The sequence below is a fragment of the Rhizobium freirei PRF 81 genome, assembly GCF_000359745.1.
Classification (GTDB): Bacteria; Pseudomonadota; Alphaproteobacteria; order Rhizobiales; family Rhizobiaceae; genus Rhizobium; species Rhizobium freirei.
This window is the reverse complement of record NZ_AQHN01000083.1, coordinates 171,109-266,154: the sequence shown is the minus strand read 5'-3', so window position 1 is coordinate 266,154 and position 95,046 is coordinate 171,109. Positions and strand designations below refer to the sequence as shown.

The window sequence follows — 95,046 nt, the reverse complement described above, 5'->3', positions numbered from 1 at the left end:
AAAATTCCTCCATAATCAATAGGATATCGGCGATATTTCGTTTGATTTATCAGCTTGCGACCTTTGCCCACAGGTCACGTATTTCCTGCCTCATAAGCAGGGATTCCTCCCAGCGGTCGGTGCTGTCTTCACCGTCCCTTCCGGTGATGGCATAGGGCTTCGGTCCCAACTCGCAGGTAAAGGCGAGCGTCGCGTCCTTGTCCGCGCGCTTGCGCCAGCTCCTGAAACCATATTCCCACCAGCCGAGGAAAAGATCGACCCAGGGCCTGTGATGCGGAAAGGAAATCTCGATCTGGACCTGTTCACGCGAGGCGACGCGGCCGTGAAAGGCCCACGAACTATCCAGTATCCGATGAATGAGGGCGTGATTTTCGTCGGATACCGGCCAGGCGAATTCCCGGCCGACCAGGAAATGGGAGATATCGCCCAGCAGCCGCAAGTCCGGCAGCCGATCGAGCAGGTCGAGCGTGAAGAACAGATCCGTCGTCATCCGGTCGCGGTGCGTCTCGATCCAGACGTCGATGCCGGCCTCTTCCGCCAGCCGCTGCCAGCCTTCCAGCAGGGGGATGCAGTCCTCCAGCCGACGCAGCCGCACGTCCGGCTGCAGACAGATGTGATGGACATTGAATTCGGCGGCGACTTCCAGTGCGGGCTTCAGATCGTCGACGGTCTTCGGAAAGCATTGCCCTTCGGCCTGCAGGCCATGCTGCCTGAGCAAGCCTGCAATACGAGCAACGACATTGCGATCGTACCAATGGGTGCTGATGCCATCGAAACCGGCGGCGGCGATCTTTTCGATATTCTCCTCCAGAGAAAGCTCCGGATATCGTGCACTGCGTCGCTCCATGGACCAAAGCGACTGGAATATGAGCAAATTCTGCATGGTGCCTCCCCTACCAGTGCGCTGCTCAGATCATGAATTCGATGTCTTTGCCAGCCAGCGCGATGACGGGTTTTGATCATGGGCGCGTTTCATTGCAAAGCGGATGTATTCGCTTGGCCGAGGTCTGCCGGCGTGATGGTTTTTCATCAAAATACTCTCGGACGCCGGTCGGCTCCATCGGTAACTCTTGCCCAGCGGTCACTTGGGCCGCCGTTTCCTGGGAGGAGAACATGTTGAAGTTTTTGAGTGCAAGCGCGCTCGCGCTGGTGATGTCGTCGCAGGCTTATGCAGCCGATCGGATCGGCGTTTCGATGGGCTATTTGACGACCAATTTCCAAACCCTGATCGCCAATGGCATGCAGGATTACGCCAAGACCAAGGGCCTCGACCTGCAGGTGGTGGACGCCGCCAACGATGTCAACAAGCAGCTCGATCAGGTGCGCAACTTCGCGGCCGGCGGCGTCTCGGCCATTATCGTCGATCCGGTGGATTCGGATGGAACGCCAGCCATGAGCAAGATTGCCGAAGATGCCGGCATTCCACTGATCTACGTCAATATCCAGCCGACCGACCTGTCGACGCTTGGGAAGAAGCAGGCTTTCGTCGGATCGAATGAGACCGAATCCGGTACGCTGCAGACGAAGGAAGTCTGTCGCATGCTCGGCGGTAAAGGCGATGTCGTCGTCATGGTTGGCGACCTCAGCAGCCAGGCGGCACGCCAGAGAACGCAGGACGTGCATGATGTGCTGAAATCGAGCGACTGCAGCGGCATTAAGGTGGTGCGCGAGCAGGTGGGTAACTGGAGCCGCGTCGATGGCGCCGATCTGGTTTCGAACTGGCTGACCTCCGGCCTGACATTCAACGCCGTCATCGCCAACAACGACGAGATGGCGCTGGGCGCTATTTCCGCGATCAAGAATGCCGGCGGCTCGACCGACAAGACGATCGTTGCAGGTATCGATGCGACGCCGGATGCGCTGCAGGCGATGAAATCGGGCGATCTCAAGGTCACCGTATTCCAGGACGCGAAGGCGCAGGGCCGCGGCGCCGTCGATACCGCTGTCAAGGCGATCAAGGGCGAGCAGATCGACCGGGAAGTCTGGATCCCTTTCAAGCTCGTGACGAAGGACAATATGGTCCAGTTCGAGAGACTCAACTGAGAAGACAAGCGCCGGCAATGAGGAGCACGGCTTGCCGGCGCACGGGAAGGAGTGACCTCCGGTCTCTCCTTCCCATCCCCGAGCTCAGCTGGCGCACCTTCCGCCGCCGTGAGCAAATTTCATCAAATCAATGCTGTCGTTTCGAGCCGACGCCGCCGACACTGACCGCATCGTTCCGCAAACTGGGAGGCACATCATGGACGACACGCTCTTCGGCACGCGCGATAAGCGCGGAGACTGGAAACCCAACAAGCTGCTGCAATATCCGCCGGTCTTCATCTGGCCGGCCAAGCCGATCGCGTTCCTGAAATGGTTCTTCGGATACCCGGGCTATCTGATGCCCTGGAACGTGGTCTATGCCGTCGTTGCAACGCTACTGTGGCTCTATGCGACGCCCTCCATGGAGACGATGAAGACGCTAGCGCCGGGCTGGATCGCCTATCTTCTTCTGCGCAATGCCGCTTTGGTCTTCCTGTTCTTCGGCGCCTTCCACCTGCGCCTCTACATGCAGAAGAAGCAGGGCACGAGTTTCAAATACAATAGCAAGTGGCCGTCGAAGGATAACTCCGCCTTCCTCTTCAACAACCAGACCGTCGACAACGTGATCTGGACCTTTGCAAGCGCTGTGCCCTTCTGGACGGCCTTCGAGGTACTGACACTCTGGGCTTTTGCGAACGGCATCATTCCCTATGTCGATTTTGCCGAACACCCGATCTATTGCGCCATCATCATGCTGCTGATCCCGGCATTCCGCGATCTGCATTTCTATCTGGTGCATCGCCTGATCCACTGGCCGCCGCTTTACCATGCGGTCCACAAGCTGCATCACAACAACGTCAATCCCGGCCCGTGGTCCGGCCTCGCCATGCACCCGGTCGAGCATCTTTTGTATTTTTCGGGCGTTCTCATCCATTGGATCGTACCGTCCAATCCGGTGCATGCCCTGTTCCATCTGACGCACACCGCTCTTGCGCCAGCACCGGGCCATGCCGGCTTCGACAAGATCGTGATCGGCGAGAATTCGGGGATCGATACCCATGCTTACGACCACTATCTCCATCACAAGTTCTTCGAGTGCAATTATGCGGACGGCGTCATTCCGCTCGACCAATGGTTCGGCACCTTTCACGACGGCTCGAAGGAGGCCGAGGACCGCATGAACAAGCGCTTCATGGAGCGTGCGAAAAAATATGCCGAGAAACAGGCTCGCCGCTCCGGCACACCGAGCTGAAGCGAACTAAAGGCCGGCCAGATCTTTGCGGCTATTGCAACGATCTCAAGGCCTTGCCGAGTGATCTTCGTGCTCCATATGCATCATTTTGGGTCTCCCCCCGCCACCGGTCCAAGCGGCCGATGATGGCGGGAAATGCCGGAGCCTGCGGCCCTCCTTCCGCGGGCTCCGGATTTGTCACTTACCAGTGATTTGTTGTTGACTGATATTTTCCGCGGTGTAGGTCAGAAACGGCACCGGGTCCTGGCTGACAGGCACGTCAATGATCCCCATTCGCGATAGGATCGTATCCAGCGCACGCCTTGCCTGGGTTTCCGGCGCCTGATCGAGAACGAGCGTCATCAGCCCCGACGATATGAAGCGGCGGGTTTCATCGTTGAGTTCATGCCCTATCCAGACGAACTCCTTTCCTTGCTGTTCCCGAAAGCGCTGAAGGACAGAGCCGACGCCGAGATTGGCGCCGCCGGCATTGTAGACACCGACAAGATCCGGACACCGACGCAGTGCCTGCGTCATCATTTCGGCGGATTTCACGTCGTCATCCAGCCCGAACACGACCTCTGAAAACTGCAGGGCGGTGCTGCCATCGGACCCGAGATAATCGGAGAAGCCGCGAATACGCTCCTTGTGGATCTGATAGGCCCAGCTATGACAGATAGCGACGATGCCTCCCGTCGCGTGCCTAAGCATGCGCGACATGTAGAAGCCGGCGGTTCGGCCCGCGGCATAATTGTCGATCCCCACAAACACGTCGTCCCTGCCGGTGAGGTAGGAGACGATCTGGACGACTTCGATGCCGGCAGCACGCGCCTTTCTCAAGCTTTCCCTGATTTTCGGATGCTCGATGGCCACGACGATCAGGCCATGCCGCCGAATGCTGCTATTGGTGATGTGCGCGGCAAATTTCTCGATGTCGTTCTCTTCGATAAAGGTCCGATGGACCGTGATGGAGCTATCCAACGAGGCGGCGACCCGCTCGAAGGCACGGTTGAGCCTGCTGAAGAACGGCGACTCCGGCCTGACCAGAAGCACCTCGATGCGGATCGTGCCGCGATAAAGGCTCGGGATCAGCCCCTTATAGCCCAGCCGCTTGGCCGCCAGCACCACCTTTTCCGCAGTCTGCGGCCTGACGCTGCCGCGTTCGTTGAGAACGCGCTCCACGGTCGCAAGGCCGACGCCTGCGGCCGCAGCGATATCCACCAGACGTGCCTTCTTCATTCCGCTCCTCCTTGATGAAAAATGATCATAATCGGCGTGGAAAGTGAAGGCCTATCTCGCGCATGCTCGAAACCAGCCGGGAGAGGAAAACGAAGCGCGATCAAAGCGCAACGTCGACTTATTCCCAAGATCAGACGACAGCTTTCGCGCCTTTCGACAGCTGCAATGAGGAGGAAGACATGACGACTTGGGTTGATGCCTGCGCAGCCGATGAAATCGATCAGGAGGATGTCGTCCGCTTCGATCACGCCGGACGAACATTCGCGATCTATCGCAGCCCCGAAGACGAGTATTTTGCGACAGATGGGCTTTGCACCCACGAAAAGATCCATCTGGCCGATGGGCTCGTCATGGACGATACCATCGAGTGTCCAAAGCATAATGGTCGCTTCAGCTACAAGACGGGCGAAGCGCGCGGCGCACCGGTCTGCATCAATCTGAGAACCTATCCGGTCAGAGTGGAAGGCGATCGCGTCATGATCGGTGTCGGAGCATGAGTGGCGAGACTGGCATCATCATCGTCGGCGCCGGCGAATGTGGCGCGCGCGCCGCGCTGAGCCTGAGGGAGAATGGCTACCGGCACTCCATCACCCTCATCGGCGACGAAGCTCATCTTCCCTACGAGCGCCCGCCGCTTTCCAAGCAGGTTCTCCTCGATGAGGCAGAGCCCAAAGCGTCCGCAGTTCTCGACGATGCCGTGCTGGGCGCGCAGGCAATCGGGCATATCGGCGGCGTATCGGCTGATGCAATCGATACATCCGGAAAACGGCTCATCCTCTCGGATGGCCGGACGCTGCCCTACGGCAAACTGCTGTTAACGACGGGCGCAACGCCCAGACGACTGCCGAACGCGCCTGCCAGCGGCCGGATCCTTTATCTGCGGACGATCGACGATGCGCTTGCACTTCGCTCCTTCATTCATGCCGGTATGCATGTGGGTGTGCTCGGCGGCGGCTTCATCGGCCTGGAGGTAGCCGCCTCGGCGCACAGCCGTGGAGCGAGAGTCACGATCATCGAGTCGCAGGAGCGCATTCTCAAGCGCGGCGTGCCAGAACCTGTTGCCGAAACGATCGCAGCCCTGCATCAGCGCAATGGCGTGGCCTTGAAATGCGGTGCGACGGTTCTCGCGATCGAAGCCGACGAGCAGCGGGTCGGCATCTCCCTTTCCGACGGAGATGTGATTTTGGCCGATGTGCTGGTCGTCGGGATCGGCGCGCAGCCGCGTACCGAGCTTGCCGCTCAGGCAGGCATTGCGATCGATAACGGCATCTCCGTCAACGAGTGCATGGAGACCTCGGTCGCGGATATCTATGCCGCCGGCGACTGCTGCTCCTTTCCGCATTCCCTCTATGGCGGGCGCCGGCTGCGTCTCGAAGCCTGGCGCAATGCGCAGGACCAAGGCATTCTTGCCGCGGCCAATCTGATGGGTGCTGCACGCAGCTATGAGGCTATCCCTTATTTCTGGTCCGACCAGTTCGATCATACGCTGCAGATCGCCGGTCTTGTCGATGAGGGACGAACGACCGTTCGCAGAGACCTAGGCGACGACGCTTTCATCCTGTTTCATCTCGACGCAGACCAGCGGTTGGTCGCCGCAAGCGGCGTCGGCCCCGGTAACAAGGTCGCCAAGCACATCAAGCTCAGCGAGATGCTGATCGCCAAACGCGTCATTCCGCCGATCGAAGCGCTGGCAGCCGATGCGAACCTGAAATCCCTGCTGCCGCGAGCCGCGTAACAAGCTCAGGCACGAACGCTGCCAGGGTCGACGCGCGATTATTTCACAACGATGTCGACAAGCTCAAAAATTCAGGAGATCTTCGAAGCGCCAATTTGTGCTGCGCGCCGCCGCCGGCCGTGCCAAGTGGGAAACGCCAAGGAGGAAGAATGACGGACAGGCTCAAGAACAAGATTGCGATCATTTCAGGCGGAGCGACTGGAATGGGCGGGGCCGCCTCGCGCCTGTTTGCGGCCGAAGGTGCGGAGGTCGCGATAATCGACCGAAATGGCGACGCTGCGGCTGAGACTGTAGAGGCGATCCGCAATGCCGGCGGTATCGCCGATCATTGGGTTGCCGACGTTTCGGACGAGGCAGCCGTCAATACGGCGGTCAAAGGCATAGAGGACCGTTTCGGTGCTGCGACCGTGCTCTTCAATCACGCCGGCACGATCGTCATCAAACCGTTTCTCGAAACCACTCTGCAAGATTGGGAATGGTTGCACGCCGTCAACGTGCGCTCGATGTTCCTGATGACCAAGGCCGTCCTGCCTGGGATGATCGCAGCCGGCGGCGGCTCGATCGTTTGCACGTCATCGATCTCGGCGGTTGCAGCAACGCCGATGGAGGTGCTCTACGATACGACGAAGGGTGCGGTTCACATGTTCGCGCGCGCCATCGCCGTCGAATTCCGCGATCGAAACATACGGTGCAACGCCGTTTGCCCGGGCTTCATCCGCACGCCGCACGGCCTGCGCGAGGTCTCCGAGCTGCAAGCGCTCGGCGTCGACGTTTCGGATGCGGCGATCGCCGCGCAGCAGGGCCGCATCGGAGAGCCGGAAGATGTCGCGCGAGCCGCCCTCTACCTCGCCTCCGATGAATCCAGCTTCGTCAACGGCATCCACCTGTTCGTCGATAACGGCTTTACCGCAATCTGACCTGCAAGCCGTCCGGCAATCGGCAAACAGATCGTATCCGGTCCTTCTGAGGCGGGTGCATGGCCTTGCCGGACAGCTGCGCCTGCCGCGGTCGGCTTGTGGTTTAAACAAGATAGCCTGCGTAAGGCTGAAATGTACCTGCATAGAGCGGGCCTTGTGATTGACATCTATAAAGCATATAGATATCAGTTAGTTAAATATTTTATTTAAACTATCGCAATAGCGTTGCGATCGACAAGCGCAACGTTGGGTCATTGCTATCCGCTCAGTAACAACCGCTTAAAGTGGCAACCAAACGATAGTCTTCAACTCAATCACGTCAGGCAGAACTCATCGCCCTTGCGGGTGAGACGGCGATAGCATTCCAGGACATGAGGGCGATTTCATCGCGCTCCCTGTCCGACAGCGGAGCGGGATTGAAGCGGCGCCATTTCAGCGTGTTGCGGATGCCGCCGCCGATATAGCCTGACATGGTCGAGGACGGGAGATCCAGTAGCAGGCCTTCAGCTTTGGCCGTGCTCATCAGGCCAACGGAATACTGTGTCACCTCATCGAAGATCGCATTCAGTTCCTCGCCCGAAATCAGCGGCACGTTGGAGAGATATTCGAACAGGAGCGCGCGCTGGCGATCCTGCCAGATGAAGTCGATATAGTCGTATATGTATCGGATGATCCGCTCGCGCGGCCCGCCCGGATCGGAAGGCGAAGGAATGAGATGCGCCGCGACGGTCGTCGCCAGCCGCGCATAGACCCCGCGAATGAGATCGTCCTTCGATTTGAAGTAATTGTAGATCGAGCCGGTCGCCACCCCGGCGGCATCCGCAATCGCTGCCATGGAACATTGCAGACCGTTTGCAACGATCAGTTTGGCAGCGGCATCGAGAATGCGTTCGCGTCGAGCGGGATCTAGTTCCATTCTGAATGAACCTTCATTCACCTGTCATGTCGCCTGTGTATCGATATGGCGTCAAACAGGCAAGCGTCTTTCAAGACATCCACCGGAAAGCGCACGACGCACAGGAACCGACATCATGACGGCACACACAACCTTTGTTCACCTCACCGATCTGCATGTCTCCGACCCGACTGTAAAGGACGATCACCTCTACTCGGAAACGTCGAAGACGCTGGTCGCCATCCTCTCCGACGTCAAGCGGCTGACGCCACGCCCAAGCTTCATCATCGCAAGCGGCGACCTGACCAATCGCGGCGATGTCGGCTCCTATGAGGAATTGAAGCGCATCATGGGTGAAGCCGACCTCGGCATCCCTGTGCTTTACGCGCTCGGCAATCACGACAAGCGCGCCGGCTTCTACACGGCGATGACCGACCGTACCGAGGACCTCGGCGCTCCCTATGACCACGCTGCCGTGATCGACGGCATCCACATCGTCGTCATGGATTCCAGCCATCCGTTCAAAGTCGGTGGCAGCTTCGAGGCATCGCAATTCGCCTGGCTCGAAGCCGAGCTTGCCAACCATCCCGAACTGCCGAAACTGCTTGTCATGCATCACGCCCCGGCACTCGACGCCAATCCGGATCTCGAGTGGGAATCGCTTGCGATCGCCGACACCGAAAAGCTGCGCGCCGTTCTCGAAGGCCGGAACATCATCGGCATTCTCTCCGGCCACATCCATTTCGACCGTGTCAGCAACTGGTACGGCATCCCGGTGATCGTCGGCATCGGCCAGCATGCGGCCACCGATGTCCTCTATCTGCATGAGGGCCTGCGCATGCTGTCCGGCGCATCCTTCGCAATCGGCACCATACGCCCATCCGGCCTGACGGTTTCCTTCGTGCCCCAGCCTTCCGAACGGCGCGAACTGCATAGCTTCACCTTCGCCGACATGACGGAAATCCTCAAGAAGTACGAAGAGCAGGCGGCGCTTGCCGCTGCCGAATGATCGGGGAGATATTCAAGATGAAACGCAGAATGTTCCTTTGCGCGAGCTTCGCCTTTGCGACGCTCGCATCGGCAGCGCTTGCAGGCCAGGTCCCGGCCAAGGTGGAGACACCGGTTACCATCAACTACTACAACTACAATCTTGCCTCGACCGGCAATGGCGCCGCGGCCACCAAGCGCCTGATCGCCGAATTCGAAGCGGCCAATCCAAATGTCAAGGTCAACGGCGTTGGCGTTCCATCGTCTGATATCAGCACCCGCATCCAGGCCGACGTTGCCGCCGGCCATGGGCCCGACATCGCCCAGATGGTATTCTCCGACCTCGATTTCTTCGTCAACAATCTCGGCGCCGTCGCGCTTGAAGACGTCGTCCCCTCCGCAGAACTTGCAGCTCATTTCGAGGGCATATCGCCGAAAGGCCTGAAGCTCGGCGTCTATAATGGCAAGACCTATGGTCTCGCCTACACTTTCTCCACGCCGGTCCTGTTCTACAATGCCGACCTGTTTCGCAAGGCGGGCCTCAATCCGGACCAGCCGCCGCAGACCTGGTCCGAGATAAAGGTCGCCGCCAAGGCAATCGTCGACAAGACCGGCCAGGATGGCCTTGCCACCGGCATCTTCGGGCCGTCTGCAGGCGACTGGCTGTTTCAGGGGCTGATCCGCTCCAACAATGGTGGAGTGCTCTCTGCCGATCGCAAGACGCTGATCTTTGCCGAACCGGCGGCCGTAGAGGCGGTTTCGATGCTGCACGATCTTTATGCCGCAGGCGTCTACTCCAACCTCGACATCAATGCCGCGATGGACGGAATGGCCGCCGGCACGGTCGGCATGTATCTGCAGACCTCAGCGATCCAGGCCTATCTCGTCAAGGGGGCCACGGGCAATTTCGACTTGCGCGCCACAACCATGCCCCGCTTCGGCGACAAGCCGGTGCGGCCGAACAATTCCGGCAGCGCGCTGGTCATCATGAGCTCCGATCCCCTCAAGCAGCGCGCTGCCTGGGAGCTCATGAAATTCATGACATCGAAGCACGCTTACACGGTCATCACCTCCGAGATCGGCTATCTGCCGCTGCGCACCGACATCGTCAACGATCCGCAATATCTCGGCAACTGGGTCAAGGAGCATCCGCTCGTCCAGCCGAACCTGAAGCAGCTGGAAGCACTGGAGCCCTGGGAATCCTTCCCCGGCCCCAACTATCGTCAGATTGCCAAGGCGATGATGGATGGCGCCGAGCAGGCCGTATTCGGTGGCGGCGATCCCGCCCAGGCAATGAAGACGGCCCAGGACACAGCCCAGGCGCTGATGCCGAAGAGCACCAACTGAGCCGATGACGGCCCCTCCCGCCCGTCGGCGGGAGGGGCTAAGCCAGCCCATGCGATATCTTCGACCCGCGACGGGAGACCAGCAGCGATGGGGCAGACAACCACGCCATGACCACCATAACCGCCTCCACCCCATCGTCGGCCGCCACGATCAAGTCCCATCGGCAGACCCGCCGACGCGGCTATCTGCCATGGCTCTATCTGTCGCCCGCGATCGCGACCTTTGTCCTCTGGATCTACTGGCCGCTGATCGACGCCTTCCGGCTGAGCTTCTACGAATGGAACATGCTGGCGACTTCGCCGGCGACCTTTGTCGGCTGGACCAACTATATCAATATCTTCTCGCTGCCGAAGTTCTGGCAGGCCTTGCGCAATACCGGAATCTATGTCGCCGGCCTGCTTCCCATCGCCGTCCTGCTGCCGCTGGCGATCGCCATCTTCACGGCCGATCTGCCGGCGCGCTCGCGCACCATCTACCGGGCGATGATCTTCGTGCCGATGATCGTTGCCCCTGTCGTCGCCGCGGTGCTGTGGCGCTGGCTGCTCGACCCTGGTCACGGCATGGTGTCCATGACCATTAGGGCAATGGGAATTTTCGCACCACGTTTCCTTCAGGACCCGAAGATCGCCATCTGGACGATCATCGTGCTAACCGGCTGGAAGCTCATCGGTTTTTCGACGCTGATCCTTTCGGCGGCAAACGCGAACATCAATCCCTCCCTGATCGAGGCAGCTCGCGTCGATGGCGCCAGCCGATGGGACATTATCCGTGACATCCGGTTGCCGCTCCTCAGTTCGACCGTCCTGTTTCTAGTGATGATGACCATCCTCCTCGGTGCGCAGTGGAGCTTTTCCTATATCAATGTGCTCACCGGCGGCGGGCCGCTCGGGGCGACGACCAACATCTATTATCTTCTCTGGGATTTTGGCTTCTCCAGCCTTTCGGTCGGCTGGAGTTCGGCGGCCGCCGTCGTCCTCTTCATCGGCTTCAGCGTCCTGGCATATCTACTGTTCCGACTGATCGACAGGTTTTCCTTCTATGACAACTGATGCCCTCACCCGGCCGAACATGCGCAAGCGCCGCAGCCTTGCCCTTGGGATCGAGAAGACCGCCGGCCACGCGATCATGATCGTCCTGTCGTTCTTTTGCCTGTTCCCCGTCTATTGGATGATCATCACATCGCTGCGGCCGGCCAATCGCGTCTTCGAACAAAGCCTTTGGCCGACCGCGGCTTCACTGGACAACTACGCCTATGCGCTCGGCGCGATCCCGATCGGGCGGATGCTGATAAACACATTGATCGTGTCGGCGGTCGTCACCGTTATCCAGCTCCTCACCGGGTTGCTGGCAGCCTATGCTTTCGCACGCTGGCGCTTCCGTGGCGACAGGATCGTTCATATCTTGATCGCGCTGACCTGGCTTGTGCCGCTGCAAGTGGTGATGATCCCGAACTACCTGATTGTCGCCAATCTTGGTCTGCTCGACAGCGTGACCGCCTTGATCCTTCCGCATTTCGCTTCGGCGCTCGCCGTGCTTCTTCTCCTGCAGGCGATGCGCAGCTTTCCCAACGAGGTGCTGGAGGCCGCACGGATGGATGGAGCCGGAAGCTGGCGCACTCTTTGGGAAGTGATCGCACCCAACCTGCGCGGCACGATCGCCTCGCTCGCCATCCTGATCTTCATTTCGACATGGAATGAATATTTCTGGCCGCTTCTTCTCTCCCGCACACCGGAAAACAGCGTGATCCAGATCGGCATTCAGATGTTCATGAGCTCGGAAGGTACACAATGGGGACCGCTCATGGCCGCTTCCACTATGGCCAGCCTGCCGGTTTTCGTCCTCTATATCGTGCTGCAGCGGCAGGTCGTTTCTTCCTTCATGAAATCGGGAATACGCTGATGGACCCCCATGCTATGCGTCACCTGCCCATCAAGGGCACCTACAACCTTCGCGATCTCGGGGGCTACTCCGCCGGCACGACGATCACGCTCTGGCGGCGCACCCTTCGCTCCGACGGGTTGCATCGTCTGGATGAGGAAGGAATGGCAGCCCTGATCGGAGAAGGCGTGAAGGTCGTGATCGACTTGCGCAACGCGACGGAGCTGGCGCATCAGCCCAATCCATTCAGCCTCAACGAGGCAGTGCGCTATCACAATATCTCGCTGTTCGATACGCTGGCACCCACCTACAGACCCGACACGGACGCGCTGCTCGATCTCTACATCCAGGCGCTGCAGGAGCGTCAGGAAGCCATCTGCGCCGTACTGACGCTGATTGCCGAGGCCGGAGACGATGTCGTGCTTTTCCACTGCACGGCAGGCAAGGATCGCACCGGCATCATCGCCGCCCTGCTGCTCGCAAATGCCGGCGTCGACACGCCAAACATTCTCGAAGACTATTCGCTCACCGGCCGCCTGATCGAGCCGTTGATCGACGACATAGTTGCAAGCGCCCTCGCGCGGGGCGCCGACATCGAGAAATTCCGCCCGTTGCTTGCCTGCGATCCCGGGACCATGGCGGCGACGATCGCCTTCATCGAAAGTGAATATCGTTCCGCTGCGGATTATCTCGCCTCGGCCGGCCTTCCGCGTGAGGTTATTGGACGCCTCAGGGAACGGTTTCTTGGGGCGCTCGTCGGCACAGCTCAAAGTTTCGAAAGCCATCCACCAGTGAGCTCTCCCTGCGACAATAATTAAATCGCCGACATCATCGATGCGAAGAATGAGGACGGCCAACCGTTGCCATCTTCGATTTTTCCAACTGCCGCCGAACGATCCGCCACAACTGCGAGATGCTTCTACAGACCTGCAGGGCATCGCTCAGAAGGCAATCATCACGGTTCATATCAAGCCGAAACACAAGGTCACACACAAGAGAGGTGCGGTCGTCTAGAACATAGTTATCCGCCATCTGGGCGAAGTCTTGGTCAGACTGTGACACGGAAAACGTTGCGCAGTAGCGGCATCTATGACATCGCGCGGCTGGCAATATTGATAGGACGGGGAAATCGGGATGAAGCCTCTGGAAAACGTCAACTTTTCCAACACATTTGAAGAGGACGCATCCATCGCCAGCCGTCCGGTATCCGCCGATTTTGGATGGGTGCCATGGGCTCTGGCAGCATACTTCGCAATCCAGGCCGCCATTCGCATCTTGATTTCCGATTCGCTGCGGATCGATGAAGCCCAGCAATTTGTTGTCGGACAATGGCTTGCCTGGGGATATGACGCCCAGCCGCCTCTCTACAACTGGCTTCAATACGGCATCTTCCATATTTTCGGGATGAGCGTCGCATCCTTCGTCATCTTGAAGAACGTCCTACTCTTTCTCGTCTATGCCAGCTACCATAAATTGCTGCGCCTCCTTTTAACTGATGAAAAGCTGGCAGCGGTCGGAACGCTCTCTCTTTTCACGATGCCGCAGATCTTCTGGCAAGCGCAAAGGGACCTCACCCACACAGTGCTGACGCTGCTTGCGGTGGTCATGCTGATCTATTTCGTAGTGACAACCATTCGCCGGCCTAGCCTCATTTCCTACGCGATGATCGGTCTGTGGGCCGGGCTTGGAATGCTGACGAAGTACAACTTCGCTCTCGTGGTAATGAGCGTCTTTGTCGCGGCACTCTGTCATTCCGAGGGGCGCAAGCGCGTTCTCAATATCCGCATCCTGGTGACGCTGGCGATTTCCATCCTGGTCGTGCTGCCGCACGCGATGTGGATGGTCTCCAATATGGATCTGGTCCTGACCACCACGGTCAACACCATGTCGGAACAAGGGGCTGGCGGGAAACTATCCGATATTGCCCACGGAATTGCCGATTTGGTCAAAACGACGGTGGAGATCGTCATCCCGCCAGCCGTGATCTTCTTTCTGGTCTTTCGCAGATCTTTTCTGCAAGCCCTGCGCGTCAGAAGCGAATGGAGCGATTTCATCGGAAGAATACTCGCAAGCACCGCGATCATCCTGGTGGCGCTGATATTCATTGTGACGCTCACCGAGTTTCGCGACCGCTGGCTTCTCCCATTCCTGTTTCTGCTGCCGCTCTATTTCTGTCTGAAGCTCGACGCCGCGGGGAGCTTAAGCCAAGCCGACCTGAAGAAGTTTCTCTATGTGCCCCTCGTCATGATGGTGGCTCTGCCCATCATTATTGCCGGAGACATCCTCCTTGCGCGGTTCTTCCATTCCTATGGGCATTTGAACACGCCCTATGCGACCTTTGTGAACAAGGTCGTTGCGGCAGAAGGAAAGCAGCCCTTGGCCGTCGTGACGACAACATGGCACAAGGCCGGCAATATCCGTATCCACATGCCAAATACGCCCGTGATCTCCACGGAATATTCGGCATCGGACCTAAATCGGCAGGCTATAGGGCAAGGCCCCATCCTGCTCGTCTGGAACGAGCGCAATGGACATCAATCGTCCATGCCTGATGAGCTGAAACAATGGTTTGAAACGAAGTTCGGAAAGGCAATTCCATTGCCGACCCAACAGGATACTGCCCTTCCCTACTATTACGGAAGAGATTCGGACCGCTATCATTTTGGTTATGCGTGGTACTATCCGACCACTGAATAGTGACCGAAAGCGTACTGCTATTTCGTCGTTCATCGGCCGCGGGAAAGAGCCGCAGCGTGCTGGACGCGCAGGCGTTGGACCCAAGGCCTTGGGCGGCACTGCCACTTCAATGCCCATCTCGTGCGACGGCATCCTTGGGGATGCTGCCGGTAAGGTTTTTCCGGTGAAAGATGAATAGGCCGGCAAACACGATGATGATGGATCCGACGATGATCTGAGCATCCGGGATATCACCGAAGAACAGGAAACCGAGCGCGATAGCCCAGATCAGCAGCGTATATTGCAGCGGGGCAAGCAAGGACGCAGGCGCAAGCTTCAGCGAGCGGGTGATCAGCATATGGGCGGTCCCCGCGACGACGCCAAGCGCCAGCATGGCCACCAGATCCAGCACGGATGGCGAACGCCAGTTGCCGATGCTCAGCACCAAGCCTGTGAGGAGAGCACCGACGGTTTGCCACGCCACGAGTGTCGCATCGTTGGTCTGCCGCAGCCGTCGGGCAAGGACCAGCGTCATCGAAAAAGCCAGGCTGCCTGCCAGGCCGAAAATCGACGGCCAGGAAAGCATTGCCGCCGAGGGCCTGAGCGCGATTATCACGCCGACAAAGCCGACGAAAACGGCCAGCCAGCGCCGCCAGCCAATCCTCTCTCCGAGGAAAAAATGCGAGATCGCAGCGACGTAGATGGGGCCGGCCATATAGAAGGTCATCACATCGGCAAGGGGTAGATAGGCGACCGCGGCATAAAACAAGCCGACATCGGCCGTCGTCAATACGACCCGCAGAATCTGCAATGGCGGCTGCTCGATCCGAAAAAGTGCGTCACGCCCTTGCCGTGCGATCATAGGCGTGAGGATGATGAGGGAGCCGAGCGAGCGTATTACCAGAATCTGTCCGACGGAGAAGCTTGCGACCAGCCATTTGGCCATCGCATCGTTCAATGCGAACATGAAATCGCCCAGAAACATCAGAGCCACGCCGAGGAGCACGAGATTGCCATTCATACCGGCTTTGCGAAGATTCATGATATTTCCTCTGCTGAATGCCTGTTCTGCTCCACCGGGCTTTAGCCGGTTTTACCTCTGCGCTGCAAGGCACAGTTGCGTAAGGGAGGACTTGTGGTCAGCCGTGGTCGCTACGGCCGCAGCCGCATCACTGCGCAAATCGATACGGGACCCCGAATTGTCACAGCGCAGCTTTAACTCTTTGTTTATGATGACCAAATTGGAGCGCGTCTTTTCACTGTTGCATAACTGGTTCCCGCTATTGTCCGCTGGACAAGTGAGAGAACACTGATGACGCAGCAACCGGGTAAACCGCCGAAATCGGCAAGCGTAGATCCGAACGGTGATGACGGGCGTCTCCGTGAAAAGTTCCAATTGCTTCAGGCCCAATATCTGTCGCTGACCGAGCGATATGAATGGCTCGAGGCGATGATCAACTACGTTCCGGATTTTATCTACGCCAAAGACAGAAACAGCCGTTTCCTCTTTGCCAATCGGGCTATCGTCGCCAACAATGGCTTCACCCATGTCGAGGAGCTGATCGGCCTCACGGACGCGGAAATTCATCCGGTGGCCGACGCCAGGAAAATTGACGAGGTCGAGCAACGCGTCATGGAGACAGGCGAGCCTGATCTCGGTGTCGAAGAAAGGCGCCTGAAAGGCGAAGGATGGCTGATGATGTCCCGCGTTCCCTTGCGGGACCGAAGCGGCAATATCATCGGCGTGGTGGGTGCGTCGCGTGATATCTCCGCCCGCAAGCGCGCCGAAGAGCTGATGAGCGCGCAGACCAAGCTCCTCCAGGATGTAGCCAGAGGGGTCGAGCTCTGGTCGTTTCTGAAGGATGCCCGGCTGCTGCTCGAGCGGCTGCTCGGTGAAAGGCACATCCATTTCCTGATCGGTGAAGCGCACGCAGCGACTTTCACCGGTGAAGCCGTTGAATTCCCCATCTTTTCTCGGGATGGAGGCAGGCACGGGGCTCTGGTGATCGAAAAGGCCGATGGCGACGAAACCAGCCTCATGGAATTCCTCGCAGGCGTGGCTCAAACGGTGGGAATTGCCATCGATCGGCACCACGATATCGCCCATATCGCCTTTCTCGCCGAGCACGATGCTCTCACCGGCCTGCCTAACCGAACGCTGCTCGACCGCAAGCTCGTGGATCTCCTGGCGAGCGCCTCGCAGGAGCAAAAAAGCGTGGCGGTCGCCTTCGTCGATCTGGATAATTTCAAGCTGGTCAACGACAGTCTCGGGCATGCCGCCGGTGATGAATTGCTGAAAGTGGTCGCGCAGCGAATATCGACGTGCATCGGAAAAAGCGGCGTCGTATCGCGGATCGGCGGCGATGAATTCATCATCGTGCTGGAGGAGAACATCGAACCGGTCTGCGACAGGTTGCACGCTGTTCGAGAAGCCATCTCAGAACCTTTGGCGCTCGACGGCGTCGATATTCGGGTTACATGCAGCATCGGCGTTGCCTGCTCCGCCGAACACGGCGACACGGCTTCCGAGCTCTTCGCCAATGCCGACATGGCGCTCTATCGCGCCAAGGAGTCGGGCCGCAACAGCATTCAGCTATTTACCCCAGCCATGGGCGAAGAGGCCCGCAACAAGCTGATCCGTATCGAAGAATTGCGGCGCGCGGTGGAACGAGACGAGTTCGTGCTCCATTACCAGCCACAAAAGGACATCCGCAGCGGCAAAGTCATCAGTGTCGAAGCCCTGGTTCGATGGCAACATCCCCTCGAAGGCTTGCTGCTCCCAGGGGCATTCATTCCCTTGGCCGAGGAAACAGGGCTTATCGTTCCGATCGGCGATATCGTTCTGCGCAAAGCCTGCGAGCAGGCCCGCGCCTGGCAGGACCGAGGCCTTCCTGAACTACGCATGGCGGTGAATGTATCGGCCCGACAGTTTCTCGAGAACTCCTTGACGAGCCAGGTGGCCTCTGCCCTGCAGTCTGCCGGCCTTGATCCCCGATGGCTCGAACTCGAACTGACGGAGAGCTTGATCATGCGTGACGTCGAAGGCGCCATTGAACGTATGCATGAGTTGACGCAACTCGGCGTCAGCCTGGCGATCGATGATTTCGGCACGGGATATTCAAGCCTGAGCACGCTTCGGCGCTTTCCGCTTTCCCGACTGAAGATCGACCGATCGTTTATTGCCGATATTCCCAGCAAACCGGGCGACATGGCCATCACCTCCGCGATCGTATCGCTTGGACGAACTCTCGAGCTGGAGGTCGTTGCCGAAGGAGTGGAGACCGAGGAGCAGGTTCATTTCCTCACCGGCGCCGGATGCGAGATGTTTCAAGGCTTTCTCTTTGCCAGACCCCTTCCCCCTCATGAAGTCGAGGATCTTATCGTCAGGATGGCTGAACAGGCGGACAATGGCTGATGACACTCATCGGGCAATGCCTAGCAATTGTCTCAGGCAAAGGTCACGATTTCGATCCAGTTCGCACCTGCGCTGACCGGATACCTGCCGACGATCGAGAGTTCGCCATCGGCCTCGCCGATGGAATAGACCGACAGCCGGTCGGACTTTTCGCCGGACGCAATCAGGAACCGGCCGGACGGATCGATCCGAATGCCGCGGGGCTGCCGCTCCGTCGGATAGTTGGCGACATAGACCGGCGTTCCGTCGTGTCCATTGAGGCGAAAAAGCGCGATCGTGCTCGTGGTTCGTTCGGTCGTATAAAGAAACCTGCCGTTTGGCGTGATGCCGATATCGGCGGCCCAAATCTTCGGCCTGCCGTCTTCGGCCGGGGCCGACGGCACAACGCCAGGAGAGAGCCCCGCCTTATCGGGAACGGATGCCACGCTCTGGACCTCGGTCAGTGTTCCCCGCGCCGAATCCAAGGCGTAGTGAATGACGTGACCGGTTAATTCGGTGAGAACATAGAGATATCGATTGTCCGGCGACGGAACGATATGGCGCGGGCCGAAGCCCGGCCCCGTCGCAACCTGTGGCGGATCGTTCGCTTCCAGCATGCCGGTCTCGGGGTTTAAAACAAACTGCAGCACGGCATCGGAACCGAGATTGGTCGCAAAGACGAATTTGCCGCTCCGATCACTGACGATCGAATGGGCGTTGCGACCGGTCGAAACCAACTGCCGCGCGCCCTCTGTAACCAAGCCGTCCTTGCCGATCGGCGACACCGCGACACAATTGCCGCCATAGGACGCCGCAAGAAGCAATCTGCCTGACGGGTCGACGGAGATGTAAGCCATGCTGTCGGGCAGAGGAGCGGCGGCTTTTTGCGCCAGGTTGCCGGTTGCCGGGTCTATTGCCAGGGTCAGCACCCGGTAGGGCTGCGAGCGGATCGTGGCATACAGATGCTTCTGGTCCGGTGCGACCGCCATCGGCATGACGGTTGGGCCAGCTTCGACGCTCGAAACCCGGGTGAGCGCACCCGTCGCCTCATCCATCGCGTATGTGTCGATCATCCCTGCCGTTGCAGCTGAGACATAGACGAATGTCCGGGTAGACGCATTGTAGGAAGCCTGATTCATATAACACCTCCCCCGGCCGTTGCCGGCCATTCAGCCACATCGGTGATGCGAAGTTTCTAGCAAATATCAGCCGGCTGCGGCGACGATCTTCTCCAGCACAGCCATTTCGTCCGCCGTCAAATCGGTGAGAGGCGGCCGTACCGGTCCCGGATCCCCGCCAAGAACGCGCAGGCCCGCTTTGATGATCGAAACTGCATAGCCTTTCCTGCGATTGCGCAGACTGACCAGCGGGAAGAAGAAGCTCTCGAGGATCGAATCCACAGTTGCCTGATCTCCAGCCCGCAGGGCCGCGTAAAAGCGTTGCGCCAGCGCCGGAACGAAGTTGAAGACGGCTGACGAATAGGTCGTCACACCCGCGGCGAAATAGGCCTGAGCATAGACTTCATGGGTTGGCATGCCGCCGACATAGACCAGACGATCCTTGAGTGTCGTGGTTATTTCGATGACCTTGTCGACCTCGCCGACGCCATCCTTATAGCCGATGAGATTGGGGCATTCATCGGCTAGCCGCGCCAGGCTCTCGGCCGTGAGTACAGCATTATCGCGGTTATAGACAATGACGCCGATGCCGACAGCCTTGCAAACTGCCTTCACATGAGCGATCAAACCGGCCTGCTCAGCAAACATAAGATAGGGCGGCAGCAGCAGCAGGCCGTCGGCGCCGGCGTTTTCCGCAGCTTTGGCGATTTCGATTGCAAGCGAAGTGCCGTAGCCGGTTCCAGAGACGATCGGCGTCCTGCCGGCCGCAGCCTTGGCGGCGCGAACCACCTGTGGGATTTCCGAAGGGCTGAGAGAGAAGAACTCGCCCGTGCCGCCGGCAGCAAACAGTGCCGCCGCGCCGTAACCGGCAAGCCATTCGACATGATCGCGATACTTCGCCTCGTCGAATGTCAATTCCTGATTGAAATGCGTGACTGGAAAGGACAGCAGCCCACTGCCGACAGCCTTCTTCAGTTCATTCGGGTTCATGGAGAAATCCTCTTTTCGACGAATGGGATCATCTTTGCTCAGGCCTGTCAGAGCGCTTGCAAAAGAGCGGCGATATAGCCGTAGCAAAAAGCGAAGGCGACGCCGCTTGGATCCCGGCCGCTGATGGTCGGGACGTGATCGGGCATCAGCATGTATCGGTAGCCGACCTCCTTGTAGATCCGGATGGAGCGGACCATGTCCATGTCGCCCTCATCCGGGAAGGTCTCCATGAAAGACAGCTTGCCGCCCCGGATGTTGCGGAAGTGGACGTTGAAGATTTTGCCGCGCATGCCGAACCAACGGATAATGTCGTCGATCTCCTCTCGCGGATTGTCGAGCATTTCACCGATCGAGCCCTGGCAGAAATTCAGCCCGTGATAGGGGCTTTCGCGCATGAGCACGAATTTCTTCAGGCCCTCCACGGAGCCCAGCACACGCGTCACGCCGCGATATCCGGGTGGCGTATAGGGATCGTGCGGGTGGCAGGCCAGGCGGATGCGATTGCTTTCGGCCACCGGAACGACACGCTTAAGGAAATAGTCGATCCGCTCCCAGTTTTCGTCTTCCGACAAAACGCCGGCAAGGCCGGGTGCGGCTGCCCGGTCGGCCTTTTCCCAGCGGAAGCTAGCATTCATCGAGCCACCCCGTCCGGGCTCGTCCGGCGTGCGGGGAATTCCGATGAGATTGAGATTGTATTTCACGGCGGGGATGCCAGCAGCCGCAGCATTCTCGATCAACTGGCAGACCGCGTCTATTTGCCGATCGCGATCTGGGCCGGCAAGCAGGATATCGGGATAGGAGGCTTTCTCGACGGGCTGTGAGGGCAAGGGAAGCTGGATCATGTCCAGGTTCAACCCGAAGCCCTCGATCTTGTCGCGATGGCGCTTAAGATCAGACAGCGTCCAGCTCTCCGGCTTTCCCGGAGGGTCGGCGCAGATGTGCTTTATCCCTAGTTGCGCGAAGACCCGATAGTCATCGTCGTCGCGCGCCTCGACCTGCGTTCCCACATACACCCGCTGCATCTCCCGTGGAACTCATATCATATGACATAATATGACTAGCAATGGGAGTCGAGCCTTATTGCGGCTGCTGATCCGCCAATTGCCGATAGCGGCGCTGGCTCGCAATCATATGGGCCCGCATCGCCTGACGGGCACGATCCGGATCCTGCTCGGCGATTGCCGCGAGGATTTCCGTATGTTCGGCGTGAACTTTTTCCAGATAGGCGCGATCATTGGCTTCCGGCAATGTCGGGAATTGGCCGCGCGGGATGGTGCGCGCGCCGAAATGCCTGAGCACGTCGACGTAAAAGCGATTGTTGGTGGCGATCGCAACAGCGAGATGGAACTCGTAATCCGCTTCGACGGTCGAAAGGCCTTGCTCGATGAACGCCGCCATCTTGCGGTTCGCTGCGGCGATCGCCGCTTCTTGTTCCGCGGTCCGGCGATAGGCCGCAATCGCCGCCGCCTCACCCTCGGCGGCCATGCGAAATTCCAACAATTCCAGCGTTTCGGGAATGCTCTTGATCTCAACCGGGGTCAATACCAACCCGGGTCGCGCCGTTATCTCGGAAACGAATACCCCCTTGCCCTGGACTGGCTTGACGAGGCCGGCCGCACGCAGATCGGCGATCGCCTCGCGCACGACCGTGCGGCTAACGCCGAATGTCGCCTCCAGTTGCGGCTCCGTCGGAAGCTGAGCGCCAGCTTGAAGCTTGCCAGTTTCGATCTGCAGACGCAGCTGATCGATGACCTTTTGCGCCAACCTCTGCCGGCCCCGGCCGTTTGTCGTCATTTCCCGCTCCATCCGACTGCCGCAAGCCTATCCGGACAGCATTCGGTTACCCAGCATCTCGTCAACTCATAATATGACATGAAATGCGCGCCTACGGCAATCAGCGGTTCATCTTCTCCTTCGCAAGCATAGCGGCGATCAGACAACCACAGTGCAGCTCGGGAATAGCAAACCTCCTCCTCGATGTCACAGGCTCCGCATCACGATCGGTAGCGCCCGGAAGGAAGAAGCCGCCCGACGACGGCCACCAGCGTCATCAGCCAAGCCTTCCAAGCCGCTCAATGAAGAGATAAAATATTCGAACATTTATACAGATATATCAAATAATTAAATTAATTTCCTTACCCAATTTCTCCGCAACGGCTATACTTTCCAGGAGGGCTGCAAGCCGTCACTTTTCCAAATTTGAAATTGTTATATTGACATTTGTCGAAAGCGATCCGAATATTGTAAACATAAGTGCTCGGCGACAAAGATTGGCTCCGGCCGATCTTCTCGCCCGGCATTCGGAGTGCGGAGGGGAACGTGGAATTCCTGCTTGAAGTGGAAGGGCTGAAGAAGTCCTTTGGCGGTGTCGCTGCATTGCGCGATGGCTGCTTTCAATTGCGACCCGGCTCGGTTCACGCCCTGTGCGGCGGCAATGGTGCGGGCAAGTCGACCTTCCTCAAGATCCTGATGGGCATCCACAAGCGCGATGCCGGCTCCATTCGCCGCCGCGGCAAGGACGTGGATTATGCAAGCCCCGCCGCAGCGCTCGCCGCCGGCATTGCCATCATCGAGCAGGAACTCAGCCCTATCCCGCACATGACGGTTGCGGAGAACATCTATCTCGGCCGCGAACCGTCGGCCCGGTTCGGCGGCATCGATTTCAAGACGATGAACCGCAACGCGCAAGCGCTGCTGGACCGGCTGCGGTTCAACATCCGCGCCACCCAATTCATGATGAACCTTTCTGTCGCCCAGATTCAGCTGGTCGAGATCGCCAAAGCGCTCAGCCACGATGCCGAGGTGATCTTCATGGACGAGCCCACCTCGGCAATCGGCGAAAAGGAAGCGCAGCAGCTTTTCTCGACGATCGAGCGCCTGAAGGCCGAAGGCAAAGGCGTCGTCTATGTCTCACACCGGCTGTCCGAAATCTTCCAGATCGCCGATTCCTATACGGCCTTCCGTGACGGTTCCTATGTCGGTAGCGGCGCTCTCGCCGACATCGACCGACCGGGGCTCATTCGCATGATCGTCGGCCGCGAGCTTGGCGAGGAATACATCAAGACCAATGTGCCGACGGCGACACCGGGGCTGGAAGTTGCCGGCCTGACGGCGGAAGGCAAGCTCAACGACATTTCCTTTACTGCCCATAAGGGGGAGATCTTTGGAATCTATGGCCTTATGGGTTCCGGACGAACCGAGATCTTCAACTGCATCTTCGGCCTCGACGTCCTAAACAGCGGCCAGATCAAGCTGGCTGGCCAGCCCATCACCGTGGGCAAGCCGGCTGAAGCCATGCAGCACGGCATCGCCTTCGTGACCGAAGATCGCAAGCTGACAGGGCTCAACCTCATCGACAGCGTGCGCAACAACATCTGCCTGGCGAGCCTGCCGGAAATGAGCCCACGATTTTCCATGGACAGCCGGGCAGAAGCCAGTGCCAGCCAGGATATGATCGAGCGTTTCGGCATCAAGGCGGCGCGCGACAGCATGCCCGTCTCCGGCCTTTCCGGCGGCAATCAGCAGAAGGTCGTGCTCGGCAAGTGGTTTCTGCGCAAGCCGAAAGTGCTGCTGCTGGACGAGCCGACGCGCGGCGTCGATGTCGGCGCCAAGCGCGAGATCTATCGCATCATCTGCGACTTCGCCGCCGAAGGCGGCACCGTCATCATGATCTCATCCGAAATAGACGAGGTCCTCGGCATGTCCGACCGCATCCTGGTGATGCGCCAGGGACGCTCTGCCGGAATTCTCAAGAGGGAGGAGGCCGACGCGCAATCGCTCGTGCATCTGTCGACCTGAATGCGACAGGCTTCGAAGCTCAAAAGAACGCGTCCGGCAACAAGAGGTATTTGCAATGTCCGCCACTGACAACCATCAGTCCAATTCCTGGTTCGGCTCGGACCGGCGCAGATTGATCATTCAGGAATACGGGATCTTTCTCGCCTTCCTGCTGCTCGCCATCGTCCTCTCGTTCTCGAATGAGTATTTCCTGACGGCCGGCAACATCTCGAACGTGTTGCTGCAGACCTCGATCAACGGCGTGCTGGCAATCGGCATGACATTCGTCATCCTGACGCGCGGCATCGATCTCTCTGTCGGCTCCGTGGTCGCACTCACCGGGATCGTCAGCGCAAGCTTTGCAACGACGTCGGCAACGGCCGGCATCGTTGGCGCGCCCTACCCGCCCTATGTCGCGCTTGCGGTCGGTTTGCTGGTCGGTGTTGCCTGCGGCGCCGTCGTCGGCCTCATCGTCTCACGCTTTGCCGTCCCCGCATTCGTCGCCACGCTCGGCATGCTCTCCGCCGCCCGCGGCATGACGCTGATCTATGGCGGCGGCAAGCCGGTTCCGGCGCTGACCCCTGATTTCCGCTGGATCGGCACCGGCAGCGTTCTGTCCATCCCGATGCCCGTCATCCTGCTTGCCATCGTCTTCATCGTCGCCTGGTGGGTTCTCAACCGCACCCGTTTCGGCCGCTACATCTATGCCGTCGGCGGCAACCCGCATGCTGCCACCACATCGGGCATCGATGTCAGCAAGCTGCGCTTCCTCGTCTACGTGATTTCCGGCGGCCTTTCTGGCCTCGCAGGCATGATCCTCGCAGCCCGTACCGGCTCCGCCCTGCCTCAGGCCGGCATCGCCTACGAACTCGATGCGATCGCGGCTGTCGTCATCGGCGGCACCAGCCTGTCCGGCGGCGTCGGCCGCATCACCGGCACGCTCATCGGCGCATTGATCATCGGCGTCATGAACAACGGCCTCGATCTCATGGGGATCCAGTCCTACTACCAGCAGGTCCTCAAAGGCACACTCATCGTCGGCGCCGTCATGCTCGACCAAAAGAGAAATCTGGGCGGCTGAGCCCGAAGATATCCCTGTGTTCGCACGCGGAAAACCAAACGGCGCGTCACAACGACGGCCGGACTTTAACGGAGGAGAATTGTAATGAAGAAATTACTTATTGCTCTTGCAGCGGCCACCGCACTTCTGGCCTCGCCGTCCCTCGCCCAGGACAAGAAGCTAAAGATCGGCGCCGCTCCATACGGCCTCAATGCCGAGTTCATGCAGATTTGGTCCGCTGCACTGAAGGAACACCCCGCCGTCAAGAATGGCAACGTTGATCTGACCGTTTTCGACGGCCGCTATGATGCGCTCGTTCAGCAGGAACAGGTCAATACGATGATCACGCAAAAGTTCGACGCGATCATCTTCGTGCCGATCGACATCGAAGCTGCGGCGACCGCCGTTCAGGCAGCCCATGACGCCGGCATCCCTGTCGTCGGCTCCAATACCCGTGTGAACTCCGATCTTCTGACGTCCTATGTCGGCTCCAACGATACGATCTCCGGCTACATGGAAGCCAAGACCGTGCTCGACAAGATCGGCTGCAAGGGCAATGTCGTCATCCTCGAAGGCCCGATCGGCCAGTCGGCGCAGATCTCGCGCCTCGAAGGCAACAAGAAGGCGCTTGCCGAGTGCCCGAATGTGAAGGTGCTGGAAGACCAGACCGCGAACTGGTCGCGCGCGGAAGCCCAGAAGCTGATGGAAAACTGGCTGACGGCCCATCCGGGCCAGATCAGCGGCGTCATCGGCCAGAACGACGAGATGGCGCTTGGCGCGATCGAGGCGATCAAGGCCGCGAAGCTCAACGTCAAGGATTTCGCCATTGCCGGCATCGACGGCATCACCGACGCGCTCCATGCCGTCAAGCAGGGCACGATGACCTCGATCCTGCAGGATGCGAGCGCACAGGCGCAGGGCGCACTCGATCTTGCGATCTTCGCCGCCAAGAAGGGCAACTACAAGCCGGAATCCAAGATCTGGTCGCAGTATCCGGACATGCCGTTCAACGACGGCAAGGAGAAGAATTACAACGTTCCCTGGACCCCGGTAACGGCAGAGAACGTCGACAAGCTGCTTGAGACTCGCAAGTAAAATCACTGCGGCGGGGCGAACATGTCGCCCCGCTTCCCCCAAAAGACAGAGGCTTGAAAACGATGACCGAGACATCCCCAGACATTGATTTGAATTTCCCGCTGTCAGGCAAGGTCGCCCTCGTCACTGGCGGCGGATCAGGCATTGGCGCCGCCGTCGCAACGGCTTTCGCCTCCAAGGGCGCTAAGGTCGCCGTTCTCGATATCAATGTCGATATGGCCAAGGCCAAGGCTGCCGAAATCGGCGGCGATGCTGCGCCGTTCGTCTGCGATGTTTCCGATCCCGCCTCGGTCAACAAGGCGGTGAGCGACGTTGTCTCGCATTTTGGCGGCATCGACATCGCCGTCAACAGCGCCGGCGTCGTCTTTCTCGCACCTGCCGAGGATCTGCCGCTGGATTACTGGGACAAGACGATCAACATCAACCTCAAGGGCACATTCCTGGTCACGCAGGCTGTCGGCCGCGCCATGATCGCCGCCGGCAAGGGCGGCAAGATCGTCAACCTCGCCTCGCAGGCAGGCACGGTCGCTATCGAAGACCATGTCGCCTATTGCGCCTCCAAGTTCGGCGTGATCGGCATGTCCAAGACCTTCGCCGCCGAATGGGGCAAACACGGCATCAACGTCAACACCATCTCGCCGACCATCGTGCTCACCGAGCTCGGCAAGAAGGCCTGGGCCGGCGAAAAGGGTGAAGCCGCTAAAAAGCGCATCCCGACCGGCCGTTTCGCCTTCCCTCAGGAGATCGCAGCCGCGGCTGTTTTCCTCTCTTCGTCCGGTGCGGACATGATCAACGGCGCCGATCTGCTGATCGACGGCGGCTACACCATTCTCTGAGCGCAAACGCTCAATAATTCGACAGGAGAGACCATGCAGCGGTTCATCAACAATCCCGATGAAGTCGTTGAAGATACTGTAAAAGGCTTCATCAAAGCCCATTCGGACATTGTCCGTCTGGCAGAAAATCCGCGCGTCGTCGTCGCCAAGGATGCGCCCCATGCCGGAAAGGTCGGCGTGGTCACCGGCGGCGGCTCAGGCCATGAGCCGGCCTTCATCGGCTATACGGGTAAGAACATGCTGGATGCGGTTGCAGTCGGCGAGCTCTTTTCCTCTCCAACGGCCAAGAGCTTCCACGACGCCATTCGCGAGGCCAATGGCGGCCGCGGCGTCATCTGCCTGTACGGCAACTATGCCGGCGACAACATGAACGTGAAGATGGCAACAAAGCTTGCCGCAAAGGACGGCATCGAAGTCGCCACCGTCGTCGCCAACGACGATGTGTGCTCGGCTCCGCCCGAGGAGCGCGAGAAGCGCCGCGGCGTGGCTGGCGAAATCTTCATGTGGAAGATCGGCGGCGCCAAGGCTTCCAAGGGGGCAAGCCTGGAGGAGGTTCGCGTTGCCGCTCAGAAGGCAATCGACAGCTGCCGCTCCGTCGGCATCGGTCTCGGTCCCTGCACCCTGCCCGCCGTCGGCCATCCGAACTTCCAGATTGCGCCCGGCACGATGGAAGTCGGCATCGGTCACCACGGCGAGCCCGGCGTTCGCGTGGAGCCCCTGAAAACGGCAGCCGAGATCGGCGACGCCATGTGCCAGATCGTCCTCGATGATCATAATCTTGCTACCGGAACCGAGGTGGCCGTTCTCGTATCGGGGCTTGGTGCGACACCGGTTAACGAACTCTATATCCTCAACGATACGATCGAAGCGAAGATCTCCGAACGGGGCCTGACGATCTACAGAACCTATATCGGCAACTACTTCACGTCGCTTGAAATGGTCGGCGCGACGCTGACCGTTATGGCCCTCGACGAGGAGCTCAAGGAGCTCCTGGACGTCGAGGTCAAGTGCACGACGCTCATCTGAGGGGGACGCATTCATGCAGACATTCAATAATGCAACGGCCAGCGACATCGTCTTGGCGATGGCTGACCGCATCGTCGAGAACCGCGCCTATCTCAGCGAGATCGACGGCAAGATCGGCGACGGCGATCACGGCGTCAACATGGCCAAGGGCTTCGGCATGGCATCCGAACGCCTGAAGGGCAAGAACCAGTCGTTATCGGCTTCGCTCGACACGCTGGGCACCGTGCTTATGACTGAGATCGGCGGCTCCATGGGCCCGCTCTATGGCGTGATGTTCACCGAATTTGCCGAAAAGCTCGATGGCATCGATGCGATCGATAGCGCAGCCTATAGCCGGGCGCTGCATGCGGGGCTGGAAGGCATCCAATCGATCGGTTCGGCGAAGGTCGGCGACAAAACCTTGCTCGACACGCTGGTTCCGGCGATCGAGGCATTCGATGCCGCCAATGCCGCCGGCAAGTCCTTCGCCGAAGCGCTCGATGCGTTGGTGGCCGCCAGCGAAGCTGGCCGCGACTCCACCCTCAATCTTGTGGCCAGAATCGGCCGCGCCAGCCGGCTGGGCGAACGGTCGCTCGGCGTGCTCGACGCGGGTGCGACCTCCTGCGCAATCATCCTGAAAGAACTTTCTCAGGGGGCTCGCGCACGGCTCCGATAAACGGGCTCTCCCAGGGCTGCCCGATCCCGTGCTCTGCCGCGGGGTCGCGCGCCGCCATTCCCAAGAAGAAGCATTTGCAAACATACGCCATTGCTTCCATCTTCTGACGGGAAAAGGGAATCGTGATGACAGGCAAGGCATTCTCGGTCAGCAAGACAGGTGCAAACAAGGCGGGCGCGCCGGACGCGACCGATACCATGCCGCTGCGCTATGGCGACGACCCCTACGTCTGGGCTTGTTGGCTCTATTACGAGGACGGCAAGACCCAGGGCGAGATCGCCGACATCATGGGCATCTCACGGGCGACCGTGAATAGCTATCTGGCTGACGCGCGCAGCCGCGGCATCGTCAATATCTCGCTCGAGCCCTCTCGGCTGAGTTCCCTCTCTATAGCGCTGGAACTCAAGCGCCATTTCGGCCTGCACGACTGTCTTGTCGTGCCGAGTGACGATGGATCACGTCCGCTGATCGACCGTCTCGGCACGGCCGGCGCACAGGCCATTGCCAGGCTACTGAAATCCGGCGATACGCTGGCCGTCGCCTGGGGCCGCACGGTCCTTGCGATCGGTGAGCAGGCGCATGTTCCGAACCTGCAGGATGTAACCGTCGTTCAGGCGACCGGCGGCACGCGGGCGCGTTTCGCCTATACGCCGGAGCTTTGCGCAGCCGCCTTCGCCAATGCCACCGGCGGAAAGCTTGTCAACATCACGGCTCCGGCCATCGTTTCGACGACGGAAGTCCGGGACATCCTGTTGCAGGAACCGCTGATCGAAGATGAGTTTGCTGTGCTCTCCAAAGCCAACAAGGCGGTCTTCGGCGTATCGTCGCTGCGGCCGAACTCGACGATCCACAGCAGCGGCTTCTTCGAGTCCGTCTCGCTGCAAGACTATCTGGCCAAGAATGCGGTGGGTGTCGTCGCCGGGCGCTTTATCGATGCGAAAGGCCAGCCCGTCGCCGGGCCCCTCGACGATCGCACCATCGGCATATCCCTCGCCATGCTGAAATCGATCGGCCTGCGCATCGCCGTCGCCGGCGGCTTCGACAAGGTGCCGGCCATCCTTGCGGCGCTGCGCGGCGGCTACATCAACGTACTGATTACCGATGCGGCGACGGGTCGAGGCATTTTGAACGCCGATGGCGTCACGACATTCGATCAGAAGGGGGCCCAGCGTCCGAGAGCGGATAACAGTGTCGCGATGCCAAGCGGCTATCGCACACATATCAAGAAGTTCCTCAACAATCCCGATGATGTGGTCGACGAGATGCTGGATGGCGCCGTCAAGGCGCATGCGTCACACATCGCACCGATCAAGGGATCAAACCGGGCACTGGTTGCACGGAATGGCCCCCGGTCCGGAAAGGTCGGCCTCGTCATCGGCGGCGGTACGGGCCACGAACCTGGCTTTCTGGGCTATGTCGGCAAGGGTCTGGCCGACGCAGTCGCCATCGGCAACATCTTCTCCTCGCCGCCACCCACGCCGATTCTCGAATGCGCCAGAGCGGCTTCAGGCGGGAAAGGCGTGCTTTTCGTCTATGGCAACTATGCCGGCGACGTCATGAACTTCGAAATGGCTGCCGAAATGGCCCAGGAAGAACGGATCGAAGTCCGCACCGTGCTGACGACCGATGACATTGCCTCCTCACCCATCGAGGACAAAGAGGGACGACGCGGCGTCGCCGGCAATTTCTTCATTTTCAAGATTGCGGGAGCCGCCTGCGACAAGGGCTTGCCGCTCGATGCCTGCGAGGCTGCGACGCGCAAGGCCAATGACCGGACCTTCACCATGGGTGTGGCGCTCGAGCCCTGCTCTCTGCCGCAGACACGGCGCCACAATTTTGAGATCGGCCCCGACGATATCGAGTTCGGCATGGGCATTCATGGCGAACGCGGTGTCACCCGCGAAAAAATGATGAACGCCGACGAGATCACGGACCGCGTCATGGACCGGATCTTTGCCGAGATGAAGCCCGTCGCGGGTGACCGGGTCGCGGTATTGATCAATTCCTTCGGCGCGACGCCGATGATGGAGCTCTATATTCTGTTCCGGCGCGTTGAGCAGAGGCTGAGCGCCAAGGACATCAAAATCGAGGCGAACTGGGTGGGACACTACTGCACGTCGCTCGATATGGTCGGCGCATCCATATCCATATTGCATCTCGACCAGGAACTGGCGGAGCTGCTGCACCACCCGTGCGACACCTTCGCCCTGAAAGTCGGGTGATCGTATAAGAATGAGCCCGGCAGCTTATGGAACTGCTGGGACCGGGAGGAAGACGATGTCGGAAAAAGCCGCGCGATGCCTGGGCAGCATGTTTCAGCGCATATCAATCGCAATCAATGCCGAGAAGGATCGCCTCTCGGAGCTGGATGGCGCTATCGGGGACGCTGACCATGGGATCACCATGTCCCTCGGCTTCATGGCGGTAAATGCCGAACTGACAAAGCTCGACGCGGCCCAAGCCCTGCCCTCTGAGATATTTGCCGTCGCGGCCTCGGCCTTTCTGGATGCGGTCGGCGCATCAACCGGCCCTCTCTACGCGACGGCGTTCCGCCGGGCCTCGCAGGCGTTGAAGGCGGATGAATCCCTTTCCCCAGCCTCCCAGGCGATGATTGTGGACGAGATGCGCGCCGGCATTCAGCAACGCGGCAAGGGCCAGCGGGGCGACAAGACCATGTTGGACGCCTGGATCCCCGCAGCCGAAGCCGCTATCGAAGCCAGGGCACGCTCGCTTGAGGTCGCCGGCATGTGGAGCGCCATTCTGGACGCTGCTGAAACCGGTGCAGATTCGACAAGCTCCATGGTCGCCGCTCGCGGTCGCGCAGCCCGCCTCGGGCAAAGATCGCTCGGGCACATCGATCCCGGTGCTGCATCGGCGGTCATCATCCTGCGCGCGATGAAGGATACGTTTGTGAACGATGGAGCCGCAGCTCACCCATAGCCGCCCCTACGGCGCCGCTTTCATTTTCCCAAAGGCAGCTTTCACTCAAGCTGCCCAAAAGCCAAGGCTTGAAATCCTCCATTTATGCGAGCTACCGCAGATAGACATGTTCGCGGTAAAATAGTATCAATTGCACCTCATTGATTTGCCCTCTCCTTCCCGTTCAATCAAAATAGGCTGTAGAATCATGCATACAAGGACAGGTTTTGCATTTGCGCTTGCGGTTCTTTCGGCGTCCCCGGCATTGGCGGACACCTGCGCGAGCCACTATGAGAGCAGCGGCGTTCCTTTGGTCACGGGTGTCACCTACAAGACCTGGATGATTTTTCCGTCAGTCAATCCGAACGCGGCCTTTGACAAGGTCTCCCGCGCAGTTCTGGCGGAAGGCTTTGTCGATGTGAATGTGGAGAAGAAACTCGGCACGTTGACGGCTCAGCAGGAAACGAGCGGATCCGGACGGCCACAAACCCTGCGCGTCGTGGTCCGCAAAAATGACAAGGGCAGCCGGGTCGATGTGGTTTTCATCGTACAACAGGGACAAGTGGCCCCGAACATGAGCAAGAATCTCTGCCGTATCGCCAACGCTGTCGGGGAATAACCGCTTCGAAAAATGACTTCATAGCGGGATCCCGGGTCGCCCGCTTCGTAGGCGGTAATGGCGCGGCTTGCGGTCGTGCTATTTCTTCTCAGCCGGGACGAGAAGAAGCTCCATGTCGCCGATACCGGCCGTATTCACAGCGGCGATCCGCAGCATATCCGCGTCTTCAATGTCGATGAAAACTGGCGCCTCTCCGGCGGCGTGCTCCATATGATCTCGCCCGGCTGCGGCGATGGCATGCGGCTCGACAGCGACGGCAACCTTTGGTTATCCGCTGCCGACGGCGCTCATTGCATCGCGCCCGACGGGCATCTCGTGGGCAAGATCCTGGTGCCGGAAGCAGCATCCAATCTGTGCTTCCGCGATCATCAGCGTCTACGCGATTTCGCTCAACCGGAGCGGTGCGCTCTGATGTGGGAGACGGCCGGGGAAGGCAGGCAAAAGCGCTGAGGATTCATCGGCCGAGCCCGCCATGCTGAATCGACCGCGGGATCGATGACCCCCGCACCCAGCAGCGACGATATCAACGCAGATCAGACTGACGCATGGTCTGTGCGGCCACACTGGCAATCGGCGCGAGATCGGCGGACACGGTGAATTTGCGCGCAAGCCGCTGCCTGCGCGCAGCGTCCTGCAGCAACGCCGCCATCCCAGTAACAGAGATGCGATCCGCGCGCATGATCTGCCGGATCAGCGGATCTTTGAGAACTTCGGTGATCGTCAGGTCCCGCTGGGTCATCGTTATCTCCTGTTCGCTACAACGGAAGATACGCCGGTTAATTTGCAGTGCGATGTCAAAAGCCGGACGAAAACAAGGCAGTTCGTTCGATTTTGTTACAGAATAATCGCGAAATCGCCCACCGACATATTCACAAATTGCAATACGACCCTAGTTGTCGATTGACACGGGCTGCTCGGTGGCGATCAGTCCGTGCGGGAGGTTCAGTCGCACGGCGAGGGTGCAATATATTCGCAATGGCTCAGAACATAATTTTGCAATTTTTGCATTGATTATCGTTTGACGCCTGAACTCCAGAGATTAAACACCCATAGACGATCGGACGCGGCATGTACTCGGACGAAACCACAGAAGATGAACGCCTCATCTATCACGCAGATCTTCTCAGTCAGCTTTCCAATCCGAAACGTCTGGAGGTTTGCATTTACTTGTCCAATCACGAAGAGGACGTCAACAGCCTGGCCAAAAAGCTTGGAATATCGCAATCTGCACTGAGCCAACATTTGACGCGACTTTATCATTCAGGGATCGTCAAGGTCCGCCGTCAGGCGCAGTTCAGATATTATACTTGCAACCATCCAGGCGTGCTGCGAATTTTAAAGACGCTTTCAGAGGTTTTTGACCCCGACATGGATAAATCGGGGTCGAAAGTTGCGGACGGTGCCATGCACGATAAGCCTTGACGTGGCGCCGACTGTCCTTCTGCCATAGCAAAGCGACCTAACCTCGCAGCGCCCCCTTCCCCATTAGCGCCGCCCCGGCAATATGGCCGACAAAACGCCTGCCTAACCGATCCTGGCTTGCCGCTTCAGCTGACGCCGGCAAATTTTCCCGAAATGTTGAGATCCGGATAATAGCCGACCGGCTTTCCTCCCACCGTCTGCCCACCGGTCATCGAGCCCTGAATTTCTGGTCCAAAGAAGGAATAGGGGAAAATTGGCTGCAAGCCGCTGACGTCGTTCAACCGCTCGCGCAACTCCGGCTGGATCTCGAAGTCCAGAGCGCCAAGATTGTCCTTCAACTGATCGAGCTTCGTTGCCCCGATGATGATCGAGGCGATGCCCGGCTGCGTCATGGCCCAGTTCACGGCCACCTGCGCCATACTGCGCCCGAGCTCGGCCGACACTTTTTCCAGCTCCGCGACGATTGCCCAGTTGCGCTCGGTGAACTTCTGAAAACCTGGATTTGTAGTGCCTCGCACCGTCTCAAGCCGGCCCTCAGTCTGCTGGCCGCCGCTGGCACGATACTTGCCGCTTAGAAGGCCGCTCGCCAGCGGGCTCCAGGCCATGATGCCGGCGCCATAGCGGGTGCCAAACGGGACGAACTCGTTTTCGATATTGCGCTCCGCCAGGGAATATTCGAGCTGCAAGGCCGATATCGGCTCATAGCCACGATGTTCCGCGACGGCCTGAGCGCGGCTGGCATACCAGGCCGGCACGTCGGACAGGCCGACATGGAGCACCTTGCCTGAGCGAACGAGATCGTCAAACGTCCGCATCACCTCTTCAGGTGGGGTGAGCCGATCCCAGCAATGCATCAGATAGAGATCGATATGGTCGGTGTTGAGCCGCTTCAACGAACCCTCGACGGCTCGCAATATGTTCTTGCGACCGTTGCCGGCTGCATTCGGCGACTGAGCGGTAAGGTTCATAGTGAACTTGGTCGCTATCACCGCATCGTCACGCAGTCCGCGTTCGGCGATGAATTCACCGAGCCAGGTTTCGGATGTCCCGCCCGTATAGGCATCGGCAGTATCGAAGAAATTGCCTCCGGCATCGACATAGGCATTGAAGATTGCGCGCGCCGCTTCCTTGTCCGCTCCCCAACCCCATTCAGTGCCGAATGTCATCGTGCCGAGGGCGAGCCGGGTTACCTTGAGACCGCTGTTACCGAGAGTGTAGAATTCCATGCTCATGCGTATGCTCCTCTTTGAGCGCCTGGCCTCGCCTGACCGTCGATGGCTCCGCGCGTTTGGTGGAGACAAGTTCGCCGACTTTCTTCCCCTTTATAAGATCATTTAATTGGCATGCATCATGCGATATAGCTCAGCAATGGATCGCGATTTGCTGACACACCTGCCGGTCATTGCCGCCGTCGCTCGTCGGGGAGGTTTCGCTGCTGCCGCCAGCGAGCTGGGCATGAGCGCTTCAGCCGTCAGTCATGCCGTCCGGCTGGTGGAGGAGCGGCTCGGTCAGCCGCTCTTTGCCCGCACGACACGCAGCGTCGCGCTGACGGAGGCCGGCAAGAACCTCATCAGCACAGTGGTCCCGGCCCTGCAGGATATTCACGAGCGGATCGAGCGCATTCGGTCGGTCAAAGGAAGGCCGAGCGGTCTTCTGCGCATCAATGCGCCCCGTGTGTGCCTGCCGCTTGCCGTCACACCCATCATTGCAGCCATGAGCGAACGCTATCCCGAAATCGAGGTGGAGATCTTCTCCGACGAACGGCTGACCGATATCGTCGCAGAAGGCTTCGACGCCGGCATTCGCATCGGCGAGATGATCGCGCAGGATATGGTCGCCGTACGCCTGACGCCGCCCTTCCGGTCGATCGTTGTCGCTTCACCCGATTATATCGGGCGCTTCGGCCGCCCGATGACACTCCGCGATCTCTCAAACCACAATTGCATCGGCTATCGGCTCATTCGTTCGGGTGGCCTCTACCAATGGGAGTTTGTTGAAGACGGACGGGACGTGGCCGTCACAGTGCGAGGCAAGGCGATCGTCACCGAATCCCACTCGGCAATCGAACTGACCTTGGCAGGCGTCGGCCTAGCCTATGTGTTCGAGCCTCTTGTCCAGCCGGATATTGCGGCCGGCAAGCTGATTGAACTCCTACCCCACCATGCCGTGACGGAAGCCGGCTTGTTTCTTTACTTTCCCCGTCGTGCAGAGCTGGCGCCGAAACTCCGGGCTTTCATTGACACCGTCCGGCATGTCGGCCGCAGCCAGCCTGTCAGCTAAGCTGCTGACGGCCCACACATCAGGCTACCATTGAACGTATCCGCGGAAGCGCACCGTCAGCCGGTGAGCCGCGGTGTGCGGATGACCTTCAGAAACAGTGCATTCATGGCATCCGTGATGCCCTGAGTTGGGCTGACTTCGAAGTAGAGGCCGGGTGAGGCGCAATTCTGCAGGTCAGTGCCGATCTGCGATTGGAACGGCGCGATCCAGGTATTGTACCAGGCGTTCTGCGGCAGCGGCAGATAGGTCGTGTAGAGAATGGCGATCTTGACGTTCTGGTTCTTCAGCGGCTGACAGAAGGACGTATCGAGCGGCTCCTGGCAGCGGCCGCCGGTAGTCGGCTTCGTGCAGGTTGTCGGCTTGTAGCTGTCGCCCACGCCATCGGTCACAAAAAACAATACCTTCGCACGATCGGTGCTACTGGTGCCTCCCCCGCCTGTGCCGATGACCGGCTTGATCTGGGTGAGCATGGTATCGAAGCTTGTGTCCTGGTCACTGTTATAGTTCTGACTGGGAGTGGTCATCAGGTCGACGGCGCTTGTGGAGTTTTTCACTTGCGTCATATCGGCTGACAGCGCGGATACGTTTGTCAATCCGATGGCTTCGGCTTTGGTTCCAAAGGTGTAGACAGCCATACGATATTGATCCGGGGTCACCCGGTTCGTTGTTGCCGTATCCGTCAACGATTGCGTCGCTTGCCGCACCACATCGATGCGCATCTTTACGTTGAGGCTTTTCGCCAGATTATAGTAGTTATTCGTCGTATTGAGATTGTGGCAGGCGAAGGCGCAGGTATCGCTGGTATGGCTCTGCAAAGTCGTAATGTCACTTAATGTGGCCCCGACCCCCATGGACGGCGTATTATCCAGCAGCATGTAGAAATCGATGAAGCTTGCCATCTGGTACTGCGCCGAAGCGACACCGCTGATCGGAACCGAGGTTTGTCCGAGCAGCTGCATCAGCGTTGTCGGCACGCTTGCAGAGAAGCTGACGTTGGAAGACACGACGTTCGAGGCTCTCGTCACCGCGATATTGACGTTGACGGGTATGCTCTGCAAATCGCTCGATGTCTGGCCGAAGAAGAGCTTGTTGGCGTCATCCTGGCCAACGGTCACAGTGCCATCACTGGTCATCGCCATCGCCGCGGCAACGGCGGGAGAGGACGACGCGATAGCGCCGATCGCAGCCGCATCGGCCGCATTGTAGAGATCATTCCTGACCAGCATCGCATCGGTGACGTCGATGGCAAGACCAGCCGCAACGATCAGCGGAACGGCGAGCAGAGCGGTCATCGTTGCGAAATTGCCCGATCTATCGGCAATCAGCGTTCGAGATTGCTTATATAGCGTGTAGAAAGGCTTTACGCAGACCTTCAATATTTTCACGAACAAGCTCTCTCTGGTGGAGGTTACACAAACAAATGCCGCATAAGTAGAAATCAGCGACACTTTCAAATATACTTGACGATAGTATCGCAAATAAATGTTTATATTCCGATAATGACGTATTTCTATTTTAGTCCATTCGAATTTATGTAAAATTTACCTACAATGGAAAAATATACTTATGCGCGATCGACTTTACGAAACCACCCCAATTTGACCGGCAGACAAGGTCTAATCTATTCAGCCCATTGACGTTTTCGTAAACAACGTGCCATCGGGACGACCGGGAAACCCGCCTGGAACAACACTTTTCCCGACAATTTGCGCAGGTTGTCTTTACTCGATCTTCAGTGTTTGCCCGCGAAAGCGTACCTGGCAATTTGAGTTGTGAGGATCGCAAACCAAATGACCATCACTGCAGTGACCAGATTCGGGATTCTTTAAGTGCGCGTCATTTCATGCATCGTCACAGCGCATAATCTGTGGCTCGTATTTCTTGCGGCATTTGTCTGTGTCAGCGGCAGCTGGATAACGCTCAACCTACTGCGGCGGGCAGAAAGAACGTACGGACTTCAGCGCGGCGGCTGGATCTTTCTGACCGGAGTGGCTGCAGGCGCATCAATATGGTGCACACATTTCATCGCGATGCTGGCCTACGAGGTCGGCGCACCCGTCACCTTCGATCCGATCCTGACGATGGCTTCGTTTCTGCTGGCCGTGGCCGGATCCGCCGGAGGGGTTGCAATCGCACTGTCGCGCCTACCGCGGATCGCGCCGGAGCTGGGTGGCGCGGTTGTCGGACTTGCCATCACGGCCATGCATTATACCGGCATGATGGCCTATCACGTCGATGGCATCGTCGAATGGGACATGAGCTATGTCTTCGCCTCAGTCGTCCTTTCGGTAACGCTAGCCGCGGCCGCCATCAATCAGGCGATCCGCCGGCCGTGGCGCTACTGGTCGCTGACCGCGCTCGTGCTTTTCGTTCTGGCGGTCGTTCTGCTGCATTTTACAGCGATGACGGCGGTCTCCGTCACGCCGCTGGCGACCGGCGACGGTCTTGCCGATTCCTATGCGCTGAAGGCCATGGCCGTCGCTGTCGCCGGCGGCTGGTTGCTCGTCATCGGCACGGGCATTGCCAGCTACATGATCGACGAACGCGCTTCGCAGGAATCCATCCAGAAGCTCCAGCACATGGCGCTTAACGACCTCCTGACCGGCCTGCCCAACCGCAGTAGCTTCAACGACTATCTCGATCGCGCGCTGGAACATGCAAAGGAAGACAGTGCAAAGCTCGCCGTGATTGGCATAGATCTCGATCGCTTCAAGGAAATCAACGATCTGCGCGGCCACAAGGCGGGCGACCAGGCGCTGAAGGCCATCGGGCGTCGGCTCCTGCGCGTCATCAAGGATGGCGAGTTTGTCGCGCGTGTCGGCGGTGATGAATTTGCCGCCGCCAAACGGTTCCAGAACCAGAGCGAACTTCTGGATTTCGTCGCGCGACTGGAAAAATTTCTGTTCGAACCCATCCGGATCGATGACTTCGAGACCGTAACCGGCGCAAGCATCGGCGTCGCCGTCTATCCCGACGACGGCGACGATCAGGAGCGCCTGATCAGCAATGCCGATCTTGCGATGTATCGTGCCAAGGCCGATATCGGTCGCGCCGTCTGCTTCTACGAATCCAAAATGGATGAAGCGGCACGCGCCCGTCACACGCTTGCGCAGGATCTGCGGCGCGCGGTCGAATTGGATCAGCTGGATCTGCATTATCAGGTGCAAACCTCGGTTCAGACGGGTGAGGTTTGCGGCTATGAAGTCCTGGTCCGCTGGAATCATCCCGAGCGCGGTTCCGTGCCGCCTTCGGAATTCATCCCCATCGCCGAGGAAAGCGGCACGATCCTCGTCATCGGCGAATGGGTCATGCGAAATGCCTGCCGGGAAGCCGCCACCTGGAGCAAGCCTTACAAGATCGCCGTCAATCTGTCGCCGGTACAATTCGCGCACGCAGACCTTGCCAAGCTCGTCCATTCGATCCTTCTGGAAACGGGCCTGTCGCCGTCAAGGCTCGAACTGGAGATCACCGAGTCGACGATCATCGCCGACAAGACCCGGACGCTGCATGTGCTGCGACAGATCCGGGCGCTTGGCGTCACCATCGCCATTGACGATTTCGGCACCGGCTATTCCTCGCTCGACACGCTGCGTTCGTTCCCTTTCGACAAGATCAAGCTCGACCGCTCCTTCATGAATGAAGTCGACGACAGCATTCAGGCAAAGGCGATCGTTCGCGCCGTGCTCACGCTCGGCAAGAGCCTGGACATCCCGGTCCTGGCCGAGGGCGTGGAGACCAATCATCAGCTGGAAATTCTCCGCATCGAGGGTTGCGATGAGGCACAGGGCTTCTTCCTTGGCAGACCCAAGCCCGTCGGGCAGATCTTTCAAGTGGAACAGATGGCAGACGAGGAACTTGCCTCCCCCTTCTCGGGGCGCGTCCCGCCTCAGCGCATGCGGCGCCGGTGAAGCTGTCTTTCCGGCGATCGGTTAAACAGCAGCGGTGAGACATAGCGCTTCTACGCCTCACCGTTCATCTCGAACCAAGCCGCCGTTGCCTTCCGACCGTCAGATCGCGCGGTCCGAGGCCTCGCCGATCCATTCCTTTGCCAGCTCGATCGTAACGTTAGAGCGGATATCGGCGGCATTGGCGGCGGCGAGGAGTTCATAACGACCGGCTGAGGCGCGGAACGCCTTCGTCTTTTCATCGAAATAGCTGAGATCGCGCGGGCCGAGGACCAGCGAGGCCGTACCCGTCTCGCCAGGCGCCAATTGAACCTTGGCAAAGGCACGCAGCTCCTTGTCCGGCCGCTCGACCGTCGGGGCAAGCGGGCGCACATAGAGCTGCACAAGCTCGGATCCTCTTCTGTCGCCAATATTGGTGATGTCCACAGATACAGTGAGCCCTTCCGAGCCCATCTGCACCGCAGAGGCTTTCGCATTACTCCAGGAGAACCGCGTATAGCCAAGGCCGAAGCCGAAGGGAAACAGGGGCTCGACACCGCGTGTGTCATGATGGCGGTAGCCGACGAAGACGCCCTCGGCATAGCGGACATGGCCATCCCTGCCCGGATAGACGGTTTCGTCACCGGTCATCGCGGAATTATCCGACAATTGCTTCGGGAAGGTCTGCGGCAGGCGGCCACCGGGCTCGACATCGCCGAACAGCACATCGGCAACTGCGTGGCCGAGTTCCTGGCCTGGATACCACATCTGCAGCACGGCCTTGACCCTGCCGAGCCAGGGCATCTCGATCGGGCCGCCGGTCTGGAGGACGACAACGGTATTGGCGTTCACCGCCGCCACCTTTTCGATCAGCTCCTCCTGCCGGCCCGGCAACCGCATGTTGGGCAGATCGAGCCCCTCGGTATCCCACTGACCGTCACGGCCGACAAATAGCAACGCGACATCCGCAGCCCGGGCGGTTTCGACAGCCTCGGCCATATCCGCGTCGCCCAGCGGCTTCTCCACGCCGAAACGCACGGCCGTCAGATTGATGCCTTCCCCAGTCGATCCGAGGGCGCAGTATTCGACAACGACCTCGTATCGTTGACCGGCCACCAGGTGGATGCTTTGACGTTGCTCGACATTGGCGGTCCCGAAATAATTGTCGCCGCGCGTCCAGCCATCGAAACCGTTGACCACCAGCCTGCCATCGACGTAGAGCTTGGCGAGACCTGCGTTGGTCATGCCGAAAATGTGCTCGCCGCTTTCGGCGGGCACGTAGAATGCCGTCATACGCGCGGAGAAGTCGCTCGGATCAAGCTCCGCCGACGGCAGATCGAACCAGAAGAACTCGCCCACATCAGCTGTTTCGACCGCAATCGGCGAGCCGGACCAGTTCCGGCCTGTGAAATACTCCACCCGCATCTCGCCGGAAAAGACGTTGACGAGCCGATTGTTGCGGCAGCCGGCAGCATATTGGATGCTATTGGCATTCGACAGCGCCTCGCGGATCCCGTCAAGCGGGCTTATCCTGTAGTGGGCGGCAATCTGGGCACTGCCGCCACCCATGACCCGAGCCTCCGCGGCATTCGGCCCGATGACTGCCACATGTCCGAGGCCAGCTTTCTGGAGCGGCAAAATGCCGTCGTTCTTGAGAAGCACGGCACCTTCTGCGCCTAATTGACGGATCAGAGCCCGGTCCTCAGGCAGATCAAGCGCATGCTCGCTCAAGTCGGGCGCCTTCTCAAACGCGCCGACGCGTTCAAGCAACGTCAAGATACGACGGGCGGCCATGCGGACGGCCTCGGGCTTGACCTCGCCGTTGCGCACCGCCCGCACCAGCTTTTCGCCGCGATCGCGCGCCGGCCCCGGCATCTCGAGATCAAGCCCTGCGTTGACCGTTGCGGCGGTCGTATGCGAACCGAACCAATCGGACATGACGATGCCGTCGAAGCCCCATTCCTCGCGCAGAACCGTGGTCAACAGCCACGGATGCTCGCTGGTATAGATGCCGTTCAACCGGTTGTAGGAAGACATGACCGCCATGACCCCGGCCTTTTTGACGGCCCTCTCGAACGGCAGCAGATAGATCTCGCGAAGGGTACGCTCATCGATATCCGACGACATCGTCTGCCGTTCGATCTCGGATTCGTTCCCAGCAAAATGCTTGATCGTCGCGGCGATGCCCTGGCTCTGCACACCCTGGATATAGGCGACGGCAAGCTCCGCTGTCAGCATGGGGTCTTCGGAATAGCATTCGAAGTTGCGTCCATTGAGGCCCGAGCGATGAATATTGACCGTTGGCGCCAACAGAACGGACGCGCCCTTGCTTTTGGCTTGCCCGGCAATAGCGACACCCATGCGCTCGACGAGCTGCGGGTTCCATGTCGCACCGAGGGCGATAGCAACGGGAAAGCAGGCGGCGTTGACGCCGGCAACGAGCGAGCCCGCACCACGTGCGCCGTTTGGACCATCCGTGACCTTGATCTTCGGGACGCCAAGCCGCTCAACAGGCACCGTGGTCCAGAAATCGGCGCCGGAAAGCAGTGAAACCTGCTCTTCAAGCGTCATCCGGTCGAGAATATCGTCGATCATAAAGCCTCCCGATGTGTTTCCTGCACGCTCCCGGCACTTCCCATGCCGGGGATTCCGATTTGAAGTAACCAAATCATAAACGCGTTCAAGACCATTCAGCAATCGCCATATGTCGATGAAATCGCATATCTTTCCGCACGCGGCTCGGCCTCAAGGCAGCGAGGTTGCCGTGGCCTCGCCTGAGAAAAATCAGGCGACGCGGTATCGGCGCTCCGGGTCAAGGCGGCCCAAAACGCGACTTCGCTAAAATGCGAACAATCTTCTTCCGAATAAATTTGACCGCATCGGATTTCATGAGCGCAATTCATGGAGCCGAGTATGCGTTCATTCCTCATCGCTGCAAGCATTCTCTTCGTTGCCGGCCTGTCGTTTTCGACGGCCACCACCGCAAAGCCGGCAGCAAACCCCGTGAACACGCCAGCCCGTCAATTCGCGCGGGTGGTCACTGACGCGACCGTACCGGTCGGCTGGGCCGGTTTCTGTTCGGCACAGCCGGCAGAATGCGCGGCGGGTGAGAAGAGTGATGAATTCGTCACGATCGACCATGAGCGCAGGCGGCAGCTGCAGCAGGTCAACAGCCTCGTCAATCACGAGATCCAGGGTGTCGGCGACAACGACCACTACGGCATCTACAAGCTCGGCATCATCAACTGGTGGACCTATCCCGACGACGGAGCCGGCAACTGTAACGACTACGTCCTGTTGAAGAAGAAGCTGCTCGTGGAGGCAGGCTGGTCACGCTCCGCACTGCTGCTGACCGTCGTTCTCGACAAGAACAATGAAGGACATCTCGTCCTGATGGCGCGCACGAGTGATGGCGACCTTATCCTGGACAACCTCACGGACACAGTCAAAGCCTGGGAGGGTACGGGCTATACCTTCATCAAGCGCCAGTCCGCCGACAATCCGAACAGCTGGGTTCGGCTTGAATCCGGACGTACGCCTGAACAGCTTGCCATGATCAGCAAGGCATTGGCCTCTCACTCGCAGTGATTGGCAGACCAATAGGTATCGACCAGGCTTCTGCCGTCCCGATCCAGTATGGCAAAATCACCCGGGATGATTACGAAAAAGCGCTCGCTGTCCCCTGTTCCAGAGGCCGTGTCGACGCGGCCGCAGACGACGAAGCCAGGCATCCGCTCGCTCGGCTTGGCGTTCAATATATGGATGGCAGACGCGGGCACATCGATCCGTCGCGCGACGGCGGTCTTGGCAAGGGCTGGAACATCGGCCATCGTCGGCACGGCCTCGCCCGGCGCGGCTGCAAGCAGGATACTTCCTGCCACAACAAGATGTTTCAACGAAATCCTCCCGAAAACCAGGACGGCAGGCCTTGAACTCGCCTCGGCGGCATGGCCATACACCTCTGCAGCCAGAAGCTGCTTTAGGCAAAGTTTATTGTGATTCGCCGGACAGAAGAAGCGCTTGCCCTTGCCTTTGCAGGTTAATCGACTATGAAGATCATCCCCGTGCCGGGGAACATTTTTGAAAGTCTACTTGCGAATGCGTACAAGCCTGTCGAGAATTCCGGCGCTCAGTCTTCTTCTCATTCTTACCTTGGCGAGTGCCTCTTTTGGGCACGATCTGGTGCGTGTGCCGGCCGGCAATCGCAACAGCACCCAGCCGCCGATCCCCAACACATCGGCGCTGCGAGCCAAGGCGTTCAACACGAGCTACGACGAAAAATACCAGAAGATCGTCGGCGTGCTTCGCGAAGACAGGGAGCTGATGGCTTCGATCAAAAAGGCCGCGCAGGCCTATAGGATCGACCCGATCCATATTGTCGGCGCACTTGTCGGTGAACACACCTACAACATCACGATCGTCAACAGGGTGAAGTCCTATTACGTCAAGGCCCTCGCCTATTCCCAGGCTGACTTCAAGTTCAGCTATAAGGATGTGAACGTCCAGTCCTTCATAAAGAAGCCGGAATTTGCCCATTGCGACGCCCTCACCGGCAGCGCCGAATTGTGGGAATGCCGCGACGAAACCTGGGACAAGAGTTTTCGCGGCAAGGTTATCGACGGCGTCACCTATGAAAACATGACGTTCCAGCGCGCTTTCTTCCAGCCGTTTTTTGCGGGGCAAACCTTTGGCCTCGGACAGATCAGCCCGCTGACCGCGCTCGAAGTCACCGATGTCGTGCATGCTACCAGCGGCCTTCCGAAGCTTTCGGCCAACGATCCGCAAGCCATCTACCGCGACATCATGGATCCCGACCGCAGCGTCATCTATATCGCCGCGATCGTCAGGGACGCCATGGATGTCTATCGCGCCCAAGGCTTCGATATCAGCGAAAATCCGGGCCTGACCGCCACGCTCTATAATGTCGGGCAACCGCGGCGGCGCGCCCTCGCCTCGCGACAGGCGTCGGACGCGTCCGGCGGGAAGAAGCTGCCGGAAGAGAACTATTATGGCTGGCTGGTCAATGACAGGCTACCGGAGTTGCGCAGTCTGCTAGGGCAGTAATAGGGGGCTGCGCCCTTTGAAATCCATAGCTCAATAATGTCGAGGCCGCCCCGGCTTAGGCAAGCATGCCGATGCGGCCACTTGCCAACTTGTCCTCGACCCAGGCACGCTCACCCTGCCAGTCATGCCGCGCCCATCCCTTCCAACCAAAGCCGCATAGGCGGATATCCCAATCGAAAGCCGGGAAATTGGCGAGAGCATAGCGGATCCCGAGGAAGCCGGTGCTTGGAAAGACGGTGCGCATCTGGTTTGGCGCAATGCCGAGTTCCGCGCAGCCCTCCGCATAGAATTGCGGCGGCATGATGCGGATCTCCTTGCCGGCATGCCCCATGAGTTCAATCGCTTGCGCCGTCCAATCAGCCCTTCGGCCTCTCAGGCGCTGGAAGATATTGGGCTGCGGGTGATATTTGCGGATGATCTCTGGATGGTAGGCAAGCATCAATATTTTTGCGGACTTGAGCGCCGCATTTTCCAGAAAGGCCGGATCGACCATCCGTTTGTGCAAAGCTTTGCTCGATGCCGCCAGCATGAGCACATCCGTGCGCGAGCCGCTCCTGTCATCGGAAAGGTTCGGCTCGTTAAAGCGCATCACAAATTCGGCACCGTCGATGATCTTGGAAAGATCTCGGTCCAGCCTTCCATTGCCGATGATGATAGCAGTCTTACGCGCCAATTGCGGTCGTCCAGCAAATTCCGACGGTGATTTATCAACGGCCTCTGACATTCCGCTGAATCTGTGATGCAGCGGAATGGGTATCCGGTTTCCTGTCGCGACCAAGGCCTGCTTTCCGAGGTTAGCTAAGTCCGCAGTTCACATCTCCGCGGGGGTCGGCGCCACATTGCCCACCCAAATGCGCGCCGATTAAGGCCGCTATGTTACAAAAAGTAAATGAACTTTAACGGAAGTAAAGCCGCCCCGAGAGCCGCGGCATCTCCCTTCGTTTCGCTGAGGACCAGTCGCGCCTCGTTTGGCGCAACGCCATAGCGATGACGACGCTTGGAGGGCATCAGCGCGCGGGAGATCATCAGCCGCCCCAACTCATGCGGCAATTGTCCGCCAAATACAATGGCCTGCGGATCGAGCACGCCGATCAATGCGGCGATCAATCGATCGAGCATCGGCATGGTATCGGCGAGCCAACTCTCCACACCCGGCCAGGCCGGATCGAAGTTTTGTCGCAGATCTTCGATGGAGCCGACGTCGACACCATTCTCGCGCAAGGCGGCAATCAGGTATTGCAAGGCCGGTCGCCGCGACATTTCGTCGGGTGTATAGACCATGCTGAATTCTCCGGCGTTGCCGTGGAAGCCGACATAGGATTTCCCCTCCAGAACCAGACCGCCGCCAAATCCGTAGTTGAAGGAAAGATAGGCAAACGTCCGGCACCAGCGCCCAACCCCGCGCAGGCTCTCGCCGATCGCACCTGTCGTGGCGTTGTTTTCCAGCCATACGGGCAGCTTGAAAAGTTCTTCCAGCTCCGGGCGCAGCTCGATCAACGACCAGTCCCGCAAGGGTTCCGGAGCGTTGAACACATGCGTGTCCAGCACGAAGAAGCCCGACATGGCAAAGCCAAGCCCGATGAGGCGATCACGATCTATGCCATGGCTTTGCAGGAGGTCTTGAAGTGTCTCCGCGAGCGCGGCGAGCGTTTCCCGGCGATCGCTCGGCACTATCTTCACCGTCTCCTGCGCGACGATATGACAGCCGAAATCGGCAAGCGACAGGATGGCGGAGTCGGTGTTGATGGAAATACCAACGGAATAGACGGCGTCCTTCACCAGTTCGATCGTAGGACTTGGTTGACCACGCATGCCTTTGAGCGGGGATGCGGCCCGCAGCAGACCGCGTGTCATGAGTGCCTCCACCAGGCGATGGACCGATTGCTGCGTGAGATTGGTGTGCCCAGTGATCAACGCGCGCGCGATCGGTTCATGTCGGCGAACGATATCGAGGATCAGGCGCTCGTTCTCGCTCGCCAATGGTGATTTCTCAAACGTAATCATATATCTAGTCCTGAAACCTGCATTAGCGCCCTAACCACTTGCGTGCCTGCTCGCAATCCAGCGATCGCACCTTTCCGATTGATTGTCATAAATACTACACTCTATGTGTATTAATAGATACCACGCCGCCTAAGCCTCAAAGCGAAAGGTCGGCGCCTGAGCCATTGGCGTTTGCATTCTTCGACCGCCAAGGAAAACCCTCCGCCCGAGAAAGCCACTCTCATGCCCAGCCAAACCGCCGCCGCCCCTATGCCACGCACCGACATCTACGACCTCTTGTCTCGCTCCAATCCGGACATTCTTACCATCGCGCATCGTGGATTGTGGTCGGCAGCGCCGGAGAATTCGCTCGCTGCAATCCGCGCTGCTGCCGAGCTTGGCGTCGAATTCGTCGAAATCGACACGCAAGCGACCGCCGACGGCCACCTTGTCGTCATCCATGACAAGACGCTCGACCGAACCACTTCGGGCAGGGGCGTGGTCGGCGCCAGCACCTTCGCAACTGTTCGCGACGCCCGTCTTCGCGCTGGCGCCGGCGGGGAGACAGCGCCACTCACCGACGAACGAGTGCCGACGCTCGAGGAGGCCCTCGAAGAGGCGCGCGGCCGCGTCTTCGTCAATATCGATACGAAGTTTCCTCACGAACTGCCGCTGGTCATCGCCGCGGTCCGTCGGCTCGGTGCGGAAGAGCACGTCATCATCAAGTCCGATGTCGATCCGGAGAGCCGCAGCTTTCCCGTGCTCGGTGCCGACTGGTTCGGCTCCATTGCGCATATGCCGATGTTCCCCGTCAGGTCCGGCAAGTTCGCCGAAGATCTGCGGCTGATCGAGCCGTTGCGCGCGCCGACGGTCGAGGTGAAATTTGCCGATATTGCCGATCTCGCAGCCGGCCGCGAAGAGCTGGAACGCCAGAACATCCGCGTGTGGATCAATACGCTCGACGTCTCCCACAATCTCGATTTCAACGACAGCCGCGCCCTCAAGGATCCCGATGGCGTCTGGGGAGCGCTTGTTGCAGCCGGCGTCGGTGCTATCCAGACGGACGCGAATGTCGAATTCAAGCAGTGGCTCGCAGGCCGAAGCGGCAGATAACGGGCAGTCAGGCTCATCGTCGGATACGGGAAAGCCCGGTCGATCGGAAGGATCGGCCGGGCTTCCTGCGTCTTGGGAGACAGTCCTTTATCGCGCGTTGTACTTCGCGTCGACTTCGTTGATCGCGTTGACGTTGCCGGACGAACGCCCCTTCTCGTCGAAGGTCTGCGCCAGAAAGGCGTCGGAAATGGCCTTGGCAAGTTCGGTGCCGATGACGCGCGCGCCCATGGTGATGATCTGAGCGTTGTTCGACAGTGCAGCACGCTCCGCCGAATAGGTATCATGGGTCAGAGCCGCGCGGATGCCCGGCACTTTGTTGGCCGAGATGCAGACGCCGATGCCGGTGCCGCAAACGAGGATAGCCTTGTCATAAGTGCCGTCGATGACGCCGGAGGCGACGCGGTCGGCGAGATTGGCATAGAACGCATCGGCGCCTTCCTGCGTGCGCGACACTTCGCTGACTTCAAACCGGTCCTTCAAGTGATCGGCGAGAACTTTGGCGAGGCCTTCGCCGGCGCTGTCACCAGCAATAGCAAGCTTCATGATGTTTCTCCTTAGAGTTTGGCGGCGCACTTGGCGAGAATGTCGAGATAGCCTTCGACATTCCAGGCGGAGCGCCCGATGAAAAGCCCGTCTACGTTCGGGCAGGATATGAGTTCTTCGCAGTTTTGCGGATTGACCGATCCGCCGTAGAGGCATGGTATCTTTCGGCCGAGCACCTTTTGCGCGACCGCGATGATCTCGGCTTGGCGCGCATCGGCGTAGGAAGGTTCGGCCGGGATCCCCTTTTCGCCGATCGCCCAGACCGGCTCATAGGCGAGCAGGATGTCTGCCTGCTTCTGCGCGGCAGAAAGCTCCTCGAGCGCGCCGACGACCTGCTCACTGAGGATCTCCGTCGCGCGGCCGCTTTCGCGATCCTCCAGCGTCTCGCCGATGCAGATGAGCGGGATCAGGCCATGGCGAACCGCCGCCTCGGTCTTCAATCCCACGGTTTCGTTGGTCTCGCCGAAATGCTCGCGGCGTTCGGAATGGCCAAGCTCGACGATGTCGAGATTGCAATCCTTCAGCATCAGAGGCGAGATTTCTCCCGTCCATGCGCCCTTTTCGGCCCAATGCATGTTTTGCGCGCCGACCTTGACGGAGGTTTCCGACAGGATCGCCTTGACCTCGCGCACCGCTGTGAACGGTGGAATGACGAAGCGTTGGATACGCGCGTCACGAAGAGCATCGGCAGCGCGCAGGGCTTCGGCGAAGGCGCGCGCCTCCGCCAGCGTCTTGTTCATCTTCCAGCTGGTGCCGATCCAATAGCGGGGCGTCTCTGTCATGTCATATCCTGGTTCGAAGCAATGGTAAGAGTGATGCCGTCGCGACGGAATTGATCGAGAATGGCGCCATCCGGTGCGCGATCTGTGATGATGGCATCGAAATCGGCGAGATCCGCCATCACATGCAGGGCCGTATGACCGATGCGTTGATGGCTGACGAGCAGGCACCTCTTGGCAGCCGAAGCGATCATGGCGCGCTTGGCGCGCACGACATTGTCATCCATGTGATAGGCAAGCCTGCCGGAGATGGCGGGCGTCGACAGGAACGCGATGTCGGCCCTCAGCCGCGACAGCGCTTCCTCGGTTACGACGCCGAGAAAGGCGTTGAATTTGGCGGAATAGACGCCGCCAATCGCGATCAAGGTGATGCCGCTCTCGTTTTTCATGCGGTCTATGATCGCTGCATTGTTGGTGATCAGCGTCAGCGGGCGCTTTTGCAGCAACATCTCGCCGAGAACGGCGGCCATGGACCCGTCATTGACCATAACGGTCATGCCGGGCTCGACGAGATCCAGCGCACAATGCGCCATGCTGAGCTTCGCTTCGTGATCCCGCCGCTCCCGGAAGCGGAAATCGCTCTCGAACTGCGTGCCGGCATCGATCGTCGCACCTCCGCGAACTTTGCGCAGCACGCCTGCCTGCTCGAGATCGTCAAGGTCCCGGTGAATGGTCATCTTGGATACGGCAAAGCGATCAGCCAGATCGTCGAGATCGACGGTCTTATGCTCGACGAGCAAATTGATGATCAATTGCTGGCGCTCTTCCCGCTTCACCTTGCTCTCCGGCCATCTACCAACAGAACCAAAGAAAATATAACATAAATATATCACAACTCAACACTGATATTGTGATATTGAGATGAACTTACGTTGTTGGACCGTGGATCGGCCTATGCCTTCAGCAAGGCCCGCGCCGTTCTTTCGTCGGTAATCAAGCCGTAGAGACAGCGATTTTTCAGAACTGCGCGGATGGCCTCGACCTTGGGCAGCCCGCCGGCAAGCGCCACCAGCCGCTCCTTTTTCGAACGCGGCAGCGACGCCGAAAGCGTGCGCGCCGTCAACGTCGTCTCCAGGATATTGCCATCGGCGTCGAAGAAGTGGCCGAGGATTTCGCCGACGCCGCCGGCGGCAGTGACCTCCCTGATCTCGCGCGGCTCCACCATGCCCGAGAGTACGAGCTGCGCCTCCGTATCGACGGTGCCCAGACCGACCAGCTTCAATTCGGCGCCATTTGCCAGATCGAAAACTTCCCTGACGCCGCGCTGCGCCAACAGCACATCGCGATCCTCGCGGGTGTTGGCGAAGAACGGCACCGGCATCACATGCGCCTGCATGCCGGTCTTTTCGGCGATGCGATGCATCACGTCATAGGGATTGGCGGCATAATTTCTGGTGAGCCCGCCAAGCAGCGAGACGAAGCGCAAATCCTTGGCACTGACGCGCGACATATGATGAACCGCAGAAGAAAGGGTTCGGCCATGGCCAAGGCCGATGACCTTGTTGTTGCCGCTTTCGATCTCACGGCGCAGAAATCCGGCACCCGCCTGCCCAAGGGCACGAAACTCGTAGCCATCTTCGCCAAGGTCGGGCGCGACCTCGCAATATTGCAGACCGAAGCGCGCCGAAAGCTCCGCTTCCAGCTCAACGCATTCGACGATATCGCCGTCGATCGTCACTTTTACAACGCCATCGGCGACGGCGCGCGCAATCAGCCGGTGTGCCTTCACCGAGGGAACACCGAGCCGTTTTGCCACCTCTGACTGCGTCAGTCCGCCAGCATAGTGCAACCAGGCCGCCCGCACGGCGAGCGAAGCATCCGCATCCGTCATCGACCGCTCCTTTTCATTGTCTCACGCATAGGGTTCCGCCTACGTCTAGATCCCGACTTGCTTCCTCGACATCGCTTCATGGCTGATTTGATCGCAGATTCGAGACTCGATCATTTCCATAGCTAGATATGCAAGTCGCCGGCGCCCGTGTCGATATGAGGTGCCCAGAAGGCGACACTTTCGGCAATCTGCGAAATGACCTGACGGTCGTTCGGCTCGCGCTCCTTGAACGACAGCTCCAGGCAGATCTCGTTATCCCTGGCACCACCTTCGGCAAAAGCCTTCAGCAGCGGTTCCGGCTGGATGCGGCCTTTGGCGTTGAATTCCGCCGTGAAGGGACGGTGTCCGCCCTTGTCCATCAGGCTCTGCTTGATGTGGATGATCGGCGAAACCTTCGGAACAGCACGCGCCCAGGCATAGGGATCGTAGTCGTCGGGATTGGCCGAGGTGACGTCGCCATGGTCGACGTCGGCCATCATCCACATCGGTATGGCGAATGGCGCCTTCGTCAATCTGTTCTGCAGGGAGAGGCATGCCTTAATGGTTTCGCCGAATTCGCGTCCAATGCTCATCGGTTCCCAGAAGATATAGGAGAGACCGGCGGCGCGGGCGTGCTCGGCCACCTCGCCCCAACACTCGATCGCGATCTCAATCAGCTCCTCGCGCCGCGCCGGATCGTCGTAATCCTTGTAGGTGAAGATCGCGAACTGTGTGCCGACGGAATGGCCGCCGAGATCGGCGGTGATATCGGCAAAGGTCTTGAACCAGTCGACATAATAGCGCCGGACATCCCTATCCGGATGGCCGAAATGATTGAGGCGGCCATAGGGACCGGTCATGCCCGAGGTCACACGAACGCCGGTGCGTTTCATGGCCGCTTGCATGTCGCGCGTCAGACGGCGGATAACCGGCGCCTGCCAGCTCGGATTGATGAATTCGTGGGTCAGTTGCAGATCGCGAATGCGAAGATCACGAGCGACTGTTTCAATCAGGTCTGAAGGTTCCGCGAAGCGGTTCACCAGCGGGTTGGTATTGAGTGACAGGGTCAAGGGCATCGATGTCGTCTCCCGGCAATCGTCGAAAGGGTCAGGCGGCCAGCGCCAGTTCGGCGTCGAACCATGCGGAAAATGCCGCCTTCTCCTCGGCCGTCATGCGCAGACCTTCCTTGGTGCGGCGCATGAGGACGTCTTCTGCTTCCTGTGCCCATTCCGACGCGGCCAGATAACGCGCCTCCGCTTCGTAGAGATTGCCGCCGAAATGGCGGCCGAGCCCCTCAAGCGAGGGTGCGCTGCCGACGATCATCTTGGTGCGTGCGCCGTAAAGATGTCCGTAGTGATTGATGAGCGTGCGAGGCATCCAAGGATAGGCGGTACGCAGCGTATCGGTGAAGGCGACATAGTCGGCATTCGGGATATCACCGCCAGGAAGAGTGGCACTGCGCGTCCAGTCGCCGCCCATCTTCGGGAAAAACCTGGCAAGCTTCTGCATCGCATGCTCCGAAAGCTTGCGGAATGTGGTGATCTTGCCGCCGAAAACGTTGAGAAGCGGCGCGCCGCCCGTCTCGTCTAGGTCGAAAACATAATCGCGCGTCACGGCCGAAGGATTGCCCTTGCCGTCGTCGAAGAGCGGCCGCACTCCGGAGAAGCTTTCGAGCACGTCGGAGCGGCGCAGCTTTTCCTTGAAGTAGCGGTTCACTGCCGCGATCAGATAATCGATTTCCTTCTCGTCGGCCTTCACCTCTTCTGGCCGGCCTTCGTAGGGAATGTCGGTCGTGCCGATCAGCGCCTTGTCGCCCTCATAGGGGTTGATGAAGATGACGCGCTTGTCGTGGTTCTGGACCAGATAAGCCTGCTGTCCGTTCCAGAACTTCGGAACGATGATGTGGCTGCCCTTGACGAGCCGGACGCTGCGACTGCTGTTGGAGCCGGCAACGCGATGGATGATGTCGTTGACCCAGGGTCCCGACGCATTCACCAGCGCCTTGGCGCGCACCGTGCGCACTTCGCCGGAGCGCTGGTCGCGCATCTGAACGGTCCAGACGCCTTGATCGCGGCGGGCACCGATGCAGGCGGTACGCGTCAGGATCCGCGCGCCCTTGGCGGCGGCGTCGAGCGCATTGAGGACGACAAGGCGGGCGTCATCGACCCAACAGTCGGAATATTCGAAGCCCTTGGAGTATTGATCGAGAATAGGCGCTCCCTCGGGATCGCGGTGCAGGTCGAGCGAACGTGTGCCCGGCAGCTTCTTGCGGCCGCCGAGATGGTCGTAGAGGAAAAGGCCAAGGCGAACGAGCCACGCAGGGCGATCCGTCGGGCTGTGCGGCAGCACGAAACGCATCGGCCAGATGATATGACTTGCGGAATTGAGGAGCACTTCGCGCTCGATCAGGGCTTCGCGCACCAGCCGGAACTCGTAATATTCGAGATACCGCAGACCGCCATGCACCAGCTTGCCGGAGCGCGACGACGTTCCTTCCGCCAGATCGCCCTTCTCGCACATCATTACCGAAAGGCCTCGCCCGGCTGCGTCGCGGGCAATGCCGGCACCGTTGATGCCGCCGCCGATCACGAAGAGATCGAAGATTTCGGGTTCAGTCATGTCGTGCTCCTTCGGATGCCTCTGGCATCATCAAATCAAACTTCACGGGCAGCGGGACACTATGCCGGCTAATGCCCGGCAAGTTTGTCCCAGGCGGGCGCAATCGCTTCGCGCACATCCTTGTAGGCGTCGAACAGGCGGTCGTAGCGCTCGGCATCTCCGGCGTTCGGGGCTTCGGCTTCACCGAGCAGGGGCGTCACCCATTCGGCAATGCAGCTGTCCATGTCCGGATAGGCGCCGACCGCAACCGCCGCCATCATCGCGACGCCGGCAGCTCCCGCCTCTTCGCGATCGGAAATTCTCACCGGCGCATTGACGGCTGCGGATAGCGAACCGCGCAAGGCGCGCGAGCGGGCAGCGCCGCCCGTGACGCGCAGTTCAGACGGCATATCGCCCATGGCCGCGTAACAATCGCGCGTTGCCATGCCGAGCCCTTCGATCACAGCGCGCAACATGTCGACAAAGCCATGACGTGTGGAAAGCCCGGTAAAGCCGGCACGCGCATGCGCATTGACGAAGGGGCCTCGCTCTCCGGCCTCGGAAATATACGGATGATAGAGAAGATTCGTCGGGCGGCTTGCGGCGAACCAGGCATCGATACGCGGAATGAGGTCCGAGTAGGAAACCTGGCGACCACCCTCAGAGATCAGATCCGCCGCCATACGCAGGATCCAGTCGACATTGATCGTCGCGCCCATATTGGTCTGAACCTGCGTGACGATGCCCGGGATCGGCAGCGCGATGACGTAACCGGTTCCCTCGTCATTCAGCTGAACGTCGGCGACGGCCTTGGCGCGCATATGCACGCCGGTCGAACCGATCGTCGAGCAGGCCGCATTCCGGCCGCCCGTGCGTACGCCGGCACCGAGTGCGGTCATCACCATATCCACATAACCGAGGCATACCGGAGTTCCGGCAAGCAATCCGGCCGCTTTGGCCGCGTCGGCGGTCAAGGGATGGCTGGTTTCGGTGCCGTCGATGATCTCCGGCAAAAGCGAGCGCCTGCGAGCAAGGCCGAGTGCATCGATGACAACCGGATCATATTGCCGATTGCGGAAGTTACCGAAGGTAAAGCTTGCCTCCGACGGATCGGTGGCGCGAATGCCGGTAAGGTTGAGGTAAAGCCAGTCCTTGCAATGAAGCGACGCCTCCGCCCGATCGAGGAGCTCGGGCATGAAGCGATCCATATGGGCGAGCTGCGCGCCCTGCTGGCAGGTATTGAGCCCTGTGCCGGTCGCCTCAAAGCGGGCGCGGTTGCCGGACCCGGCACCCAGCCGCGTCACGGTCGGCGCAGCACGCGCGTCGAGCCAGAGCCAGGCGTCTCCAATCGGAACATTGCCGGCGCCGACGAGCCACGTGCCATCCCCCTGCCCGGTCACGGCTATGGCTGCGGCACGAGCGGCAAGGTCCGCCACCATTTCGCCAAGGCCGCGCAGGGCGCTGACGCAGTCGGACCATGTCTGGCTCAACGACTGCGTGACAGAACCATCTTCGCCCGTCTCGTACCGATTTCGGGCCGATGCCGTCGCTATCTGCCGACCGGACATGTCGAAGGCGACCGCCTTGAGAACGGAAGTTCCCGCATCGATCCCAATGATGATCCCGTCACTCTTAGGCATCGCGCGCCAATCCCATCACCATACGGCCTGCGACAGGGACGCAAGCATTCGCCAAAAACATCTTCATTCCTCCCGGCTCGACCTCCGGCTTGAGCCTTCGCTGCGAAGGTGCCCACACCAAAACCAGATCATAAGCCCGCTCGCCGATGGAGCGTCAGTGGCAATCGAGACCAGTCGCATGACCGCCCCTCACCCAATCGCAATCCGGCAACGCGATTGCCGACTTATAACATAGAGATATCATTATCACAGCAAAAATTTTCTGGCATTGTAATTTTTTTCAGATAGAATGGGCACCATCGGTTCCTCGATCATACCAAGGAGGAATCGCCGCAGCGAGCCGGGGAAGCGATTTACGGGGCACGATACGCGGGAAGCGAGATCGGCTTCGAGGGCTGGAGATCTCGTCTAAATTCTTATATTATTGTTGTGTATCAATAGTTTATCGTCGACATCACACAAAGATTACGCTGCGCCGGCCGTGGCGATGGCGATCTCAGGCGCGATTTATCAAGCTGAAGTTGCAGCCCGCCAGAAGCAACGAACGTTAGCTTGCAGGATAATAGCAAGCACAGAAAACACGGCATTTGACAATTGACAGGCCTTGAAATTTATAACATACAAAATACAGTTATTAACATAACTCTATCATAGCTACCGCAGAAATGGCGGCTGCAGAAGTGAAATGGGTGACTGGAGGAGACGGTTACCCGATAGGCTGAGGAGGCTCCCGATGTTGAACTCCCTTTCCAATCACGGCTCGAACCGAAGCCGAGCGGAACGCCTGCGCGTCCCAATGCGCAGCAACGGTCTTCGCTAGATCCTTTCAGGGATCACAGCCCTTTTCCTCCTCTCCATCAGGCAATCCGGCCGATATGCCGAAGGTCGTTTGAACATGAATACGCAAACTCAATACGCAACCGCCAAGCCGACAGGCTCCAAGCTCAAGATCATAGCGGGCGCCGCGGCGATCGTGATCGTGATTGGCGCCATCGCCGCCGATACCAAGGTGATCAAGATCGGCTCCGAGCACGACGTGCGCGAGCAGGGATTCCAACCCGATACCTATGGCGCCCAGGAGTTCCCGAAGGTGCAGACGGATGTTGTGCAGCGGGCCGTCGACGCGGTGACGCTCGTGACCGCCGTACTTGCCGACAAGAAGGCTGCCGGCGAGAAATATGGCGTGGCAACCACCACCGGCCCCGTGCTTCCCGTCTCGCTCAGCGGCACGTTTGGCGACCGCAAGGCCAACCTAAACGAGTTCAAGGTCGACGGCATGCCGGATGGCGTCATCGTCCGCGTGCAAACCGGTCCCGCCATCAACGGCACAGATTTGCGCGATGCAACCGGCAAGATCGAATTTGGTCAGTTCACCAACCAGATCGAGTATCAGAATGCCGGCTCCGCCATCAACAACGAGATGAAGAAAGCAACCCTCGGCAGCATCGATCCCGAGAAGCTGGCGGGTAAGTCGGCAAAGATTGTCGGCGTCTTCAAGCTCATCAATCCGAAGAACTGGCTCGTCACGCCGGTAAAGGTCGACGTGAAATGAGCCAGGCCCCGCAAAATGGAGTGGCTAAGGGCGAAGTCGTACTCGCCGCCCGCAACGTCGCCAAGTCGTATGGCAACGTCCATGCCCTCAAGGGTGTGAACTTCGATATTCGGCGCGGCGAAGTCACCACGCTGTTTGGCGAGAACGGTGCCGGCAAATCGACGTTGATGAAGATCCTTTCGGGCGTCATCCAGCCATCCTCTGGTGAAATCATCCTCGACGGCAGCCCGATCAGCTTTGCCTCGTCTACCCATGCGCGCTCCTGCGGCATTTCCATCATCCATCAGGAACTGAGCCTGGCGCCCAATCTCAGCGTTCGCGACAACATCTTCATGGGCCGCGAGATCATGAAGGGCGGCGTGGTCGATTTTACCGAGGAAGAGCGGCAGACCCGGGCACTGATGGAGGAGCTGGAAGAGAACATCGACCCGCTCACACCGATCGAGGATCTGCGTCTCGGTCAGCAGCAGATCGTCGAAATCGCCCGCGCTCTTTCGGTCAATTCCCGCATTCTGATCATGGATGAGCCGACATCGGCGCTCAGCGCCACGGAAGTCGAGGTCCTGTTCAAGGTCATTCGCGACCTGACGGCGCGCGGCGTATCGATCGTCTACATCTCGCACCATCTCGAAGAGGCGCTGCAGATCACCAACCACGCCGTGGTGCTTCGCGACGGCAACATGACGGCCTATGCGGAGCGCACGGACATCGATCTCGAATGGATCGTGCGCAACATGGTCGGCGACAATTTCGATCTCGGCAGCCCGCCTGCCGGCCACGAGATGGGCAACATCGCATTGACCATCGATAGCCTCACCGTTCCAGGCCCGTCCGGCGCCGCCTACAATGCGGTCGACCGCATGTCGCTTGCAGTTCGCGCCGGCGAGATCGTCTGCATCTATGGCCTGATGGGTGCGGGGCGCACGGAATTGCTCGAATGCGTGGCTGGACGCCTGAGATCGAGCGGCGGCCGCGTGCTTCTCGGCAACACCGACATTGGCGGCTTGAGCATCGCCGGCCGCATCGCGCAGGGCCTCGTCCTGGTGCCTGAAGATCGGCAGCGCGACGGCCTCGTCCCGACGATGACCGTCGGCGCGAACCTATCGCTTGCCAGCATCGGCGCCTTTACCAAAGGGCTGTTCACCTCGGGCGGCCGCGAGCAGGCGCTGGTGGACCAGTCCATCCGCAAGGTTCACATCAAGACCGATGGCGGCGCTGCGGCGATCGGTTCGCTATCGGGCGGCAACCAGCAGAAGGTCGTGATCGGCAAGATGCTGGCGACGAATCCAAGGGTCATCCTGCTCGACGAGCCAAGCCGCGGCATCGACATCGGCGCCAAGGCCGAAGTCTTCAAGCTTCTGGCCGAACGCGCCAAGGAAGGTCTGGCGGTGATCTATTCGACCTCGGAAGTCGCCGAATGCCTGAGCATCGCCCATCGCATCATCGTCATGCACCGCGGCAAGATCTCTGCCGAATTCGGTCCCGACGTCCCCAAGGAAAAGATCATGGCCGCCTCCGGCGAAGCAGTGGTCGCGCACTAGCCGCATTCATGGAGCACTGATTATGTCAGTCACGAACATCACAGATAAGAAACCCATTTCGAACGAACAACGGCGAAGCTTCAATATCGTGCGGCTGATCCTTGAAGGGCGCGCTTTCTTCGCGCTGATCGTCATCATCGCGGTCTTCTCCTTTCTGTCGCCCAATTATTTCACGCTGGGCAACTTTCTGACCATGTCCTCGCATGTGGCCATCTTCGGTATCCTTGCGATTGGCATGCTGCTCGTCATCCTCAATGGCGGCATCGACTTGTCGGTCGGCTCGACGCTCGGCCTTGCCGGTTGCGTCGCCGGCTTCCTGATGCAGGGCGTCACTCTTTCGAGCTTCGGTGTCATTCTCTATCCGCCGGTCTGGGCCGTCGTGGTTTTGACCTGCGCTTTCGGAGCCATCATCGGCGCGGTCAACGGCGTGCTGGTTGCCTATCTCCGCGTCCCCGCCTTCGTTGCCTCGCTCGGCGTGCTCTACGTCGCCCGCGGCATCGCATTGCTGATGACCAACGGTCTTACCTACAACAATCTTGGCGGTCGTCCGGAGCTCGGCAATACCGGCTTCGGCTGGCTCGGCTTCAATCGCCTCGCCGGCATTCCGATCAGCGTCATCGTGCTTGCGGCGCTGGCCATCATCTGCGGCCTTGTTCTTAGCCGCACCGCCTTCGGCCGCTGGCTTTATGCCTCCGGCGGCAACGAGCGTGCAGCCGATCTTTCCGGCGTGCCGGTCAAGCGCGTCAAGATCATCGTCTATGTTCTGTCCGGTGTCTGCGCCGCCATCGCCGGCCTGGTGCTCTCCTCGCAGCTGACCTCCGCTGGCCCCACCGCCGGCACCACCTACGAGCTGACAGCGATCGCCGCTGTCGTGATCGGCGGTGCCGCATTGACGGGTGGGCGCGGCACGACGCGTGGCACCATGCTCGGCGCTTTTGTCATAGGCTTCCTGTCGGACGGTCTCGTGATCATCGGTGTCTCGGCCTACTGGCAGACGGTCTTTACCGGTGCAGTCATCGTGCTCGCCGTTCTCATGAACAGCATCCAGTACGGACGGCGGACCAAATCCGGCTGACACTTCCATACGAACTTGTCACCGACCGGTGAAATGTATCGGCCGGAGAAAGAACCGCCGGTTCGCCGGCATCACCAGAGCTCATCAAAAGGGAGAGAGACTAATGTTTAAAAAGGGTTTGCGCATTGTCATGGCAGCGGTTGCTGTGGCACCGCTTCTAACAGGAGCTGCATGGGCCGCCGGCCAGATTACCGTTATCGTCAACGACCCGTCCAACCCCTACTGGCTGACGGAAGGCAATGTCGCTAAGGCGACCGCTGAAAAGCTTGGCTACACGGCAACGGTCGGTGCCCACAAAGGCGACACCAATACCGAAAGCAACCTGATCGATACGGCGATTACCAACAAGTCGGTTGCCATCATTCTCGATCCGGCCAATGCCGACGGTTCCGTAGGCGCGGTCAAGAAGGCCGTGGCCGCCGGCATCCCGGTTTTCCTCGTCAATGCCGAAATCAACCAGGAAGGCCTCGCCAAGGCCCAGCTCGTCTCCAACAACGCCCAGGGCGCCGCCATCGGTGCACAGCAATGGGTGGAAGCTATCGGCGACAAGGCCAAATATGCCGAACTGTTCGGCGCTCCCTCGGATAACAATGCCGCAACCCGTTCGAACGGCTATGAAACCGTTCTGACGCAGTATCCGGATCTGCAGAAGGTTGCCAAGGAAGTCGCCAACTGGGACCGCACCCAAGGCCACAACAAGATGCAGTCCATGCTGCAGGCTCACCCGGATATCAGCGGCGTGATTTCCGGCAATGACGAAATGGCGCTCGGCGCGATCGCCGCCCTCAAGGAAGCCGGCAAGCTCGCCAATGTCAAGGTCGGCGGCTTCGACGGTTCGCCGGACGCAGTCGCTGCCATCAAGTCCGGCGAATTGCAGTACACCGTTCTGCAGCCGGTTGCCGTCTTCTCCGAACAAGCCGTCAAGCAGGCCGACAGCTTCATCAAGACCGGCAAGACCGGTGCCAAGAGCGAAAAGCAGCTTTTCGATTGCCTTCTGATCACCAAGGACAATGTCGCGAAGTACTCGGCACCGTTCGTTCTGTCCGAGTGATGACATCGGGGGCGCCGCAAGCCGGCGTCCCCAACCTTTGACCGCCATCGGCGGCACCTGGCTGAACGTCAGACATAACTTGCGGAAATCCTAGTAGCGAATTGTTCTTTCTATTCTTTTCCCATAGCATGACATTCGCTGCAGCACATCAACATCCGCAAGGCTCAGCGTTAGAGGCCAACGTGAAAGACAAGACAAGCCCCGTATCATTCCTGCAAGACGAACTGCCGAGCGACAGCCGGCAATCCCGTCAGATCGCCCGACGTCAGATGATTGCCGAAGCCGTCATGGCGGAAGGCTCCATGCGCATCGAAGATTTGACGGATCGGTTCGGTATCAGCCTGATGACGGCACATCGCGACGTTGACGAGCTTGTCAGCCGAGGGCTGTTCCGAAAGACGCGCGGCATCGTCTCCGCCGCCGCGACCAGCCTGATCGAATCGAGCGACGTCTACCGCGCCAACCGACAGGCAAGCGAGAAGAAGATGATTGCCGCCGCCGCCATGCAGTTCATCGAGCCCGGCCAGGCGATCTTCCTCGACGATTCCACCACCGTGCTGCAGATGGCATCGCAACTGCCGGCCAGGGTTCCGCTGACGGCGATTACCAATTCGCTGACGCTGATGAATGCGCTGAAGGACATGCATGACGTCAACCTGCTGGCGCTTGGCGGGCAGTACTACAATTGGTGCAACGCCTTCATGGGGCGCATGACCATCAACGAGATCAACCGGCTGCGGGCGGACGTAGCCTTCATTTCGATGTCCGCCATTATCGACGATGTCGTGTTTCATCAGTCGCCCGAGATCGTCGATATCAAGCGGGCGATGTTCGACAGCTCGGCCAAGCGCGTCCTGCTGATGGATCACACCAAGTTCGAACGGCGGGCCCTGCATAGTTTCGCGCATTTGAGCGAATTCGACGTCGTCATCGTCGACGAGAAGACGCCCGCTGCTCATCTCGAGCGCATGCGCAACAAGAATATCAATGTGGTCGTCGCCAAGGGCGACAAGGAGCGATCCTGACGGACGGCTCGGCGACGGGCCGCCTCACATCGCTCACGATCGGGAGTAATGAGAATGCCGAGTCTGCTCGGGATTGACAGCGGTCTGACCGTCACCAAAGCCGTCATCTTCGATATCGACGGAACGCCGATTGCTGTCGCCCGCCGCCGCGTGACCCAGTTCATGCCGAAGGTACGCCATGTCGAGCGCGACATGGACGAGCTCTGGATCCGGACGGCCGATGCCATAGCCGAGGCGATCAGGCTCAGCAACCGCCCCGCCAGCGACATTCAGGCGATCGCCGCCACTGCCCACGGCGATGGTATCTATCTGCTCGACAAGGCCAGGAAACCGCTTGGCCGCGCCATGCTCTCGCTCGACAGCCGCGCCGGATCGATCGTCGAACAATGGCTGAAAAGCCCGCTTGCCGACGACACCCTGACGCTCACCGGCCAGTTGCCGCATGTCTCGGCCCCATCGGCGCTGCTTGCCTGGATCAAGGCCAATGAACCCGAGCGCTTTGCACAAATCGGCCACATCCTCAGCTGCAAGGACTGGCTGCGCTTCTGCCTGACTGGCGTCGTCGGCACCGACCGGACGGAGGCCAGCACCTCCTTTACCAATGTTTCGACGCAGGACTATTCGCCGGATGCCTTAAAACTCTTCGGGGTTGGCGAGATCATCGATGCTTTGCCGCCTGTCTCGCGATCCGACGAGATTGTGGGATACGTGACCGATTCCGTCGCAAAGCGGACGGGCCTTTCCAAGGGCACGGCCGTCGTTGCCGGCCTGCACGACGTGACGGCTTCCTCCCTTGGCGCCGGCGGTTATGCTGATGGCATTGTTGCCGTTATCGCCGGCACCTACTCCATAAACGAAACGCTATCGTCCGAGCCACGCGTCGACCGCCGCTGGTTCTGCCGCAACGCCATCGCCTCTGGGCAATGGAACAATATGTCGATCTCGCCGGCATCGTCAGCGAATTACGAATGGTTTCTGGACAAACTATGCGCAAGCGAAATTGCAAGCGCCGAGGCTGCGGGTCGGTCCATTCATGCCTTGCTCGCTCCAGAGATCGAGGCGGCCTTCAACCGTCCGTCAAGTGCTCTGTTCCACCCCTATCTGTTCGGCTCGCCCTACGGAGCCGAGGCAACCGCCAGCTTCTTCGGGCTTGGCGGCTGGCATGATCGCGGCGATATGCTGCGAGCCGTCCTTGAAGGTATCGCCTTCAACCACAAGATTCACATTGACGCCCTAAGTGACGGTTTTTCCTTTGATAAGGTACGGTTGGCGGGCGGCGTCTCACGCAATCCGATCGTCGTTCAGATGTTTGCCGATGTGTTCGGCATGCCCGTTACCGTCACCGAGACCGATGAGGCGGCCGCCTGGGGTGCTGCCCTTTGCGCCGGTGCCGGGCTCGGCGTCTACGCCGACCCGGAAAGCGATCCGCGTGACGTCGGCAAGATCGCCAGGACCTATTATCCCGAGCCGGCTCGCAGCGCCGATTATCGCATCCGCTACGATCTCTTCTGTGACATTGCCGAAGCAATGACACCGCTCTGGCCGCGGATCGGCAATCTCGCAGTTCAACACTCCCAAGACTAGACCGCCAATTGCGCCGCACAAACCCGCTGTTTTCGCGGCAGCTCAGCAGGACAATGATGTTATGACCGATATGGCCGCCGATCTGAAACAACGCTTCTCGCAACGTCAAGACGGAGAGATTGACGTCGTCATCCTCGGCGCCGGCGTCAACGGCGCGGGATTGTTTCGCGATCTTTCGGCGCAGGGCGTCAATTGCCTGATCGTCGACAAATCAGATTTCGGCTCGGGAACGAGTGCGGCACCTTCGCGACTGATCCATGGCGGCCTGAAATATCTGGAAACCGGCGAGTTCCGGCTCGTCGCGCAATCGGCGCTCGAGCGCAACCTGCTGCTGAAGAACGCGCCGCATTGCGTCGAGGCGCTACCGACCTTCGTGCCGATCTTCTCCTGGATGCGCGGCATACCGGCAGCCCTTCGCACACTTTTTGGATCGACGACCGCTCCGCGCAGCCGCGGCGCTGTGCTCATCAAGGTCGGGCTTGCCCTCTACGACTTCTTCGGCTCACGCAACCGCGTCATGCCCCGCCACAGATTCCTGTTGAAGGGCCGGGCACTCAAAGAAATGCCACATGTGACACCTGAGATCGTGGCGGGCGGCATCTATTATGACGCCAAGATCAGCCGACCGGAGCGCCTCGTCTATGAATTGGTCAGTGACGGGCTCGAAGCGAACAAGGGCTCGCTGGCGGCGAACGCCACCAAGCTCGTTTCCGCGGCAGACGGCCTGCTGACGTTCCAACGCTCGGACGGATATGCCTTCTCGGTCAAGCCGAAGCTCGTTGTGAACGCTGCCGGCCCCTGGATCGATCAGGTCAATGCCGCTCTCGGCGCACCGGCTCATCGCCTCATCGGCGGCACCAAGGGATCGCACATCCTGCTCGATCATCCGGAGCTGGTGCGTAGCCTGAACGGCCACATGATCTATTTCGAGGCTGACGACGGCCGCATCTGCCTCGTCTACGGCTATCTCGGCCAGGCGCTGGTAGGCTCGACCGACATCCCCTGCGACGACCCCGACAATGTGCGCTGCGAGGAACAAGAGATCGACTATTTCCTCGATAGCGTGCGGTCGTTGCTTCCGGGTCTCCGTTTCGAGCGCGACCAGGTGACCTATAGCTATAGCGGCATCCGCCCCCTGCCCGCCTCGGATGCCTCGTCACCGGGCCTGATCAGCCGCGATCACTCCGCACCTGTCTTCGAACCCGATGGCAGCCGCCCTTTCCCGATCATCTCTTTGGTTGGTGGCAAATGGACAACGTTCCGCGGCTTTGCCGAGGAGGTCGCCGATACCGTGCTGACGCGCCTTCAACGCAGCCGAAAGACATCGACCGAGCGTCTCGCCATCGGCGGCGGACGGGATTTTCCGGTGGGCTCCCGTGAGCGTGAGAGCTGGATCCGATCGATAGCAGCAAAAACCGGCGTGGAGGCAAGCAGGGCCGATGAGTTGTTGAGCCGATATGGCACGACCGCAGCTGCGATCCTTGCCCATGGTTCGGTGTATAGCGATAGCCAACGTATCAGCGGCGCGCAACGCCATAGCGCGCTCGAGATCGATTGGATTGCGCGGCAAGAATTGGTCGTCCATCTCTCGGATATCGTCTTCCGCCGTACGACGATGGCGATCGAAGGTCTTTTGACGATCCAGAGCTTGCGCGAAATCGGCGCAATCGCGGCGGCGGCGCTGCAATGGGATGCACAGCGACTGGGCAGGGAAATCGACGATGTGGTTACGTCGCTGGCGAAGTTTCACGGTCAGGTGCTGACCGAAGAAAGCGCGCGCCGGGCGGCAAGCCCGGCGACACGCGGATGATCTTCGATCGAAATCGCAGCATCGCAGTGTCTGTTTATTCCCATTAAAAACATTTGACGGCCGACGACTTAACTGTTTTCTATAGATAAAAAACATAGTTCGGGAGGGATGCTCTAAGTCTGCATGCCGCGCCGATCAATCAGCCATATCTATCAACATTGCGCATATGAGGGCTTTGGCGTGAGCTCGCGGATCATCCAGTTCGGCACCAGCCGGTTCCTGCAGGCACATGCGGCGCTCTTCGTGCACGAGGCGCGGCAATCGGGCCAGGATGTCGGCCCCATCACCGTCGTTCAGACCTCCGGCGCCAGCAGCCGTAGCGGGCGCGTCGATGCTTTCAACAATCCGGAGGGCTATCCAGTCGCCATTCGAGGCATGTTGGCTGGCCAGTCCGTCGAGCAAACTGTGCAGGTCACCAGCGTCGAGCGCGGTCTATCCGCCATCGAAAACTGGGAGGAGCTATCGAAACTCTTTGCCGCGGATGCCGAATTCGTCATCTCCAACACCGGCGACACCGGCTACCAGACCAGGCCGGAGGAAGATGGCTTTGGCGTGAATGGCCAAATTCCCCGGTCCTTCCCGGCCAAGCTCGCAGCTCTCCTTGTCACGCGTTGGCGGGCATCCGGCCGGCCCTTGGTGATCCTTCCCTGTGAGCTCGTCACTGCCAATGGCCGTATCCTGAAACAAGCGGTCGTCGATAGCGCCAAACTCAACGCCGTGCCGGCTGAATTCTACACCTGGCTCGATGACAATGTCGCCTTCGCCGAGACCCTGGTCGACCGCATCGTTTCGGAGCCGATCGAGCCGATTGGCGCTGTGGCCGAGCCCTATGCGCTGTGGGCAATCAAGCGGGCTCCGGGCGTCCACCCGCCATGCACCCACGCAAGCATCGTGCTGACCGATGATCTCGAACCCTATGAGCGCCTGAAGCTGCATATTCTCAATCTCGGCCACACCTTCCTTGCCGAAATCTGGCAGCGCGAAAACCGGCCGGCAGACGAAACCGTGCGCGCCATGCTGGCCGACAAGGATATGCGCGCAAGGCTGGATGCGCTCTATCAAAGCGAGGTGCTGCCCGGCTTTGCTGCTAATGGCATGGGCGAGGTGGCGAAGGCCTATGTAACTTCGACTATCGACCGTTTCCGCAATCCTTTTCTCGACCATCGCATCACCGATATCAGCCAGCACCATCCCGAAAAAGTCGGCCGCCGCATTCACGCCTTCCTGGAATGGGCGGATCAAGCGCGCAGTCCTTCAAGCGCGCCGACGTTGAGGGAAATCGCCGCGCGCTATCCACTGATTACCGCTGCACCATGATGGTCTTAAGCCGGATGGCAGATCCGACCGCATATCCGATGAATGAGCTCGCCCAACCCCGGGGCATCGCCTGACGACTTCGACGAGATATCCATATTGTAACACCTACGGCCGGCACGCCGGCCCTTCGAGAGTGCACCACCATGAAAACACTGATCTGCAATGAACCCGGCCGCCTCTCCCTGATCGAACGCGACGTTCCGACCCCGACGAAGGGCGAGGTCCTGGTGCGCATCAGACGGGTCGGCATTTGCGGCACGGACTTTCATATCTATCAGGGCAAGCACCCCTTTCTCGAATATCCGCGTGTTATGGGACACGAGCTGTCGGGCACAGTCGAGGACGCAAATGGATCGAGCCGCCTCAAGAATGGGGAAAACGTCTACATTGTTCCCTATCTCGCCTGCGGCCAATGCGTTGCCTGTCGGCGCGGCGTGACCAATGCCTGCCAGAGCCTCTCCGTCCTCGGCGTCCATCGCGACGGCGGCATGACGGAATTCATGTGCCTTCCGGAGCAGAATGTCGTCTCGGCCGGCAGGGCTTCGCTGGACGAAGCCGCCATGATTGAGTTTTTGGCGATCGGCGCCCACGGCGTCAAGCGCGGCGGCATCACGGCCAAGGACCGCGTCCTTGTCGTCGGTTCCGGCCCAATCGGCATGTCCGCCATCATTTTCGCCAAGGCGCGCGGCGCTGACGTCACCGTCATGGACATGCGCGAAGACCGACTGGAGTTCACCCTTGCCTCGCTCGGCGCCGATCGAACACTCATCGCCAATGACGAAGCGGAAGCCCAGGCGAAACGCCTGACCGACGGCGACTTCTTCGACGTCGTCATCGACGCAACCGGCAACGCCCGCGCCATGCAACGCGGTTTCGGCTTCGTCGCCCATGGCGGCCGCTACGTGCTCGTCAGCGTCGTGCGCGACGATATCACCTTCTCGGACCCAGAGTTCCACAAGCGCGAAACCACGCTCTTTGCCAGCAGGAATGCGCAGCCGGATGATTTTGCCGAGGTCGTGAGGCAGATGGAGAACGGCAAAGTGCCCACCGCGGCGCTGAACACGCACAGCGGTTCGCTGGTCGATGGGCCGTGGCTGTTTGAGGAGTGGCTGAGGCCTGAGGCGGGGGTTATCAAGGCTATACTGGAAATTTCCTCAACATAATTTCCCGGTGTCTACAAATCTCGGGGCCATACAGCTCTCCAACATATGATGGAACTCACATTGCAGTTCTATGCCTTCCTTAAATCAGCGTTCTTCAGATGACCTGCGTACTCTTTGTTTTTATCTACCATTGCGATGTTGCCTCACGTGCCACACGGATCAAGTCTCGTGGGCGTTTAGCACGCGTAACCCATTTACGCATCCCTCAATTTTCCTCGAAGCGCGCGCTCCAAGAACAGACCAAGGCCAAGTGAACACATACCCCATCCAACGACGTATCCCCGATTTAATAGGCGGTCACTATAATTTTCATAATAGGCCGTGCGCATCCACTCAACGCACTGTAGCAGCGGATTATATGAAAGTGGGGTAGCGACGCTATCTGGTAACTCTGAGGGCACGAAAAGAGCGCCGGATGAAATGTAGAATATAATCCCGAGTAACGCGTACACAGTTACAAAAACTGGCGCGGCCAATGAGATTACGCTAACTATAGTCCCTATACCAACCGCAAGAAGTATCGTTGCAAGGTACGCGAAAACTGCCTGAAGTGGATCAGCAGGGTATGGTGAAATGTCCAGCGACAGAAAAATTAGATACATCATGAGAAGCGTAATCGCGCCAGCAATGATCTCTAAAAGTGCTCTGGCAAAAAGAATATCAGTAATATGTACCACGGGAAAAGCCATCATGGGGGCGTTCGAAATTAGCGAAAGCGACATAAATCTTGATATGTAAATGAAAGTCAGCACTGGCAGAATACCAGTTGCGAAGAACAGCATCGGGCTTTCGCCAAATGGTGACGCGCGGCCAGTTAATACGCTCATCATCATAATGACGAGCATATGGACGAGCGGCCAGACTGACTGAACAAGAAAACCAAGGCCGTGGTTGAAGAACCGTGTCCGCATATCCCGAAGCATCACGGCGTTCATCACGTTCATTTTCCGCTCGATCGCGAATCGAAACGTGCTTGGGTTCTTTTTGTGTTTCACGGACAAAGCGTTTTCCAAATTCAGGCTCTGAAATCGCTGCCAAATATGCCAGCATTGCTACTGCTATCAATCTCCAAAAGTGAAAACTGTAGAGCCAACCATGAAGCCATGCCACGACCTCCGGGCGAGATCCCGCTCAGTGTCTCTGCTAGCGGTGTCACCATAGAGCCACCCACCCACCGTAAGCTCTTGCTTTGGGTCTCGCGAAGTCCGCGGAGTAAACCTACCTGGGGGCGGCCTCTCGCGAGATGCAAAATCACATCCTGGTGAAATCTGCACAGGTGGGCAATGGATACAGAGACAACTGATCAGCTCTCGTTGATGTCATTTCTTCCAGGGCATGGCAAGCAAGTTATTTTTGCCGCATTTAGCGCGACATCAGCGATTGACGTGATCCGCAATTCCGACGAACCAACGAGCTATGTGATAAAAACGTTCCACACCGCAAACGCTCGCGAATTTTAAGATTACCGGCGATCGACGATTGCCTACCAATTGGCGAAGTTAATGCAAAAAAATCCACTGCAAATGGCAGCAACACTTGCGACGCCATTAATTTGCCGCTAAGGCGAACTTAAGCAAGGAGAGGCCGATGAACGAGATTATATTCATCGTAGATAACGATTTTAATTTTGATTTTTCTGCTTTAGGTAGTGACTCTATTTTCATTCGCCTGAAAATTGATGATATAGTCTCGCGACGACAGTTTACCGTATCAGAGGAGAGGGCAAGAGATGCTCTCAAATCTGCGTTTGTCGCGGGTGTGATCCTTTCCGCTAAGAATCAGGATAAAGTCCAGCAGGTCTTCGAGAATCTGAATAAATTGCTACCTCACTTTACTTGTAAGATGGTTTCAGCTTTTGACATCGATCCCGTCGGCATAGCCAGTTGGGTAGCCCGTTCTGCGATCTCTTTTTCGAAATTGATTGCTCTTCAAGCTGCCCGAGCAGAACGAGAAAATGCTGAGATCCGCATCCTCTACAGCAGAGTGCAATCGGCTCTTTCCGAAGTGGAGAGTTTTCACGATGCGCCTTATCGCTCAAGAATTTTATTCCAAGTGCTGCCAGGCAAACATTCAGTCAAGATTTCGACAGCGCCGATCAGCGTCGAGATCGCTGCCGAATATTCCTCATTGCATGCAATCGACATTTTTTTCGACAATCAGCCGCATGTGCTAAGCGCGGCCGACATCGAGGTGCGGCTCATAGGAGCAAGTAGCGGTCGGCAACTGGCACTATGGCGTATTCAAGAGGCGAAGCTTCAAGAGGGTTGGAATCGGTTCTATTGCCCCATCATGGATGAACCGATCGGTGAGGCCATAGCTGTTACGTTGCGTTCTACAAAGGAAAAGACCCAGTTCGCGCTTCGGGCGGGCATTGATACCGAGTGGCAGGCAAACTCAGCCCCGTCCGATCGCAATTCTATTGCGCTTCGGCTCTGGTCTGGGCTGGTTGGAATGAAGCTGCCTAAATCTTCACCTGGGCATTTTGTCGATGAGGAGGAGCAGACGGTGCCTCTCACCTTGGCCCGCTCTGAATTGCTTCAACTCGCTACACCACTTGATGCCAATAAGGCGAAGTTGGTTTTTTGGGATGAACGCCGGGATGGGCTTATGGTGCATCCAAAGGGTGTTGATCCGGTTATCGCCCACATCCAGACGCTTCAGGCAGTGGATCTATCAACGGTTCGCGTGCACTGCAAACTAGTACATCCTGAAGCCGCAGTGACGGATTTTGCTATTTGGATAGTCCGGTCAGATGAACAAGCTTCAGTCAGGCCACTTGTATCGCCGGAGCGCAACAGCGTTGGTCGGCTACTGAGTGGTTTGAGGAAGTCATTCATCGGATCATCTGGCATCCCATCCAATCTCAACTGGCTTACTCTCTCTGGAGACCAGGAGGGGGAGGTATCGTTCACCTTGGATCCCCCATACACAGGTTCGATCGAACTATTCCTTGCCACGCGCAACAAAAGCAAGGCCAACCAGAACGCCTGGGCACTATTCACCGACATTCACTTTGGAAGCCATTCGTCCTGACGCGGTGTTTATGCTGATGAACCAGATTACTCAATCTACCGAATATTCCGCACCGCTATCTAAGCGCCCGCAAGTAGCAATCGTAATTCCAGTATTCAAGCATTCGTCGCTTGCTTTGGAAGCTATCTCCTCTGTGAGGGGCGCTGCTGAAACTGGCGATGCTCACATCGTAATCGTAGATGATGGGTGCCCATATTTTCAGACGTTGTTTTCAGCATCGCTGTCATCAGGTGGAAGAATTCACTATGTCCGCCAAGTGAATTCTGGTCTTAGTGGGGCCAGAAACTGTGGAATTGACTTCGTGTTGGAGAACCTTCCGAATTGCGAAGGCATTTTCTTTCTAGATGCTGATAATAGACTATCATCATTTTCAGTTTCCCGCTTTACACAGCTTTTGATCCGCGAGCCTGACTACGATTGGTTCTATCCTGACATTAACATGATCGGTATACCTTGGTCAGGTGATTACTCAGGTCGTTTTCGCTGCATCACAGAATCGCTAATGAATATCTGCGAAGCGGGAAGTCTGGTGAGGCGCCGCGTTTTTGAAAGCGGCTGTCGTTTTGATGAGAAGATGCGCGCCGGTTACGAAGACTGGGAGTTCTGGATCTCGCTTATGGAGCGCGGCTTTGTTGGAGCCAACATGCCTGGTTCCGGTTTCCTCTATCGAAAACGGGCAGAAAGCATGCTTGCGGATTCAGCCCGCCGTAACGACGAAATTATGGAGTACATTGAGACGAAGCATTGGTGGATGCGAGACTTACCCACTCTAGTTAGGCTGGAGCATTTTGAGGCGCCCAGGTATGCGGTGATCTGCTCGGACAGTTCGACTGTCCTCCTCGGTTCAGACCCCATGGCGTTTCGAGAAATCTCGAGTGAAACCTATTCAGACGCCTTACATCTCTCTCAAGGACGACCTAACTGGGCGACCGCGGGAGCTATTATCGTGTATGCCTCAAAGGCGCTTTTGCATCAACTTCGAGATGCTGGATTGTTGCAATCCATATTTTGGAGAGGGGAGGTCGAGCTAACCCAAGCAAACTTCGTTTCCGTCGAAATAGTCGAGGGAGATGGCGAATACTATCGCCAAGGGCGATCGGCAAACATCTCGTTAAGCGATATGCTTATTATCAACGTGGAAACAATGCGTTCGGTTTTTGCCGACAGCAAGACGGATTGGATCGAGAAACTCGCATTTCAACCGGACGAAATCGGTTGCGTCGGCTTAAAAATAGAAGTACCCACTCTACAGGTTCCGAACGAAGCGTTCAGGTATCAGCGACAAGAACTTGTGCATTGGGTTCGACGCGAGAAATTGAAAGGGATACCGCCCCTCTGGTCGGGTCGTCCGCAAAATAAGCACGAGGGTACACCAGATTTGTCGCTGACGGCCACCAAGCTGCAGGCGAAGTTTCAATCCGGTGTCCTTCCATGCAGAATGAAGGACCAAACGAAATGGTCGGTAGCGATGATATTGCCGATCATGGAGTTTGGAGGCGTAGAGAAAGTTGCGCTACGCGTGGCTTGTGAGCTTCGGAGAAATGGCTTCCGAGTAGACCTCGTCATGTTCGGAAATTCGAGAGCGCACAACTACGAAGCGTTTTCCGATGCATATGATCAAATCTACATATTGGATCACATTAGCCAGGCCTATGGCGGTTCCGTATATGAGGGCACTTATCTTCCATCCAATCTTTCTATTTCAAATCCGGAAATTGAGAACCTTTTGCGCGCCTATGACGTGGTGATTAATTCTCATGCGGCAGGTTCTTTATATAGCTTCGCGAACCTGAGAAGGTCCGGGGTCGTCACGGTTGACTATCTCCACCTAATCGAATTCACGAGGCGGGGGCGCGGTACAGGACATCCCGTGATCGGCTTAGCTTTTGAGCACAGCATCGATATTATGGCCTGCTGCTCTGATCAAATGGCGCATCAGCTCGCTGCGCTTGGAGTGCCGCGCGAGAAAATTATAGCTGTCCCAAATGGGCCTGGGGCGTTCATATCATCTGCGGATACGGAAGAAGCAGCCAGAATGCGAGACGGTGCCCTGCGACCAAGGCTAAATGTTCTCTATTTTGGCCGTCTCGATGTTCAGAAAGGATTGGATCGGCTCAGCCAAATTGCCCAGGCACTAAACGTGGAGGGCGACATGTTTGACCTGCGGATAATTGGGGATAGGGTGGTTGACAGCGAAACTCTCGAGGATTTTGCTCTCCAGAGTGAGCCAGCTATCTACGATGAAGCCGAAATTGCGGCGACTTATCGATGGGCGGATGTGATTATCATGCCGTCTCGGTTCGAGGGGTTGCCGCTAACTGTCATAGAAGCGATGATGCTCGGAGCGGTGCCAATAGTGACAGACGTGGGGGCGCTGGCTGAACTGATTAGCGACGGTGAAAACGGATATCTGATTCAGGGTATGGATGTCGTCAGCCAGATGATTGACCGCCTGAGACACCTCGCTAGAAACCCGCATGAGCTTAAACGTCTGCGCCATAACGCGCGCGAGACGGCCGAGGTACGGGACTGGGCTACAACGACAGCTCCATTGATTCAAAAAATTTCCCTTCTCCTTAAGCAAAGGGACGCGAAAAGGAGTTTTTCACCTACCTTTGGAATTTTCGAGTCCCGCTCTTCACTGAAGAGCAAGCTTCAGGGTGTAGCCTAGTCCTATCAGCCCAAACCTTAGAAAGTTATCGATGGAAAATCTCGCCAAGCTTTACTCAACATTCGTTAGCCTGGGCGATAATTGCGAATTTGGCTTCGCGCAACGGCATGCTGGCGTAGACGTGGGTGCTTTGTTGAAGTGGGCTATAGTGCCGCCTGATGTGCTTTTAAAGTGCCTCCGAAACCGCTTCTCTGGCCTGTATGCGTTCGAAAATCTGGTCCCGTATGCGACTGATATGGTCCTTGATAAAGAGACGGGCCTTGCGTTTCATTCTGAGATGTACTCGCTTGAGACAGAAGGAAAGTTGGTCTTTCGCGAATCGAACGAAGAACGTTTTTCAATCTACTCGCGCGAAATAGAAAAGATAAACTACCTAAAACAAAAATTGATATCGCAGCTCGAAGCTGGTTCAAAAATTTTTGTCTATAAGAAAAACTCCGGTGTCAGTCTTAAATTTTACTCGGAATTATCCAATTGTATTCGAAATTATAGTTCGGAAAATGTGCTCCTTGTAGTGGAGAGTGATTCATCTAAGCCGGCATCTTTAGCGAAGCTATCAGAAGGTCTCTATATTGGAACGATTGAAGAATTCGCTCCGTACGAGGCCGCTGATCAAATTAAGCAAGAAAGCTGGGACTTTCTGGCCAATCAGTTGGCCAGAACATCCATGCTGGATGATTCGCGATGGGCCTTTGAGAAAGAGCAGATTGATCTTGTGGCGAAGCAAGCTTTCGACTGGTCAAAGGGGATTGCGCATGAGTTATGGTTTTGGTCAAGGTGGTTCGAAACTAGAGGCCTGGAGTGGACCAGCGATTTCGAAATGCGTCTCAATGCTGAGCAACCTCTGATCCCAGCGCTGAGAGCGCTTATTCCGGCAGATGCTCAAGGAACGATTGATATCCTTGATGTCGGCGCCGGTCCGATGACCAATATCGGTTTCACGCACGAGACGATCTCACTCAATATCCGGGCGTGCGATCCTTTGGCAGATTTCTACTCTCAAGCTGCGGCGAAGCACGGCGTAAAGCGACCAAACGAGACCGTCTTTGCTGTAGCCGAGGATTTGGGAGCATATTTTTCTGAGAGTTCGTTCGACATTGTGCACTGCTGCAATGCACTGGATCACTCCGCCGATCCCGTTAGAGGCATCATCGAAATGCTTAGGATCGTCAAGAGAGGCGGGTCGATTTATCTAAAGCATCACGTCAATGAAGCGGAAACTGAGAATTATGAAGGTTTTCATCAGTTTAATTTCGATCTAAGAGATGGTCGCTTTGTAATATGGAATAAGAGTAGTTATTGGGACGTGGCAAGTGTGCTTCCGATACATGTTGACGTGAAAGTACATTTGGAAGATCAAGATATTGTAGCCGTTATCACGAAGTTGGAAGAATTCGATGCCGCGCAGAGGCTAGTCCAATTTAAAGGGCGCCTGCGACAATTTCAGCATGCTTTTATCTCCAGGCAAACGCAAGCTGCCGTGGAGCAACTCGAATTAACTTCTGGTGGCAAGTTCGCGCACTAGGGCGAACAGATAATCGAAATCATTTAATTGCGACGATTAATTGTGTGAACTGTGACACGTGGGTTGCGCGATGATTTGTGGCTTTCAGGTAACGTGAGACAAGTTCGTGGAACTCGAAAGCGCTCCATCCGCTAATATGGCAGGGGTTTTATGCGCACTCACTCATGACCGAGCTGCAGAGCGTTTAGGGGACTCACCCTCGCAGGCGAAGCATCCTGCCGGCTAAATCAAGAGTGGTACCGATGAACAATTTGCAGTCTCTAGAGATACCTTTTCATCTTAGGAAGGAAGGTGTCTGTCTCGTTATGAATCCTGGCAACGCGGGAGATGCATTGATTGCCTTGGGAACTAGACACTACCTTCAGTCAATCAATGCTGAGGACGTGCCTGTAGTTCCAAGTTGGCAAGCCTTGGACGTTGGGACTAAAACAATCGTGTTCGGGGGTGGGGGAAGTCTAATTCCTCTGTATAATTCTTTGGCCAGCATTCGCGCGTGGATTGATGCCGGCCGGCAGGTTATTGTTTTGCCCCACACAACCTTTGGCCTAGAGACAGATCTGGTAGGAATGTCAGCCAATCTCATGATCGTGTGTCGGGAAGAAATTTCGTATGAGCGCTTAGAAAAAGCAGGATTTCCTACCGAGCGGTTGGGTCTTGACCACGACATGGCATTCCACTTGAAGGGGGAATTTCTCACCAGATATCCTAGGAGTGGTATTGGTATTGCAAATTGTTTCCGTACTGATGGCGAGAGACGCATCGATGCGGCACCAGTCCCAGCTAACAATGTGGACATTTCAATGTCTTGGAATGGCAACTTTTGGCATAGCGCTGATCTCACTGAAGCGGTATGCTCGGGACTAACAGCATATCTTTCATGCTTTGATACCGTCCATACCGATCGCCTTCATATCGGAATACTCGGGGCGAGCCTAGGATTGAATACAGTACTTTATGAAAATAGCTACTATAAAAACCGTGCTATTTTCGAGTACAGTATTGGGGCAAGATTCCCCTATGCAAAACTAAAAACGGTTTAAACCATTGGCGAGAGCGCGTGGACCGATGTCTGACCAACCAGGTGTGCGATCTCGGAGTGAGCCGGTGCGTCCGAGAAACTCTCTTTCGGCCTAGGATACGCACTATCGGCGGCTCCTCAGAGTATGAACCACCCACACATCTCCTGGCTATTCCTATAGCTGCTACCTTAAACATTCAGAAAAACACGTAACTAAACACCTCTACCTGGGCCTCTATTTTGAACCATCCGCCACCTCATTCGAACACCTCTACATCCGCCAGCATTGACTGATTCCGGTCCTTGGAGGAAAGCGTTGGCTGATCGTTCAAGTTCCAATCAATGTCTATCTGCGGATCATCCCAGCGAATGCCGCGATCACTCTCCGGCGCGTAATAATTAGTGGTCTTGTACAGAAACTCGACATGGTCGCTCAACGTCAGGAACCCATGGGCAAATCCTTCCGGTATCCATAGCTGACGCTTGTTTTCCGCCGAAAGAAGGACCCCGACCCACTGCCCGAATGTCGGCGAGGATTTCCGGATATCGACGGCGACGTCATAGACCTCGCCAACGGCGACGCGCACCAGCTTGGCCTGGGCATGGGGCGGCAGCTGGTAGTGGAGACCGCGCAGGACGCCCTTTCCCGATCGGCTATGATTGTCCTGCACGAAGTCGGCGCTTCGGCCGATTGCCGCCTCGAACTTCATTTTGCTGAAGCTCTCGAAGAAGAAGCCACGATCGTCGGCAAATACAGCAGGCTCGATGATCTTCACGTCGGCGATGGCAGTATCGACGGCTTTCATTCGTCTTCCTACTTAGGTGTTCGCGTGAATGGGCAACCGTGCATGTGCACTTTGAAGGATTAGAACACTTGCTCGCGCAATATCCCGAGAAGATATTGCCCGTAAGCGTTCTTCTTAAGCGGATGCGCCAAGGTCTCGACCTGCGAGGCATCGATCCAGCCGCTGCGATAACAGATCTCCTCCGGGCAGGCGACCTTCAGGCCCTGCCGGTTTTCGATGGTCGCGATGTAATGGCTGGCCTCGAGCATCGACTCATGAGTGCCCGTATCGAGCCAGGCATAGCCACGGCCCATAGTCTGAACATCCAGCTGCCCAATCTGCAGATAATGCGTATTGATGTCGGTTATCTCAAGCTCGCCGCGCGGCGACGGACGGATGGATCTTGCCACCTCGACGACGCTTTGGTCGTAGAAGTAAAGTCCGGTGACCGCATAATTGCTCTTTGGCAATTTCGGTTTTTCCTCCAGGCTGATCGCCTGGCCCATTTCGTTGAATTCCACCACGCCGTAGCGATGCGGATCCTGCACATGATAGGCAAAGACGGTAGCGCCAGCCTCCTTGCCGCCCGCTTCGTGGAGCAGTCGGGTGAAGTCGTGCCCGTAAAAGATATTGTCTCCCAGCACCAGGGCGGACGGCGCACCATCCAGAAACTCTTCGCCGATCAGGAATGCCTGGGCGAGACCATCCGGGCTCGGCTGGACGGCATAATCGAGCCTGATGCCCCATTGGCTGCCATCGCCGAGCAGTTGTTCAAAACGAGGCGTGTCTTGCGGTGTCGAGATGATGAGGATCTCGCGAATACCCGCCAGCATCAGGGTGGTCAGCGGATAGTAGATCATCGGCTTGTCGTAGATCGGCAGGAGCTGCTTGCTGACCGAAAGCGTTACCGGATAAAGGCGAGTGCCCGATCCGCCGGCGAGTATGATTCCTTTGCGTGCTTTCGTCATGGTTCAGCGTCTCGTCTTCTTTCCGTCAACGGCTTGTCGGTTTGAGCGTGAACGAAAACCGTCACGCACTCCCACAGCACTTAATTCAGGCAAGCCGCAATCTTGCCAGCACATCCTCAACGCCCGACTGCCAGGCAGGAAGAGCGACGCCAAAGCGGTCCATCAGTTTTGTACAATCCAATCGCGAATTGGCTGGCCGCTTGGCGGGGGTCGGATATTCCGCGGTCGAAATCGGCTTTAGCGCGTCGAGGGAAAGCTTGAGATTGAAGTTTCTGGCCGATGCCTCGCGGACGATATGCGTGGCATAGCCGTGCCACGACGTGCTGCCCTGAGCGGTAAGATGATAGGTTCCGCAGAGATCGTCAGCCGTTTGCGAACTCGCAAGGCGCTCGACGATCGTGCGCGTCACATCAGCAATCAGAGCCGCCGAAGTGGGCGCCCCCATCTGGTCGGCGACGACATTCAAAGCATCCCGCTCCTGCGCCAGCCGCAGGATGGTTTTCAGGAAATTGCTGCCATGGCGGCCATAGACCCAACTCGTCCGCAGAATGGCGTGACGAGCACCGGATGCCCGGACTGCCTCTTCGCCCAGCCACTTGCTTTCGCCGTAGACGGACTGCGGATTGACGACATCCCCTTCGACATAGGGATCCGCTTTCGTGCCATCGAAGACATAGTCGGTGGAGTAATGGACAAGCCAGGCGCCATTGTCCGCTACCCAACGGGCCATGAGCCCGGGCGCCGACGCATTAACCGCCATCGCCAGCTCGGCATCGCTTTCCGCGCGATCGACCGCCGTATAGGCGGCAGGATTGACGATGATATGCGGCTTGTGCTCTCGCAAGGCGGCAAGGATGCCTGCTTCGCTGGCTAGATCCATCTCTGCACGCGTGAAAGCCATCACACCGCCCAGTGGCGCAAGAGCGCGCTGCAACTCGAAACCGACCTGCCCGTTGGCACCGGTGATCAGAACGGCGCTCACAGTTCGGCCTCGTATTGCTTGCCAAGCCATTCACGATAGGCGCCGCTGGTGACGTTGCGCACCCAGTCCTGGTTTTGGAGATACCATTCGATCGTCTTGCGAATGCCGGTCTCGAAGGTTTCCTGCGGCTTCCAGCCGAGCTCGCGCTCGAGCTTGCGGGCATCGATCGCATAGCGGCGATCATGGCCGGGCCGATCCTTCACGAAGCTGATCTGATCGCTGTAGCGACCGCCATCGGCCTTCGGCCTGAGCTCATCGAGGATCGCACAAATCGTATGCACGACATCGAGATTGGGCTTCTCGTTCCAGCCGCCGACATTATAGGTCTCGCCGATCTTTCCGGCCTCCAACACTCGACGGATCGCGCTGCAATGATCCCGCACATAGAGCCAGTCTCTGACTTGCTGGCCGTCCCCATAGATCGGAAGGCTCTTGCCGGACAGCGCATTCAGGATCACCAGCGGGATCAGCTTTTCCGGGAAATGATAGGGGCCGTAATTGTTGCTGCAATTCGTCGTCAGCACCGGGAGGCCATAGGTGTGATGCCAGGCGCGAACCAGATGGTCTGACGCCGCCTTGCTGGCCGAATAAGGGCTGTTCGGCTCATAACGATTGAGTTCGTTGAACGGCGCATCATCCTTGGAGAGCGTACCATAAACCTCATCCGTCGAGACATGCAGGAAGCGGAATGCCTGCTTCTCATCATCCGGCAGACCGTCCCAATAACCGCGCACTGATTCAAGCAGGTTGAAGGTGCCGACGACATTCGTCTGGATGAAATCGCCGGGACCATGGATCGAACGGTCGACATGGCTCTCCGCTGCGAAATTGATCACCGCACGCGGCCTGTGCATCGAAAGTAGATCGCTCACCAGCTTGCTGTCACCGATGTCGCCATGCGCGAACATATGACGATTGTTGCCCTTCAGTCCCTTCAATGTATCCAGATTGCCGGCATAGGTCAGCTTGTCGAGATTGATGACGGTTTCGTCATGCTGCTCGAGCCAATCGAGAACAAAGTTCCCGCCAATAAACCCAGCCCCGCCTGAAACCAAGATCGTCATCGAAATTCCATTCTCGCTTCAAATCACAATAAAATAGATGGCGTCGTACTTATAGCCGCGCGCGATATGTCACAACCCAATAGTCAGCCTGCGCTCAAATCCAGCGCAGGCACGCCACGCAACTGCTTTGACTGACGCCTATCCTAGGCATTCCCAAATTTCAACCCATCACGCGCAATGAGCAACCTAAAGACGAACGCGTTACGTGAATTTCACAAATAAGACGACAAATCATCAACTCTCGCGAGATTTCCCGGCGCCGAGCGAATTTCGTTGCCAGTCTCATCGCATCCGCCAGCCTCATCGCATCCGATTGTCCACGAAATACCATTGCTCAGGATACTCTCGAACGATGGGCTCTATCACGGCGTTCAAAAAGCAAACGTCCTCAATCAGCTGGCCCTCCACAGCCGCGGCTGCCGGCAGCTTAAATGGCGTCAGCGCATGGAATAGGAAGTTCGCTCCGTTTTCCCGCGTAATGAATAGCGGATATATCAGTGCATTCGTCTTGCTCGCCATACGCGCGACGAGGGCGTAGTTGCTTTCAAGATGAGCCGGCCGACCAAAGAAGGGCGCGCGGATGCGGCCATTGAAAGCTTCGTCGCAGAAAATTAGCAGGTTGCCGCCGTTTTCCAGAATCCGCAAAGCGGGGCGCACGTAGCTACGGCCGGGCTGCAGGATGGAAGCTCCGACGCCCTTCCTGCGCATGCGATTGACGATATACCGGCGGGATCGACGTTTGGGGGGGTCGTAGTTCACCCCAAAGGGTAGACCCATATCGAGAAGGCACCACCCCAACACTTCCCAATTGGCGACATGTGGCGCAATGAAAATCACGGGGCCTTCGGCACAGCGGTCGACCATATCTTCCGTGCCGACCTTGCGCACGTGACGGCGCGCCAGCTGTGACACGGCGGAATATTCGGCCATCTGGCGGCCTTGCGAGTCCGCGTAGCGCTGCAGGAGCATGTTAAGTTCGGCCTCGCCGAGCTCCGGCCGTATCGTCTTCAGATTTGCGGCGGCACGCGCATAGGCTCCCTTGTGGAAACGCGGTGCCAGGAACCGCCCAAGCCAGCCGCCGAGTGCCGAGCGGGCCCGCACCGGCAAAAGTGTAAAAGCAAAATAAAGGGAAAGATCCACGGCATTGTCGATGTTCTCATAAAGCCAATAGCCAAGGAATGCCTTACGCCGATTACCACCAGCCAGGAAATCTCTCAACGCGGGAGCTTTGGGCGGCTCATAGATCCAAGCCTTACGCTTGCTAGCGGCACTGCTTTTAGCGGTTTCATCGCCGGCCGTCATTCTCAGCGCCTGTGTAGCGTTACGGGCATGCCGTCGCGTGGTCGCAATGTGAGGCGGCATTGCGGCTGGACTTTATGTCCTTCCTTGACCCGCATGCGAAAACGTTGGGCGAGAATTGCAAGGCAAAGGATCGCCTCGGTGAGACCGAATTGCAGACCAGGGCATACGCGAGGACCGGCAGCAAAGGGAATGTAGCTATAGGGGGTTGGTCGCGCCTCGCCCAAAAAACGCTCCGGATGAAACCGATGCGGTTCGGGAAACAGGGTCTCAGTTCGGTGCAGAAGCCAAGGCACGATCAACACGAGCGCAGCCTTGCGCACTTTCACGCCACCGATCTCATCGGCTTCGGCCGCCTGCCGCGCCAGGATCGGCACTGGCGGATAAAGACGCAATGTCTCCTCGATGACCGCGCGGCACCAGCTCAGCGCAGGAACATCGTCGACCGACGGCACCCTGTTACCGCAGACAGCCTCGATTTCCGCATGAATGGCCGCCTCTACCCATGGCGCACCCGCGAGCAGATACCATGCCCAAGTCAAAGTCGCCGCCGTGGTTTCGTGACCAGCCATGAAGATCGTGGCCGCCTCGTTTCGCAGCGCCACGACATCCAGTTTCAGCTCGGGATTGCGCTGTTGCCGACGGACCAGCAGCTCGACCATCGAACTGTTGTCGCCTTTGCCGGCCAGATGATCCTCGATCACTTGGTCGATGATGCGATGAATGCGCTTGACCGACCGGCGCAAGTTCGGTGTCTTGACGATCGGCAGTCCCTCATCGAAGCCCAGGAAATAGCCGAGATTGATGGAATCGACCAGCGCCTGATAGCTCGCAAATCCCTCGGTGACGGCATTGGCACCCTCCTGGCCGAGATCATTGCCGAAGACACTGCGGGAGATGATTTCGGCGGTCAGCCCCGCCATCTCGAAGAGGGCGTTGACCTCCGCCCCCTCCCCGAGACTTTGCCAACGCTCGGCAAGCTCGCTTGCCGTATTCTGCATGATCGCACCAAAGGCCGGCACGCGATTCTTGTGGACAATATCGGAGACCAGCGGCCTGCGCTGTTTCCAGGTCTCCTTGTCCGAAATGAACAGCCCGTCGCCCAGAAGATATTCCAGCGCGCGGCGCATCTGCGGCGTCTTGCGCTCGAAATTCTCGTGCCGCTTGGCCACCACGTGGCGGATGGTGTCCGGCGAATTGACAATAACGAGCTGACGGCCGAGCAGTTTGAATTCCGCCACATGCTCCCGATAGTCAGCGCGACGCCAGATCGACAGGAAGTCGCTGCGCGCCTGCAACATGAGTTTCAGCGGCTGACCGGGCTTTCCATTATAATAAGCTGCGTGAGCCGGCTCGAAATATTGTGACGACTGATCAGCGCCTTCAACAATTTCGGTTTTTTGATCAAGCCAGGCCAGCATGTTGGTGCAGAACTTTCGCGCCTTGCGGCCGGTGACAACGGAATAAGAGCCTGGCATCGCGACGCCCGGCAGCGCACACTATATTCATTTCGCAACCGCGGAAAAGCCCCTGATGAACCGACAAGGCGATACGGCTACACCTTCCCCTAAAAAACGATAGCGCTTGAAAGATAAACACATAGGTCGCCCATTGCAGCTGCGGCGTGGAGCGATGCATTCAGCCAGAATGCCTCAATCCCCCAGGAGCGGTGGACGGATTATAATTAACTCCTAGTTAACCATAATCATCTTTATTCACCACATTGAATACAGGGACTTGATTCCCACAGCCGCCGCGCATTTTGCCGAAAAGTCTGGCCACTCACGATTGTCGCGATCCTAAAAGATGCATTCTATAAGAACGATAACGTTGACTACCCTGGCCGGTTTGATGGCCGGTTGTTCGACGACGGGCCACGTTCAGCAGTCGATCGGCGTGGAAACGGTCGACAACGACAAAGCGCTCGCCTTCCCGCCGCCCGGCGGCCCGGCGATTGTCAATGTGGTCGAGCGCAGGCACGCGAAGGATGTGGATCAGACGATCTCGCTCGCTACCTCTTCCTCTGTTCCAGGTCAGAATTTCCTCAAAGTCCAGTTTCTCGGCATAGACGGATCGAATCCGGCGCTCGGTAGCAGGCCGTTCTATATCATCGACGAGCGTACGATCGCCGGAGAGATCGCCTCGGCCATTCCAGGCGTGCGGCTCGCCCGCTCGGCGATTTTCGTCCAGAACAGCTATGGGCCTTTCGGCTACGCCAGCGGTCAAAGCAGGGCCGGCGATACCTGCCTTTACGCGTGGCAGCAGGTTCAGGCCGGCTTCGCACCGGCGCGTGAGCAGCGCAATTTCGGCACGGTACAGATAAGGGTCAGGCTCTGCGACGCCCACGCCACGGAGCGCCAGCTCCTGAGCACGGTCTACGGCTATACGATTGCCGGTCGTTTCGACGGTGCCGCCTTGAACCCCTTCGGCGCGCCGCGTGGGGCCGATGCCGTTCTGGGCAAGCCGGGTGAGCCGGTCTATCCCGACGCCGCCCCTTATCGTGCGCCCCCGATCAGCATCGGCTATCAATACCAGCCGGCACCGATACGTCCTGCCGTCATACGCAGGCCTGCCGTGGCACCGCAGCAGCCCCAAATTCAGCCGGCCCCACCGCCCGCGATCGGGCCGCACGTACCTTTGCCGGATGGGCAGTACGACCCGTCGCAGACCAGCGGCGCGGGCGGCTCGACGTCCATAATGGCACAACCGCCGGGGGCGAATACGGCGAGCAATGTTGTCGTGCCTTTACCGGACTGTAACGGAAAATCGGGCATATCCGCGACGTGCAGCCGCTAGGCTAAGCGATCTCGGGGGCGCCAGGATGGCGTCTGGCAATACCTTTGAAGGAACATCGATGCAGACAGCACGCAGCATCTCGATATGGGCCGTGATCGCGTTATGCGGGGTCGTTTTGATCACACTGCCCGTCAACCTTCAAACGCAGTTGATCGCCAGCACCGTTGCCGTCACCATCATGGCAATCATCAAGATTCTCAAGCGTCAGGGCACCTGGCGTTTGGTGGCGCTTGCCTTCGGCACCGCCATCGTGCTGCGCTACGTATACTGGCGGACGACCAGCACGCTTCCACCTATCAACCAGCCTGAGAATTTCATTCCGGGGCTGCTGCTCTATCTCGCAGAAGTCTACAACGTGGCGATGCTGATGCTCAGCCTCTTCATCGTCGCCACGCCCCTCCCCCCGCGCACGGCGCGCGCACGAAAGACGCAGCATTTTCCGTCGGTCGACGTTTTCGTGCCCTCTTATAATGAGGACACCAATCTGCTCGCTAATACGCTCGCCTCCGCCAAGGCAATGGACTATCCGGCCGACAAGCTCAAGGTCTGGCTGCTCGATGACGGCGGCACCGCGCAAAAGCGGAACTCGACCAAGGTGCTGGAATCGCAAGTGGCCATTGCCCGCCACGACGAACTCAAGCAGCTCTGCGCCGATCTGGATGTCGAGTATCTGACGCGTGAGCGCAACGAACATGCAAAGGCGGGCAATCTCAACAACGGGCTCGAATATTCCACCGGCGAACTGATTGCCGTCTTCGACGCGGACCACGCGCCGGCGCGCGACTTCCTGTTGGAGACCGTGGGTTATTTCGAGGACGACCCGAAACTCTTCCTCGTCCAGACGCCGCATTTCTTCATCAATCCGGATCCGCTGGAGCGCAATCTGCGCACGTTCGACACCATGCCGAGCGAGAACGAAATGTTCTACGGCATTATCCAGCGCGGCCTCGATAAGTGGAACGCCGCCTTTTTCTGCGGTTCGGCCGCTGTTCTCAGCCGCAGAGCGCTTGAATCGCAGAATGGCTTCAGCGGCATCAGCATTACCGAAGACTGCGAGACGGCGCTCGCACTTCATGGCGCCGGCTGGAACAGCATCTATGTCGACAAGCCGCTCATTGCCGGCCTGCAACCGGCGACCTTTGCAAGCTTCATCGGCCAGCGCAGCCGCTGGGCGCAAGGCATGATGCAGATCCTGCGTTTCCGCTTTCCGCTGCTGAAGCGCGGCCTGACGCTGCCACAGCGTTTCTGTTACATGTCCTCGACGCTGTTCTGGCTTTTCCCCTTCCCTCGCGTCATCTTCCTGTTTGCGCCGCTCTTCTATCTGTTCTTCGATCTGGAAATCTTCACCGCATCCGGCAGCGAGTTCCTCGCCTATACGCTTGCCTACATGCTCGTGAACCTGATGATGCAGAACTATCTTTACGGCTCCTTCCGCTGGCCCTGGATTTCCGAGCTCTACGAATATGTCCAGACTGTGCATCTGCTGCCGGCGGTCATCTCCGTCATGCTCAATCCCCGCAAGCCGACCTTCAAGGTGACGGCCAAGGACGAGTCGATTTCCGTCAGCCGGCTTTCAGAGATCAGCCGTCCGTTCTTCGTCATCTTTGCGGTGCAGATCGTCGCGCTTGCGGTGACCATCTATCGTGTCTATGCCGAGCCTTACAAGGCTGATGTAACACTCGTCGTCGGCGGCTGGAACATCATCAACCTCATCATGTCCGGCTGTGCGCTGGGCGTTGTCTCGGAACGCGGTGAGCGCGCCTCGTCACGACGCGTGCGCGTCGATCGCCGCAGCGAATTCGGCGCCGGCGACAAATGGAATTCCGCGTCGATCGAAGACGTTTCCGTTCATGGCGCAAGGCTGAGCGTCTTCAACAAGGATCTCGGCCCGATAAAGGTCGGCTCGGAAGGCACGTTGCGCTTCCAGCCCTATAGCGGCGCCGAAATGGTCACGCTGTCGGTTATCATCCGCAATATCGAACCGATGGGAGATATCACCGCCATCGGATGCCAGTATGTCCCGAAAGGCGCCTCCGATCATCGGCTGATCGCCGATCTAGTTTTCGCCAATTCGGACCAATGGACGAAATTCCAGCAGGCGCGGCGGCGCAATCCGGGTATCATCCGCGGCACGATATGGTTCCTCGGCCTGTCGCTCTACCAGACCAGCCGCGGCTTGATCTACCTTTTCAGAGGGGTGGGTGGCGAGCGCGCAGCTCAGCGGCAAGGCGCAAAGGCGAAGAGCTGATGAACCGCGTCCTTTCAATTCTCATCTTTCTCCTTGGCGCGACGGCTGTTCACGCGCAGTCGGCGCCATTCGACATGTCGGGCGAACGCCCAAAGGGCGAGCCGCCGATCACGCCGCAGATTTTTGTACCCCAGGCGGCAACACCCCGGGCCGAACCGCCTAAGACGGTCCTCCCCTCCGTGGTGACGCCTCCAGCCGCTAACCCGCCGGTCAATCCACCCGTTGCGACAACGCCGCAAACGACCATTCCCCAGACCCCTCCACAGGCCGCGCCACCCGTCGTTCCGGCTCAAGTACCGCCGCAGGCAGCACCGGCGGGGCAACAGGCCGCATCGGCAACACCCGAGCTCCGCCGCTTTGTCGTTCCCAATTCGAAACTGCGCCTGGAGGGTGAGATCGATCACAAATCCTGGTCGATCTACCTTACGCCCGAACAAGCGGCAGCTCCGGCGAAGTTCCATTTTTCCTACCAGAACGCGGTCGTCGTTGCCCCTGAAGCATCGCAGCTCACCGTGCTTCTAAACGACCGTGTCGTGCACCAGCAGCAAATCGGTTCGTCCGACAACCCGTCCGATATCGGTTTCGACATTCCGCGCGGCCTCCTGCAGCCCGGCGCAAACCTGCTGACCTTCGAGGCATCGCAACGACATCGCACCGACTGCGATATCCAATCGACCTACGAATTGTGGTCCGATATCGATCCGACGAAGACTTATCTAACATTTGCCGGGCGCGAGGCTGAAAAGCTCTCGACAACCGACGCAATCCGCGCAATCGGCGTCGACGAAGCCGGAAAGACGCAATTTAATCTCGTCGTGCCGGCGCTGGCGCAACCCGGCACCACCAAACCGCTGTTACGGCTCGCGCAGGGGCTGTCGCTGCTTGCCGGAATGCCGAACGAGATCTTCTCGTTCGGCACGGATGCTTTGCCGCCGCCGGGTCGGGGCAAGATGACAGTTCTCGTCGGCACGCCCGCCGAATTGCAGCCCCTGTTTGCAGTGCCCACCGCCGCTCAAAACGGCGCATTGGCGACATTTGCAACGGACCCGCATAGCGGGCAGCAGCTTCTGCTCATTAGCGGTCCGTCCTGGCAGGCGATCTCTTCGGCGATCGACATGGTGGTTTCACCGACCGATCGGGATCCGAATACGCAGCGCGATCTGCTGGTAACGCAGCGCTGGACGGCGCCGGATGCCCCTTTCCTCTATGCCGGAACCAGCCTTTCTTTCGAGCAACTGGGCGTCAAGACGACGGAATTTTCCGGGCGGCGTTTTCACACCAGCTTCAACGTTGCAATCCCATCCGATTTCTATGCCAACGCCTATGGCGAAGCCACCGTCCTATTGGATGCCGCCTATGCGAAGGATGTGCGACCCGGCAGCCATATCGATGTCTATGTCAACGGCAATATCGCCACGACAAAGCCGATCACGGCGACAGGCGGCGGCATCTTCAGGCAATTGCCCATTCGCGTCACGATGCGCCATTTCAAACCGGGTCTCAACACGGTGACGCTCGAGGCGATGTTACTGGCAGACGAGGATTCGGCCTGTGCACCAGCCGCCACATCGAACACGACGCCGCGCTTTGCGCTGTTCGACACCAGCCAGTTCCGTATCCCGGATTTCGCACGGGTCGGGCAACGACCCAATCTGGCCGCTTTCGCCGGCACAGGCTACCCTTATAATCGCGATAGTGAATCCACGGCCCTGTTCATCGATCGGATCGATGCCGATATGCTATCCGCGACCGCGACCCTCCTCGGTCAGATGGCGCTGGTTGCCGGCCACCCCATCGCTTTCGAGCCGGTAGCATCATCCAGCGCCGTTGGCAGCCGGAACGCGATCTTCATCGGCTCGATCTCACAACTCCCGTCGACGATCCTCGCGCAGATGAATATTGCCGCGACGAGCCAGGTGGCCTGGCGCCCGCCAACGCCCGGACAAGGCGGAGCGCAGGATGCCTCCGTCACCATCGCGGATTGGCGTTCCCGTATCAGCGGCGGCGTTTTGCAGGATCAGTTCGACCGCTTTAAGGAATGGATGCATCGCAATTTCGATATCTCGCTCAGCTCGCTGCGCTTCATGCCGGGCTCCGAGCAGGTGTTTGCACCGTCGAATGCCAATACCTTCCTGATCGCGCAGGAAGCGAATCCCACGAAAGACGCGACCTGGACCGTGGTTACGGCCCCGAGTGCCGGGGACTTGCGAGCAGGTGTGGATGCCGTGACCTCACAACTCAACTGGCCACAGATCAGCGGTCGCATTACCCTTTATTCCGGCAAGACGGGAAAGATCGACACCGTGCCGGTCAACCGCTTCGACTTCGTTCTGTCCGGCCCCTGGTCGCTGACCAACTATCGTCTGATCGCCGCCAACTGGCTTTCCAGCAACATCCTTTCCTACGCATTCCTTTTGGTCGTCGGCTCGCTGCTGCTCGGCATGGCCACAGCAAACATTCTGTCCAAGATCGGCCGGCGCGAATGAGACGCTGGCGCTCCATTTTGGCGATTTGCAGCGCCGCCATCCTGGCGGTCGCCCAGCCGGTAGCGGCGCAACGCGCTGCGATCGATCCGCAAGCCTGGATTGCCTACAAGGAAAAATTCGTCGATGCGAGCGGCCGCGTCCTCGACAACGGCAATAATGGCATCAGCCATAGCGAAGGACAAGGCTACGGCTTGTTGCTCGCCTATCTCGCCAACAACCCGGCTGACTTCGAGGAGATCTGGTATTTCACGCGGACCGAACTCCTGTTGCGCGACGATGGTCTCGCGGCATGGAAATGGGATCCCGCTGTTACCCCGCATGTAACGGATACGAACAACGCCTCCGATGGCGATCTGCTGATCGCCTATGCCTTGGCGCTTGCAGGATCGGCCTGGAACAAGAAGGACTATCTGCAGTCTGCCGTGATCATGGCGAAAGCACTTCTCTCCCATGTCGTGATCGATGCAGGCGGAAAAACACTGCTGCTTCCCGGTGTCGAGGGCTACCGCGCTCCGGGACGCAAGGATGGTCCCGTCATCAATCCGTCCTATTGGGTTTACGAGGCTATCCCCGTCATGGCGCTGCTTGCGCCATCCGAACAATGGCAGAAACTGCGGGACGATGGCCTTGCTCTTTTGGGCTCGATGCAGTTCGGCCCGCGCAAGCTGCCCGCCGATTGGGTCAGCCTGCGGGCAAAGCCCACACCGGCAGACGGATTCGAAGCGGAATTCGGTTATAATGCCGTTAGAATCCCGCTTTATCTGACCCGCGCCGGCATTAACGACAAAGCTCTGCTCACACGCCTGCAGCGCGGAATGACTGTCGAAGGCGACGAACCGGCGACGATCGACCTGACCACGGGCAAGCCCAAAGACCTGCTTTCCGACCCCGGTTATAGAATTGTTAACGATGTTGTGGCGTGTGTGGTAGCCGGAACGAAATTGCCCGCTCCGGTTCGGCAGTTCGCTCCGTCGCTTTATTACCCGGCCACTTTGCAGCTCTTGAGCCTGGCTTTTGTCACGGAGAAACACCCGGAGTGTTTATAAAGTCCACCTTGATCATGGCTTTCATGGCCGTCGCCGTGGCGGGGTTTACGCTGGCGACGAAGGATCACGACTCGCCGGAAGACAAGATCAAGCTGGCAAGATCTCATCGCCTGGAGCCCCAAGCGACACTCGTCGCCGATACCAAGTTGGCGGCCCCACAAGGCCAACCCGTCGATCTGCAGGCGATCGCCGATCACATACAGGCGACGGCGCCGTCAGCGGTACTCGCAGGTTCGCCGACGACTTCTCAGGTCGACAAGTCCAGCCCGGCTGCAACGGCGCAAGCTGCACCGCAGCCCGCAACGCCCCAACCCGTCCCACAGCAAGCGCCTGAGCAGCAACCGAACCAGGTCCAGCCAGCCAACGCAGCCAAGGTGGATGAAAGCGCATTGCGCTATTTTGCCAGCCACGGCGACAAGGCGCGGCTTCAGGCGGAAATCTCTCGACTGCAGACGCTTTATCCGAATTGGACGCCGCCCGCCGACCCGCTGGCCGTACCGCAGAACAGCGACAAGCAGCTGGAGGCCATGTGGCAGCTTTATTCCGAGAGCCGCTATGCCGAAGTACGCAAGGCCATCGCCGACCGCCAGACTGCGGAAGCAGGATGGCAGCCGCCCTCCGACCTTCTGGAGCGTCTCGCCGTCGCAGAGGCGCGCACGCGCATCGTCAATGCTTCCGATCTGAAACAATACGCAACGGTGATCGATATCGGTTCCAAGAACCCGAGCCTGCTCACCTGCAGCGATATCGATATTCTCTGGCGCGTGGCCGAGGCTTTCATCCGAACCGACCGGGCGCAGCGCGGCAAGGACGCCTATAGCTATATCCTGAAGACCTGCACCAATCCGCAGGAGAGGCTCGCGACCATCCAGAAGGCCTCCGCATTGCTGCCTTACCAGCCCATGCAGGACCTGCTTGCCCTCGAAAAGCCAGACGGCAATGGCGGACGCGAGTTCGACAGCATAAGGACCGACCTCGCTCGGCGCTTCGTGGCCCAGGGCAATGACGATCCGAAACTGACCGTTTCGCAGGACTATCTTTCGCAGGTCGAGCGCGTTGCCCGCAGCCAGGGGCTCGCGTCGGATGGTTCGCTTCTCGGATGGTACTATTTACGACGCAGCAACTACAGTGACGCCGAGCAATGGTTCAAGGCGGCCCATGAAAAAGAAGATTCGGCGACGATCTCGCAGGGCCTGGCCCTGGTACTGATCGCCGACCGCAAGCCTCAGGAAGCCGAAGATGCCATGTACAATTGGCGGGGTGAATCCAAGGATGCGATGGCGACCTATCTCGCGGCGACGGCAAACCTCATAGCCTTGCAGCCGCCCGCCAATTTAACCGAGGAAGTTCTTGGGCGCGTCGCCGCCGAGGTGGTGAAGGAAAAATACGTTCCGACGGCGCAGCAGTTCGGCTGGTACGCCCGCACGATGAACCAGCCGCAGGCAGCCGCACGCTGGTTCGAAACGGCGCTGCGCTGGAAACCGGACGACGAGCCTTCGGCCTATGGCCTCGCCATTACCCGCAACCAGTTGAACGACCGACAAGGTGTCGCCGAAGTCCAGCGCCTATGGGCAGGTCGCTCGCAGCGCATCGCCGTCCTCGGAGAACCGGCGTCGCGCACGCCGATCGCCGCGCCATTGCCGTCACCGAACCAGACGGCGCAGACCGTCTCCCCACAGCGCTCGCCGCAGCCGCCCCAGAACGCGCCGCTGGCCGCTCCCCAGCCAGTGCCACAGATCCCCGTTGCGCAATCCGATGCGATGACAAGAGCCCCTACCCAGCCTGTCGCGCCCGTCCGCCGTTCGGCACCCATCGAATATGCCCAACCTGAAACCAGGGCCAGAACCAGCGCACGCACGACACGCCGTCCCGCCGGCTGCACGACCACAATCAATGCCGAGCTGCTGACGCCTGCCAATGCGCTGTCGCGTGGCTGGTGCCTCATGAATCTCAACCGGCCGATGGAAGCTGTCGAAGCCTTTGGCGTTGCGCTGAACAATAGCGACCCCAAGTCGCGGGAAGAGGCCGCATACGGGCAAAGCCTCGCCTATCTGCGCGCAGGGCTTGCCAACAACGCCGCTGTCGCGGCCACCAAGGCCCCCATGAACCATCAGCGCGCCGCCGAGCTACAGGTGGCAATCCTCGCGGACCGCGCCCTTTCAGCCTTCAACGGCAAGCGCTACCATGAGGCACTGCTTTATCTCGACCAGCGCTCACAGCTCCAGCAGGAGCGAGTCGACCTGATGGTGCTGCGTGGATACAGCTATCTCAATCTCAAAATGTATGACGACGCCCAGCGCATCTTCACCGCAGTCGCCGCCACCGGCAACCGCGACGGCAGCCGTGGGCTTAAGGACCTGATGCTGGCAACCCATCCGCAGCCGGGCGAGTATTGAGGTCGACAAAACGCCTTCCAAATGAAGCCGTTAGTCGAGCGGAGCTCATAGACATCCAGTCATGACATCAATCATCGGGGCAAATATTGCTCCCCGATCAGGGAAAGGGTCGTCTCAAGCAGGACCTTTGCGCCGGTCTCAATATTTTCCGCGGCCACGAACTCGGCCTCGTTATGACTGATGCCGTCCCGGCAGGGAACAAAGATCATCGCCGTCGGCGCGACACGGCTGATGAAAAGTGCGTCGTGGAAAGCGCCTGAGACCAATTTCATGCTGGAAACGCAGAGCCTTTCGCATGCCTTGCCGATCGCATCCACGATCGCCACGTCGAACTTTCCAGGCGCCAGGTCAAAGCGTTTTTCGATCCGCACGTCGACCATGTGACGCTCGGCCGATGCACGGCATTCGGCTCTGACCTGGGCCTCGATGGAAGAAAGCACGTCTTCCTGCGGATGGCGAATGTCAACGGTGAATGTAACCCTGCTCGGTATGACGTTGACGGAACTCGGTTCGACAATCATGCGGCCAACCGTCAGCCGCGCCATTGGATCAGCTGGCATGACGTCTAGCTGCAGGTGCGCAATCGCAGCGGCGGTAGCCGCCATGGGATCCCTGCGGAACTCCAATGGCGTCGTGCCGGCATGGGCCGCTTCACCGATGAAGGAAATCTCAAGCCACCTGGTTCCCTGTACGTCGGTGACGATGCCGATGGGGACGCCTGCCCGCTCAAGCACGGGGCCTTGCTCAATGTGAACTTCAACGAAGGCGGAAACGGAACGGCCGATCGGCCGCATCTCTGCTTCCGGCAATGCCTGCAATGTTGCCGCCAGTTCGTCACCGAGTTCCGTTCCATCGATACCATGCATGTGCTGCCATCGGTCTATGTCGCCTGCACCGACAAAAGCCATCGACCCCATGCAGCCCGGAGAGAAGCGGCTGCCTTCCTCGTTGGTCCAGGACACGACTTCCACAGATCGCTCTGTTCGGACGCCTGCATCCTCCAGCGATTCCAGCACTTCGAAGGCAGACAGCGTACCCAGAGCGCCATCGAACCTGCCTCCCGTGGGCTGACTGTCAAGATGGCTGCCGATTAGAACCGGTGGAAGCAAAGGATTACGCCCTTCGCGCCGGATGAACAGGTTCGCGATGGCATCCTGGTGCACGCCAAATCCGCGAGCAACGGCCAGCTCCGCAAGCAGACGCCGGGCCGCCCTATCCTCAGCGCTCAGCGCTTGGCGGTTGACCCCGCCAGCCGACGTCGCACCGATCGCTGCAAAGTCGGCAATGCGCTGCAATAGACGCTGCGCATTGATCTGCGGATGTGACTTCATCGATGGATGCCTGCCACGAAGTGGCTTACGCGTTGTGGATCGACCGCATTCCACCAGACCCCGTCATATTTCAGAGAGCTTGCGATAATCACGCCATCGGCAACCGACAGAATGTCGTTGCCATTCTCCGTTGTTACACCGCTGCCGACGAGCGTCGGCAGGCCCGCTGCCCGCTTGATCATGCTTATGTAATCGAGATCGGCCGCATGCCCGGTTCTCTGCCCCGTGGCAATGACCACATCCGCATCGAAGAAGACGAGATCCTTGACCTGTTCTTCGACCGGCCGGTCCGCAACGATGGCATGTGCCCCATGCTTGACATGGGCATCGGCAAAGATACGGATGCCGCGTGCATTGAGCCGCGCGCGATAGCGCATCGCCCGTGCGGCCTCCCCCTCGATGAAGCCTTCATTGGCGACATAGGCATTTGCCCATTGATTGACGCGAACAAAGCCAGCGCCTGCCGCGCTGGCGATCGCAAGCGCCGGGATAGCGGCATTGGCAAGAACATTGATACCGATCGGCCGGCCGAGTTCACGGCGGATGCGATCGGAGATGACGGCCATATAGGCGGAGGTCTCCGGCCCGATATCGTCGGGCTTCGAAAACGGAATGTCGCCATGGTTCTCGATGATCACTGCGTCGCAGCCGCCGGCTAGATAGGCGCGGGCATCATCGAGGCCACGCTGGTAGACGGTCTCGATCTCCTCTCCCGAATAACGTGGCGCTCCGGGAAGCGGGGCCAAGTGCACGACGCCGATGATTGCCTTGTCGCGCCCAAGGAGATCGATAAGCGCGTTGCCCGCTCCCTGTCCGATCGGCTTTTCTGTCCCAGTCATATGTTTTCCAGTTCTGATATCTTTATGATTTCCGAAAACTCCGCCCGCGAGGGATAGGAGGCGAGCGTTCCGAGACGAGCAACGGAGATGGCTGCGGCCCTGGTTGCCACCTTTGCAGCTTCAACCAAGGTTTTTCCTTGCGCGAGCAAGCCCACCAGGGAGCCAGCAAAACAGTCACCGGCACCGCTGGTATCGACGACGGTCGCCTCGTGCGCCGCCAGGGGAACGGGCGGATCATCTGGATGATCCCAAACGAAGCTACCCTCACGACCAAGCGTCACGACCACGCTTGCGGCGCCTTTGTTGAAGAGTAGGTCTGCCGCGGCAGCCGAGCTTTCCAGACCTGTCAACGCGGCGGCTTCACTCTGATTGACGATGACAAGATCCACATCGGCAAAATCCTCGACGTTCGCGTCCGACAGCGGGCTCGGATTGAGCACCGTCTTCAGGCCTGACTGTTTGGCAAGTTTCAGACAGGTAGCGGTGACCTCCCAGGATAGGTTACCCTGCATCAAAAGGATGTCGTCTTCGCTCCAGGTCTCGCTTAGATCCGTCTGCAGGATCGGATCGAAGGCTCGCGCGCAGGCGACGGCACTGACGATGGCGTTTTCGCCACCTTCTTCCAACAGGATCGTCGAACGGTCGGTGGGAAGAGCCAGGCGGATCAGTCGATCGACGTCAAGATCGCCCTTCAGCGTCTCTGTTATTCTCCCGGCCATATCGTCATCGCCAATGGGGGCCCAGAAGTACACGTCGGCTCCGCTTCGAGCGGCCGCGACGGCCTGGTTGGCGCCCTTGCCTCCGATACCCTCGACGGCCGAGCTCGCGTTGAGCGTTTCGCCCGGGCGCGGCAAGCGCGGCAGGCGAAAGCTCGTATCGACGCAGACATTGCCGACGACATGGAGGCGC

77 protein-coding genes and 1 pseudogene (1 of these 78 only partly in view) are annotated in these 95,046 nt (G+C 58.6%); 46 read left to right on the top strand and 32 right to left on the bottom strand.

The genetic code is table 11. The features are described from left to right. Window positions 1-49: 49 nt before the first annotated feature. Complete coding sequence (locus RHSP_RS23435) at window positions 50-883, bottom strand: sugar phosphate isomerase/epimerase family protein (RefSeq protein ID WP_037153965.1); 834 nt, start codon at window positions 881-883, stop codon at window positions 50-52. Between the two features lie 230 nt (window positions 884-1,113). Between RHSP_RS23435 and RHSP_RS23430 the strand changes: the two genes are divergently transcribed. Continuing rightward, on the top strand, window positions 1,114-2,043 hold the full coding sequence (locus RHSP_RS23430; RefSeq protein WP_037153961.1) for a sugar ABC transporter substrate-binding protein: 930 nt from the start codon (window positions 1,114-1,116) through the stop codon (window positions 2,041-2,043). 196 nt (window positions 2,044-2,239) lie between these two features. Continuing rightward, entirely contained in the window at window positions 2,240-3,274 is a 1,035-nt protein-coding gene (locus RHSP_RS23425; protein WP_004124134.1) for a sterol desaturase family protein, read from the top strand. A gap of 177 nt (window positions 3,275-3,451) precedes the next feature. On the opposite strand, the gene RHSP_RS23420 is transcribed toward RHSP_RS23425, so the two are convergent. Beyond that, entirely contained in the window at window positions 3,452-4,492 is a 1,041-nt protein-coding gene (locus tag RHSP_RS23420; protein WP_004124133.1) for a LacI family DNA-binding transcriptional regulator, read from the bottom strand. A 179-nt stretch (window positions 4,493-4,671) separates the two neighbouring features. On the opposite strand from RHSP_RS23420, the gene RHSP_RS23415 reads away from it, so the two are divergent. The 3 genes from RHSP_RS23415 to RHSP_RS23405 all read left to right on the top strand — a co-directional run bounded on the left by RHSP_RS23415 (window position 4,672) and on the right by RHSP_RS23405 (window position 7,144). After that, complete coding sequence (locus RHSP_RS23415; protein WP_004124131.1) at window positions 4,672-4,989, top strand: MocE family 2Fe-2S type ferredoxin; 318 nt, start codon at window positions 4,672-4,674, stop codon at window positions 4,987-4,989. Next, entirely contained in the window at window positions 4,986-6,227 is a 1,242-nt protein-coding gene (locus RHSP_RS23410; RefSeq protein WP_004124130.1) for an NAD(P)/FAD-dependent oxidoreductase, read from the top strand. Before RHSP_RS23415 ends, RHSP_RS23410 begins: the two co-directional genes overlap by 4 nt. Window positions 6,228-6,376: 149 nt before the next feature. Next, window positions 6,377-7,144 carry an SDR family NAD(P)-dependent oxidoreductase gene (locus tag RHSP_RS23405; protein WP_037153958.1) on the top strand — a complete coding sequence of 256 codons (768 nt, stop codon included), beginning with the start codon at window positions 6,377-6,379 and terminating at the stop codon, window positions 7,142-7,144. 319 nt (window positions 7,145-7,463) lie between these two features. Here the strand turns inward: RHSP_RS23405 and RHSP_RS23400 are convergent, their stop codons facing one another. Beyond that, window positions 7,464-8,060, bottom strand: a complete 597-nt coding sequence (locus RHSP_RS23400) for a TetR/AcrR family transcriptional regulator (protein ID WP_004124128.1) — start codon at window positions 8,058-8,060, stop codon at window positions 7,464-7,466. A gap of 115 nt (window positions 8,061-8,175) precedes the next feature. Between RHSP_RS23400 and RHSP_RS23395 the strand changes: the two genes are divergently transcribed. From RHSP_RS23395 to RHSP_RS23370, 6 genes are all read left to right on the top strand, one after another. Continuing rightward, window positions 8,176-9,048, top strand: coding sequence for a metallophosphoesterase (locus RHSP_RS23395; protein WP_004124127.1), 873 nt, complete (start codon window positions 8,176-8,178; stop codon window positions 9,046-9,048). A 17-nt stretch (window positions 9,049-9,065) separates the two neighbouring features. Next, on the top strand, window positions 9,066-10,373 hold the full coding sequence (locus RHSP_RS23390; protein WP_004124126.1) for an extracellular solute-binding protein: 1,308 nt from the start codon (window positions 9,066-9,068) through the stop codon (window positions 10,371-10,373). A gap of 107 nt (window positions 10,374-10,480) precedes the next feature. Continuing rightward, window positions 10,481-11,422: a carbohydrate ABC transporter permease gene (locus RHSP_RS23385; RefSeq protein ID WP_004124125.1), complete on the top strand. Its 942-nt coding sequence runs from the start codon at window positions 10,481-10,483 to the stop codon at window positions 11,420-11,422. Continuing rightward, entirely contained in the window at window positions 11,412-12,272 is an 861-nt protein-coding gene (locus RHSP_RS23380) for a carbohydrate ABC transporter permease (protein ID WP_037153954.1), read from the top strand. The genes RHSP_RS23385 and RHSP_RS23380 overlap by 11 nt, the downstream gene beginning before the upstream one ends. Next, window positions 12,272-13,069: a tyrosine-protein phosphatase gene (locus RHSP_RS23375; RefSeq protein ID WP_157385412.1), complete on the top strand. Its 798-nt coding sequence runs from the start codon at window positions 12,272-12,274 to the stop codon at window positions 13,067-13,069. Before RHSP_RS23380 ends, RHSP_RS23375 begins: the two co-directional genes overlap by 1 nt. Window positions 13,070-13,385: 316 nt before the next feature. Beyond that, entirely contained in the window at window positions 13,386-14,948 is a 1,563-nt protein-coding gene (locus RHSP_RS23370) for a glycosyltransferase family 39 protein (RefSeq protein WP_004124121.1), read from the top strand. A 106-nt stretch (window positions 14,949-15,054) separates the two neighbouring features. Here RHSP_RS23370 and RHSP_RS23365 read toward each other — a convergent pair whose 3' ends face one another. Then, entirely contained in the window at window positions 15,055-15,969 is a 915-nt protein-coding gene (locus tag RHSP_RS23365) for a DMT family transporter (RefSeq protein WP_004124118.1), read from the bottom strand. A 270-nt stretch (window positions 15,970-16,239) separates the two neighbouring features. On the opposite strand from RHSP_RS23365, the gene RHSP_RS23360 reads away from it, so the two are divergent. After that, window positions 16,240-18,342, top strand: coding sequence for a putative bifunctional diguanylate cyclase/phosphodiesterase (locus RHSP_RS23360; protein ID WP_081615351.1), 2,103 nt, complete (start codon window positions 16,240-16,242; stop codon window positions 18,340-18,342). Window positions 18,343-18,374: 32 nt separating this feature from the next. On the opposite strand, the gene RHSP_RS23355 is transcribed toward RHSP_RS23360, so the two are convergent. The 4 genes from RHSP_RS23355 to RHSP_RS23340 form a co-directional block, all read right to left on the bottom strand. Continuing rightward, on the bottom strand, window positions 18,375-19,460 hold the full coding sequence (locus RHSP_RS23355; protein ID WP_004124112.1) for a lactonase family protein: 1,086 nt from the start codon (window positions 19,458-19,460) through the stop codon (window positions 18,375-18,377). A gap of 66 nt (window positions 19,461-19,526) precedes the next feature. Beyond that, window positions 19,527-20,429, bottom strand: a complete 903-nt coding sequence (kdgD, locus tag RHSP_RS23350) for a 5-dehydro-4-deoxyglucarate dehydratase (RefSeq protein WP_004124110.1) — start codon at window positions 20,427-20,429, stop codon at window positions 19,527-19,529. Between the two features lie 47 nt (window positions 20,430-20,476). Continuing rightward, window positions 20,477-21,442 carry a mannonate dehydratase gene (locus tag RHSP_RS23345; protein WP_004124108.1) on the bottom strand — a complete coding sequence of 322 codons (966 nt, stop codon included), beginning with the start codon at window positions 21,440-21,442 and terminating at the stop codon, window positions 20,477-20,479. A 64-nt stretch (window positions 21,443-21,506) separates the two neighbouring features. After that, a complete protein-coding gene (locus tag RHSP_RS23340; RefSeq protein ID WP_004124106.1) occupies window positions 21,507-22,223 on the bottom strand; it encodes a FadR/GntR family transcriptional regulator in 717 nt (238 codons plus the stop codon). A 525-nt stretch (window positions 22,224-22,748) separates the two neighbouring features. On the opposite strand from RHSP_RS23340, the gene RHSP_RS23335 reads away from it, so the two are divergent. From RHSP_RS23335 to RHSP_RS23290, 10 genes and pseudogenes are all read left to right on the top strand, one after another. Next, entirely contained in the window at window positions 22,749-24,227 is a 1,479-nt protein-coding gene (locus RHSP_RS23335; RefSeq protein WP_004124104.1) for a sugar ABC transporter ATP-binding protein, read from the top strand. A gap of 55 nt (window positions 24,228-24,282) precedes the next feature. Continuing rightward, window positions 24,283-25,287: an ABC transporter permease gene (locus RHSP_RS23330; protein WP_004124101.1), complete on the top strand. Its 1,005-nt coding sequence runs from the start codon at window positions 24,283-24,285 to the stop codon at window positions 25,285-25,287. 84 nt (window positions 25,288-25,371) lie between these two features. Continuing rightward, window positions 25,372-26,361, top strand: coding sequence for a substrate-binding domain-containing protein (locus RHSP_RS23325; protein WP_004124098.1), 990 nt, complete (start codon window positions 25,372-25,374; stop codon window positions 26,359-26,361). A 62-nt stretch (window positions 26,362-26,423) separates the two neighbouring features. Continuing rightward, window positions 26,424-27,197 (top strand): SDR family oxidoreductase, encoded by a 774-nt coding sequence (locus tag RHSP_RS23320; protein ID WP_004124094.1) that lies wholly within the window; start codon window positions 26,424-26,426, stop codon window positions 27,195-27,197. A gap of 33 nt (window positions 27,198-27,230) precedes the next feature. After that, window positions 27,231-28,223 carry a dihydroxyacetone kinase subunit DhaK gene (locus RHSP_RS23315; protein ID WP_004124090.1) on the top strand — a complete coding sequence of 331 codons (993 nt, stop codon included), beginning with the start codon at window positions 27,231-27,233 and terminating at the stop codon, window positions 28,221-28,223. Window positions 28,224-28,236: 13 nt separating this feature from the next. Further along, window positions 28,237-28,878, top strand: a complete 642-nt coding sequence (gene dhaL, locus RHSP_RS23310; protein ID WP_004124087.1) for a dihydroxyacetone kinase subunit DhaL — start codon at window positions 28,237-28,239, stop codon at window positions 28,876-28,878. A gap of 125 nt (window positions 28,879-29,003) precedes the next feature. Continuing rightward, complete coding sequence (locus RHSP_RS33965; protein ID WP_004124085.1) at window positions 29,004-31,100, top strand: bifunctional sugar-binding transcriptional regulator/dihydroxyacetone kinase subunit DhaK; 2,097 nt, start codon at window positions 29,004-29,006, stop codon at window positions 31,098-31,100. Window positions 31,101-31,155: 55 nt separating this feature from the next. After that, window positions 31,156-31,818 carry a dihydroxyacetone kinase subunit DhaL gene (dhaL, locus tag RHSP_RS23300; protein ID WP_004124083.1) on the top strand — a complete coding sequence of 221 codons (663 nt, stop codon included), beginning with the start codon at window positions 31,156-31,158 and terminating at the stop codon, window positions 31,816-31,818. A 244-nt stretch (window positions 31,819-32,062) separates the two neighbouring features. After that, window positions 32,063-32,416, top strand: coding sequence for a hypothetical protein (locus RHSP_RS23295; RefSeq protein WP_240535497.1), 354 nt, complete (start codon window positions 32,063-32,065; stop codon window positions 32,414-32,416). Window positions 32,417-32,506: 90 nt separating this feature from the next. Next, window positions 32,507-32,828: pseudogene (locus RHSP_RS23290) on the top strand (SMP-30/gluconolactonase/LRE family protein); the annotation flags it as partial. Between the two features lie 111 nt (window positions 32,829-32,939). Here the strand turns inward: RHSP_RS23290 and RHSP_RS23285 are convergent. Continuing rightward, the gene (locus RHSP_RS23285; protein WP_004124076.1) at window positions 32,940-33,155 is read right to left on the bottom strand and encodes a hypothetical protein; all 216 of its coding nucleotides are present in this window, start codon (window positions 33,153-33,155) and stop codon (window positions 32,940-32,942) included. A 329-nt stretch (window positions 33,156-33,484) separates the two neighbouring features. On the opposite strand from RHSP_RS23285, the gene nrcR reads away from it, so the two are divergent. Beyond that, complete coding sequence (gene nrcR / locus RHSP_RS23280) at window positions 33,485-33,838, top strand: transcriptional regulator NrcR (protein WP_081615350.1); 354 nt, start codon at window positions 33,485-33,487, stop codon at window positions 33,836-33,838. A gap of 125 nt (window positions 33,839-33,963) precedes the next feature. Here nrcR and RHSP_RS23275 read toward each other — a convergent pair whose 3' ends face one another. Then, on the bottom strand, window positions 33,964-35,070 hold the full coding sequence (locus RHSP_RS23275; RefSeq protein WP_004124071.1) for an aldo/keto reductase: 1,107 nt from the start codon (window positions 35,068-35,070) through the stop codon (window positions 33,964-33,966). A 136-nt stretch (window positions 35,071-35,206) separates the two neighbouring features. Here RHSP_RS23275 and RHSP_RS23270 point away from each other — a divergent pair, with 136 nt between their 5' ends. After that, window positions 35,207-36,118: a LysR family transcriptional regulator gene (locus RHSP_RS23270; protein ID WP_004124068.1), complete on the top strand. Its 912-nt coding sequence runs from the start codon at window positions 35,207-35,209 to the stop codon at window positions 36,116-36,118. A 56-nt stretch (window positions 36,119-36,174) separates the two neighbouring features. Here RHSP_RS23270 and RHSP_RS23265 read toward each other — a convergent pair whose 3' ends face one another. Then, on the bottom strand, window positions 36,175-37,494 hold the full coding sequence (locus RHSP_RS23265) for a TadE/TadG family type IV pilus assembly protein (protein ID WP_276307843.1): 1,320 nt from the start codon (window positions 37,492-37,494) through the stop codon (window positions 36,175-36,177). 453 nt (window positions 37,495-37,947) lie between these two features. Between RHSP_RS23265 and RHSP_RS23260 the strand changes: the two genes are divergently transcribed. After that, window positions 37,948-40,026 (top strand): putative bifunctional diguanylate cyclase/phosphodiesterase, encoded by a 2,079-nt coding sequence (locus RHSP_RS23260; protein ID WP_004124063.1) that lies wholly within the window; start codon window positions 37,948-37,950, stop codon window positions 40,024-40,026. Between the two features lie 99 nt (window positions 40,027-40,125). On the opposite strand, the gene RHSP_RS23255 is transcribed toward RHSP_RS23260, so the two are convergent. Then, entirely contained in the window at window positions 40,126-42,597 is a 2,472-nt protein-coding gene (locus RHSP_RS23255) for a glycoside hydrolase family 3 C-terminal domain-containing protein (protein WP_004124060.1), read from the bottom strand. A gap of 318 nt (window positions 42,598-42,915) precedes the next feature. On the opposite strand from RHSP_RS23255, the gene RHSP_RS23250 reads away from it, so the two are divergent. Next, window positions 42,916-43,590: a transglutaminase-like cysteine peptidase gene (locus RHSP_RS23250; RefSeq protein WP_037153949.1), complete on the top strand. Its 675-nt coding sequence runs from the start codon at window positions 42,916-42,918 to the stop codon at window positions 43,588-43,590. Here RHSP_RS23250 and RHSP_RS23245 read toward each other — a convergent pair. After that, window positions 43,578-43,898, bottom strand: a complete 321-nt coding sequence (locus RHSP_RS23245) for a hypothetical protein (RefSeq protein WP_004124055.1) — start codon at window positions 43,896-43,898, stop codon at window positions 43,578-43,580. The two genes, RHSP_RS23250 and RHSP_RS23245, sit on opposite strands and share 13 nt — an antisense overlap. A 202-nt stretch (window positions 43,899-44,100) precedes the next feature. On the opposite strand from RHSP_RS23245, the gene RHSP_RS23240 reads away from it, so the two are divergent. Next, entirely contained in the window at window positions 44,101-45,066 is a 966-nt protein-coding gene (locus RHSP_RS23240; protein WP_004124053.1) for a DUF1402 family protein, read from the top strand. A 55-nt stretch (window positions 45,067-45,121) separates the two neighbouring features. Here the strand turns inward: RHSP_RS23240 and RHSP_RS23235 are convergent, their stop codons facing one another. After that, window positions 45,122-45,790 (bottom strand): glycosyltransferase family 29 protein, encoded by a 669-nt coding sequence (locus tag RHSP_RS23235; RefSeq protein WP_004124050.1) that lies wholly within the window; start codon window positions 45,788-45,790, stop codon window positions 45,122-45,124. Between the two features lie 152 nt (window positions 45,791-45,942). Next, window positions 45,943-47,070, bottom strand: a complete 1,128-nt coding sequence (locus RHSP_RS23230; RefSeq protein WP_037153943.1) for an ROK family protein — start codon at window positions 47,068-47,070, stop codon at window positions 45,943-45,945. Window positions 47,071-47,292: 222 nt separating this feature from the next. Between RHSP_RS23230 and RHSP_RS23225 the strand changes: the two genes are divergently transcribed. Beyond that, on the top strand, window positions 47,293-48,162 hold the full coding sequence (locus tag RHSP_RS23225) for a glycerophosphodiester phosphodiesterase family protein (protein WP_004124043.1): 870 nt from the start codon (window positions 47,293-47,295) through the stop codon (window positions 48,160-48,162). A gap of 87 nt (window positions 48,163-48,249) precedes the next feature. On the opposite strand, the gene derI is transcribed toward RHSP_RS23225, so the two are convergent. The 7 genes from derI to RHSP_RS23190 form a co-directional block, all read right to left on the bottom strand. Continuing rightward, a complete protein-coding gene (gene derI / locus RHSP_RS23220; RefSeq protein WP_004124040.1) occupies window positions 48,250-48,705 on the bottom strand; it encodes a D-erythrulose-4-phosphate isomerase in 456 nt (151 codons plus the stop codon). An 11-nt stretch (window positions 48,706-48,716) separates the two neighbouring features. Next, entirely contained in the window at window positions 48,717-49,487 is a 771-nt protein-coding gene (locus tag RHSP_RS23215; RefSeq protein WP_004124037.1) for a triose-phosphate isomerase, read from the bottom strand. Next, window positions 49,484-50,260: a DeoR/GlpR family DNA-binding transcription regulator gene (locus tag RHSP_RS23210; protein ID WP_004124035.1), complete on the bottom strand. Its 777-nt coding sequence runs from the start codon at window positions 50,258-50,260 to the stop codon at window positions 49,484-49,486. Before RHSP_RS23210 ends, RHSP_RS23215 begins: the two co-directional genes overlap by 4 nt. Before the next feature lie 116 nt (window positions 50,261-50,376). Further along, on the bottom strand, window positions 50,377-51,315 hold the full coding sequence (locus RHSP_RS23205; protein WP_004124033.1) for a sugar-binding transcriptional regulator: 939 nt from the start codon (window positions 51,313-51,315) through the stop codon (window positions 50,377-50,379). Window positions 51,316-51,437: 122 nt separating this feature from the next. Further along, complete coding sequence (locus RHSP_RS23200; protein WP_004124031.1) at window positions 51,438-52,370, bottom strand: sugar phosphate isomerase/epimerase family protein; 933 nt, start codon at window positions 52,368-52,370, stop codon at window positions 51,438-51,440. A gap of 31 nt (window positions 52,371-52,401) precedes the next feature. Beyond that, window positions 52,402-53,913, bottom strand: a complete 1,512-nt coding sequence (locus RHSP_RS23195) for a glycerol-3-phosphate dehydrogenase (RefSeq protein ID WP_004124029.1) — start codon at window positions 53,911-53,913, stop codon at window positions 52,402-52,404. A gap of 68 nt (window positions 53,914-53,981) precedes the next feature. Further along, complete coding sequence (locus RHSP_RS23190) at window positions 53,982-55,532, bottom strand: FGGY-family carbohydrate kinase (protein WP_004124027.1); 1,551 nt, start codon at window positions 55,530-55,532, stop codon at window positions 53,982-53,984. Between the two features lie 895 nt (window positions 55,533-56,427). Here RHSP_RS23190 and RHSP_RS23185 point away from each other — a divergent pair. The 9 genes from RHSP_RS23185 (at window position 56,428) to RHSP_RS23145 (ending at window position 67,650) form a co-directional block, all read left to right on the top strand. Then, window positions 56,428-57,084, top strand: coding sequence for a DUF2291 domain-containing protein (locus RHSP_RS23185; protein WP_004124025.1), 657 nt, complete (start codon window positions 56,428-56,430; stop codon window positions 57,082-57,084). Further along, on the top strand, window positions 57,081-58,625 hold the full coding sequence (locus RHSP_RS23180) for a sugar ABC transporter ATP-binding protein (protein ID WP_004124024.1): 1,545 nt from the start codon (window positions 57,081-57,083) through the stop codon (window positions 58,623-58,625). The genes RHSP_RS23185 and RHSP_RS23180 overlap by 4 nt, the downstream gene beginning before the upstream one ends. Before the next feature lie 22 nt (window positions 58,626-58,647). Next, entirely contained in the window at window positions 58,648-59,700 is a 1,053-nt protein-coding gene (locus tag RHSP_RS23175; RefSeq protein WP_004124021.1) for an ABC transporter permease, read from the top strand. 103 nt (window positions 59,701-59,803) lie between these two features. Beyond that, a complete protein-coding gene (locus RHSP_RS23170) occupies window positions 59,804-60,751 on the top strand; it encodes a D-ribose ABC transporter substrate-binding protein (protein WP_004124018.1) in 948 nt (315 codons plus the stop codon). Window positions 60,752-61,020: 269 nt separating this feature from the next. Next, on the top strand, window positions 61,021-61,776 hold the full coding sequence (locus RHSP_RS23165; RefSeq protein WP_004124015.1) for a DeoR/GlpR family DNA-binding transcription regulator: 756 nt from the start codon (window positions 61,021-61,023) through the stop codon (window positions 61,774-61,776). A gap of 54 nt (window positions 61,777-61,830) precedes the next feature. Beyond that, window positions 61,831-63,360, top strand: coding sequence for an FGGY-family carbohydrate kinase (locus RHSP_RS23160; protein ID WP_004124012.1), 1,530 nt, complete (start codon window positions 61,831-61,833; stop codon window positions 63,358-63,360). A gap of 61 nt (window positions 63,361-63,421) precedes the next feature. Further along, a complete protein-coding gene (locus tag RHSP_RS23155) occupies window positions 63,422-65,170 on the top strand; it encodes a glycerol-3-phosphate dehydrogenase/oxidase (protein ID WP_004124009.1) in 1,749 nt (582 codons plus the stop codon). 180 nt (window positions 65,171-65,350) lie between these two features. Beyond that, window positions 65,351-66,487: a mannitol dehydrogenase family protein gene (locus RHSP_RS23150; RefSeq protein WP_037154038.1), complete on the top strand. Its 1,137-nt coding sequence runs from the start codon at window positions 65,351-65,353 to the stop codon at window positions 66,485-66,487. 143 nt (window positions 66,488-66,630) lie between these two features. Further along, window positions 66,631-67,650, top strand: a complete 1,020-nt coding sequence (locus tag RHSP_RS23145) for a zinc-binding alcohol dehydrogenase family protein (protein WP_004124004.1) — start codon at window positions 66,631-66,633, stop codon at window positions 67,648-67,650. Between the two features lie 660 nt (window positions 67,651-68,310). Here the strand turns inward: RHSP_RS23145 and RHSP_RS35690 are convergent. After that, window positions 68,311-68,700, bottom strand: a complete 390-nt coding sequence (locus RHSP_RS35690; RefSeq protein WP_240535496.1) for a hypothetical protein — start codon at window positions 68,698-68,700, stop codon at window positions 68,311-68,313. A 537-nt stretch (window positions 68,701-69,237) separates the two neighbouring features. Between RHSP_RS35690 and RHSP_RS23135 the strand changes: the two genes are divergently transcribed. From RHSP_RS23135 to RHSP_RS23120, 4 genes are all read left to right on the top strand, one after another. Then, window positions 69,238-70,683 (top strand): DUF6212 domain-containing protein, encoded by a 1,446-nt coding sequence (locus RHSP_RS23135; RefSeq protein WP_004123999.1) that lies wholly within the window; start codon window positions 69,238-69,240, stop codon window positions 70,681-70,683. Window positions 70,684-70,699: 16 nt separating this feature from the next. Next, entirely contained in the window at window positions 70,700-73,354 is a 2,655-nt protein-coding gene (locus RHSP_RS23130; RefSeq protein WP_167332671.1) for a glycosyltransferase, read from the top strand. Window positions 73,355-73,385: 31 nt separating this feature from the next. Further along, window positions 73,386-74,879, top strand: a complete 1,494-nt coding sequence (locus tag RHSP_RS33180; RefSeq protein ID WP_051074125.1) for a class I SAM-dependent methyltransferase — start codon at window positions 73,386-73,388, stop codon at window positions 74,877-74,879. A 242-nt stretch (window positions 74,880-75,121) separates the two neighbouring features. Then, the gene (locus RHSP_RS23120) at window positions 75,122-75,919 is read left to right on the top strand and encodes a polysaccharide pyruvyl transferase family protein (protein ID WP_004123991.1); all 798 of its coding nucleotides are present in this window, start codon (window positions 75,122-75,124) and stop codon (window positions 75,917-75,919) included. Window positions 75,920-76,154: 235 nt separating this feature from the next. Here the strand turns inward: RHSP_RS23120 and rfbC are convergent, their stop codons facing one another. From rfbC to RHSP_RS23090, 6 genes are all read right to left on the bottom strand, one after another. Then, window positions 76,155-76,703: a dTDP-4-dehydrorhamnose 3,5-epimerase gene (gene rfbC / locus RHSP_RS23115; protein WP_004123988.1), complete on the bottom strand. Its 549-nt coding sequence runs from the start codon at window positions 76,701-76,703 to the stop codon at window positions 76,155-76,157. A gap of 59 nt (window positions 76,704-76,762) precedes the next feature. Continuing rightward, entirely contained in the window at window positions 76,763-77,650 is an 888-nt protein-coding gene (gene rfbA / locus RHSP_RS23110; protein ID WP_004123980.1) for a glucose-1-phosphate thymidylyltransferase RfbA, read from the bottom strand. An 85-nt stretch (window positions 77,651-77,735) separates the two neighbouring features. Then, complete coding sequence (rfbD, locus tag RHSP_RS23105; protein ID WP_004123977.1) at window positions 77,736-78,632, bottom strand: dTDP-4-dehydrorhamnose reductase; 897 nt, start codon at window positions 78,630-78,632, stop codon at window positions 77,736-77,738. Next, a complete protein-coding gene (gene rfbB / locus RHSP_RS23100; RefSeq protein ID WP_004123974.1) occupies window positions 78,629-79,696 on the bottom strand; it encodes a dTDP-glucose 4,6-dehydratase in 1,068 nt (355 codons plus the stop codon). The genes rfbD and rfbB overlap by 4 nt, the downstream gene beginning before the upstream one ends. A 300-nt stretch (window positions 79,697-79,996) precedes the next feature. Next, on the bottom strand, window positions 79,997-80,998 hold the full coding sequence (locus RHSP_RS23095) for a lysophospholipid acyltransferase family protein (protein ID WP_004123972.1): 1,002 nt from the start codon (window positions 80,996-80,998) through the stop codon (window positions 79,997-79,999). Between the two features lie 2 nt (window positions 80,999-81,000). After that, window positions 81,001-82,473 (bottom strand): cytochrome P450, encoded by a 1,473-nt coding sequence (locus RHSP_RS23090; protein WP_004123971.1) that lies wholly within the window; start codon window positions 82,471-82,473, stop codon window positions 81,001-81,003. Window positions 82,474-82,801: 328 nt separating this feature from the next. On the opposite strand from RHSP_RS23090, the gene bcsN reads away from it, so the two are divergent. From bcsN to RHSP_RS23065, 5 genes are read left to right on the top strand one after another with little or no spacing between them, the layout of a single operon-like run. Further along, a complete protein-coding gene (gene bcsN / locus RHSP_RS23085; protein WP_037153931.1) occupies window positions 82,802-83,791 on the top strand; it encodes a cellulose biosynthesis protein BcsN in 990 nt (329 codons plus the stop codon). 58 nt (window positions 83,792-83,849) lie between these two features. Next, on the top strand, window positions 83,850-86,039 hold the full coding sequence (bcsA, locus tag RHSP_RS23080) for a UDP-forming cellulose synthase catalytic subunit (RefSeq protein ID WP_004123965.1): 2,190 nt from the start codon (window positions 83,850-83,852) through the stop codon (window positions 86,037-86,039). Beyond that, a complete protein-coding gene (locus RHSP_RS23075) occupies window positions 86,039-88,525 on the top strand; it encodes a cellulose biosynthesis cyclic di-GMP-binding regulatory protein BcsB (protein ID WP_004123963.1) in 2,487 nt (828 codons plus the stop codon). Before bcsA ends, RHSP_RS23075 begins: the two co-directional genes overlap by 1 nt. After that, window positions 88,522-89,571: a family 8 glycosyl hydrolase gene (locus RHSP_RS23070; RefSeq protein ID WP_004123960.1), complete on the top strand. Its 1,050-nt coding sequence runs from the start codon at window positions 88,522-88,524 to the stop codon at window positions 89,569-89,571. The genes RHSP_RS23075 and RHSP_RS23070 overlap by 4 nt, the downstream gene beginning before the upstream one ends. Then, a complete protein-coding gene (locus RHSP_RS23065; RefSeq protein WP_004123957.1) occupies window positions 89,562-91,967 on the top strand; it encodes a hypothetical protein in 2,406 nt (801 codons plus the stop codon). Before RHSP_RS23070 ends, RHSP_RS23065 begins: the two co-directional genes overlap by 10 nt. Before the next feature lie 71 nt (window positions 91,968-92,038). On the opposite strand, the gene RHSP_RS23060 is transcribed toward RHSP_RS23065, so the two are convergent. The 3 genes in view from RHSP_RS23060 to RHSP_RS23050 are tightly spaced (each overlapping or abutting the next) and all read right to left on the bottom strand, a layout consistent with a single transcriptional unit that may run on beyond the window. Further along, window positions 92,039-93,298 (bottom strand): Zn-dependent hydrolase, encoded by a 1,260-nt coding sequence (locus RHSP_RS23060; RefSeq protein WP_004123954.1) that lies wholly within the window; start codon window positions 93,296-93,298, stop codon window positions 92,039-92,041. Further along, window positions 93,295-94,137 carry a BtpA family protein gene (locus RHSP_RS23055; RefSeq protein ID WP_004123951.1) on the bottom strand — a complete coding sequence of 281 codons (843 nt, stop codon included), beginning with the start codon at window positions 94,135-94,137 and terminating at the stop codon, window positions 93,295-93,297. The genes RHSP_RS23060 and RHSP_RS23055 overlap by 4 nt, the downstream gene beginning before the upstream one ends. Continuing rightward, window positions 94,134-95,046, bottom strand: partial view of a ribokinase gene (locus RHSP_RS23050; protein ID WP_004123948.1) — the 3' portion only. Its footprint extends 2 nt past the window's final position; only the last 913 of its 915 coding nucleotides appear in the window; only part of the start codon is in view: it crosses the right edge, with 1 base visible at window position 95,046; its stop codon occupies window positions 94,134-94,136. Before RHSP_RS23050 ends, RHSP_RS23055 begins: the two co-directional genes overlap by 4 nt.

Excerpts from the sequence above, each read along its gene's own strand:
- RHSP_RS23435 (WP_037153965.1), bottom strand. The coding sequence starts at position 883 with ATGCAGAATTTGCTCATATTCCAGTCGCTTTGGTCCATGGAGCGACGC.
- RHSP_RS23430 (WP_037153961.1), top strand. The coding sequence starts at position 1,114 with ATGTTGAAGTTTTTGAGTGCAAGCGCGCTCGCGCTGGTGATGTCGTCG.
- RHSP_RS23425 (WP_004124134.1), top strand. The coding sequence starts at position 2,240 with ATGGACGACACGCTCTTCGGCACGCGCGATAAGCGCGGAGACTGGAAA.
- RHSP_RS23420 (WP_004124133.1), bottom strand. The coding sequence starts at position 4,492 with ATGAAGAAGGCACGTCTGGTGGATATCGCTGCGGCCGCAGGCGTCGGC.
- RHSP_RS23415 (WP_004124131.1), top strand. The coding sequence starts at position 4,672 with ATGACGACTTGGGTTGATGCCTGCGCAGCCGATGAAATCGATCAGGAG.
- RHSP_RS23410 (WP_004124130.1), top strand. The coding sequence starts at position 4,986 with ATGAGTGGCGAGACTGGCATCATCATCGTCGGCGCCGGCGAATGTGGC.
- RHSP_RS23405 (WP_037153958.1), top strand. The coding sequence starts at position 6,377 with ATGACGGACAGGCTCAAGAACAAGATTGCGATCATTTCAGGCGGAGCG.
- RHSP_RS23400 (WP_004124128.1), bottom strand. The coding sequence starts at position 8,060 with ATGGAACTAGATCCCGCTCGACGCGAACGCATTCTCGATGCCGCTGCC.
- RHSP_RS23395 (WP_004124127.1), top strand. The coding sequence starts at position 8,176 with ATGACGGCACACACAACCTTTGTTCACCTCACCGATCTGCATGTCTCC.
- RHSP_RS23390 (WP_004124126.1), top strand. The coding sequence starts at position 9,066 with ATGAAACGCAGAATGTTCCTTTGCGCGAGCTTCGCCTTTGCGACGCTC.
- RHSP_RS23385 (WP_004124125.1), top strand. The coding sequence starts at position 10,481 with ATGACCACCATAACCGCCTCCACCCCATCGTCGGCCGCCACGATCAAG.
- RHSP_RS23380 (WP_037153954.1), top strand. The coding sequence starts at position 11,412 with ATGACAACTGATGCCCTCACCCGGCCGAACATGCGCAAGCGCCGCAGC.
- RHSP_RS23375 (WP_157385412.1), top strand. The coding sequence starts at position 12,272 with ATGGACCCCCATGCTATGCGTCACCTGCCCATCAAGGGCACCTACAAC.
- RHSP_RS23370 (WP_004124121.1), top strand. The coding sequence starts at position 13,386 with ATGAAGCCTCTGGAAAACGTCAACTTTTCCAACACATTTGAAGAGGAC.
- RHSP_RS23365 (WP_004124118.1), bottom strand. The coding sequence starts at position 15,969 with ATGAATCTTCGCAAAGCCGGTATGAATGGCAATCTCGTGCTCCTCGGC.
- RHSP_RS23360 (WP_081615351.1), top strand. The coding sequence starts at position 16,240 with ATGACGCAGCAACCGGGTAAACCGCCGAAATCGGCAAGCGTAGATCCG.
- RHSP_RS23355 (WP_004124112.1), bottom strand. The coding sequence starts at position 19,460 with ATGAATCAGGCTTCCTACAATGCGTCTACCCGGACATTCGTCTATGTC.
- kdgD (WP_004124110.1), bottom strand. The coding sequence starts at position 20,429 with ATGAACCCGAATGAACTGAAGAAGGCTGTCGGCAGTGGGCTGCTGTCC.
- RHSP_RS23340 (WP_004124106.1), bottom strand. The coding sequence starts at position 22,223 with ATGACGACAAACGGCCGGGGCCGGCAGAGGTTGGCGCAAAAGGTCATC.
- RHSP_RS23330 (WP_004124101.1), top strand. The coding sequence starts at position 24,283 with ATGTCCGCCACTGACAACCATCAGTCCAATTCCTGGTTCGGCTCGGAC.
- RHSP_RS23325 (WP_004124098.1), top strand. The coding sequence starts at position 25,372 with ATGAAGAAATTACTTATTGCTCTTGCAGCGGCCACCGCACTTCTGGCC.
- RHSP_RS23320 (WP_004124094.1), top strand. The coding sequence starts at position 26,424 with ATGACCGAGACATCCCCAGACATTGATTTGAATTTCCCGCTGTCAGGC.
- RHSP_RS23315 (WP_004124090.1), top strand. The coding sequence starts at position 27,231 with ATGCAGCGGTTCATCAACAATCCCGATGAAGTCGTTGAAGATACTGTA.
- dhaL (WP_004124087.1), top strand. The coding sequence starts at position 28,237 with ATGCAGACATTCAATAATGCAACGGCCAGCGACATCGTCTTGGCGATG.
- RHSP_RS33965 (WP_004124085.1), top strand. The coding sequence starts at position 29,004 with ATGACAGGCAAGGCATTCTCGGTCAGCAAGACAGGTGCAAACAAGGCG.
- dhaL (WP_004124083.1), top strand. The coding sequence starts at position 31,156 with ATGTCGGAAAAAGCCGCGCGATGCCTGGGCAGCATGTTTCAGCGCATA.
- RHSP_RS23285 (WP_004124076.1), bottom strand. The coding sequence starts at position 33,155 with ATGACCCAGCGGGACCTGACGATCACCGAAGTTCTCAAAGATCCGCTG.
- nrcR (WP_081615350.1), top strand. The coding sequence starts at position 33,485 with ATGTACTCGGACGAAACCACAGAAGATGAACGCCTCATCTATCACGCA.
- RHSP_RS23275 (WP_004124071.1), bottom strand. The coding sequence starts at position 35,070 with ATGAGCATGGAATTCTACACTCTCGGTAACAGCGGTCTCAAGGTAACC.
- RHSP_RS23270 (WP_004124068.1), top strand. The coding sequence starts at position 35,207 with ATGGATCGCGATTTGCTGACACACCTGCCGGTCATTGCCGCCGTCGCT.
- RHSP_RS23255 (WP_004124060.1), bottom strand. The coding sequence starts at position 42,597 with ATGATCGACGATATTCTCGACCGGATGACGCTTGAAGAGCAGGTTTCA.
- RHSP_RS23250 (WP_037153949.1), top strand. The coding sequence starts at position 42,916 with ATGCGTTCATTCCTCATCGCTGCAAGCATTCTCTTCGTTGCCGGCCTG.
- RHSP_RS23240 (WP_004124053.1), top strand. The coding sequence starts at position 44,101 with ATGCGTACAAGCCTGTCGAGAATTCCGGCGCTCAGTCTTCTTCTCATT.
- RHSP_RS23235 (WP_004124050.1), bottom strand. The coding sequence starts at position 45,790 with ATGTCAGAGGCCGTTGATAAATCACCGTCGGAATTTGCTGGACGACCG.
- RHSP_RS23230 (WP_037153943.1), bottom strand. The coding sequence starts at position 47,070 with ATGATTACGTTTGAGAAATCACCATTGGCGAGCGAGAACGAGCGCCTG.
- RHSP_RS23225 (WP_004124043.1), top strand. The coding sequence starts at position 47,293 with ATGCCCAGCCAAACCGCCGCCGCCCCTATGCCACGCACCGACATCTAC.
- derI (WP_004124040.1), bottom strand. The coding sequence starts at position 48,705 with ATGAAGCTTGCTATTGCTGGTGACAGCGCCGGCGAAGGCCTCGCCAAA.
- RHSP_RS23215 (WP_004124037.1), bottom strand. The coding sequence starts at position 49,487 with ATGACAGAGACGCCCCGCTATTGGATCGGCACCAGCTGGAAGATGAAC.
- RHSP_RS23205 (WP_004124033.1), bottom strand. The coding sequence starts at position 51,315 with ATGACGGATGCGGATGCTTCGCTCGCCGTGCGGGCGGCCTGGTTGCAC.
- RHSP_RS23200 (WP_004124031.1), bottom strand. The coding sequence starts at position 52,370 with ATGCCCTTGACCCTGTCACTCAATACCAACCCGCTGGTGAACCGCTTC.
- RHSP_RS23195 (WP_004124029.1), bottom strand. The coding sequence starts at position 53,913 with ATGACTGAACCCGAAATCTTCGATCTCTTCGTGATCGGCGGCGGCATC.
- RHSP_RS23190 (WP_004124027.1), bottom strand. The coding sequence starts at position 55,532 with ATGCCTAAGAGTGACGGGATCATCATTGGGATCGATGCGGGAACTTCC.
- RHSP_RS23185 (WP_004124025.1), top strand. The coding sequence starts at position 56,428 with ATGAATACGCAAACTCAATACGCAACCGCCAAGCCGACAGGCTCCAAG.
- RHSP_RS23180 (WP_004124024.1), top strand. The coding sequence starts at position 57,081 with ATGAGCCAGGCCCCGCAAAATGGAGTGGCTAAGGGCGAAGTCGTACTC.
- RHSP_RS23175 (WP_004124021.1), top strand. The coding sequence starts at position 58,648 with ATGTCAGTCACGAACATCACAGATAAGAAACCCATTTCGAACGAACAA.
- RHSP_RS23170 (WP_004124018.1), top strand. The coding sequence starts at position 59,804 with ATGTTTAAAAAGGGTTTGCGCATTGTCATGGCAGCGGTTGCTGTGGCA.
- RHSP_RS23165 (WP_004124015.1), top strand. The coding sequence starts at position 61,021 with ATGATTGCCGAAGCCGTCATGGCGGAAGGCTCCATGCGCATCGAAGAT.
- RHSP_RS23160 (WP_004124012.1), top strand. The coding sequence starts at position 61,831 with ATGCCGAGTCTGCTCGGGATTGACAGCGGTCTGACCGTCACCAAAGCC.
- RHSP_RS23155 (WP_004124009.1), top strand. The coding sequence starts at position 63,422 with ATGACCGATATGGCCGCCGATCTGAAACAACGCTTCTCGCAACGTCAA.
- RHSP_RS23145 (WP_004124004.1), top strand. The coding sequence starts at position 66,631 with ATGAAAACACTGATCTGCAATGAACCCGGCCGCCTCTCCCTGATCGAA.
- RHSP_RS35690 (WP_240535496.1), bottom strand. The coding sequence starts at position 68,700 with ATGCTGGCATATTTGGCAGCGATTTCAGAGCCTGAATTTGGAAAACGC.
- RHSP_RS23135 (WP_004123999.1), top strand. The coding sequence starts at position 69,238 with ATGAACGAGATTATATTCATCGTAGATAACGATTTTAATTTTGATTTT.
- RHSP_RS23130 (WP_167332671.1), top strand. The coding sequence starts at position 70,700 with ATGAACCAGATTACTCAATCTACCGAATATTCCGCACCGCTATCTAAG.
- RHSP_RS33180 (WP_051074125.1), top strand. The coding sequence starts at position 73,386 with ATGGAAAATCTCGCCAAGCTTTACTCAACATTCGTTAGCCTGGGCGAT.
- RHSP_RS23120 (WP_004123991.1), top strand. The coding sequence starts at position 75,122 with ATGAACAATTTGCAGTCTCTAGAGATACCTTTTCATCTTAGGAAGGAA.
- rfbC (WP_004123988.1), bottom strand. The coding sequence starts at position 76,703 with ATGAAAGCCGTCGATACTGCCATCGCCGACGTGAAGATCATCGAGCCT.
- rfbA (WP_004123980.1), bottom strand. The coding sequence starts at position 77,650 with ATGACGAAAGCACGCAAAGGAATCATACTCGCCGGCGGATCGGGCACT.
- rfbB (WP_004123974.1), bottom strand. The coding sequence starts at position 79,696 with ATGACGATCTTGGTTTCAGGCGGGGCTGGGTTTATTGGCGGGAACTTT.
- RHSP_RS23095 (WP_004123972.1), bottom strand. The coding sequence starts at position 80,998 with ATGACGGCCGGCGATGAAACCGCTAAAAGCAGTGCCGCTAGCAAGCGT.
- RHSP_RS23090 (WP_004123971.1), bottom strand. The coding sequence starts at position 82,473 with ATGCCAGGCTCTTATTCCGTTGTCACCGGCCGCAAGGCGCGAAAGTTC.
- bcsN (WP_037153931.1), top strand. The coding sequence starts at position 82,802 with ATGCATTCTATAAGAACGATAACGTTGACTACCCTGGCCGGTTTGATG.
- bcsA (WP_004123965.1), top strand. The coding sequence starts at position 83,850 with ATGCAGACAGCACGCAGCATCTCGATATGGGCCGTGATCGCGTTATGC.
- RHSP_RS23075 (WP_004123963.1), top strand. The coding sequence starts at position 86,039 with ATGAACCGCGTCCTTTCAATTCTCATCTTTCTCCTTGGCGCGACGGCT.
- RHSP_RS23070 (WP_004123960.1), top strand. The coding sequence starts at position 88,522 with ATGAGACGCTGGCGCTCCATTTTGGCGATTTGCAGCGCCGCCATCCTG.
- RHSP_RS23060 (WP_004123954.1), bottom strand. The coding sequence starts at position 93,298 with ATGAAGTCACATCCGCAGATCAATGCGCAGCGTCTATTGCAGCGCATT.
- RHSP_RS23055 (WP_004123951.1), bottom strand. The coding sequence starts at position 94,137 with ATGACTGGGACAGAAAAGCCGATCGGACAGGGAGCGGGCAACGCGCTT.